70 protein-coding genes are annotated in these 82,911 nt (G+C 64.3%); 35 read left to right on the top strand and 35 right to left on the bottom strand.

Annotated elements, in window-relative coordinates; translation table 11 throughout:
- The first annotated feature begins 365 nt into the window (after positions 1-365).
- The 4 genes from FNA46_RS08460 (at position 366) to FNA46_RS08445 (ending at position 5,381) form a co-directional block, all read left to right on the top strand.
- Positions 366-1,568, top strand: a complete 1,203-nt coding sequence (locus FNA46_RS08460; protein ID WP_143124761.1) for a M24 family metallopeptidase — start codon at positions 366-368, stop codon at positions 1,566-1,568.
- Positions 1,569-1,911: 343 nt separating this feature from the next.
- Positions 1,912-3,060, top strand: coding sequence for a mandelate racemase family protein (locus FNA46_RS08455; RefSeq protein WP_143124760.1), 1,149 nt, complete (start codon positions 1,912-1,914; stop codon positions 3,058-3,060).
- A 7-nt stretch (positions 3,061-3,067) separates the two neighbouring features.
- Positions 3,068-3,697, top strand: coding sequence for an SGNH/GDSL hydrolase family protein (locus FNA46_RS08450; RefSeq protein ID WP_143124759.1), 630 nt, complete (start codon positions 3,068-3,070; stop codon positions 3,695-3,697).
- Positions 3,698-3,782: 85 nt separating this feature from the next.
- Positions 3,783-5,381: an ABC transporter substrate-binding protein gene (locus FNA46_RS08445; RefSeq protein ID WP_143124758.1), complete on the top strand. Its 1,599-nt coding sequence runs from the start codon at positions 3,783-3,785 to the stop codon at positions 5,379-5,381.
- Between the two features lie 131 nt (positions 5,382-5,512).
- Here FNA46_RS08445 and FNA46_RS08440 read toward each other — a convergent pair whose 3' ends face one another.
- Positions 5,513-6,334 carry a sulfotransferase domain-containing protein gene (locus FNA46_RS08440; protein WP_185969773.1) on the bottom strand — a complete coding sequence of 274 codons (822 nt, stop codon included), beginning with the start codon at positions 6,332-6,334 and terminating at the stop codon, positions 5,513-5,515.
- Positions 6,331-7,269, bottom strand: coding sequence for a hypothetical protein (locus FNA46_RS08435; RefSeq protein ID WP_143124756.1), 939 nt, complete (start codon positions 7,267-7,269; stop codon positions 6,331-6,333). The genes FNA46_RS08440 and FNA46_RS08435 overlap by 4 nt, the downstream gene beginning before the upstream one ends.
- Positions 7,270-7,300: 31 nt before the next feature.
- Between FNA46_RS08435 and FNA46_RS25970 the strand changes: the two genes are divergently transcribed.
- The 3 genes from FNA46_RS25970 to FNA46_RS08425 all read left to right on the top strand — a co-directional run bounded on the left by FNA46_RS25970 (position 7,301) and on the right by FNA46_RS08425 (position 10,728).
- Positions 7,301-7,468, top strand: coding sequence for a hypothetical protein (locus FNA46_RS25970; protein WP_185969771.1), 168 nt, complete (start codon positions 7,301-7,303; stop codon positions 7,466-7,468).
- A 438-nt stretch (positions 7,469-7,906) separates the two neighbouring features.
- On the top strand, positions 7,907-9,988 hold the full coding sequence (locus tag FNA46_RS08430) for an acyltransferase family protein (protein ID WP_143124755.1): 2,082 nt from the start codon (positions 7,907-7,909) through the stop codon (positions 9,986-9,988).
- A gap of 203 nt (positions 9,989-10,191) precedes the next feature.
- A complete protein-coding gene (locus FNA46_RS08425) occupies positions 10,192-10,728 on the top strand; it encodes a carboxymuconolactone decarboxylase family protein (protein ID WP_143124754.1) in 537 nt (178 codons plus the stop codon).
- Positions 10,729-10,764: 36 nt separating this feature from the next.
- Here FNA46_RS08425 and FNA46_RS08420 read toward each other — a convergent pair whose 3' ends face one another.
- The 5 genes from FNA46_RS08420 to FNA46_RS08400 form a co-directional block, all read right to left on the bottom strand.
- Entirely contained in the window at positions 10,765-11,544 is a 780-nt protein-coding gene (locus tag FNA46_RS08420) for an ABC transporter ATP-binding protein (protein ID WP_143124753.1), read from the bottom strand.
- On the bottom strand, positions 11,544-12,377 hold the full coding sequence (locus FNA46_RS08415) for an ABC transporter ATP-binding protein (RefSeq protein WP_143124752.1): 834 nt from the start codon (positions 12,375-12,377) through the stop codon (positions 11,544-11,546). The genes FNA46_RS08420 and FNA46_RS08415 overlap by 1 nt, the downstream gene beginning before the upstream one ends.
- 4 nt (positions 12,378-12,381) lie before the next feature.
- Positions 12,382-13,266: an ABC transporter permease gene (locus FNA46_RS08410; RefSeq protein ID WP_143124751.1), complete on the bottom strand. Its 885-nt coding sequence runs from the start codon at positions 13,264-13,266 to the stop codon at positions 12,382-12,384.
- Positions 13,266-14,288 carry an ABC transporter permease gene (locus FNA46_RS08405; protein WP_143124750.1) on the bottom strand — a complete coding sequence of 341 codons (1,023 nt, stop codon included), beginning with the start codon at positions 14,286-14,288 and terminating at the stop codon, positions 13,266-13,268. Before FNA46_RS08405 ends, FNA46_RS08410 begins: the two co-directional genes overlap by 1 nt.
- Before the next feature lie 318 nt (positions 14,289-14,606).
- Positions 14,607-15,386, bottom strand: a complete 780-nt coding sequence (locus FNA46_RS08400; RefSeq protein ID WP_143124764.1) for a FadR/GntR family transcriptional regulator — start codon at positions 15,384-15,386, stop codon at positions 14,607-14,609.
- Between the two features lie 434 nt (positions 15,387-15,820).
- Here FNA46_RS08400 and FNA46_RS08395 point away from each other — a divergent pair, with 434 nt between their 5' ends.
- From FNA46_RS08395 to FNA46_RS08320, 16 genes are all read left to right on the top strand, one after another.
- Complete coding sequence (locus FNA46_RS08395; RefSeq protein ID WP_143124749.1) at positions 15,821-18,511, top strand: winged helix-turn-helix domain-containing protein; 2,691 nt, start codon at positions 15,821-15,823, stop codon at positions 18,509-18,511.
- A 123-nt stretch (positions 18,512-18,634) separates the two neighbouring features.
- Complete coding sequence (locus FNA46_RS08390) at positions 18,635-20,326, top strand: hydantoinase B/oxoprolinase family protein (RefSeq protein ID WP_143124748.1); 1,692 nt, start codon at positions 18,635-18,637, stop codon at positions 20,324-20,326.
- Positions 20,323-22,395, top strand: coding sequence for a hydantoinase/oxoprolinase family protein (locus FNA46_RS08385; RefSeq protein ID WP_143124747.1), 2,073 nt, complete (start codon positions 20,323-20,325; stop codon positions 22,393-22,395). The genes FNA46_RS08390 and FNA46_RS08385 overlap by 4 nt, the downstream gene beginning before the upstream one ends.
- Positions 22,396-22,398: 3 nt before the next feature.
- Entirely contained in the window at positions 22,399-23,493 is a 1,095-nt protein-coding gene (locus tag FNA46_RS08380; RefSeq protein ID WP_143124746.1) for an ABC transporter ATP-binding protein, read from the top strand.
- 60 nt (positions 23,494-23,553) lie between these two features.
- On the top strand, positions 23,554-24,723 hold the full coding sequence (locus FNA46_RS08375) for an ABC transporter substrate-binding protein (protein WP_143124745.1): 1,170 nt from the start codon (positions 23,554-23,556) through the stop codon (positions 24,721-24,723).
- A 517-nt stretch (positions 24,724-25,240) separates the two neighbouring features.
- Positions 25,241-26,107 (top strand): ABC transporter permease, encoded by an 867-nt coding sequence (locus FNA46_RS08370; protein ID WP_143124744.1) that lies wholly within the window; start codon positions 25,241-25,243, stop codon positions 26,105-26,107.
- On the top strand, positions 26,104-26,910 hold the full coding sequence (locus FNA46_RS08365) for an ABC transporter permease (RefSeq protein ID WP_143124743.1): 807 nt from the start codon (positions 26,104-26,106) through the stop codon (positions 26,908-26,910). Before FNA46_RS08370 ends, FNA46_RS08365 begins: the two co-directional genes overlap by 4 nt.
- A gap of 49 nt (positions 26,911-26,959) precedes the next feature.
- Positions 26,960-27,631, top strand: a complete 672-nt coding sequence (locus FNA46_RS08360; RefSeq protein WP_143124742.1) for a GntR family transcriptional regulator — start codon at positions 26,960-26,962, stop codon at positions 27,629-27,631.
- A gap of 540 nt (positions 27,632-28,171) precedes the next feature.
- A complete protein-coding gene (locus FNA46_RS08355; protein WP_143124741.1) occupies positions 28,172-28,780 on the top strand; it encodes a biotin transporter BioY in 609 nt (202 codons plus the stop codon).
- Positions 28,777-29,895, top strand: a complete 1,119-nt coding sequence (gene bioB / locus FNA46_RS08350; protein WP_143124740.1) for a biotin synthase BioB — start codon at positions 28,777-28,779, stop codon at positions 29,893-29,895. Before FNA46_RS08355 ends, bioB begins: the two co-directional genes overlap by 4 nt.
- A 184-nt stretch (positions 29,896-30,079) precedes the next feature.
- Positions 30,080-30,943 carry a metallophosphoesterase family protein gene (locus tag FNA46_RS08345; RefSeq protein WP_143124739.1) on the top strand — a complete coding sequence of 288 codons (864 nt, stop codon included), beginning with the start codon at positions 30,080-30,082 and terminating at the stop codon, positions 30,941-30,943.
- Complete coding sequence (locus FNA46_RS08340; RefSeq protein ID WP_143124738.1) at positions 30,940-32,115, top strand: ABC transporter ATP-binding protein; 1,176 nt, start codon at positions 30,940-30,942, stop codon at positions 32,113-32,115. The genes FNA46_RS08345 and FNA46_RS08340 overlap by 4 nt, the downstream gene beginning before the upstream one ends.
- Positions 32,108-33,034 (top strand): carbohydrate ABC transporter permease, encoded by a 927-nt coding sequence (locus FNA46_RS08335; RefSeq protein WP_143124737.1) that lies wholly within the window; start codon positions 32,108-32,110, stop codon positions 33,032-33,034. Before FNA46_RS08340 ends, FNA46_RS08335 begins: the two co-directional genes overlap by 8 nt.
- A complete protein-coding gene (locus FNA46_RS08330; protein WP_143124736.1) occupies positions 33,031-33,867 on the top strand; it encodes a carbohydrate ABC transporter permease in 837 nt (278 codons plus the stop codon). The genes FNA46_RS08335 and FNA46_RS08330 overlap by 4 nt, the downstream gene beginning before the upstream one ends.
- Before the next feature lie 32 nt (positions 33,868-33,899).
- Positions 33,900-35,168 (top strand): ABC transporter substrate-binding protein, encoded by a 1,269-nt coding sequence (locus FNA46_RS08325; protein WP_143124735.1) that lies wholly within the window; start codon positions 33,900-33,902, stop codon positions 35,166-35,168.
- Positions 35,169-35,418: 250 nt separating this feature from the next.
- Entirely contained in the window at positions 35,419-35,811 is a 393-nt protein-coding gene (locus FNA46_RS08320) for a BPSL0067 family protein (RefSeq protein ID WP_185969770.1), read from the top strand.
- 23 nt (positions 35,812-35,834) lie between these two features.
- On the opposite strand, the gene FNA46_RS08315 is transcribed toward FNA46_RS08320, so the two are convergent.
- From FNA46_RS08315 to FNA46_RS08300, 4 genes are all read right to left on the bottom strand, one after another.
- Positions 35,835-36,815, bottom strand: coding sequence for a substrate-binding domain-containing protein (locus FNA46_RS08315; RefSeq protein WP_143124733.1), 981 nt, complete (start codon positions 36,813-36,815; stop codon positions 35,835-35,837).
- 419 nt (positions 36,816-37,234) lie between these two features.
- Complete coding sequence (locus tag FNA46_RS08310) at positions 37,235-37,492, bottom strand: WGR domain-containing protein (RefSeq protein WP_143124732.1); 258 nt, start codon at positions 37,490-37,492, stop codon at positions 37,235-37,237.
- A gap of 70 nt (positions 37,493-37,562) precedes the next feature.
- The gene (locus tag FNA46_RS08305) at positions 37,563-39,221 is read right to left on the bottom strand and encodes an alkaline phosphatase family protein (RefSeq protein ID WP_143124731.1); all 1,659 of its coding nucleotides are present in this window, start codon (positions 39,219-39,221) and stop codon (positions 37,563-37,565) included.
- Entirely contained in the window at positions 39,199-39,438 is a 240-nt protein-coding gene (locus tag FNA46_RS08300) for a hypothetical protein (protein ID WP_143124730.1), read from the bottom strand. Before FNA46_RS08300 ends, FNA46_RS08305 begins: the two co-directional genes overlap by 23 nt.
- On the opposite strand from FNA46_RS08300, the gene FNA46_RS08295 reads away from it, so the two are divergent.
- Positions 39,437-40,405, top strand: a complete 969-nt coding sequence (locus tag FNA46_RS08295) for a lysylphosphatidylglycerol synthase transmembrane domain-containing protein (protein WP_143124729.1) — start codon at positions 39,437-39,439, stop codon at positions 40,403-40,405. The genes FNA46_RS08300 and FNA46_RS08295 overlap by 2 nt on opposite strands.
- Here FNA46_RS08295 and FNA46_RS08290 read toward each other — a convergent pair.
- The 6 genes from FNA46_RS08290 to FNA46_RS08265 form a co-directional block, all read right to left on the bottom strand.
- The gene (locus FNA46_RS08290; protein ID WP_143124728.1) at positions 40,357-41,145 is read right to left on the bottom strand and encodes a CDP-alcohol phosphatidyltransferase family protein; all 789 of its coding nucleotides are present in this window, start codon (positions 41,143-41,145) and stop codon (positions 40,357-40,359) included. The genes FNA46_RS08295 and FNA46_RS08290 overlap by 49 nt on opposite strands.
- A gap of 574 nt (positions 41,146-41,719) precedes the next feature.
- Positions 41,720-42,706, bottom strand: a complete 987-nt coding sequence (locus FNA46_RS08285; RefSeq protein ID WP_143124727.1) for a WD40 repeat domain-containing protein — start codon at positions 42,704-42,706, stop codon at positions 41,720-41,722.
- Positions 42,706-43,833 (bottom strand): CobW family GTP-binding protein, encoded by a 1,128-nt coding sequence (locus tag FNA46_RS08280; protein ID WP_143124726.1) that lies wholly within the window; start codon positions 43,831-43,833, stop codon positions 42,706-42,708. Before FNA46_RS08280 ends, FNA46_RS08285 begins: the two co-directional genes overlap by 1 nt.
- A 105-nt stretch (positions 43,834-43,938) precedes the next feature.
- Positions 43,939-44,337, bottom strand: a complete 399-nt coding sequence (locus FNA46_RS08275; protein WP_143124725.1) for a type II toxin-antitoxin system VapC family toxin — start codon at positions 44,335-44,337, stop codon at positions 43,939-43,941.
- Positions 44,334-44,528 (bottom strand): hypothetical protein, encoded by a 195-nt coding sequence (locus FNA46_RS08270; protein WP_244617901.1) that lies wholly within the window; start codon positions 44,526-44,528, stop codon positions 44,334-44,336. The genes FNA46_RS08275 and FNA46_RS08270 overlap by 4 nt, the downstream gene beginning before the upstream one ends.
- A 133-nt stretch (positions 44,529-44,661) precedes the next feature.
- Positions 44,662-45,453 (bottom strand): creatininase family protein, encoded by a 792-nt coding sequence (locus FNA46_RS08265; RefSeq protein WP_143124724.1) that lies wholly within the window; start codon positions 45,451-45,453, stop codon positions 44,662-44,664.
- Positions 45,454-45,541: 88 nt separating this feature from the next.
- Here FNA46_RS08265 and FNA46_RS08260 point away from each other — a divergent pair, with 88 nt between their 5' ends.
- From FNA46_RS08260 to FNA46_RS08250, 3 genes are all read left to right on the top strand, one after another.
- Positions 45,542-46,054, top strand: a complete 513-nt coding sequence (locus FNA46_RS08260) for a MarR family winged helix-turn-helix transcriptional regulator (protein WP_143124723.1) — start codon at positions 45,542-45,544, stop codon at positions 46,052-46,054.
- 114 nt (positions 46,055-46,168) lie between these two features.
- Positions 46,169-47,191: a LacI family DNA-binding transcriptional regulator gene (locus FNA46_RS08255; protein WP_143124722.1), complete on the top strand. Its 1,023-nt coding sequence runs from the start codon at positions 46,169-46,171 to the stop codon at positions 47,189-47,191.
- A gap of 17 nt (positions 47,192-47,208) precedes the next feature.
- On the top strand, positions 47,209-48,171 hold the full coding sequence (locus FNA46_RS08250; protein ID WP_143124721.1) for a 2-hydroxyacid dehydrogenase: 963 nt from the start codon (positions 47,209-47,211) through the stop codon (positions 48,169-48,171).
- Between the two features lie 3 nt (positions 48,172-48,174).
- On the opposite strand, the gene FNA46_RS08245 is transcribed toward FNA46_RS08250, so the two are convergent.
- Positions 48,175-48,927, bottom strand: coding sequence for a gamma-glutamyl-gamma-aminobutyrate hydrolase family protein (locus FNA46_RS08245; protein ID WP_143124720.1), 753 nt, complete (start codon positions 48,925-48,927; stop codon positions 48,175-48,177).
- Between the two features lie 305 nt (positions 48,928-49,232).
- On the opposite strand from FNA46_RS08245, the gene FNA46_RS08240 reads away from it, so the two are divergent.
- The gene (locus tag FNA46_RS08240) at positions 49,233-50,339 is read left to right on the top strand and encodes a TRAP transporter substrate-binding protein (RefSeq protein ID WP_143124719.1); all 1,107 of its coding nucleotides are present in this window, start codon (positions 49,233-49,235) and stop codon (positions 50,337-50,339) included.
- A gap of 189 nt (positions 50,340-50,528) precedes the next feature.
- On the opposite strand, the gene FNA46_RS08235 is transcribed toward FNA46_RS08240, so the two are convergent.
- A complete protein-coding gene (locus FNA46_RS08235) occupies positions 50,529-51,986 on the bottom strand; it encodes a TRAP transporter large permease (protein WP_143124718.1) in 1,458 nt (485 codons plus the stop codon).
- Positions 51,987-52,007: 21 nt separating this feature from the next.
- On the bottom strand, positions 52,008-52,547 hold the full coding sequence (locus FNA46_RS08230; protein WP_143124763.1) for a TRAP transporter small permease subunit: 540 nt from the start codon (positions 52,545-52,547) through the stop codon (positions 52,008-52,010).
- 312 nt (positions 52,548-52,859) lie between these two features.
- Here FNA46_RS08230 and FNA46_RS08225 point away from each other — a divergent pair, with 312 nt between their 5' ends.
- Positions 52,860-53,084, top strand: a complete 225-nt coding sequence (locus FNA46_RS08225; protein WP_143124717.1) for an aa3-type cytochrome c oxidase subunit IV — start codon at positions 52,860-52,862, stop codon at positions 53,082-53,084.
- 92 nt (positions 53,085-53,176) lie between these two features.
- Here FNA46_RS08225 and FNA46_RS08220 read toward each other — a convergent pair whose 3' ends face one another.
- From FNA46_RS08220 to rpsU, 3 genes are all read right to left on the bottom strand, one after another.
- Complete coding sequence (locus tag FNA46_RS08220; RefSeq protein WP_185969769.1) at positions 53,177-53,680, bottom strand: DUF992 domain-containing protein; 504 nt, start codon at positions 53,678-53,680, stop codon at positions 53,177-53,179.
- Between the two features lie 83 nt (positions 53,681-53,763).
- Positions 53,764-54,618: a tetratricopeptide repeat protein gene (locus FNA46_RS08215; protein WP_425468688.1), complete on the bottom strand. Its 855-nt coding sequence runs from the start codon at positions 54,616-54,618 to the stop codon at positions 53,764-53,766.
- A 165-nt stretch (positions 54,619-54,783) separates the two neighbouring features.
- A complete protein-coding gene (gene rpsU / locus FNA46_RS08210; RefSeq protein WP_003508541.1) occupies positions 54,784-55,011 on the bottom strand; it encodes a 30S ribosomal protein S21 in 228 nt (75 codons plus the stop codon).
- Positions 55,012-55,319: 308 nt separating this feature from the next.
- On the opposite strand from rpsU, the gene FNA46_RS08205 reads away from it, so the two are divergent.
- The 5 genes from FNA46_RS08205 to FNA46_RS08185 all read left to right on the top strand — a co-directional run bounded on the left by FNA46_RS08205 (position 55,320) and on the right by FNA46_RS08185 (position 61,537).
- Positions 55,320-56,300 carry a zinc-binding dehydrogenase gene (locus FNA46_RS08205; protein ID WP_143124714.1) on the top strand — a complete coding sequence of 327 codons (981 nt, stop codon included), beginning with the start codon at positions 55,320-55,322 and terminating at the stop codon, positions 56,298-56,300.
- Between the two features lie 148 nt (positions 56,301-56,448).
- The gene (locus FNA46_RS08200) at positions 56,449-57,702 is read left to right on the top strand and encodes a sarcosine oxidase subunit beta family protein (RefSeq protein ID WP_143124713.1); all 1,254 of its coding nucleotides are present in this window, start codon (positions 56,449-56,451) and stop codon (positions 57,700-57,702) included.
- Between the two features lie 13 nt (positions 57,703-57,715).
- Positions 57,716-58,042 (top strand): sarcosine oxidase subunit delta, encoded by a 327-nt coding sequence (locus tag FNA46_RS08195; RefSeq protein ID WP_143124712.1) that lies wholly within the window; start codon positions 57,716-57,718, stop codon positions 58,040-58,042.
- Positions 58,039-60,996, top strand: a complete 2,958-nt coding sequence (locus FNA46_RS08190; RefSeq protein WP_143124711.1) for a sarcosine oxidase subunit alpha — start codon at positions 58,039-58,041, stop codon at positions 60,994-60,996. The genes FNA46_RS08195 and FNA46_RS08190 overlap by 4 nt, the downstream gene beginning before the upstream one ends.
- Entirely contained in the window at positions 60,989-61,537 is a 549-nt protein-coding gene (locus FNA46_RS08185) for a sarcosine oxidase subunit gamma (RefSeq protein WP_143124710.1), read from the top strand. Before FNA46_RS08190 ends, FNA46_RS08185 begins: the two co-directional genes overlap by 8 nt.
- Before the next feature lie 68 nt (positions 61,538-61,605).
- On the opposite strand, the gene FNA46_RS08180 is transcribed toward FNA46_RS08185, so the two are convergent.
- The 3 genes from FNA46_RS08180 to glgX form a co-directional block, all read right to left on the bottom strand.
- Positions 61,606-64,023 (bottom strand): methyl-accepting chemotaxis protein, encoded by a 2,418-nt coding sequence (locus tag FNA46_RS08180; protein WP_143124709.1) that lies wholly within the window; start codon positions 64,021-64,023, stop codon positions 61,606-61,608.
- A gap of 307 nt (positions 64,024-64,330) precedes the next feature.
- The gene (locus FNA46_RS08175; protein ID WP_143124708.1) at positions 64,331-64,819 is read right to left on the bottom strand and encodes a MaoC family dehydratase; all 489 of its coding nucleotides are present in this window, start codon (positions 64,817-64,819) and stop codon (positions 64,331-64,333) included.
- A gap of 35 nt (positions 64,820-64,854) precedes the next feature.
- Complete coding sequence (gene glgX / locus FNA46_RS08170) at positions 64,855-66,861, bottom strand: glycogen debranching protein GlgX (protein WP_143124707.1); 2,007 nt, start codon at positions 66,859-66,861, stop codon at positions 64,855-64,857.
- 127 nt (positions 66,862-66,988) lie between these two features.
- Between glgX and FNA46_RS08165 the strand changes: the two genes are divergently transcribed.
- Positions 66,989-67,429 (top strand): SRPBCC family protein, encoded by a 441-nt coding sequence (locus FNA46_RS08165; RefSeq protein WP_143124706.1) that lies wholly within the window; start codon positions 66,989-66,991, stop codon positions 67,427-67,429.
- A 45-nt stretch (positions 67,430-67,474) separates the two neighbouring features.
- Here FNA46_RS08165 and FNA46_RS08160 read toward each other — a convergent pair whose 3' ends face one another.
- The 9 genes from FNA46_RS08160 to FNA46_RS08120 form a co-directional block, all read right to left on the bottom strand.
- On the bottom strand, positions 67,475-69,100 hold the full coding sequence (locus FNA46_RS08160; protein ID WP_143124705.1) for an alpha-D-glucose phosphate-specific phosphoglucomutase: 1,626 nt from the start codon (positions 69,098-69,100) through the stop codon (positions 67,475-67,477).
- A 2-nt stretch (positions 69,101-69,102) separates the two neighbouring features.
- Entirely contained in the window at positions 69,103-70,548 is a 1,446-nt protein-coding gene (gene glgA / locus FNA46_RS08155; RefSeq protein ID WP_143124704.1) for a glycogen synthase GlgA, read from the bottom strand.
- 121 nt (positions 70,549-70,669) lie between these two features.
- Positions 70,670-71,932, bottom strand: coding sequence for a glucose-1-phosphate adenylyltransferase (gene glgC / locus FNA46_RS08150; protein ID WP_143124703.1), 1,263 nt, complete (start codon positions 71,930-71,932; stop codon positions 70,670-70,672).
- 22 nt (positions 71,933-71,954) lie between these two features.
- Complete coding sequence (glgB, locus tag FNA46_RS08145) at positions 71,955-74,168, bottom strand: 1,4-alpha-glucan branching protein GlgB (RefSeq protein WP_143124702.1); 2,214 nt, start codon at positions 74,166-74,168, stop codon at positions 71,955-71,957.
- Positions 74,168-76,630 (bottom strand): glycogen/starch/alpha-glucan phosphorylase, encoded by a 2,463-nt coding sequence (locus FNA46_RS08140; RefSeq protein WP_143124701.1) that lies wholly within the window; start codon positions 76,628-76,630, stop codon positions 74,168-74,170. The genes glgB and FNA46_RS08140 overlap by 1 nt, the downstream gene beginning before the upstream one ends.
- Before the next feature lie 255 nt (positions 76,631-76,885).
- Positions 76,886-78,178, bottom strand: coding sequence for a vWA domain-containing protein (locus FNA46_RS08135; RefSeq protein WP_143124700.1), 1,293 nt, complete (start codon positions 78,176-78,178; stop codon positions 76,886-76,888).
- 143 nt (positions 78,179-78,321) lie between these two features.
- The gene (locus FNA46_RS08130) at positions 78,322-79,203 is read right to left on the bottom strand and encodes a transglutaminase family protein (RefSeq protein ID WP_143124699.1); all 882 of its coding nucleotides are present in this window, start codon (positions 79,201-79,203) and stop codon (positions 78,322-78,324) included.
- 3 nt (positions 79,204-79,206) lie between these two features.
- The gene (locus FNA46_RS08125; protein WP_425468687.1) at positions 79,207-81,609 is read right to left on the bottom strand and encodes a circularly permuted type 2 ATP-grasp protein; all 2,403 of its coding nucleotides are present in this window, start codon (positions 81,607-81,609) and stop codon (positions 79,207-79,209) included.
- A gap of 10 nt (positions 81,610-81,619) precedes the next feature.
- Positions 81,620-82,911: transglutaminase family protein (locus tag FNA46_RS08120; RefSeq protein WP_185969768.1), on the bottom strand; the 1,292-nt coding region annotated here is incomplete at its 5' end.

Genomic DNA, 82,911 nt, shown 5'->3' with positions numbered 1-82,911 from the left:
GATCAGGGATGGAGCGGGCGGCTGCCTGAAGCAGGGAGCGCCGGGCGAGAAGGGGAGTTGGAAGCCGATCCCGTCTCTTCCGGCGAAACGGCAGGCGCAGCCGCTGCGAGCGGTGCGGGTTTGCGGGCGGCAAGCCATCAGCCCCGATTGTTGATTGCGACAATGTCGACATTTTGTATTATGATCTTGGTCAACAGGGATGATGCCATTGCCACTGTCCGCCCGAAAAAGCCTATGCGACGGTGCGACCGCATGGTGCGGCCGCCGGCGAGACCGCCATGTCCCCGTCATCCGAGCCACTGGCCCAACCCACCGACCCAACCCAACGGCCCCATCCGCAGGCCCGATCCACAGGAATGTCCAGCATGAGCGCGCCCCACTATATCCCGTTTGCCCAGTCTCTCGGCACCTTCGAGAACATTGCGGCAGCGGTGCCCCCGATTGGGCTTGCGGAGTTGCAGGCGCGCGTCGCCCGGCTGCAGGCACTGATGCGGGAGGCGGGGGTGAAGGCCGTCTATCTCGATACCTCCTCCAGCCTGACCTACTTCACCGCGATGTCGCTCGGGGCGAGCGAGCGCCTGCATGGCGCGATCATCCCGTCCTCGGGCGCCCCCATCTATATCAGCCCCGCCTTCGAGCAGCCGAAGACGGAAACCCTCATCACCCTTGCTGGCGACATTGCCACCTGGGAGGAACACGAGGATCCCACGGCGCTCGTTGCCGATATCGCCTGCCGGCTTCCGGCTGCGGGCAACAGTCTCGCCCTTGACCCCGCCACCCCCTTTGCCTTCTCCGACCCGATTGCCGGCCATCTCGGGGAGCGGCTGCCGGTGATCAGCGCAAAGCCCCTGATCGCGGGCTGCCGCCAGATCAAGTCCGCCACGGAAATCGCCATCATCCAGACGGCGATGACGGCAAGCCGCGGCGTCCACAAGGCGGTCTGGCAGGGGCTTTACGAAGGCGTCTCGACAACGGAGGTGACGGATTTCATCGCCGCCGCGCATGCAAGGCTCGGCATGCGCCACATCTTCGCCGCTGCGCAATTCGGGGAGGCCACGGCCTATCCGCATGGCGTGCCCTATCCCCAGACCCTGAAGCGGGGCGATATGGTGCTGATCGATCTCGGCGCCCATATCCATCGCTATTGCTCGGATATCACCCGCACCTACGTCTTCGGCGAACCGACCGACCGCCAGCGGGAGATCTGGGCGCTGGAGCAGAAGGCCCACCGCGCCGCCTTTGACGCCGCGCAGCTGGGCGCGACCTGCGAGGCCGTGGATGCCGCCGCCCGCAAGGTGCTGACCGATGCGGGCTATGGCCCCGACTACAAGGTGCCCGGCCTCCCGCACCGCACCGGCCACGGCCTCGGCATGGACATCCACGAGGAACCCTACATCGTGCGCGGCAACACGACCCGTCTGGCGCCGGGTATGGTGTTTTCCGACGAACCGATGCTGGCGATCTATGGCGAATGCGGCGTGCGCCTGGAAGACATCATCTACATGTCCGACACCGGCCCCGTCTTCTTTACCGAGCCGGCCACCTCGATCACGCGGCCGTTCGGGTGACGATGACCGGACGCTCCGGCATTCCCTTCTCATTGTGTTCCTGACGCACAGCGCACCTGTCTCGTCCGCCCGTGGGCGACGTGATGCGCCGCCATATTGTCCTGTCGGCCCGGCCTGACTGACGAGTCACAGCGGAACGCCGGTGGCATATTCACGGTCCGGGCAAAATCTCCGGCATGGGCCTTGCGTTCCGCCCGCTTCGGTCGGGAGCAGAGCGCGTACGCGCTCAAGAAAAATCTGTCTGATAGGTTGGTGATATCTATTTGACAGAAATGACGAGGTTCTCGTATAACCTGTGCGACAACGAGCGGAGACGCTGTCTCCGCAGACTGCAGGTAAGCCGATGATCATCACCGATGTTAGCGTGCGCGTGTTCCGCACCACCACCCGCCGCCACTCCGACAGCGCCGGCCATGCGCATCCCGGCCCGCCGCACCAGGTGGAGCAAGCGATCCTGACCATCCGCACCGAGGATGGGGCGGAAGGCCATTCCTTCACCGCGCCGGAAATCGTGCGGCCGCATGTCATCGAAAAATTCGTGAAGAAGGTGCTGATCGGCCAGGATCACCGCGACCGCGAGCGCCTGTGGCAGGATCTCGCCCACTGGCAGCGCGGGTCCGCCGCCCAGCTGACCGACCGCACGCTGGCGGTGGTCGATTGCGCGCTGTGGGATCTGGCCGGCCGGGTGCTGTCCACACCTGTCTACAAGTTGATCGGCGCCTATCGCGACAAGGTGCTGGCCTATGGCTCCATCATGTGCGGCGACGAGCTGGAGGGCGGCCTTGCAACGCCCGAGGATTACGGTCGCTTTGCCGAAACGCTGGTCAGGCGCGGCTACAAGGGCATCAAGCTGCACACGTGGATGCCGCCGGTCAGCTGGGCGCCGGATGTCGGCATGGATCTGAAGGCCTGTGCCGCGGTGCGCGAGGCGGTCGGCCCGGATATCCGGCTGATGATCGATGCCTTTCACTGGTATTCGCGCAGCGATGCGCTGGCGCTCGGCCGCGGCCTCGAAAAGCTCGGCTTCGACTGGATCGAGGAGCCGATGGACGAGCAGTCGATGTCCTCCTACCAGTGGCTGGCGGACAATCTCGATATCCCGGTCGTCGGGCCGGAAAGCGCGGCCGGCAAGCACTGGCACCGGGCGGAATGGGTGAAGGCCGGCGCCTGCGACATCCTGCGCACCGGCGTCAACGATGTCGGTGGCATCACGCCGGCGCTGAAGACCATGCGCATGGCCGAATGCTTCGGCATGGACTGCGAGGTGCATGGCAACACGGCGATGAACCTGCATGTGGTGGCCGCCGCCAAGAACTGCCGCTGGTACGAGCGCGGCCTGCTGCATCCCTTCCTCGAATATGACGACGGGCACGACTATCTGAAATCGCTGTCCGACCCGATGGATGCCGACGGTTTCGTGCATGTGCCGGATCGCCCCGGCCTCGGCGAGGACATCGATTTCGATGTCATCGAAAACAACCGGGTGCGGTGAGGGGCCGATGCGAACCATCCTCGCCTTCGGCGACAGTCTGACCTGGGGTGCCGATCCCGAAACCGGGCTTCGCCACCCGCCGCAGCATCGCTGGCCGGAGGTGCTGGAGCAGGCGCTTGACGGCACGGCGCGGGTGATTGCCGAAGGGCTTGGTGGCCGCACCACCTGCTATGACGATCACACCGGCCCTGCCTGCCGCAACGGGGCAAAGGCGCTGGCCGTGGCGCTGGCCAGCCACATGCCGCTCGATCTCGTCATCATCATGCTCGGCACCAATGATCTGAAGCCCGCGCATGGCGGGCGGGCCGAGGCGGCATCCTCCGGGATGCGCCGGCTGGCGGAAATCGTCGAGACCTTTCCCTACAAGCCGCGCAGCGCCCGGCCGAAACTTCTGATCGTGGCGCCGCCGCCCTGCGGTGCGGGACCGGGCGGCGTGCCGGCCGGCGGCCGCAGCATTGCGGAATCCGAACGGCTGGCACCGCTTCTCGCACAGGTGGCTGAGGAGGCCGGCGCCGGCTTCTTCGATGCGGGATCGGTGGCGAAAGCCTCGTCCGCCGATGGCGTTCATCTCGATGGATCCGCCACCGCTGCGATCGGGCGGGCGCTCGAAGGGCCGGTGCGCGCGATGATGGCATGACCGGATCCGCACGGCCGGCGGAGGACGACGGCCGCGGATCGCAACAGCAAGGGTCGCCGAAGGCGCGACCATCAGGGAGGAAACCATGAAACTTCGACTTGCAACCGTGGCGCTCGGCGCCCTTCTGATCGGATCGCTGCCGCTGCCGGCCGGCGCGGAGACCCCGAAGGACCAGCTGGTGGTCGCCACGACCATGAGCAATATCCTGACCCTCGATCCGGCCGCCATCACCGGCCGCGAAACGGTGCAGGTGCTGAACAACGTCTATGACACGCTGGTGATGCTGTCGCCCGAGGATCGCAGCGTCCATCCGCGCCTTGCCGAGCGCTGGGAGATTGCCGCCGACGGCCGCTCCATCCGCTTCTTCCTGCGCAAGGACGCGAAATTCTCCTCGGGCAATCCGGTGACGGCGAAGGACGTGGCCTGGAGCCTGAAGCGCCTGCTCGTGCGCAACCTCGCACAATCCTCGTTCCTGAAGACGCGCGGCTTCAAGCTGGAGGCGGCCGACAAGCTGATGGTGGCCGAAGACGATCACACCTTCGTCCTCACCCTGCCGCAGCCGGACGACCCGAACCTGCTGCTGATGATCCTTGCCCAGAACGGCCCGGGCTCGATCATCGACAGCAAGACGGCGCTCTCGCACGAGAAGGACGGCGATCTCGGCGGCGGCTGGCTGACGCTGAACTCCGCCGGCTCCGGCCCCTTCACGCTGACCCAGTGGAAATCCAACGAATACATCATTCTCACCCGCAATGATGGCTATTGGGGCGAAAAGGCTGCGATGCGGCGCGTGCTGATGCGCCATCTGCCGGAATCCCAGTCGCAGCGCCTGATGCTGGAAAAGGGCGATATCGACGTCGCCTATTCCATGCAGGCGCCGGATCTCGCCGCACTCGAAAAGGACAAGGCGATCACCATCCAGTCGACGCCCGGTTCCGGCTTCTACTATCTGGCCGTGTCGATGAAGGACGAGAAATTTGCCAACCGCAAGGTGCGCGAGGCCCTGCGCTACCTCATCGACTACAAGGGTATCAACGATGCGGTGATGCCCTATTACGGCACCTTCCACCAGCGGTCGCTGAGCAGCGGCGTGATGGGTTCGCTGCCGGACCAGGGCTATGCGCTGGACGTGGCGAAAGCCAAGGCGCTGCTGGCGGAAGCCGGCTATCCGAACGGTTTTGACACGACACTGCGCGTTCTCTCCGAGGATCCCTTCCTGAAGGCTGCGACCGCGATCCAGAACACGCTCGCCCAGGCCGGCATCCGCGCCCAGATGATCAGCGGTTCCGGCGACCAGATCTACGGTGCGATGCGTGACCGCAAGTTCGAACTGCTCGTCGGCCGCGGCGGCGGCGGCCAGCAGCCGCATCCGGACAACAACCTGCGCTCCATGGCCTACAATCCCAACAATGCGGATGAGGCCAAGCTCACCAACTACCAGAGCTGGCGCACCAGCTTCTTCGACGACAAGCTGAACAAGATGATCGAGACGGCGCTGGTGGAACGCGACCCGGCCCGCCAGACCAAGCTCTACGAAGATCTGCAAGGCTATATGGAAGAGTTGGTCATGCCGATCCAGCCCTTCTCCGAGGTGATCGACACCGCTGCCTATCGCAGCGACGTGAAGGGCATGATCGTCAGCCCCTGGCTGTCACGCTTCGAAAAGGTGACGAAGAGCCGCTGATCGAAAGGCGCCCCACCCCGTCGGCCTTCGGCGGGGGCATGGCCCGTCATCGGGCTCCGCCGCTGCGCGGCCTGGTCGTGCCCGGCCTGCCTCGCTTGAAGTGCAGCATCGCATCTTGCGCCGGTGACCGGTTACGGCCCACCCATCGTTTCTGTCCGACGGCTTGCCAGGAAGGCGGCAACCGGATCGGCCGCCAATGTGGGCCAGTGGCGGGCGTCGATGCCGGTGACCGCAACGGTCGCCCTGGCATCGGCAACAAAGAGGTCGCGCAGCCGAAGAATGTCTTTCGGCTGCGGCGCGAGGTCCGGCACAGGATTTTGCCGTTCGCGAAGGGAGGAAACCGGCGGGAATGGCGCAAGGTCGAGGAAGCCGGCGATACGCGCCATTGTGCCGACAGGGTCCGCTGCAAGGCCCCGCGATTCGAGGAACAGAACCTGTGAGGCCGGAAACAGGCTGAGCACGCGGCGGATCTGATACAGGTAGAAGCCGCGCTCCACATAGGAGTGATCGCGCCAAGCCCGTCCGAGCGGTTCTGAGATCAGACGCCGCGGGCCGGCCTCGATTGCTTCCGGGAACGACAATGTTTCCGTTCCGCGATCCAGTTGCATGGACCACTGCGACCAGGCTCTTTCGATCGGATCGCGCAGCAGGAGAATGATCTTCGCCGTGGCATTATAGCGCTGGATCCGCTCCAGTGCATGCGGCCAGAAGCTGCTGATCGGCGTCGCTTCGAAGCGGAGGGTGCCCGTCACAGGTGGCGGATAGAGGGCATGCAGGCGTTCGATCGGCGGATTGCTCCAGTCCAGGCTTTCGTCATCGAAGAAATGGGGTTCCTTCACCCGTGCGCCTGCGAGCGACGGGTGGCTTCGAAGATACACATCCAGGCTGGTGGTGCCGGCCTTCTGCACCCCGGCAATGAAGAGACCGACCCGTTCGGCGCTGTGTCCCGTCACGCGTCGTCGGTCCTGCTGCATGCCTGGTGCAGATCGTCGAAAATCGCGGCAAGTGCAGTCTGATCGCGGACAGGGTCGGGTGAGCGCCAGAACGGCGGGGATGCGGAAAGCCGCCGGAAGAGATACTCCGCCGTCATCACCTTTTCATGCCGGCCTGCCGCCTCCAGCAGGTCCTCGGCGGCAATGTCGATGCGGGCCTGCTGCAGATCGTCATCGAGGTCTGCAAGTCCTGCCAGCGCGGTGTGGAGGCGGTCGAGCAGGGGGCCGAGGCGGGGGCCGAACATGTCGACCGGATCAAGTCCGGTGTGGTGCCGCAGATCCGGCCTCAGAGGGGATTGTGCGAGGTCCGCGGCACCCCACGGGCCGGGCAGACGGCGGATCCGCCGGGCAGTGCCCTGCCAGTCGGCCATCATCGCCCCGTAGGAGACCGTGACCCGTGGCACGCTGCGGCTGTCGCGTTCGGCGGCGATGACATGCTGCGCCCAGAGAAGGCCGGCATAAGTTGCCGAGATCTGGTCGCGGCGTCCGAGCGAGGCAGCGACCTCCGTCGGATGGCGAAGGGCCATCACAACCGAACATGCCATTCCCGAAGCCGCCAGCAACTGGCGCGCATAGGGGAAGAAGCGACACATCCGCGGATCCTTGATCAGCGGAAACGGGGCGGTTGCCGGCGGGTAATCCACCGCAAGTGCTGCGGCGAGGGCGCCGGTGATCGCCTCCAGCCGTTCAGGGGCGGCTGCCTCGAGGGAAAACGGTTTCAGATCGAACCAGGCCGTGTCGCAGGCAGCCAGCAATTGATCGTGAAGCTCGATGATCTCCGCCGGTTCGAAATAGCCTTCCGGATTGTCGGGCGAGGGGGGATTGGGCCGCGCCGGCGGATCAGCCCCCAGCGTCACCAGAAGCTTCGCCAGAGCCGAAGTCCCACTTCGATGCATGCCTAGAACGACACACGCATGGCGATTCAACATGGCATCAGGCATTACGGGGATCTTCTCCTTCCAATGGGTGCTCGTCTGGCCAATGGGTGTTCGTCAAATCCGCATCGGCAGGTTATTTCACCTGTCGCTTGCATATCTGAAAATCCCTGAGGAAAACATGCTATCGGAACTCGATAGATGGGAATATCAGGTGTGAAAACAATACTATCTCTGTCGGTTGTCCGATTTTAGCCTATCTGCCCAGCCCGAGACCACCGGGTGGTCTACCCGCTCCAAGGGGCGCCCTTTCAACCTGCGAGGCCGCGGTTCGGCAGGTCTGGATCCTCTCGTTTCGAACTGTGATCGAGGGGTGCCGCGGATCGCAGGTGGTATCCCCGATGAGGGCCGGCCGGCTCGCTGTGTTCCGTCCGCTTCGGTCGGTGCCGAGAGACGGTCCGGGAACTCAACCCGCATTTCGCGTTATGCTGCTGTTTGCCCGGCGCAGCCAAACCGGATGGCTTCTCACGCCACACGCAAACGTCGCAAGACCTCTCCACACAGAGGATCGGGACAAATCCTGTCATGGCCGCTATGAATTGCCGGGAAGGCTGGCAAACGCGCAGTCTGATCCATCCGACAAGGCTCCGACAGCGCAATGACAAGACCCCCCCGGCATCTGGCCCATCCTCAATATCGACCCGACATTGATGGTCTGCGCGCTATTGCCGTGCTGGCTGTCGTCGCGTTCCACGCATTCCCTCCGGTGGTCAAAGGCGGCTTCATTGGCGTTGACGTCTTTTTCGTTATCTCGGGCTTCCTGATCTCGACCATCATCTTTGAGAGCCTTGATAACGGCACGTTCAGTTTCTCCGCTTTCTACGCAAGGCGTATCCGGCGAATATTCCCGGCTTTGCTCCTGGTGCTCGCCGCTAGTTTCTCCTTTGGATGGTTCGGACTTCTGGCGGATGAGTATAAGCAGTTGGGAAAACATATTGCCGCTGCTGCTGGTTTCGTTTCAAATTTCCTGCTGCAGAGCGAGACAGGTTATTTTGATAATGCTGCAGATACAAAACCTCTTTTGCACTTGTGGAGCTTGTGCATAGAAGAGCAATTTTACATAATATGGCCGTTTATGATATGGATTTTGCGATACGGTAAATCAAAATCAAATTTATTATTCGTTTTATTGATTACGATAGTCTCGTTTTCTATGAATGTCTGGAATGTTGAAAAGGATCCCGTCGCCACCTTCTATACGCCTCAGACCCGATTTTGGGAGTTGTCGTGCGGAAGCATTCTGGCCTGGCTTTTGCTCCCCGCGCATCGTTGTCACCATGAATTGAAGGGAAGGACGCATTTAACTGCAATTTGGCTTATTGTTCTGAATTTTATATCTGATAATAAAGTTTTTATATCAAATATTATTTCTGTATTTGGAATATTTCTCCTTTTGTATGGTCTTATGAACATTGACAAAGGCGCGGAATTTCCCGGGAAATGGGCCGTCGTGCCGGTTTTGTCTGCTATCTTTATTATTCTTTCCGGTGAATCTGCCTGGATCGGCAGAAAAATATTGTCGAATAGAATCTTTGTGTGGTTTGGCCTGATTAGCTATCCGCTCTATTTGTGGCATTGGCCGCTGCTGTCGTTTGCTCGAATCGTTGAGGGCGAGGTGCCGGGGCACGCGATTCGTATCGCGGCGGTGATGATGTCCGTCGGACTTGCCTGGCTCACCTATCAGTTCGTGGAGCGTCCCATCCGCCAGGATGGCGGCAGCAAGGCGAAGGTTTCGATTCTTGTTCTGCTGATGATCGTCATCGGCTCTGCCGGATATAGTGTGTATGTGCATGATGGGCTGAAATTTCGAGATTCTGTCAAATTTGTTCAGAATCAGATGGATGATCTGGATTTCAAGATTGACCGAATGACCAAGGGTTGGCTTTGCGATCCTCTCATCGCCAGGGGAACGAGATGTTTTTATTCTGGTTCGAACCCCTCGGTTGTCATTATGGGTGATAGTCACGCTGCCAGAATATATGTGGGGCTTCGGGAGTTCTATTCCGCGCAGGGCAAGGGCGTCGCTGTCTTCGGTGGTGGTGGCGGGTGCCCGCCGCTGCTGGATGTCGTCAGTAAAATGAGTTCAGGTGATGACACCCAGAACTGCCTGGTCAAAATGAGCGACCCTCTCAAACAAATCATCAACACTCCAACGATTGAAGAGGTGATCCTCGCATCAAGAGGCCCCTTGTATACGACTTCCAATGGCTTTGGCGATTTTGACGGTGATCGGTACGGTCAATGGGTTCTTCATGACGAAAACAACCCGCAGGGTGCAAAGAGCAATTCCGACGTCTTCTTCGGGGCGCTCGGGGCCACACTTGATGCCCTGCTGGCTGCCGGAAAAAAGGTGACATACCTGCTCGATGTTCCGGAGTTGGGTTTTGATATTCGTGCATGCCTGGCTTCTAGACCGATAACCTTGACCTCCAGGACAAGGGAACCCTGCGCGGTTTTGAGGTCCCAGTTCGAGTCCCGGAATCGGGATTTTCGAGCGCGGCTGAGCCAGGTTCTGGCGTCCCGAGCGGATGTGAAGGTTGTGGATCTGGCGGAGGCCTTGTGCGACGAAAAATACTGCTATGGCAGCAAGGATGGCGTCCTCCTCTACAGTGACGATGACCATCTCAGCCGTCGCGGTTCGGAATATGTCGTTCATCGTTTATGGGATAAATTTCGATAGGAACACGCCTGCATCACGTTTACCGCATGCCCAATCCGTGAGATTGACCTGACAATCCCGTTGATTGGCGCTGGTGGTTCTGCAGGCACATTGCAACCGTTGCAACTGGCCGGTCCGACATGGTCGGAGCGGTTGCCCTTCTTGAATTTCCGACCCGGCGCTCACACCGGCCGTATCGCAGCCAACCGCAGGACCCGATCCCCATGCCGCATATCCCGATGATCGACTATGATACAGCGCCGGACCATATTCGCGCGGCGCATGACGCGGAAATTGCCGCGCGCGGGCGCATGACCAACATGAAGCGCACGCTTCTGCATTCGCCGGAGGCGCATCGCATCTATGCGGAATGGTTCACACTGCGGGCGGAACTTGACCCGGCGCTGGACGACCGGGCGGTGCAGGTGTTCTGCAAGGCGATTTCGGAGGAGGCGGGCTCGAAGATCGCCGTCACCTTTTTCCGGCGGGCGCTCATTCTCTCCGGTGCCGATCCGGACCGGCTGGAACTGCGCGCGGAGGATCAGCTGCTCGATGCCTTCGGCCGGGCGATGGTGCTGAATTCCCGCGCGGTGCCGGGCGAGATCTGGACGGCGCTGAAGGCGCGCTATCCGGCCAAGGTGCTGGTCGATCTCGTCGCCTTCGGCGGCATCATGCTGGCAACCGCCGTGTTCAACAACGTCGCCGAGGTGGCGTTCGACCCGGAGCTGGAGCCGTTTGCCGCGCCCGACGAAAGCGCCTGAGCACACGCATCCTCCGCCCCTGCCGGCGAGGGGCCGTCAGGCCCGGGCCGTGGCGGGGCGGACGCCCTCATAGGCGAGTGATGCGGCGATCAGTTCGCGGGCGTAAGGGTGGCTCGCGTGATTGTCGGCGATGGCTTCGCGCGGCAGGATTTCCGTGACCTCGCCGCGCTGCATCACGGCAAAGCGGTCGCACATATGGTCCACCACCGCCAGATCGTGGGTGACGAGCAGATAGGTGAAGCCGCGCTCCTCGCGCAGGCGCTGCAGCAGGTTGAGGATTTCCGCCTGCACGGACACGTCGAGCGCGCTGGTCGGCTCGTCGAGCAGCAGCAGCGAGGGTTCGAGGATCAGCGCACGGGCAATCGCGATGCGTTGCCGCTGGCCGCCGGACAGCTGGTGCGGAAAGCGGTCGAGGAAGGAGACGGGCAGTCCGACATCGGTGAGCGCCCGGCGCATGCGGGCCTCGCGGTCATCCAGCCCGTGGATCGCCAGCGGTTCGTGCAGCACGGTGCGCACCGACTGGCGCGGATGCAGCGAGCCATAGGGATCCTGGAACACCATCTGCAGCATGCGGCAGCGGGCAATCAAGGGCAGCTGCCGCACGGACTGGCCATCCAGCAGGATGTCGCCCTGCCAGAAATCGGTCAGCATCGACAGGCAGCGCAGCACCGTGGACTTGCCGGAGCCGGATTCGCCGACGAGGCCGAAGCATTCGCCAGGCTTCACCGAGAAGGAGACGTCGGGCAGCACCTTCACGGCCGTGGGGCCGGCGCCGAAGGTGATCGACAGGTTGCGGACATCGACGGACACGGACATCAGGCTTTCTCCTCCAGCCAGTCGGGCTTGCGGTCCAGAACGGCGAGCGGCCGGCGTGGCCCGCCGATGCGCGGCTGCGCGGCCAGAAGCCCGCGCGTATAAGGATGCTCCGCGTGGTCGAGATCGGCGGCGGAAAGCGTTTCCACCACCCGCCCCGCATACATGATCAGCACCCGGTCGCAGAAATTGCGCACGAGGTTGAGATCGTGGCTGATCATGATCAGCCCGATGCCGCGCTCGCGCACCAGCCCGTCCAGAATGTCGAGCACCTGCAGGCGCACGGTCACGTCGAGCGCCGAGGTCGGTTCGTCGGCAATCACCAGATCCGGATCGGCGAGCAGCATCATGGCGATCATCACGCGCTGGCCCATGCCGCCGGAAATCTCGTGCGGATATTGCCCGTAGACGCGCTCGGGATCGCGGATCTTCACGGCGGCGAGCATGGCGAGCGCCCGTTCGCGGGCGGCGCTGCGGCTCACGTCGAAATGGCGCAGATAGGTTTCCGCCACCTGATCGCCGACGCGACGGATCGGGTTCAGCGAGAATTTCGGATCCTGCAGGATCATCGACATGCGCCTGCCGCGCACCGACAGCATCTGCCGCTCGGAAAGGCCGTTCAGATCGATATCCTCGAAGCGCAGCCGGTCGGCGCTGATCGTGGCGCCCGGCAGAAGCTTCAGCAGCGCGCGGCCGACGGTGGACTTGCCGGAGCCGGATTCGCCGACGATGCCCAGCCGCTCGCGACCCAGCGTGAAGGAGATGCCGCGCACGGCATCGCTCGTCGCACCCGCATAGCGCACCTTCAGGTTTTCAACCTCGAGAATGGGGCTCATCGTCTCACCTCCGGTTCATCTGCTTGGGGTCGAGCGCATCGCGCAGGCCATCGCCCAGCAGGTTGAAGGCGAGGCTGACGCAGAGGATGGCAAGGCCGGGGAAGGTGACGAGCCACCAGTTGTCCAGCATGTAGCGACGGCCGGTGGCAATCATCGCACCCCATTCCGGCAAGGGCGGCTGGGCGCCGAGGCCGAGAAAGCCGAGGCCGGCGGCCGTCAGGATCACGGTCGCCATGTTCAGCGTCAGGCGGATCAGCACCGAGGGCAGGCACATCGGCATGATCGACTTGACGATGATGCGGGTGGCGGACGCCCCCTGCAGGCGGGCGGCGGCAATGTAATCGGCGCTGCGCACCGTCATCGCCTCGGCGCGCGCCAGTCGCGCGATCGGCGGCCAGGCGGTGAGCGCAATCGCGATGATCGCATTGTTGAGGCTGGGGCCCAGGGCAGCGACGAAGGCGAGCGACAGGATGAGGCTCGGGAAGGAGAGAAAGATGTCGGTGATGCGCATCATCACCATGTCCACCTTGCCGCCGAGATAACCGGAGGTGGCGCCGATGCCAAGCCCGATCGGCCCGACGATGATCGAGACGAGGAAGATGATGGACAGCGTGATGCGGGCCCCGAAGATCAGCCGGCTGAAAATGTCGCGGCCGAGTTCGTCGGTGCCGAACAGGTGGCCGTTGCCCGGCGCCTTCAGCGTGTTGGCGAGGTTCTGCACATAAGGATCGTGCGTGGCGATCAGCGGCGCGAACAGGGCGGACACGATCAGCAGGGCAAGCACCAGCAGACCAAAGGCGGAGGTGGGGCTGCGCAGCAGGAACAGCGCGATGCGCGACAGCGTGCCGAGCCAGGCCGGCGCCGTCAGGGTTTGCGTGCGGGCACTCATCAGCGGGTCCTCGGATCGAAGAAGCGGTAGAGAAGGTCGGAGAAGAGGTTGAGGCCGATGAAGATGACGCCGACGATCAGCACGCAGGTCATCACGGCATTCATGTCGCCGATGATGAGATTGCTGGTCAGATACTGGCCGAAACCCGGCCAGGCGAACACGGTTTCGATCAGCACGGCGCCTTCCAGCAGCGAGCCATAGGCCAGCGCCACGATGGTGACGAGCTGCACGCGGATGTTGCCGAAGGCATGCAGCCAGATGGTCTGCGCCCGCGACAGGCCCTTCACCCGGGCGGTCGTCACATATTCCTGGCCGAGCTGGTCCAGCATGAAGCTGCGTGTCATGCGGGTGATGTAGGCGGCGGAGGAATAGCCGAGCAGCGAGGCCGGCAGGATCAGGTGGTTGAGCGCCGACCAGAACACGTCCATCTCGCCGGCCATCAGGCTGTCGATCAGGAGGAAGCCGGTGCGCTCGTCGACAAGACCGATATAGAACTGGTCCATCCGCCCGCTGCCGCCGACCAGGCCGAGATGGGCGTAGAAGACGATCAGCGCGATCATGCCCGTCCAGAAGATCGGCATGGAATGGCCCATCAGGCTCAGCACGCGGATGACATGATCCGGCCAGCGCTCCTTGTTGACAGCGGCCAGCACACCCATCGGAATGCCGAGCAGCGCGCCGATCAGGATCGCGAAGGTGGCAAGCTCGATGGTGGCCGGCATCACATGCAGGATGTCCTTGATCACCGGCTGGCCGGTGCGGATCGAGGTGCCGAAATTGCCGGTCGCGACATCGCCGAGATAATAGAAGAACTGCTCCCACAGCGGCCGGTCGAGGCCGAGCGCGCGATAGACCTGTTCATAGGTCTCGCGGGTCGCATCCTCGCCCACCATGGCGCGCACGGGATCGGCCGGCATCATGCGGCCGATGAAGAAGGTCAGCATCAGGAGGCCGAGAAGCGTGACGGCAATGCTGCCGGCCTGCCCCGCGGCCCGCCCGATGCGAAGGGAATGGAATGGCATGGTTCCTCCAGATGCGACCGCTCCTCGCGCGGCCGCGTCATCCTGTCAGACAGGTTTGGTCGAACCTGTCACATGGATCTTCCGGTGTCAAGCCGGCAGGTCGGGTGCGGGGGTATGGTTGTCGCTCTGCCCCCGTCCTGGCGCAGCGGATGCGGGGACCGCGCCCGAGGGGGCTGGCTGACCTGTGATCGCGGCGCGTGCCGGGGGCGCCCCAACCAAAGGGCTAGGGCGGCACGTTTGCGTGTGGAGCAGGGTTGGGGAGCGGATCTCGGGAGATGGACGAGCGAGCGAAACGCGCCGGCTGGCCCCGCCAGAACCTCAGCGATCGCCGTCCGGCTGTGCGGCGGTCTGGCTGCGCAAGAGGGCCCGGTAACGTTCCAGACTGCCCTTCAGATGCGCGCGCATGCGGCTGCGGGCGGCCTCGGCATCACCCTCGATGATGGCGTCAACGATCTGTGCGTGTTCTTCCTGCAGATGCAGGTTGTAGTCCTTCGGCCGGCTGCCGGGCGGTGAACCCTGCAGGTCGCCGCGCGGGATGATGCCGGTGCGGATGAGCTGCAGGAATTCCGGAAAGCGGCTGTTCTGGGTGGCCTTGGCGATGGCGAGATGGAAGTTGAAATCGGCGTCGCGGGTCGGCTTGCTGGCGGCGAGACAGTCGGCAACGATGCGATGCGCATCAACGATGGCCTCGATCTGCAGGGCCGAGCGGCGGGCTGCGGCGAGTGCGGCGGCCTCCACCTCGAACACCGTGCGCAATTCGAGGAGTTCGATCACGGAGGAGATGCGCTCCGTGGTCAGGTCGTCGAACGGCCGTTCCTCCGCCGGCTTCATCTCCAGTGCAAACACGCCGGCACCCTTGCGGGCCTCCACCAGCCCGTCGGCGCGCAGGATGGCGATCGCCTCGCGCACCACGGTGCGGCTCACGCCGTATTCGCGGGTCAGCGCGCTTTCGCTCGGCAGCCGGTCGCCGGCCCGAAAGGCGCCGGCCGTGAGTTGCTGGCGCAGCGCCGAACTGATTCGGAAGGCGAGCGACTTGCCCTGCTGGCCGTCTGCGGCCAGCACTGCCTCGGTCGATCCTGCCGCCGGTATCGCGGCCATCGTCTGCTCTGCCATCCTGTTCCCCGTTCTCTGCATGCCTGCCCCGTTGACCTGCAAACCTGTCAGGCATCTTTACGCGAGGCAGGGGCGGTTGCCTAGGGGAGGCGTGAGTCCGGCACCGCCGACCTGCCGCTTCGATCCCTGGGTGGTGGCCGATGTCCCTGTCGACGCGGCCTGAAACCGGCCCATGGAGAGGCCGCATCACCAGCGAGCGGATTTTGCAGGCCGCCTGCCGCCGTCACACGTGCCCCCGGCGGGGTGGCGATGCCGCTCGCGATGGTTGGGCGGTGTCGCAGACTGATCACATTTGTTGTGAGGAACGTGAATTTTCTTTGTCAGAACCCCCAACTTCTGTAGGGTTTGCAGGGGTTTAAGCGCATTTCACCACTCTCGCCAGCTTGCCATTTGCCATGGCTCGCAGCAAGCTGTCAGCCATGAGCGACGAAAACCGTTTTGCACCACCGATCAGCGGCCACAGGCCCATCCGGCGGCGCGGCCTGCTGCAGACCCTGCAGCGGTCCGGCCCGCGCCGGCTGACGACGGTGGTTGCCTCGGCCGGTTACGGCAAGACGTCGCTCGGCCAGCAATGGTATGAGGCGCTGTCGGCCAGGGGCATCGCCTGCCTCTGGGTGGCGCTCGATCAGGAACATGCCGACCAGCAGCAATTTCTGGCGACGCTTCTGGAGGCGCTGGAGCAGGTCCTTCCGGAAGACAGTCGCGGCCTCGATGCCGGCAGCCTGCCGGTTGCCTCGATGCTGTCCATACTCTCCACCCGCCTCAAGCGCATCACCCGCCCGCTGGTGCTGTTCCTCGATGATTATCACCTCGCGCAGAACGACGCGACCGAGACGCTGATGGCCAAGCTCCTGGCCGATCGCAGCCTCGACCACCTGAAGCTGGTGCTGATTTCGCGCAGCCCGCCGCGCTTTCCGCTGTCGCAGCTGCGCCTGCATGGCGAACTCAAGCAGATCACCGTCGCCGATCTCGGCTTTTCCAGCGACGAGGCGCAGGAATTCTTTGCCGAGCGCAGCCTCGGCCTCACGCCGGCCCAGGTGGAGGAACTGAACCGGCGCACCGAAGGCTGGGCGGTGGCGCTGCAGATGGTGCGCCTGCTGGTCAGCGAGCAGCCGCAGGCGGATGCCGTGCTCTCCTCCTTCGACGGCAGCAATGCCGAGATGGGCAATTATCTTTCGGAGCAGGTGTTCCAGCAGCTGCCGGACGACATCCAGCATTTCCTCCTGCAGACGGCCGCGCTGCCGGCCTTCAGTCGCGAACTGGTTACCGCTATCATGGACCAGCCGGACGTGGGCGCGGTCATGGAGCGCCTTGGCCAGCATGCGCTGCCGATCACCCATCTGGCGGGGCAGGGCGGTTTCATGCGCTCGCACCCGGTGTTCAACACCTTCCTGAAGCAGATGGCGGCGCGGCGCGGCTATGACACGCTGTCGCCGCTGCGGCGCGCGGCCCGCTGGTACGAGCGGCAGGGGGATTGCGATCAGGCCGTGCGCCATGCGCTCTCGGCCGGCAGTGCGGATCTCGCCGCCCGCATCGTCGAGACCGCCGGCGGCTGGCGGCGCGTCTATGCCACCACGCGCGGCGGCACCATGCTGTTCCAGACCATCAGCGCCCATGCCTGCGAGATCGACCTCGAACGCTTTCCGCTGACCACGCTCGGCCTCTCGGTGGTCAGCGCCAAGGCCGGGCAACTGGAGTCCGCCAACCACTATCTGGCGATTGCCGAGCGCGCCGTCGGCAGCCTGCCCGCCTATGCGGCGGATCTGCGTGTGGTAAAGGTCCTGCTGTCGCTCTATTTCGATCACTTCGCCAGCGCCGCCGATCTGGCCGCGCTGGAGGACGATCTGATGCGTCAGGAGGGGCTGGAACTGATCCACCGGGCGCTGGCGCTCAACATGCTCTCCTACAATTTCCTGATCCGCAGCGATCTGGAGCGGGCCCGCCATTACGGGCAGCTGGCGATCCGCACCTTCCGCGATGGCGGGGCGGATTTCGGTGCGATGCATCTCTATACCCATGTCGGTCAGGCGGCCTTCTTCGGGGGGGATGTGGCCGAGGCGGAGAATGCCTATGACCGGCTCATCGAGGAGGCGCAGGCCAATATCGGCGCCGGCAGCGATCTCGATGCGGTCGGCCAGGTGCTGAAGGCGGAACTGATTTCGATGCGCGGCGAGCTGGCGCCGGCGGCCGAGCGGCTGGCCTGGGCGCTGCCGCATGTAGAGCGGCACGATACCTGGTTCGATCTGCTCGCCGCTGGCTTCATGGCCCAGCAGCGGGTGCTGCGGCTGAGCGGCGATCACGTCGGCGCGCATGGCTCCATCGACCGGGTGCGGGCGGCGGCCAAGCGGCGCGGCTTCGAACGGCTGATCCGGCTGGTGGATGGCGAGCGCTGCATCCTGTTTCTCTGCTCCGGCGATGTGGAACAGGCGGTTCGCGCGGCGGAAAGCTCCGGCTATGGGCGCGTCTTCATCCAGTCCGAGCGGTTGAACGCCCTGCCGGTCCATCTGCGCGGCACCACGCCGGCCCTTCTGTGGACGCGGCTCTATCTGGCGCTGGGGCAGCCCGGCAAGGCGCGCGAGGCGCTGGACTGGTTGCTGACCCACCAGCAGCAGAAACCGCATTTTCTGCGTTCGGTGGAGCTGACGCTGGTCAGCATCCGGCTGCTGTTTGCCGAGGGGCGGGTGGACGAGGCGCGCAGCATGCTCTGCGATCTCGCGACGACGACGCCGCTTGCCGATTATCCCGCCTCGCTCAGCATCGAGGGGGCTCCGTTCATGGAGACGCTGCGGGGGCTTGCCGCCGATCCGGCCTTTCCGGTGGTGGCCCGGCAGAGGCTCGAGCGCTGCATGCTCGCCGATGCCGGGCCGGACCTTCTGGTCAAGGGTATGGCGTCCGAAATCGCCATTCCCGGGGCCGCGCTCACCGATCGCGAACGCGGCGTCCTGGACCTGCTCTCTGCCGGTCTCAGCAACAAGGAGATCGGTCGCAGGCTCCATCTCAGCGACAACACCATCAAGTTCCACCTGCGCAACATCTTCACCAAGCTGAATGTCAGCACCCGCACCGCTGCCGTCACCACGGCGCGGGAAAAAGGTGTGCTGCGCCGTTGATGCAACCCACCCGAACGGGTGGGGCGGGTGGACGGGTGGCCTACCCTTTTGGCAGGCTGTTCACCGCTGCCCCTTCCGCCTTAGCATCGTCCTCGTGCAGAAATGGCAGAGGGCAGGCGAGGCATGCTGGCAGGCGGCGGTTATGTCGATCCCGTGACGCAGGAAATCATCGAGGGCAAGCTGCTCGCGACCGTGGACGAGATGGGCATCGTCATGGCCCGAACCAGCATGAGCCCGGTGATCTACGAGGTGCTGGACTTTGCCTGCGGCGTGCTGACCGCCGAGGGCGAACTGGTGGCGCAGATGAACGGCATCACGCTGTTCACCGGCACCTTCGGCACGCAGGTGAAGGGCCTTCTCGCCCGCTTCGGCGCCGATCTTGCCGATGGTGACGTGCTTCTGACCAACGATCCTTACGCCGGCGGCACGCATGCCTGCGATTTTGCGGTGGTCAAGCCGATCTTCCACAAGGGAAAACTGGTCGCCCATGCCATCAATGTCGCGCATTATCTCGATGTCGGCGGCTCGGTGCCAGGCAGTCTTGCGCCGAATGCCACCTCCGTCTTTCAGGAGGGGCTGCGCCTGCCGGGTGTCAGGATCGCCCGCGGCGACCGCTTCTGCGACGATATCCTGCAGATCATCCGCGAAAACGTGCGCCTGCCGGAGATTGCGCTCGGCGACCTCACCGCCCAGATGGCAACCGTGCGGGTGGCTGCCCGCCGTATCGGCGAGATCGCCGACAAATACGGGGCGGACACGCTTGCCCATGCCTTCGAAAACCTGCTGACCGCCAGCGAGAGGCTGAGCCGTGCCGCGATTGCCGCCCTGCCGGATGGCACCTACAGCGCCGAGGACGTGATCGATGGCGATGGCGTGAGCCCGGATCCGATCCCGGTGCGGGTCTCCGTGACGATTGCCGGCGACCAGATCACCGCCGATTTCACCGGCTGCCCGCCATCCGTCGCCGGCCCGATCAACTGCGCGCGCGGCGCACTGCAATCGGCGGTGCGCACCATCGTCAAGGCGCTGGTCGGCCCGCAGGCCCCCTCCAACGAGGGCTGGTTCCGGCCGCTGACGGTGATCGCGCCGCCCGGCACGCTGTTTACCGCCGAAAAGCCGGCGCCGACCGGCTGGTATTACGAAGGGTCGGTGCATGCCTCCGAACTCGTCTGGAAGGCGCTGGCGCCGCTGATGCCGTCGCGCTTTTCCGCCGGCTCCTATTCCAGCCTCTGCGTGGTCTATATTTCCGGGGTCGACGAAGCCGGCCAGCCCTTCATCCATATCGAGCCACAGCATGGCGGCTGGGGCGCCAGCGAGGGCCGCGACGGCGCCAATGCGCTGATCGCGCTGACCGACGGCGATACCTATAATTACTCGGTCGAAGCCATTGAGGCGCGTTTTCCGGTGCGGGTGCGCCGCTATGCCCTGAATGTCGAGGGCGGGGTCGGCGCCGGGCGCCGGCGCGGCGGCTTCGGCATCATCCGCGAATACGAGATCCTCGGCGAGACCGCGTCGGCCTATTGCAGCTTCGGCCGCACCGAGACCGCGCCCTGGGGCATCGATGGCGGCGCGGACGGCTCGCCCAACCGGCTGGAGATCGTGCCTGCCAATGCGACGGAAACCCGCCGCCTCGGCCGCGAGCCGCATATTCCGCTCGCGCAGGGCGATGTGGTGCGCATCATCACCGGCGGCGGCGGCGGCTGGGGACCTGCGCAAGAGCGCGAAACCGAACATGTCAGACGCGATATCACCCATGGCCTGCTGACCGAGGCGGCGGCACGGCAACTCTACGGCTATCAGGGAGAGACCCCATGATCAGGCTTGCAACGGATGTCGGCGGAACCTTTACCGATCTCGTCGGCTATGACGAACGCACCGGCGAGGTGTTTACGGCGAAAAGTTTGACGACGGTCGATGACCAGTCGCTCGGCGTGCTCGATGCCATCGCCATGGCCGAGCGCAAGGACGGCTTGCGCCGCCGCGACGTGACTTTCTTCGCGCATGGTGGCACGACTGTCATCAACGCGATCACCGAGCGCAAGGGTGTGCGCACCGCGCTCGTCACCACCGCCGGCTTTCGCGACGTGCTGGAGATCGGCCGTGGCAACCGGCCGGATCTCTACAATCTGCAGTTCCACAGCCCGGAACCCTTCGTGCCGCGCAACCTGCGCTTCGAGGTGCGCGAGCGCATCGATGCCAGGGGCCGGGTCGTCACGCCGATGGAACTCGACGACCTCAAGCCGATCATCGCCGCCTGCATGAAGGCGGAGGTGGATGCGGTCGCGATCCTTTTCCTGCACAGCTATGCCAATCCGGAGCACGAGGCGCTGTGCGCCGACATTCTTGCCGACGCGCTGCCCTTTGCGACCATCTGCGCCAGCCACGAGGTGTCGCGCCAGTGGCGCGAATACGAGCGCTCCAACACTGTCGTCATGAATGCCTATGTGCAGCCGATCATCCAGTATTACTTCGAACGGCTGGAAGAATCGCTGACCGATCAGGAGCTGACCTGCCCCTATTATGCCATGCAGTCGAACGGCGGCATCGCCACCTTCGACCAGGTGGTGAGGAGCCCGCTGACGCTGGTGGAATCCGGCCCGGCCGGCGGTGTGGCGGGGGCTGCGCGCATCGGTGCGCTGATCGGCGAGACGGAGGTTCTGTCGCTCGATGTCGGCGGAACCACCGCCAAATGTTCGCTGATCCATGACAGTCGCCCGACGCTGGATGCCGAATACCGGCTGGAGTGCAGCCGCATCAACCCCGGCTACGCCGTGCAGGTGCCGGTGGTGGATATCGTCGAGATCGGTTCCGGCGGCGGTTCGATTGCCCGTATCGATGGTCGCGGTGCCCTGACCGTCGGTCCGGAAAGCGCCGGCTCCATGCCGGGGCCTGCCTGCTATGGTCGCGGCGGCGACAGACCCACCATGTCGGATGCGCTGGTGACGATCGGCGTCTTCGATCCCGCCACCTTTGCCGGCGGCACCATGACGCTTGACGTGGAGAAGGCCCGCGCGGCGATTGCCACCGTGGCCGAACCGCTCGGCATGACCATCGAGGATGCGGCGCTGTCGATCATCGAGATCGCCCATGCCAACATGATCAATGCGCTGAAACTCGTCACCGTGCAGCGCGGCCATGATCCCCGCGATGCGGCCTTCGTGATCAGCGGTGGCGCAGGCCCGGCGCTTGCCGCAAGCCTCGGTCGCGAACTGAAGATGAAATCCACCGTGGTGCCGCTGCATCCCGGCATCTTTTCCGCCTGGGGCATGCTGGCGGCCGAACCGCGCGCCGATTTCCGCGCCAGCTGGTTCTCCGCGCTTGATGATGCGGCGCTTGCCGGTGCCGACAGCCGCTTTGCCGGGCTGGAGCGCGAGGCGGTGGATTATTTCGCCAAGGGGGAGCAGGTCGAGATCCGCCTGACCCACCGCATCGAGGCGCGCTACCGGGGGCAGGAACACGGCGTCTTCACCCTGCACGAGAAGGGCGAGAGCGCGCAAGCCTTTGCCGAGCGCTTCCACGCCGCCCATGAAAAGGCCTATTCCTTCCGTCTGCCGCATTCGGCGATCGAGATCACCATGCTGCATCTCGAAGCGGTGCTGAGCGGCCCGGTGATTGCCGTGCCGAAGCAGAAGCCGGCCGGGAATGCTGAAGAGCTCTGCGCCAGCGGCCATCGCAACGTCTATTTCGGCGGGCTGGATGGCTGGGTGTCCTGCCCGGTCTGGGAGCGCGGCCGACTGACGCAGGGGATGACGCTCAAAGGCCCATTGATTGTGGAGGAATCTACCGCCACAACTCTGGTTCTGAAGGGACAGCGGCTGGATCTGACGCCGGAAGGCATCATGATCATCCGCGAGATTGATGACGCACCGGGCGGAGAGCGCTGATCCATGGCCATTTCGATCCAGATCGAGACCGTCACCCGCGCCTTCGGCCCCGTCCGGGCCGTGGACGCGGTCTCGCTGGAGATCCGGGCCGGCGAATTCTTCACGCTTCTCGGCTCGTCCGGCTGCGGCAAGAGCACGCTTCTGAAGCTGATCGGCGGTTTCGACGCGCCGACCGGCGGGCGCATCGCCTTCGACGGGCGCGACATGGCGGGCATTCCGGCCAATCGCCGCCCGGTCAACACCGTGTTCCAGAGCCTCGGCCTCTTTCCGCACATGACGGTGGCGGAGAATGTCGGCTACGGCCTGCGGCTGAAGGGGCTGCGCGGGTCTGCCCTTTCCGCCCGCATCGAGTCTGCGCTGGAGCTGGTGGAACTCGGCGGTTTTGGTCCGCGCGACGTCAATCTTCTCTCGGGCGGCCAGCGGCAGCGCGTGGCGCTTGCCCGGGCGCTGGTCATGGAACCCGGCATCCTGCTGCTCGACGAACCGCTGACCGGCCTTGACGAGCGGCTGCGCCAGCAGATGCGCGACGAATTCGGCCGGCTGCACAAGCGCACCGGCGCCACCTTCATTCTGGTGACGCACAATCAGGACGAGGCGCTCAGCCTTTCCGACCGCATGGCCGTGATGCATCGCGGCCGGCTGGAGCAGATCGATGCCCCGGCGCGCTTCTTCGAGGCGCCGGCCAATGCCTTCGTGGCGCGCTTCGTCGGCATCGACACGCTGCTGACGCATCAGGGTGTTATCCGCGAGGCCGATGCAACCTATGCCATGATTGCGGGTGAGAAAGTGCCGGTCCGGATGGGCGGACCCGCAGGGCCGGCCGACAGCGTCGTTGCCCTGCGACCGGACCGGCTGCTTCTTCACCCGTCTTCTGATGTTGAGTTGAAGAATGCGCTTGCCTTGCGTCTCAAGGTGGTGGAAACCCGCTATCGCGGTCTCCATCACGATGTGACGCTGGCCTTTGCCGATGGGCAGCGGGTGGTCGTGTCGCTGGAGGCGGACCAGCCCGTGCCGGCAGAGGGCCATCTGGTCGAGGTGGGGCTGAAGCCGGGCGGCGCCATGCTGATTTCCAATGCGGGGCTGCCGGCCGCCGCATGACCTTTCATTGCCGGGGGGCGCCACGCCTCTCAATCCTGGTTGATAAAAAAGGGGAATGACATGAGAGACTTTTTGAAAACACCCTCTTCCGCGCTGGCCAGCAATCTCGGCCGGCGCGATCTGCTGAAGCTGATGGGGGCCGGCACGGCAGCGGTAACGCTCTCCGGCCTCGGCGCCTCCGCCGCACGGGCGGCCGGCAGCGTCGCCTTCTGGGCCACCGCCACGCTCGACATTGCCGACAAGTGGCAGGCGTTTGCCAAGGAGACCGGCGTGATGCCGGAATTCACCGACAACGGCAACGATGTCGGCCCCGTCATTGCCCGCCTCGTTGCCGGCAATGCCAATGATCTCTTCGATGTCGGCGGTTTCCAGGGCGGCGCCGAGAAGGAACTGGCCCGCCAGGGCGCCATCATTCCCTGGGACCTCTCCAAGATCCCGAACTATGACAGCGTCTGGCAGTGGGCCAAGGACATTCCGTATCTGCGCCACGAGGGCAAGCAATACGGCATTCCGACTGTCGTCAATGCCGACTCGATCATCTACCGCCCCGACAAGCTCGGCAAGGTCGACAGCTACGGCGTGATCTTCGACAAGAAGCTGAAGGGCCGCGTCGCCATGGAGGACGCCTGGATCAACAGCGCGATCTTCACGGCCATGTATCTCAAGGAATCGGAAAACAAGCCGATCAAGGATCCGGGCAATCTTTCCGAATCCGAACTCGGCCTCGTCATGGAATTCCTCATCAAGCACAAGAAGGACGGCCAGTTCCGCACCTTCTGGAACGGCTGGGAACAGGGCGTGCAGCTGGTGGCGAACGAGGAAGTCGACGCCATGACCGGCTGGGAGCCGATCGTCTACGAGGGCCGCAAGCGCGGCCTGCAGGTGGAATATGCAGCCCCCGTGGAAGGGTACGAGGGCTGGGGCAACAACACCGTGCTGCTGAAGGGCGCGGCCACCCGCGGCGTGACCGATGCGGCGCATGCCTTCGTCAACGGCCTGCTCGGCGGCTTCTATGGCTGCGAACTCGGCCAGTTGCGCGGCTATCTGGTGCCGACCGACAACAATGTCGCCTATGCCCGCAAGAACGCTTCCGCCTATAAGCCGGAGGCCGTCGAGGCGCTCGGCAACCACGTGAAGGCCAAGTTCGGCGGAAAAGTCTACTGGCAGAATTGCCGGCCGGACAATTTCCAGCTCTACGAGGAATGGTGGCAGAAGCTGCGCAACGCGTGAGGGGTGATCACCCTGTCCGGCAGGGCAGGGCGCTCTTTTCGACTGGCCTTCTGCCGGGCGGCGCACCCCCCTCTGTCCTGCCGGACATCTCCCCCTCAAGGGGGGGAGACCGGCAGGCGGCGGCGGTTCCCCACGGCTTCCGGGTGCGTGGCGGCTCTTGTTTTGCGGTCAAAACCTCTCCGTCGTCCTCCTCGGGCTTGACCCGAGGATCCACCGACAAACCCGCCAGCCGCGATGATGAGGGACGGTCCATGTCGTCGGATGCCACTGCAAGAACCCGACGGTGGTGGCGACCCTGGATCCTCGGGTCAAGCCCGAGGATGACGACCGGTGGGGTGCGCCGGCAAGCAGCAGCCTTTCCGGCAGGGTTCGTCGCGAAGCGGCGTCCAGTCGTACCCGGTTTCGTCGTCGCGACTGTTCCTTGCCCGCCAAAGCCCCTTGCGCCACCATCCTGCACCCCTGAAAGCCACGCCATGAACCATCCCGATCCGCCCCCAGCCCGCAAGGTTGCCCGCCGATGAACCGCACTCTCCTTTCCACGCTCGGCCTTGCCGCCCTGCCGCTTGCGGCGATCCTGGCGCTTGGCTTCGTGCCGCTGATGGTGGTGGTGGTGTGGAGCTTCTGGTCCTGGGATCCGGTGACCTACTGGATCCGGCCGGACATGAGCCTTGCCGCCTATGCGGCGATCCTTGAGGCCGAGCGCTGGACGGTGATCCTCTCCACGCTTGCCAAGGCGCTCGTGACCGCGCTGATCTGCCTGCTGGTCGGCTGGCCAACGGCCTATGCGGTGCATTTTCTCGCCGGGCGGCGGCTGTCGCTGGTGCTGCTGGCCCTGATGACCATTCCCTTCTTCACCTCCTATCTGATCCGCTCCTTCTCCTGGCGGCTGGTGCTGGGGCGCACCGGTGTCATCAACACGCTGCTGATCGAGGCGGGGCTGATCGACAGGCCGCTCGACTGGCTGCTGTTTTCCGATTTCGCGGTGATTGTCGGGCTTGTTGCCTCCTATCTGCCGTTTGCCACCTTTCCGCTGATTCTTTCGATGCGCCGCGTCGACCCGGTGACGATGCAGGCGGCGCGCGATCTCGGCGCCGGCTTCTGGACCATGCTGCGCACCGTGCTTCTGCCGCTCACCTTTCCCGGTGTGTTTGCCGGTTTCCTCTTCGTCTTCGTGATGGTGGCCGGCTCCTCCACCGAGGTGCAGATGCTGGGCGGCGCCGGTGCCAGCATTGTCTCCGTGATGATCAACGACGTGATGCGGGTCGCCAATTATCCGCTGGCCTTTGCCATCTCCACCGTGGTGCTTGCCGTGGTGTTCGGGCTGGTGCTGGCGGGCAATGCGCGCTTCGGCCTTGCCCGCCTGTTTGGCGAGGGAGATGCATGATGCAGACGGAAGGCACCCTCTCGCGGCTGGCGATCTGGACGATCACGGCGCTCGGCCTGATCGTGATCTATGCGCCGCCACTTTACCTGCTCGGCGTTTCCTTCAATCCGGCGCTGCAGCCCGGCCTGCCGCATCTCTCCGATCTCACCGTCAAATGGTATCTGGCGCTTGGCGGTGAGAACCAGCTGATCGCGGCGCTCGAACAGTCGCTGCTGATCGCGCTGGTGACGGCGCTTGTCGCGACGCTGCTGGCACTTCTCGCCGCACTTGCGCATCGCGAACTGCATAGGCGCCGCACCGCCTGGTTCCTCACCGTGCTTCTGCCGATGTTCGTGCCGGGCGTCATCCAGGGGCTGGCGCTGTCTGCTGTGTTCCAGCGCGCCGGCATCAAGGCCTCGATGCTGACGGTGATCGGCGGGCACCTGCTCTGGGCGCTGCCCTTTGCCTTCATCGTCATTCTCACCAGCCTGTCGGTGGTCAAGCGCAGCTATCTGATGGCGGCGGCCGATCTCGGCGCCGGGCGGCTGCGGCAGTTCCTCGACATCACCCTGCCGCTGATCCGCCCCGGCCTCGTCAGCGCCTTCCTCTTCGCCTTCCTGCTGTCGCTCAACGAGTTTACCCGCGCCTTCTATCTGGCGGGACGGCAGAACACGCTGCCGGTGGTGCTGTTCGGCAAGATGAATGCCGGGGCCTCGCCGACGATCTATGCCATGTCCGGGGCGATCTTCCTTGTTTCCGTGCTCTGCGTGGCGCTGGTGGCGGGGCCGGCGCTTCTGCGCCGCCGCACCGGGCCTGCCGAATGAGGCGGTTTGCCCAATCGACAAGCGGCCGCGCGCGGCCTATCAAGGCGCCATGAGCGCAGCAAAGAAAGAAGAGACGCTTGCGGTTCGCATCAGCCGCACGCTGGCCGACCGGATCATCGCCGGCGCGATCGCGCCCGGCACGCGTCTGCGGCAGGATCATATCGCGGAGGAATTCGGGGCGAGCCACGTGCCGGTGCGCGAGGCTTTTCGCCGGCTGGAGGCGCAGGGGCTGGCCGTCAGCGAGCCGCGCCGCGGCGTGCGCGTGGCCTCCTTCCAGCTCTCCGAGGTCAAGGAAGTGGCGGAAATGCGCGCCGCGCTGGAGGTGCTGGCGCTGAAGCACGCCGCCCCCCACCTGACGCCCGCCATTCTCGATGCCGCCGAGGAGGCGACCCGCGCCGGCGACGCCTCGCGCGATGTGCGCAGCTGGGAGGAGGCGAACCGTCGTTTTCACCGGCTGATCGTCACCCCCTGCGGCATGCCGCGCCTGCTGGCCGCCATCGACGACCTGCATCAGGCAAGCGCCCGTTTTCTGTTCGCCGCCTGGCGCTCCAACTGGGAAGCCCAGACCGACCACGACCACCAGGCCATTCTCTCCGCGCTGCGCCAGGGCGAGGTGGATGCCGCCTGCACCATCCTTTCCCGCCACGTCCAATGGATCGGCCGCCGCCCCGTCGCGACCGCCGGCGGCGCGACGCGCGATGCGTTTGCGATCATCGGGTGATATTTTATAGATAATTTTGGGATTGGTAGAAGTGAGCCGTGGTCGTGCGGCCCGCAGGTTTGGCTCCGGCAGTCCTGATCGGTTTCGGGTGCCGCCCCTCATCCGCCTGCCGGCACCTTCTCCCCGTGGGGGAGAAGGGTTGTGTGGCGGCCTTGCCACCCTAAAGTCACAGCGGTTCGAATGGCTGTCACCATTCAATGCCGTTGAAAAAGAAGCGTTTAAGGGAATGTAGCGAGCGGCATCCTCCCTGCCTTCTCCCCTCGGGGAGAAGGTGCCCGAAGGGCGGATGAGGGGGCTGCATTCACCGAGTGGGCCGTTATCCTTTCCAGCGCGCTCTCCCGCCACCGCCGTCATCTCTCCCCCAAAATTCCTGCTCGCCGCACATCCACCCGGCACGTGCACAGGCCTGCCTCCCACCGCGATCTTCCCGACGTTTTATCTGAATCCTCAAATTATCTATAAAATACCCTTGCGACTCTCCCTCATATCTGGAATCCTCGCCCGGCACTGCAAAATTATCTATAATTTACGAGGTGACTCATGTTGCAATCCACTCCCGCGCCGCACTGGCGCACTCTGTCCCGTCAGGCGGCGCTGGCCGTGGGCGGCGCAGCCCTGATCACGCTTTCGGCGAAGCTGCAGATTCCGTTCTGGCCGGTGCCGATGACGCTGCACACGCTGGCGGTGATGGCGATTGCGGTGGCGGCCGGGCCGCGGCTGGCGCTCGCAACGCTTGCCACCTATCTGGCGGCCGGGGCGGCGGGGCTGCCGGTATTTTCCGGCACGCCGGAGCGCGGCATCGGTATCGCCTACATGATGGGGCCGACCGGCGGTTATCTGGCTGGCTATCTCATCAGCGCCGGCGTGACGGCCTGGCTGGCGAAGGGGCGCGGCACGCTCGGCCGCATCGGCGCGATGCTCTGCGGCCTTGCCGTCATCTATGCGCTCGGTCTTGCCTGGCTGGCGCAGTTCGTGCCCGGCGACCGGGTGATGGCCGTGGGTCTCCTGCCTTTCCTGCCGGCCGATCTCGTCAAGGTGGCGCTGGTGGCGGCGGGCGCAACACTGCCCTGGGGGCGGCTCGGCGGCCTGTCTGGCGGCCCGTCAGACGGCCCCTCTGGTGGCCCCTTTGACGGAAACTCCGGCCGATGAGCGCGGCTTCCACGGCAATCGGTTCGGCGCGGCGCCGGACCACCCCGCCGCCGGCCGGCGAGGCGGTCCCGACCGCCGGCCCCGCGCGGTCGGCCGATGCAGCAAGCGCCGCCGCAGGGGCCCACCACGCGCAACTAGCCCCGCAAAAGGGCCTGCGCTTCGACTGGACGCAAGACGAGGCGCGTGCGCTCTACGACCTGCCGTTTCCCGAACTGCTGTTTCGCGCCCAGACCATCCACCGCACCCATTTCGATCCGGCGGTGATCGAAACTGCGACGCTGCTCTCCATCAAGACCGGCGGTTGCCCGGAGGATTGCGGCTACTGTTCGCAGAGCGCGCATCACAAGACAGGCGTGAAGGCGACGAAGCTGATGGCGGTGGAGCGGGTGCTGGAGGAGGCGCGCCGCGCCAAGGCGGCCGGCGCCACACGCTTCTGCATGGGCGCTGCGTGGCGCGCGCCAAAGGATCGCGATCTCGACAGCGTCTGCGCCATGATCGAGGGCGTGCGTGATCTTGGCCTCGAAACCTGCGTCACGCTCGGCATGCTGAGCCCGGCGCAGGTGGCGCGGCTGGGGGAGGCGGGGCTCGATTACTACAACCACAATATCGATACCTCGCGCGACTTCTATTCGCAGATCGTCACCACCCGCACGATGGACGACCGGCTGGAGACGCTGTCCGAGGTGCGGCGCGGCGGCATCAAGCTCTGCACCGGCGGCATCGTCGGCATGGGCGAGACGGTGGAGGATCGGATTGCCATGCTGGTGATCCTGGCTGGCCTTGCTCCGCATCCCGAAAGCGTGCCGCTCAATATGTGGAACGAGATTGCCGGCACGCCGATCCACGGCAAGGCGAAACCCGTCGAGCCGATTGCCTTCGTGCGGCTGGTGGCGCTTGCCCGCATCCTGATGCCGGCAAGCGTGGTGCGGCTGTCGGCCGGCCGCCATGCAATGAGCGACGAGTTGCAGGCGCTCGCCTTTCTCGCCGGCGCCAATTCCATCTTCACCGGCGATGTGCTGCTGACCACCGGCAATCCGGAACGGGCCCGCGATGCGGATCTGATGCAGCGGCTCGGGATGCGCTTTGCGACCGCTGCTCCTTCCCCCGAAATTTGAAGGCCCCTGAAATTTGAGGGGCCACCGGGGCCTCGCGCCCCGGTGGCAAACCATGACGCCCGGATGACAAAAATGGAAACAGGACGGAAAGGCCTGTTACGCGGCTGACAACAGCGGCCTCTATGACCTCTGCCGATGAAGAGCCGGGCGGTAAGCCCGGCGCCCCCGCATCGGAGTTGTGCACGTGAAGGTCATCCAGATTACCGATACCCATTTCAGCCCGTCGAAGACGCATTTCAACGGCAACTGGGCGCCCCTGCTGGACTGGCTGGAGGCCGAAAAGCCGGACCTCATCATCCACACCGGCGACCTGACCGTCGACGGGGCCGACAAGGCGGACGATATCGCCTTTTGCCTCGACCTGATGCGCCAGGCCTCCGCGCCGATGCTGATCGTGCCCGGCAATCACGATGTCGGCCATCTGCCGGGCTCGCACCAGCCGGTCAATCGCGAGCGGCTGGACCGCTGGAACGGTCTCGTCGGCGCCGATCGCTTCATCCACGATATCGAGGGCTGGCGGCTGATCGGCTTCAACACGCTGCTGCTCGGCATGGACAATGCGGACGAGCAGGAACAGCTCGACTGGCTGGCCGAGGCGATGGCGGGCGCGGGGACCCGCCGCATCGCGCTGTTCACCCACAAGCCGATCTTCGTCGACGACCCGCATGAGGGCGATACCGGCTACTGGAGCGTGCGCCCCGCACCGCGCGCCCGCCTCTACGAGATGATGGAGCGCCACGATGTCGGCCTCGTCGGCTCCGGCCACCTGCACTGGGCCTGGACGGGCGAATGGAACGGGACCCGCTTCGTCTGGGGTCCGTCCGCCGCCTTCGTCATCGATAGGCTGGAGCGCGAAATGCCCGGCGAGCGGCTGATCGGCGCCGTCATCCACACCTTCGAGGGGCCTGCGGTTTCCAGCGAGATCGTCGCGGTGCCGGGCATGGTCGCCCATGTCATCGATGACGTCATCGACGAGGTCTATCCGAAGCCGGCCGCACCTGACGCTGAGTTGCGTGACGCCGGAACATCGGGGGAGGCGGCGGAATGAGCGCGCTGCACCTCGACAACATCACGAAATCCTTCGGTGACAATGCCATCCTGAAGGGCATCACGCTTGAGGCGGAAGCCGGCGAATTCATCGCCCTGGTCGGTCCCTCCGGTTGCGGCAAGAGCACGCTGCTCCGGATCGTCGCCGGCCTCGAACAGGCGACCACCGGTTCGGTGAAAGCGGGCGGGCGCGAACTCACCGTGCTGCCGGCGGCCGAGCGCAATGTGGCGATGGTCTTCCAGTCCTATGCGCTCTATCCGCATCTGACGGCGGGGCAGAACATTGCCGTGCCGCTCGCCATGCGTCAGCTGTCGCGGCTTGGCCGCACGCCGCTTCTCGGCGCGCTTGCCCCCGGCCAGAAGGCGATCCGCAAGACCATCCAGAACCAGGTGGCCGAGATGGCGCGCGCGCTGAAGATCGAGCACCTGCTCGACCGCAAGCCCGGCCAGATGTCCGGCGGCCAGCGGCAGCGCGTGGCGCTCGCCCGCGCCATGGTGCGCCGTCCGAGCCTGTTCCTGATGGACGAGCCGCTCTCCAACCTCGACGCCAACCTGCGCGTCCATGCCCGCGGCGAGATCGTCGATCTGCATCGCCGCGCCGGCGTTCCCACCCTTTACGTGACACATGACCAGGCCGAAGCACTGTCGATGGCGGACCGGGTTGCCGTGATGATCGGCGGCAACCTTCTTCAGCTCGCTTCGCCCGAGGCCATTTACGAGGATCCGCGCCATATCGAGGTGGCGCGGTTCCTCGGCCAGCCGCGCATCAACAGCGTTGAAAGCCGGGTGGGCGCCGATGGCCGGATCGCCTTCGGTCCCGTCACGCTCCAGCCGCGCGAGGCGCTTGCGCCCGGCGCGGCGGTCACGCTCGCCATCCGCCCGGAGCATGTCCGTGTGGTGCCGCGTGCCGCCTCCGGACCCGCTTTTGGCCTGCCGGCCCAGGCAGAGCGGCTGGAATTTCTAGGCTCGGAAGTGATCGTCTCGGTGCGGCTCGATGGCATGGGCGAGGGGATGCTCGCCAAGCTTTCGCCGGCCGAGGCGCGGCGCATCGCCGTCGGCATGCCGGTGTCCGTGTTGCCGGAGCCGGAGCGCATGCTGGTGTTTGCCGCAACCGGCGAACGGCTGGAGGCGGCGCTGACCACCGAAACCGTGCGGGAGAGCATTCATGGCTAGTTTCGCCGCAACCGCCTCGCTTTCCGCGCCGATGATCGACGTGCAGGCGCGCCGCCAGTCGCGCACCGCTTGGCTGCTGGTCGCGCCGGCGGTGATCCTCATCCTCGCCTTCATCGTCGGGCCGATGGTTGCCGTCGTCTTTCTCGGCTTTACCGATTTCGAACTGGGCTATGGCAGCTTCCGCTTCGTCGGTTTCGAGAACTATGCGGAACTCTTCTCCGACCGCACCTTCCTGAAATCGCTGTCGAACACGGCGCTTTATACGGCGATCGTCGCGCCTGTCTCGCTGCTGCTCGGGCTCGCACTGGCGCTTCTGATCGAAGGCGAAAAGATCGGCCGCTCGTTTTTCCGCACCGCCTATTTCCTGCCGGTCGCCTCGCTGCTGGTGGCCATGGCCACCGTCTGGCAATACCTGTTCCACCCCTCGATCGGGCCGATCAATGCGGGTCTGAGGATGATCGGGCTTGCCGGGCCGAACTGGCTCGGCGCCTCCGACATGGTGCTCTACAGCCTCGCCATCATCGGCATCTGGCAGAGCGCCGGCTTCAACATGGTGCTGTTTCTCGCCGGCCTCTCCGCCATTCCGCGCGATCTCTATGCCGCCGCCGAAGTGGACGGCGCGAAATCCGCGCTCGACCGCTTTCTCCTCGTCACCTGGCCGATGCTGGGGCCGACCACGCTCTTCGTCATCACCATCAGCATCATCAATGCGGTCAAAGTGTTCGAAACGGTGAAGACGCTGACCGAGGGCGGCCCGAACAAGGCTTCCGAAGTGCTGCTTTTCACCATCTATCAGGAAGGCTTCGTCTATCTGCGCGTCGGCTATGCCTCGGCCATGACCGTCGTCTTCCTCGCGGTGCTGGTGGTGCTGATGGTGCTGCAATACCGCCTGCTGGACCGGGAGGTGCATTACGCATGACCGCTGCTCCCTTCACGCTCGGCCGCGCCTTACGTCTCGGCCTTCTCATTCTCGGCGCGCTGATCTTTCTTGCGCCCTACATCTTCATGGTTTCCACCTCCGGCAAGGCGCAGAGCGAGATCTTCACCTCCTCGCTGTCGCTGATCCCGGACCAGCCCTATTTCCTGCAGAATTTTGCCAAGGCGTTTTCGCGGGTCTCGATGCCGCGGCTGTTGTGGAACGGCGTGGTGGTCTGCGGGTTGATCCTCGTCTTCCAGGTGGTGATCGCGGTGCCCTGCGCCTATGCGCTGGCCAAGCTGAAGTTTCCCGCCGCGAAGCTGATGATGGCGCTGGTGATGCTGGGTCTGCTGGTGCCGATCCATGCCACCGCCCTGCCGCTCTATGTCGCCTTCGATAAGCTCTCGGTTCTCAACAGCTATGTCGCGCTGGTCGCCCCGTTCTCGATCTCGGTGTTCGGCATCTTCCTGTTCCTGCAGTTCTTCCGGGCCATGCCGGACGACCTGATCCACGCGGCGCGGCTGGACGGCATGTCGGAGCTTGGCATCGTGGCGCGCGTCATCGTGCCGAATGCCTGGCCGGCGGTCACCGCCTTTGCCATCTTCTCGGTCGTCGCCCACTGGAACGACCTCTACTGGCCGCTGATCGTCGTCTCCAACCAGGCCTATGCCACGCCGCCGCTCGGCCTTCTCTATTTCCGCGCCGCCGAAGCCGGAGACGATTACGGCGCGCTGATGGCCGCCACCCTCATCATCACGCTTCCCCTCGTCGCCGCCTTCCTGCTGGCACAGAAACGCTTCGTCGAGGGCATCACCATGACCGGTCTGAAGGGCTGACCGGTTCAATCCCATCCCACTGGAGACCTGCCATGCAGCATTTCAAGAAAATCCTGGCGGCCGCCGCCGTCACCATGGCCTTTGCCCTGCCGGCAAAGGCAGACACGGTGCTGACCGTGCATTACCCGATGCCCGGTTTCTTCAAGGACGTGATGGACACGATCTCGAAGAAGTTCATGGACGAGAACCCGGACATCAAGATCCAGTTCGCCAATCCCTCGGCCACCTACGAAGAAGGCATCCAGACCATCATGCGCCAGGCCGGCACGGCCGAAATGCCTGACGTGACCTTCATCGGCCTCAACCGCCTGCGCATGGTCAACGAGCGCGATATCCCGGTCGATCTCGGCCCGATGATCGCGAAAGACAAGCAGAGCATGGCGGATCAGGGCTTCTCCGACACCATCCTGAAACTTGCCCAGGTCAACGGCAAGCAGGTGGGCCTCGCTTTCGCGACCTCCAACCCGATCATGTATTACAATGCCGATCTGGTGAAGGCTGCCGGCGGCAATCCGGACCAGCCGCCGAAGACCTGGGACGAGGTGATCGAACTCGGCAAGAAGATCAAGGCGCTCGGCAATGGCGTCGATTCCATCGACTTCCGCTGGCAGGGCGATGACTGGATGTTCTCCGCGCTGCTGTTCGGCGCCGGTGGCACCATGCTCTCCAAGGACGAGGGCCAGGTGGCCTTCAACGGTCCGGAAGGCCTGAAGGCCATGACCATCATCGACCGCATGGTCAAGGAAGCCGGCATGCCGGTCTTCACCAAGGCGGCGGGCGAACAGGCCTTCGTGGCCGGCAAGGTGGGCTTCACCTTCCAGACCACCGGCGCGCTGCGCAACACCATCAAGAATGTCGGCGGCAAGTTCGACCTGCGCACTGCCGCGATCCCGCTGATCGACCCGGCAAACGGCAAGCTGCCGACCGGCGGCAATGCCGTCGTCATCCTGACCGATGACGCCGCCAAGCAGGCCGCCGCCTGGAAGTTCGCCAAGTTCGCCGCCGGCCCCTATGGCGCTTCCGTCGTCGTTCCCGGCACCGGCTACGTGCCGAACAACGAGCTGGCCGCCAAGTCGTCGGATTATCTCGGCAACTTCTACAAGGAAAACCCGCTCTTCCTCGCCGGCCTCAACCAGATGCCGCGCATGATCCCCTGGTATGCTTTCCCGGGTTCGAACGGCGTGCGCGTGACGCAGACCATCGTCGACAACATCTCCCGCGTCGTCGACCAGTCCGCCACCCCGCAGCAGGCTCTGGACGATGCCGCCAAGGAGGTAAAGCGCCTGCTGCCGCGCACGTAAACCGCACTGCTCTTTGCGAAGGACAAACAGCCCGCCGTGTATCTGCATGGCGGGTTTTCTATTTTTCGAGAAAGGAGATCAAATAAAAAAGCAGGACTCGCCTTCTCCATTGCGAGATCGAGCCGTAAATATATGTTGTCGATATTCAGTATGCGTATTTCCGATGATTTTGATTGAAAATTTCTAGCAAAAAATAAATTATATTCCATGTTTCACTGTCGTGATGCATCCGGTGACAATGGGGGTGCGGATGGCCTATCTCCTGCAGATCAGCGAGGCCGATGTCTTTGGTCGCGGCCGCTTTGCCAATGCCAAGGGCAATACCGAATGCGTGGAGTTCGTCCGGCAGGCGACGGGGGCGCCACAAACCGCGTCGTGGCATCCCGGTCGCCGGGTGATGGAGTGCGGGTCGGACGAGATTGCGCGGGGCACGGCCATCGCCACTTTCGCGGACGGAAAATACAATGTGACGGATGATCTGGGGCAGCACGCCGCGATCTACCTCTCCCACAGCGAAGCCGGCATCGAGGTTCTCGATCAGTGGAACAAGCAGGGCGAGGTGAGGCAGCGCACCATCCGCACCGGCCAGTCCGTCACACGCAGGCGCTCCAACCGGGCGGAGTGCTTTTATATCATTGAATAACCCACGCGGTGTCGCGTCGCCCGTCAGACCCGCCGCGCGGTGCCGCCGGTTCTCAACGAAAACCCGACTTCCAGATGGCGGGGGGCGGCGCCGTTGTCGGCGATGTCGAGCAGCAGCGAGGCGGCCACCGCCCCCATGCTGGCATCCGGCATTTCGATGGTGGTGAGCGCCGGGTCCATCAGCTGGCCGATGGCGATGCCGTCGAAGCCGGCGACCGAGATGTCGCCGGGGACGCTGAGGCCGAGGCGGCGCAGCGCGCCGATCACCCCGCAGGCGAGCAGGTCGTTGGAGGCGATGATGGCGCTCGGCGCGATCTCTGCCAGCGCCGGCGACAGGTCGAGCTGGTCGGGCGCGCCGATGAAGGGGATCTGCAACGCGGCAAAATCCGGCAGGCCCTCCTGCCGCAGCACGTCCAGATACCCGTCATAGCGCAGCCTGGCCCGGTCGGAAGCGCGGAAATCGCCGGAAATGAACAGGATGCGCCGGTGGCCGAGCGTGACGAGATGGCGGGTGATGAGGCGTCCGGCCTCGCGATTGTCCACCGTCACGGCGGCGGGAAAACCCGTCGTCGGGCGGTTGTTCAACAGCACGGTCGGCGGCAGCGGCTGCTTCAGCACCCGGCTGTTTTCGGCATCGCAGAGGGTGAGGATCAGTCCCGTCGGCCGTTCGGTCAGCAGCGCCGCCACGGCATCGGCCTCCTGCACGGGATCATAGTTCGACTGGGCGATCAGCACGCCGTGGCCGGCCACCAGCATGCGATTCTGGATCGAGGAGAGCGAGGCGGCAAACACCGGATTGGTGACGCTCGGGATCAGCACGCCGATCACCGGACGGCCCGCGGCGCGACGCGTGGCGGGCGGCGGCACGCGGTAGCCGAGATCGGCCGCCGCCTTGCGCACGCGCCGCATCGCCGTCTGGCTGACCGAGCCGGAGGCGTTCAGCGCCCGGCTCGCCGTTGCCAGCGAACAGCCTGCCCGCTCCGCCACTTCCTGCAATGTCGTCATCGCGCAATCCTCATGGGAGTGGCTGATTAGCCGCTCTGCATGTCGGGGATGCGACAGGGGAGGGCGCATGGATGGTGCGCTCCCCGAAAAAGACCCCTCCCCAACCCCTCCACACAAGGGGGAGGGGCTGACCTGGCCGCAACGCCCGCGACCCCATCACCGTCTGCGGGCCGATTGGGGCAAGGCGGTGCCACACGGGGTCTCCCCCCTTGTGGTGGGGTCCGAAGGACGGGTCGAGACACGCGGCTCGACCCCAAGCGGCAGCCAGAGGGGGTTTTTGCCCGTAAGTTTAATGTGGTGGTGTCCGAAGGATGGGCCGAGACACGCGGTTTGGCCTGCCACAGAACTTTCCGCAAGCTTCAAAAAGACCCCTCCCCACCCCCTCCCCGCAAGGGGGAGGGGCTGACCCGTCCGCCCCCTCACAAACCCTGCCCCGCCACCCGATAGCCTCGCTGCTGCTTGCGCCGGGCAAGCGCCGCCATGGCCTGTTCGGCGCTGGCGGCATCGGCAAAGATCTCCTCGGCGATCCGGCCCCGCGTGCCGATGCGGCCCCAGGTGCGGCGCAGACAGGTTTCGCCGAACAGGTTGGTTTCGATGGCGATCAGATAGAAGCGCGCCATGTTGCGCGCCGGGTCGATGCGGTGGCCGAGAAAGACCGGAAAGCTGTCGTTTTGCATGGGGGCAAGATTCGCAAGCCGGCGCCCTCGCTGTCCAACGAGAGTTTTGAATCGGTCGGCTGGCTTCGATTCACCCCTGTGATGGAAGCGGTGCGCCGGACAAAAGGCGGATCAGCCGGTCGCGCAGGCTGTCCATCCGGGTGGCGGGCAGGGCGGAGGGCGGCACGAGGCCGGCGGCAAAGCCATCCTTCTCGAAGCGGGCGACAAGGGCCTTGTCGCGGCTCACCACATGCAGCGGCACCGCGCGCGAGGCCTGCGGCCCGGTGACGATCGCGGCCGGCTGATGATCGCCGATGATGAGGAACAGCGCGTCGCCGCCATCGCGGGCGATATAGCTGCCAAGCGCTGCAAGGCTGTAATCGATCGTTTCGAGATAGTGGCGGCGCACATTGTCCGGGTCGGCCCAGACCACGGCCGGCGGCTGGTCGCCGGTGGCCTGCGCGTCGAAAATCCTTCCGTCGCCGATCGTGTCCCAATCGACGAGATGCGCGACCGGCGTCCAGGGCGCATGCGAGGAGATCAGCACCACCTGCGCCATCACCGGCTTGCGGTCTGGTGTGTCGCGCACCCTGCGCTGGAAGGCAGACAGCGTGTACTGGTCCGGCATGGTGATCCAGTTGAAGGGTTTTCCGCGATAGCCGAGATCGGCGGCGGCAAGGATCCGGTCATAGCCGTAATAGGCCGATTGCGGCCAGTCCATGGTGATGGCCGGCATCACCGCGACGCTTTCCCAGCCAGCCTCGGCAAACAGCCGGTTGAGGCTGGGGCGCTTGCTGATCATCAGCCGGTCGTAGCGCGCCTGGCTGTCGGTCCAGAGGCCGGAGAGAAAGGTGCCATGCGCGAGCCAGCTCAGGCCCCCGACGGTCGGAGAGGTGATCCAGGTGCTGGCGCTGGCAAAGCCCGCTGCCGCCAGATCGCGCTGCATGCCCTCCAGGCGCGGGCGGATTGTTGGGGCGTAACGCGGATCCTCCACCGCGCTTTGGCCATAGGATTCGACGAAGACCAGGATGACGTCCCGGCCGCTGACGGCGGAAAACAGGCCCTGGCCGCTCTGCGGTCCCCGGGCCTCGGCGAGTTCGCGGTCGAAGGCCTGGAGATCGCGCACCGAGGCGACGATCAGCTGCAGGCGTTCGGAGAGATAGGGGCCCGCCTCGGCGGTGACCGGCAGGTCCGCGTCTTTGCCGTGCAGCAGGCCGCCGATGGCAAGCAGCGCTGCGGCGGCGGCAAGGCCGAGGTGGCGGGGCCGGCCTTCAAGCCGCGCGAGCCCGGCCATCGCCTGCCGCAACAGCAGGATCACGAGGGCGAGCCCCAGCAGCGCCGCCACGACGCCGAGAAATGCTGTGAACGCACCGAGATTGCCGGCGGCGATGTTCCAGGCGTCCCGCAGCATCTTGCCGTCGAGATAGGGGTTGAAGGGACGCTGGAAGGCCGCCTGCGTGCCGATATCGGCAAGCTTGAGACACAGGATGAGGGTGGCCAGCAGCGTGACGACACCGGTCAGCACCCGCTTCCAGCGCCGGCCGGGCAACAGCAGCAGCACGCCAAGGGCCGGCACCTCCAGCGGCAGGCGCAGGAAGAATTCCACCTTCAGCGCACCCGGATGATCCGGCAGGTTGAGAATGGTCGCGCCGACCAGCAGGAACAGCAGGGCGGAGAGCATCGGGGGACAGGCGCGGCGCGCGCCGTATCGGGAGCCGGGGATGGGCCTATCGATCGTCGGGGTCGTCATGGTCTATCGTCTGCCGTTCTGCGTAGGATATGACATTGCGCCGGAGAAAGCCCCGGCGGGAAAGCCGCGCAAGGGCGCCATGCCCGCGCCGCAATGCCGGATGAACACCTGCCTGGCTCTCGCTGGAATTTCCGGGGGTGCGCCGGCTTTCGAGGATGCGAAACACGAACCCGCCGCCAAGCCCGTGCTTGCCGCGGCCACGGAAGGGCAGACCCATGCAGACCGCCTCGCGCGCCAGAATACTGGTCCGCATCGCCGCAAGCCTTGCGGCGCTGTGCCTGCTGCCGCTGCTCGCCTTCTGGATCAAGCCGGCCACGATCCTCGACGCGCTGGCGCAGGTCTCGCTGTGGCATGTGGCGCTCGGGCTGGTGCTGGTGCAGGGTCAGATCGTGCTGTCCGCTCTCCGCTGGCGGCTGGCGGCCGAACGGCTGGGTCAGCAGATCACGGCCGGCGCGGCGATCCGGGAATATTATGTGGCCAGCGCCGTCAACCAGGTGGTGCCGGGCGGCATGGCGGGCGATGTGCTGCGCGCCTGGCGCATGGCGCAAGATGGCGCGGGCGGCTGGCAGCGGGCGGCGCGCGCGGTGGTTTACGAGCGGCTGTCCGGCCAGATCGCCTTTCTGGCGCTCTGTCTCGTCGGCATTCCCTTCTGGCCCTTGCTGCCGGGAGCGGCCCTGCAGGCCGGCCACCATCTGCTGCTGGCTGGGGCGGTGCTCACCGCCGCCGTCATAGCGGCCGTGCTGCTGCTGCGCCGCTTTGCCGGGTTGCGGGATGAGCTGGCGGAGGTTTTTGTCCGGCGCGGCGCGCTCCTGCGGCAGGGCGGCCTCAGCCTTGCGGTGGTCTGCGGCTATGTCGCGCTGTTTCTCGTCAGTGCCGATGCGGTCGGCGCGCCGCTGCCGGTTGCGGCCATGGTCACCATCGTGCCGATGACGCTGGCCGCCATGCTGATCCCGACCGGTCTCGGCGGCTGGGGCACGCGCGAGGCGGCGGCCGCAGCGCTCTGGCCGCTGGCCGGCCTTTCCAGTGCGTCCGGGCTTTCCGCCAGCCTTCTCTATGGCGCGCTGGCGCTTGCGGGCGCCCTGCCGGGGCTCGTCATTCTGGCGCTTGGCCGGCATCCGAAAGGCGCCCGCCATGCTCACGCAGGCCGCCGCATCAGCGTGATCCCATCGACGCCGAACGAATAGAGGAGTGCGGCAAGCGCGATGGCCGCCATGGCGGTGGAAACGGGCGGCACCACCTGCGGCACCAGCACCAGACACAGCACCGCCACCTGCACCACGCAGACCGCCTTGCGCCGGAAAGACGGCGCAAGCTCGCCGCGCAGCTTTGGCAGGAACCACTGCGCCATCACGAAGGCGTAGCGCATCAGCCCGATCAGCACGACCCAGAGGCCCGCCTTGCCGAGCACGGTTGCGCCGATCGACAGGATCAGGATCAGCAGCGCATCCACCTCCATGTCGAAGCGCGCGCCAAGCTCCGACTGCTGGCGATAGCGGCGGGCGAGATAGCCATCGACGCCATCGAGGGCGAGCGCGAACAGCACGGCCGCCACCGTCCACCAGATCAGGCTGTCGAAATGTGCCGCGCCAAAGCTGTGCGAGAAGAGCACGGTCGCGCCGACCAGACTGACGATGCCGGCGCGGAGCGAGGTGACGAGATTGGCAAAGCCGAAGCGGGCATGCCGGTGGGCGGGAAGGCCGCGCAATACCAGGCCGAAAATGCCGGCCAGAAGCAGGGCCGCAATCATCGGCACATGGATCTCCAGCGGCAGATGCAGCGCCGCCATGCCCCAGCTCGCCACCGAGGCGACATAGACCAGCCCCAGCGCCTTCAGCGTATCGGCCAGCAGCGGATCCACCGTGCGGGTGATCGCAACAAGCCTCGGCGCCCAGCGAGCACCGGTGAAACGGGTCTTGATCGACATGGGACGCTCTCCTTGCGCCTGCGGCGCCTTGCCGTCACGGGCGGCGGCCGGACCGGCATCTGTGATGGACCACGGTTTTGTCTGGGCCCTGGTGGGCCGGCATCGGTTGCGATTTCAGATCCCGGACGTTGGCGGCGGGCAAGTTTCGGCCGGCTTTCGAACCATGCCACGTCGAATGCCGGGGGCAAAACCCCCTTTGGCTGCCGCCTGGGTTCGAGCCACGTGTCTCGACCCGTCCTTCGGACCCCGCCCCATTAAACTTTGCGGCAAAAACCCCCTCTGGCTGCCGCCATCTCCCCCACAAGGGGGGAGACCGCAGAACGGGAAGACCTTCGCCGAACAAGCGCGGTTTGGCCAAAGGCACTTGGCTGGTCTCCGGTCATCGTCCCCCGCTTCGAAGGTACCCGTCTCGCCACCGTGGAAATGGGGTAAGGCGCAGGCTCCAGGGGTCTCCCCCTCGTGGGGGAGATGCCCGGCAGGGCAGAGGGGGGTTCCCATATGCCATCCCCCGCCCGCGCGGGGAGATGGCGGCAGCCAGAGGCGGACTTTTATCCGCCAAGCAGCCGAAATGTCGTCAAGCCGAAATATCGATGACGCCGCAATCGCCGGCTTCGGAGCCGAAGGCGATCAGCTTGCCGTTGCTACTCCAGCTCATCGAGGTGATGGCGCCCTTGCCGGGGCGGCGCAGCAGGGCTTCCTTGCCGTCGCCCACCCGCACGCCGAGGATCATGCCGTCGATGAAGCCGATGGCGAGCACCTCTTCCACCGGATGGAAGGCAACGCAGGTGGCGAGAATATTGGCGCGGGTACCAAGCTCCAGCGGTGCCTTGCCCATCGGCCCGTCCTTGGCCGAGAAGGGCCAGACGATGGCAGCCGGCGCCCCGGAGGTGGCGAGCCACTTGCCCTTCGGCGACCAGGAATAGGATTTCACCTTGGACGGATAGCCGGTCATGCGCATATGGCGCGCCTCACCCGCCTTGCCGTCCAGCTTCCAGCCGTGCAGCGCATTTTCCTGCATGGTGGTGACGAGGAAACGGCCATCAGGCGAGAAGGTCACGCCGGTATGGGCCCCCTTCCAGTCGAGATCGGCGGCCGGCAGCTGGGTGTTGACCCAGTGCAGCGAGACGCCGTTGTAGCGGGCGGCTGCGATGCGAAGGCCCTTCGGCGCAAAGGCCAGTGCCTCGACCGTGCGTTCCTCGGCAAACTCCTTCGCGCTACCGTCGGCGAGAACCACGACGCTCGACTTGCCATGCGCATAGGCGACCGCACCCTGCGGGCCGCCGGCCACGACATTGATCCACTTGCGCGGCGCTTCGGCGATCTGCGTTGCAGTGCCGTCGCCGGCAATGCGCATCACCTTTCCATCCTCGCCGCCGGTCAGCAAAGCTGCGCTGAAGGGGTCCTTCACGCAGGTCAGCAGGCCGTTATGGGCTTCGGTCACCTTCTCGCCGCCATCCAGCCGGCGGATCTCTCCGGCGGCGGTGGCGAAAAAGGGCGTGTCGCCGAGGAAGTGCGCCGCGACGACGTGACCTTCCAGATCCAGGGGCGCAACCGTCGGCATCAGGTCTGGTCTGCCTGGCAGGCGAGGAAGCTCTTTTCGATCTTCTCGCGGTCGAGGTCGCGGCCGATGAAGACGAGGCGGCTTTCGCGCTTCTCGCCGTCCTTCCACGGGCGCTGGTGATCGCCTTCGATGATCATGTGCACGCCCTGCACTACATAGCGCTCCTCATCGCCCTTGAAGGCGATGATGCCCTTGAGGCGCAGGATGTTCGGGCCGTCCGTCTGGGTCACCTTCTGGATCCAGGGGAAGAAGCGGTCCGGGTTCATCTCGCCGCCGCGCAGCGAGATGGACTTCACCGTCACGTCATGGATCGCGGAGGGCGCTGCGTGGTGATGATGGTCGTGATCGTGCCCATGGTCATGATGATGATCATGGTCGTGATGGTGGTGATCATGATCATGATGATGGTGGTCGTGATCGTGGTGGTGATGGTCGCAATCCGGGCCGCAGACATGATCCTCATGGCCGTGTTCGAGGAAATGCGGATCGTTTTCCAGCGCACGCTCCAGGTTGAAGGCGCCCTGATCCAGAACGCGGGCCAGATCCACGCCCGAGCGGGTGGTCTTGTAGATGCGGGCGGTCGGGTTGATGGCGCGGACGATCTCCTCGATCGTCGCCAGTTCCTGCGGCGTCACGAGATCGGTCTTGTTGACCACGACCACATCGGCAAACGCGATCTGGTCCTCGGCCTCGCGGCTGTCCTTCAGGCGCAGCGGCAGGTGCTTGGCATCGACGAGCGCCACGACCGCATCGAGTTCGGTCTTGGAGCGGACGTCATCGTCCATGAAGAAGGTCTGGGCGACCGGCACCGGATCGGCAAGGCCGGTGGTCTCCACGATGATGCCGTCGAAACGGCCGGGGCGGCGCATCAGGCCTTCGACGACGCGGATCAGGTCGCCGCGCACCGTGCAGCACACGCAACCATTGTTCATCTCGTAGATTTCCTCGTCCGACTCGACGATCAGATCGTTGTCGATGCCGATCTCGCCGAATTCGTTGACGATGACGGCGTATTTCTTGCCGTGGCTTTCGGAGAGAATCCGGTTCAGCAGCGTCGTCTTGCCGGCGCCGAGATAGCCGGTCAGAACGGTCACGGGAATGGGCTTCTGGGGGGCGGTATCGGCCATTTGAACCTCCGGGAGTGGGTGCGCTCGACGAATGGAGCGGCAGCGGTTGGCGATCATATAAGGCCAACGCCGCAGCAGTTCAAAGGGCAATTGTATGTTATAAGATCACGGCTGGGCGACTGACAGGGCGGAGACGAGATCGGTCTGGGCAAAGTCCTCGCCGATATAGGGGAGCGGGCAGCCGAATTCCCTGGCGGTTGCATAGGCGAAGCAATCGCCGAAGTTGAGGCTGGCGGGATGAAAGTTTTTGCCGAACCGGCGATAGGCGTCTGCGGCCTGTTCGGCGCGCGCCGTCGTAACGTCGATGACCTCAGGGCTGAACAGAGACAGAAGCTCCTTCATTTCTGCGTCAAACCTCCGTCGTGCAGACACGATCAAGGCCTCCGTCAGCGTTGCCGCCGAGATGAGACATGTGGTGGCCCGGTTCAAGGCCGCCTCGCAAGCCGCTGCTTGATCCTCTGTTTTCAGGATGGCGATGAGTGCGGACGTATCGACGACGATCACCGGGGAAGGCCGTTTTCATCGTAGAGAAAATCCTGGCTGCGCGCAGCGGATGTCTCCGGGAACGGATCGAGTTTTTGGCGTACGCGTGCCTGAATGTCCCGGAGCGTGGGCTGTGCCTCCGGCGCCAGCATTGGCCGCGAGGCCATATCCGTCGCGACGATCCGCGCGACAACGCGGCCCTCGCGCGTCAACAACACGTCCTCGCCGTTTTCTGCGCGGTCAAGCAGTTCGGCTAGGTTTTACTGCGCATCTTTCACGGATATCTGCATGTGGCAATCCTCCGTTCCAGGCGAAAGATAGGCCGTTCTGCCGATCTTCGCAATCTCACGTCAGTGTTGCAACATCGAACCGATGCACGTCGTCCAGCAGTTCCAGAATGCCGGTCACCGCATGCGCGACCAGCATCTCGCCGCGTTCGGCGGTGGCGGCGGATGCGTTGCCGGCGACGCCGAGCGGGTTGAGATCGGCTATCTTCCAGCCGAAGGCATGCGGGCCATAGGCGCGCAGATGCGTGAAGTTTTGAGCAAACGCCGACTGGCGCGACGAGAAGGCGGCGGCTTTCGACATATCCACCCGCTCCGGCCAGAGCGCCAGCATCACCGACGTCTCGATGTCGCCGCCATGAATGTCGATTGCCTTGTCTTGCGGCGCGATCCAGCCCTCCGGCTGGCCGAAGCGGGTCCAGCTGGTTGCAACCGCCAGCATGTCGAAGCGCACCCGCGCCTCGGTTGCCACGATCGTCATCAGCGGCGCATTGCCGCCATGGGCGTTCAGCATCACCAGCTTGCGGATGCCAAGCTCCGAAAGCCCTTCGGCAATCGCCAGCCAGCGGTTGACGGCCTGCGCGAAGGTGAGCGTGCGGGTGCCCGCCACATCCATGTGCTCGATGGAATAGCCGATCCGCTCCACCGGCAGGAAGGTCGCCGGCAGGTCCTGCGGCTTGGCCGCGATCAGCCGGTTGACCAACCCGGCGGCGATCAGGCTGTCGGTTTCGAAGGGCAGGTGTGGCCCATGCTGCTCATGCGCGCCGAGCGGCAGAACCACGATCCAGTCGGCGCGGTCGTTCGGCGTCAGCCGGCGGTCATTGTCGTCGAAGCGGGGCTGGGGCAACGGCATCTGGCGGTCATGTCCTGCATTCGCTATGGATGGGCATCGGGATTGCATATAGCGGTCCCGGGCATGGCGGAAAACCCGGGCGGAGCGAATGAGCAAGAAGAAGGGCGACAAGAAGGACGAGAAGAAGGAAAAGGGCGCCAAGAAAAAGGGTAGCGTTTCCGTTGGCGACCTCGCACCCGCGCTGACGCAGGCGGCCCGTTCGCTGCGCACGGCGCTGTCGCGCAATCTCGCCGATGGCGGGCTCTATGCCGGGCAGGACGGCGTCATTCTTCAGCTGTCGCAGGATCCGGGGCTGACACCGGGGCAACTCGCCCAGCGCCTTGGCGTGAAGGCCCCGACCATGACGCGCACTGTCGGTCGCATGGAGGCGCAGGGTTTTGTGGAGCGTAAGCCTGATGGCGGCGACGGACGGCTGATCAAGGTGCATCTGACGGAGATGGGCCGCCAGAGCGTGGAGCGCATTCACCGGGCGATCGATGACAGCAGCCAGCTGGCTCTGCAGGGCTTTTCCGAGAAAGAGGTGCGCACGCTGCTGAAGCTCCTGAAGGCGCTCGATCGCAATCTGCATGGCGTGGAGGCGCCCGAGCCGGAGGAGGAGTGAGTCAATCGTGCGTTCTTTAAATCGTGACGCAATTGTGACGCGGGATTGCCTGCCGCGATTAAACTGTTTAAATAAAATTTAAGAACGGCAGGACGGATCCACCAGGGAGGGGACGTGGCTCAAAAGGTCAAGCTTTCCACGATCGCCGAAAGTCTCGGGCTTTCGACGGCAACCATTTCGCTCGCCCTGCGTGACAGCCCCCTGGTGGCGGTCGATACGCGCGAAAAGATCAAGGAACAGGCGCGCACGCTCGGCTATATCTACAACCGTCGTGCCGCCAGTCTCAGAACCTCGCGTTCGGGCATCATCGGTGTTGTCGTGCATGACATCATGAACCCGTTCTACGGCGAAATCCTGAAGGCGATCGAAAGCGAGCTGGACCGCAGCCGCCACACCTTCATCCTGTCCAATCACTATGACTCGGTGGAGAAGCAGCGCACCTTCATCGAGACGCTGCTGCAACTGGGTGGCGATGGCGTGATCATGTCGCCGGCCATCGGCACGCCGATGGAGGATGTGAAGCTTGCGGAAGCCAATGGCATGCCGGCCATCCTGGTGGCCCGCTCCATGGATGGCGTCGATCTGCCGACCTATCGCGGCGATGATTCCTACGGCATATCGCTTGCCACCAACCATCTGATCGGGCTCGGCCATCGCACGATTGCCATGATCGGCGGCACGGACCAGACATCGACCGGCCGTGACCGCTACCAGGGCTATGTCAACGCGCTGCGCAAGGCCGGCATCGAGGTGGACCCGAACCTGCGCATTCCCGGGCCGCGCTCCAAGCAGGGCGGCTTCGAGGCGGCGGTCAACTTCCTCTCCCTGCCGCAAAAGCCGACGGCCGCCGTCTGCTGGAACGATCTGGTCGCCATCGGCCTGATGAACGGCATTGCGCGCGCCGGCCTGCAGCCGGGCCGCGACATTTCGGTGACGGGCTATGACGATCTGGAGGAGGCCTCCATCGCCACTCCGGCGCTCACCACCGTCTGGAACGGCCAGACAGAGGTCGGACGTCTTGCCGCGCGCGCACTTCTGGATAGATTGGCAGGCAGCCACGAGCCCGATGGCATGCACCTCATCAAGCCCGAAATGCGCATCCGGCAGTCCACCGGACCCTGCCATCCCCGCGCCTGACACGACAGGATAGACAGATGACCGATACCAAGATCACCGTGCTCGTTCCGGGCCGCATGCATCCGCGCGCGCTGGAGCGCCTTCAGGCCGCCTTCGACGTCATCCAGACCAGCGCCGGTGCGGAAATGGACCTGTCCGACGAGCAGAGGGGTCGCATTCGTGGCGCCGCTACGCTGAACCGCATGCCGGCCGCCTGGATCGACCAGTTGCCGGCCCTTGAGGTGATCTCGAATTTCGGCGTCGGTTACGATGGCGTCGATGCCGGTCATGCGGGATCGAAGGGCATCCTCGTCACCAACACGCCTGATGTCCTGAACGACGAGGTGGCGGATACAACGATCGGCCTGCTGCTCAACACCGTGCGCCGGCTTCCCGTGGCCGAAACCTGGCTGCGCGAGGGGCGCTGGGAAAAGGAAGGTCCTTTCCCGCTGACGCCCTTGTCGCTGAAGAACCGCCATGTCGGCCTGCTCGGTCTTGGCCGCATCGGGCTGGAGATCGCCAGGCGGCTGGAGCCGTTCAAGGTGAAGATCAGCTACCACACCCGCACCCCGCGCGAGGGCGTGCCGTACACCTATGCGGCCTCGCTGCTGGACCTGGCGCGCTCGGTCGATACGCTGATCTCCATCGTTCCGGCGACGCCCGAAACGCACAAGATCATCAATGCGGACGTGCTGCAGGCGCTTGGGCCGAACGGCGTCTTCATCAATGTCGGCCGCGGCACGAGCGTGGACGAGGCGGACCTGGAGGCGGCGCTGAAGGCCGGCACGATTGCCGCCGCCGGCCTCGATGTCTTCTATCACGAGCCGAAGGTGCCGGCCGGCCTGCTCGATCTGCCGAATGCCTCGCTGCTGCCGCATGTCGCCTCGGCCTCGGTGCCGACGCGCAACGACATGGCCGATCTGGTGGTGGACAATCTGATCGGCTGGTTCAGGGACGGCAAGGTGGTGACGCCGGTTGCCGAAACGCCGGTGAAGGGCTGAGCCTCAGCGGCGGGCCGCATAGGCCCGCACAGCCTCGCCGAAGGCTTCGAACAGGGCGCGGGACGGTGAATCCGTCTCCGCCCAGTATTCGGGATGCCATTGCACGCCGACCGCAAAGCCTTTTGCATCGATGACGGACACGGCCTCGATGGTGCCGTCCGCGGCGGTTGCCTCCACCTGCAGGCGGGGCGCCGTCTCGGCAATCGCCTGCCGGTGCAGCGAATTCACCTGCACTTCGCCGGCAAGGCCGAGATGGCGGGCAATGCAGGAGCCCTCCTGCACGAAGACCGGCTGGCGGATCGCATACATCTCGTCGCGGCTGTCCACCGGCGGCTTGCGATGATCCCAGATGCCGGGTTGTTCCTGGATTTCGCTGGCCAGCGTGCCGCCCAGCGCAACGTTCAGTTCCTGCAGGCCACGGCAGATGGCCAGCAGCGGAATGCCGCGCTCGATCGCCTTGCGGATCAGCGGCAGGCTGGTCGCATCGCGGGCCGGATCGAAGGGCCCGTCCGCCTCGGTCGCGACCTTGCCATAGAGCGAGGGATGCACATTGCTGGCCGAACCGGAGATGAGCACCCCGTCCACCCGGTCGAGAACCGCGTCGAGATCATGCCCGTCCTCGAGGGCGGGCACGATCAGGGGGATGACCTTCGCCACCTTCACCGCGGCATTGACATATTGCGTCTGCGCGGCGTGCCAGTCGGCCTTGTCGAGATGGCGAATGTCGGCGGGGATGGCGATGATGGGGGCAAGCATGCGGGCGTCTCCACATTGAGCGCCGCGTTCTTGATCCGAGGCCGGGGTCAAGTCAAGACCCGGCATGGCGGCGGGCGGCTCGGCGGTCGCGCCGGATGCACGGGTCGGACGAGTGTGCAGATCAGGGCCGCATCTTTCGGTCGTCAAAGGCTTATTAGACGAAAGTATCGGCCAAACCCCGGATTTGCGACGCAGGAATATTAGCGCGCTTCTTGCGTGGCGTCTGGCGGCATGGTTACTTCAGACATGGCCGCGCATAGGGGAACGGGACTGCTGCGGCTTGAAACAACGGGAGGGTTTTATTCATGGATCGTCGTTCATTTTTCAAGAAGGCGGCTGTTACGGGTGCGGGCGCCGCTGCTGCCACCACGCTCGCGGCTCCGGCCATTGCCCAGTCCATGCCGAAGATCAGCTGGCGTCTGACCTCGTCTTTCCCGAAATCGCTGGACACGATCTTCGGCGGCGCGGAGGACATCGCCAAGCGGGTTGCGGCCGCAACGGACGGCAACTTCACCATCCAGACCTTCGCCGCCGGCGAAATCATTCCCGGCCTGCAGGCGGCTGACGCCGTTTCTGCCGGCACGGTGGAAATGTGCCACACCTGCTCCTACTACTATGTCGGCAAGGATCCGACCTTCGCGATCGGCACCGCCATTCCCTTCGGCCCGAACGCCCGCCTGACCAATGGCTGGTTCTATCAGGGCAATGGCAACAAGCTGCTCAACGAATTCTACGCGACCCATGGCCTGCAGGGCTTCATCGCCGGCAATACCGGCGTGCAGATGGGCGGCTGGTTCCGCAAGGAAATCAACACGGTCGATGACTTCAAGGGCGTCAAGATGCGCATTGCCGGCCTTGCCGGTCGCGTGGTGGAAAAGCTCGGCGTCGTGCCGCAGCAGATCGCCGGCGGCGACATCTATCCCTCGCTCGAGAAGGGCACCATCGATGCGGCCGAATGGGTCGGTCCCTATGACGACCAGAAGCTCGGCTTCTACAAGGTTGCCAAGTATTATTACTATCCGGCCTTCTGGGAAGGCGGCCCGGTCATCCATGCCTTCGTCAACAAGCAGAAGTTCGAGGCCCTGCCGAAGGCCTACCAGACGATCATCGAGGATGCCTGCGCCTACGCCAACACCAACATGATGGCGAAATACGACACCAAGAACCCGATCGCCATCAAGGAACTGGTCGGCCAGGGCACCGTGCTTCGCCCGTTCAGCCAGGAAATCCTTGAAGCCTGCTTCAAGGCGGCGATGGAGGTCTATGCCGATATCAGCGCCAAGAACGAGTGGTTCAAGAAGATCTATGAGGATCAGGTGGCCTACAAGCGCGAAGGCTATCTCTGGAACCAGCTGTCGGAATATACCTACGATACCTTCATGATGATTCAGCAGCGCAGCGGCAAACTCTGAGCGTCCGCAGCCCTGGACCAAACGAAAGCCTCCGGAGCCCTCGGGTTCCGGAGGCTTTTTCGTGCGAGCTGTGCTCGAGAAGGACATAATGCGTTTCGGCCGAAGGCGGTCAACGCCTTCGGCCGAAAGAGGGAAGCAGCAACCTTTGAATCTCTCCGGAAAAGCAGGTTCCGCGTTTTCCGTTCAACCTCAGGGATTGATCTTCGGTGGCTCGCCGAGATTCATTGGTGGCAGGCCGAAATTGGGCATCTGGTTTCCGCCGCCCGGTGCGCCGAACAGCGGCACTTCGATCTTGACCGTGCTGGGATCGACCTTCGGCGTATGGTCCAGCCAGTAGGTGACCGTCTCCGGCCAGAAGATGACGATGGCGACGAGGATCAGCTGCATGCACAGCCACGGGATCGCGCCCATGTAGATATCCGTCGTCTTGACGCTGCGGGGAGCGATCGAGCGCAGGTAGAACAGCGCGAAACCGAAGGGCGGGTGCATGAAGCTCGTCTGCATGTTGATGCAGATCAGCACGCCGAACCAGATCAGGTCGATGCCGAGCGATTGGGCGACCGGCGCCAGCATCGGGATGACGATGAAGGCGATCTCGAAGAAATCGAGGAAGAAGGCCAGCACGAAGATGAAGCAGTTGACGAAGATCAGGAAGCCGACGGCGCCGCCCGGCACGTGGGAGAGCATGTGCTCGATCCACAGGCCGCCGTTCATGCCCTGGAACACGAGGCTGAAGCAGGTGGCGCCGACCAGGATGAACACCACCATGGCTGTGATGTGCATGGTGGAATGCATGCCCTGCTTCACCAGATCCCAGCTGAGGCGCCGGTGCATGGCCGCGAGCGCCATGGCACCGACGACGCCGAGCGCACCGGCTTCCGTCGGTGTGGCAAGGCCCATGAAGATCGTGCCGAGCACCAGAAAGATCAGCACGATGGACGGCACCATGCCGGCAAGCACGCGCCAGACGAGGGCCATGTTCAGCTCGCCCCGCGCTTCCGGCGGCAGGGCGGGTAGATCCTTCGGCCGGATGATCGACATGGCCAGGATGAACAGCAGGAAGATCGCGATCTGCAGGATCGAGGGGCCGATTGCCCCGAGATACATGTCGCCGACGGAGCGGCCGAGCTGGTCAGCCAGCACGATCAGCACGAGCGAAGGCGGAATGACCTGCGTGATGGTGCCGGAGGCGGCGATGACGCCCGTGGCAAGGCGCGGATTGTAGCCGTATTTCAGCATGATCGGCAGGGAGATCACGCCCATGGTGATGACCGAGGCTGCCACCGTTCCGGTGATGGCGCCCAGCACGGCACCGACGAGGATGACCGCATAGGCAAGGCCGCCCGGGATCGAGCCGAACAGTTTTCCGGTGCCCTCAAGCAGATCTTCCGCAAGGCCGCAGCGTTCGAGGATCGCGCCCATGAAGGTGAAGAAGGGAATCGCCAGAAGCAGATCGTTCGAGACGATGCCGAAGATGCGCAGCGGCAGCGCCTGCAGGAAGGCCTGCTCGAAATGACCGGTGACCACGCCGATCAGACCGAAGAACAGGCCAACGGCCGCCAGCGAAAACGCCACCGGAAAGCCGTAGAGCATGAAAATAATCATGCCGACGAACATCGCCGGCGGGATGATGCCAAAATCAAACATACCGTATCCCCCCGGATCGCTTTACTGCAGCGGCTTTTCGTATTTCGTGTCGATATCGATGATGCCCATCAGGCCGGCAATGCGCTTTATGAGTTCGGAGATGCCCTGCAGGGCGAGCAGCGCGAAACCCGCAAAGATCACCAGCTTGATCGGCCAGCGGATCAGGCCGCCCGCATTCGAGGAGATTTCCATTTCCCTCACGGAAAGCACGAAGACGGGCCAGGACAGCCAGGCGAGATAGAGGCAGGCCGGCAGAAGGAAGACGATGATGCCGATGACATCCACCCACAGCCGCTTGCGTTCCGACAAGGCGCCGTAGACAAGGTCCACGCGCACATGCTCGTTGCAGCGCAGGGTATGCGAGGCACCCATCAGCACCACGAAACCGAACATGTACCACTGGATTTCAAGCCATGCGTTCGAACTGTAGTTGAACGCATAGCGGATCATGGCATTGCCGGCGCTGACAAGGCAGCAGGCCAGAACCAGATATCCCGAAAATTTGCCGACGGCTTCACTGACACGGTCGATCCCACGGCTGACCGCAAGCAGACTGCTCAACATGCACTCCCCCACGCTTTCTTGTTCTTGTATCTTCTCTAAGGCGAAAATGCCCTCTCGCGCAACGCTACGAACGTCGTGGCCCGAAGCTTTTGTCATTCGTTGCGCGCCTTGCCGGCTCGCGCGCAGCAATGGAACCCGGCTTACCCTTTCTGGAACGACGAGCGGCAGGATGCCGCGCTCTTCTCCGCGGCCCTGCAACAGCCGGCTGCATTGCGCTTTTCGGCCAGTTTGTGTAGATCTAGGAGAGAGGCAGGAATACGGTCACAGGCGGCGCCACGCCGGCCAGCGACCTTCAGGGGAGAGTTATTGATGGACCATCATCACAGCGGACCGGTCGAAACGGGTGCACCCATGGATTACCGGGAGCACGAAAAGACCTATTCCCTGTTTCTGGCCGGGGCCAAGTGGGGCACCATGATGGTCGTCGTGCTGATGGTAGCCATGGCCGCCGGCTTCTTTGCGGGCGGTGGCCTGCTGGGCGGCCTGCTTCTCTTCATCATCCTGAATGCCGCCGGCTTCTATCTGCTGCGCTGATTGCGCAGACATACGGCGTTCCAAGTCCACGCGCCGGTGACGTCGAGGGCTGCTGCCCTGCCGAGGCGTTGCCTGTTGCACAGCCTGTGCCATCAGAGGGCCGGTTCGAGAATCAACTGATCGACGGCGGGGTCGAGATCGGTGCCGGCTGCTCCCTGTGCATTGAGCGGCTGCAGGATGAAAGCGCCCTGTGCGCCGCCGATCAGGCCAGTTCCCCTGGCATCAGGCATTTGTGGCAGCATCTCCGCGCTTGGCTTGCGATAGGTGCCGGCCAGCGACAGGCCGGCAACGCCGGTGCCACTTCTTGCCAGAACCGACCAGCTCATCACGGAATGATCCGGCGCCGTGCCCTTCATGCTGCTGCGGCTCAGCCTTGCGGTATAGCTCTGTCGGTCATTGGTGCCGGTCGGGCTGTAATTGCACATCAGCGGCGTCTTCGCGTCGAAGGCCGCCGCCTCCGGATCCGGCGAGGTGCAGACAAGCGTTCCGACCGCGATGCGGCTCTCGTCCTCCGTCTGTGCCTCCGTCTGAGCCTGCGCGACGAGAGCCGACAGGCCGCCGCAGAGGGCGGCAACAGTGAGAAGTCTCGGCGTCATGCAACCCGGCATCGATCTCTCCCTTGGTTGGAGAGCGAACGCTGCAGAGGCCTGCGAGTTCCGATCGAGCCTGTTTTGCCGGGTCAGGCGCCGCTGTTGCCGGATGCAGAACGGGTGCGGGCCACGCCATCCTGTGCGGGCTTGTAGTTGGGATCGAGGCGGGCGGCGTGGTTATAGGACTTGAAGGCCTTCACCATATCACCGCGACGTTCATAGACGAGCGCCTGGTTGGCCCAGGATTCCGCCCGCTTGTCGTCGAGGTCGATGGCGTGGTTGAAGTCCGCGAACGCGTTCTCGTCGTCGTTCAGCGCGAGGTAGGAAACGCCGCGGCCGTTATACGGTTCCGGCGAGGAGGGTGACAGCGAGATCGCCTTGGAGAAGTCCTCGATCGCCTGATTGTGCTGTCCGCGGATCTGGTAGATCAGGCCGCGATTATGCCAGGCGCGACCATCGGTGGTTTCCAGCTGGATCGCCCGGTTGAAGTCGCTGAAGGCCTCGTTGATGCGACCGGCCTGGCGATAGATGTTGCCGCGCCCGATCAGGGCCACGTCATAGTTCGGGTTGATCTGCAGCGCCGCATTGTAGTCGTTCACCGCATCCGCCGGCTTGCCCATGTTGCGATAGACCAGAGCGCGGTTGGCATAGGCCTGATAGAGACGCGGGTTCAGCTGGAGGGCCCGGTTGAAATCGTCCACGGCCTTGCGGAATTCGCCGGCACGGCCATAGGCGGTGCCGCGCACGTTGTAACCTTCCGGATCCTGCGGATTGGAATTGATGACCGACGACAGCGAGGCGATATTCTGCTCGGAGCCCTGCGCGCGATCAAGCCGGATGACGTCGGTGCTCTGCGTCTGGCAGCCGGCCAGTGTCAGGCCGGCCAGCAGGAGTGCGACACCCGATCGCAGGCACATGATCTGCCTGGTACGGCCGACGGGCATGGACGAAAAGCGGGCGGCAGGCGAAAGGGCTGTGGTCTTGACGGCCATCAGGCGCAGATCCTCGTGTCAATCAGCGGAATGTCAGATCCGGGAAATCAAAAAAGCGGCGGCGAAATGTTTCGCCCCCGCCTTGAAAGCACGAAAAAACGTCGAAAAGACGGCCAATTAGCGACCGGCGCGGGGACCTGCAACCAGGCCTTCGCGCTGTGCGCGCTTGCGGGCCAGCTTGCGAACGCGACGAACGGCTTCAGCCTTTTCGCGGGCGCGCTTTTGAGACGGCTTCTCGTAGTAGTCGCGCATCTTCATTTCACGGAAAATGCCTTCGCGCTGCATCTTCTTCTTGAGAGCGCGGAGAGCCTGATCGACGTTATTGTCGCGGACAAGTACCTGCACGTGAATCCCGATCCTTTGGTTTTTTCGAGTTGACCGCCCCGGAACTGTCCAGTCCAGAACGAAACAATAAGGGGTTAAGCGCGGCCAACAGCCGTGCAATTGGAGAAGGCACATAACAGAAGGTTTTGGTGAAGTCCAGCGGGCTGAAAGCGGGGCTGTCGAAATTCTTCGAAAACCGCCGGAAGCCTTGCAAACCGGGCTTTCTGCGTTGTCGCCGACCCCCGGTAGTGCCGCTTTTCCATTGGCTTTTTGCGCAGTCTTCCCCATGTCTCAGGCACACGGAAACCCCGAGTCTCAAGGAGCCTGTCATGCGTGTCCTGTCCTATTCCCGTTTCGGCAAGCCGGAGGAGGTGCTGACACTTGCCGAGTCTCAGCGCCCGGAGCCCGGACCCGGCGAGGTCAGGCTGCGCATGCATCTGTCGCCGATCCACAATCACGATCTCATCACCATTGCCGGCAATTACGGATACAAGCCGCCGCTGCCCGCCGTCGGCGGCAGCGAGGGATACGGAGTCATCGACCAGTTGGGTGAGGGCGTCTCCGGCCTTGCGCCCGGCCAGCGCGTGGCGGTGAGCGGCCTGAAGGGCGCCTGGGCGCAAGAAGTTGTTGCCCGAGCCGCCTCGCTGGTGCCGCTGCCGGATACGGTCGATGACGAAACGGCGGCGCAACTGATCGCCATGCCGCTGAGCGCATTGACGCTTCTCGAATTCACCGGAATCCAGCCGGGCAGCTGGCTGGTCCAGAACGCGGCAACTGGTGCGGTAGCCAAGGTGCTGGCACAGCTTGCAAAGGTGCGCGGCGTGCATGTCGTCAATCTCGTGCGGCGGGCGGAGGCGGTGGCCGAACTGGAGGCGCTTGGCATCGGCAATGTCGTGGTCACAGCGGGGGATTGGAAGAAGGAGGTCTCGGCGCTGACCGGCGGCGCACCGATTGCGGTGGCGGTCGATGGCGTCGGCGGCACGGCGTCCGGCGATCTGCTTTCCGTGCTGGGTGAGCATGGGCAACTGGTCGCGTTCGGCGCCATGTCCGGTCAGCCGATGCAGATCTCCGCCGGCGAGATGATCTTCAAGCAGGCGGTGGTCAAGGGTTTCTGGCTCGGCAAGATGATGGAGACCATGCCGCCGGAGGAGATGCGTCGACTGGTGGGCGAACTGGTGGCCCGCGCGGCAAGCGGCCAGATGAGGCTGCAGACCGATGCCGTGTTTGGGATCGCCGATGCGGCGCGGGCCATGCGGGCTGCAGCCGAGAGCGGCCGCAAGGGCAAGGTCCTCGTTCGCCTCGCCGGCTGAGGGAGGATTGCGTGACGCGCGGTGGAAAGGTGCCGCGTGTCGAAACAAGGGTTTGAATGCGTCGCAAAGCAGCCATTGCGACGCCGGTTGATTTGCGATCAGTATGGCTCTACCCACGGGCTTGGGTTCGACGGAGCTATAGGCACATATGCGCAAATATTCGGTCTTCGCGCTGGTCAAAGAGGCCATGCGCAGCCACAAGGGATGGGAGCCGCACTGGGTCTCCCCCGAACCGCGTTCCTCCTACGATGTGATCATCATCGGCGGGGGCGGACATGGTCTCGGCGCCGCCTATTATCTCGCCAAGGAGCACGGCATCACCAATATCGCGGTGATCGAGCGCGGCTGGCTTGGCGGCGGCAATACCGGCCGCAACACCACGATCATCCGGTCCAACTATCTCTACGAAGAGAGCATGGACATCTACGAGCATTCCCTCAAGCTGTGGGAAGGCCTCAGCCAGGATCTGAACTACAACGTCATGTATTCGCCGCGCGGCGTGATGATGCTGTCGCACAATACCCATGACATGCAGAGCTTCAAGCGGCACATCAATGCCAACAGGCTCTACGGCATCGACAATGAATGGCTGACGCCGGAGCAGGCAAAGGCCTTCTGTCCGCCGCTCGACATTTCCAAGACCGCCCGCTACCCGATCAACGGTGCTGCTCTGCAGAAGCGTGGCGGCACTGCCCGTCACGATGCGGTGGCCTGGGGCTATGCCCGCGCGGCCTCCGATCGCGGTGTGCACATCATCCAGAATTGCGAGGTGACCGGCATCCGCCGCGGGCCGAGTGGCGAAGTCACGGGCGTCGAAACCAGTCGCGGTTTCATTGGCGCGAAGAAGATCGGCGTCTCCGCTGCAGGACACTCCTCCGTCGTCATGCAGATGGCCGGCGTGCGCGTGCCGCTGACCAGCAATCCGCTGCAGGCGCTCGTCTCCGAGCCGCTGAAGCCGATTTTTCCCTGCGTGGTGATGTCCAACACGGTGCATGCCTACATCTCGCAGTCGGACAAGGGCGAACTTGTCATCGGCGCCGGCACCGACCAGTATCACTCCTATTCCCAGACCGGGGGCCTGCAGATCATCACCCACACGCTGGATGCGATCTGCGAGCTGTTCCCGATCTTCCGCCGCGTCAAGATGATGCGCCAGTGGGGCGGCATCACCGACAACACGCCGGATCGCTCCGCCATCCAGAGCGTGACACCCGTGCCGAACCTCTTCGTCAATTGCGGCTGGGGCACCGGCGGTTTCAAGGCGACACCCGGCTCGGCCAATCTGTTCGCCCACCTGATCGCCCGCGGCGAGCCGCATCCGCTGGCTGCCGGCCTGACGCTCGACCGCTTCCGCACCGGCCGCCTGATCGACGAAGCGGCCGCCGCCGCCGTCGCGCACTGACGAGGGGACCACGATGCTTCTGATCCACTGCCCCTATTGTGGCGAGGACCGCTCCGAACTGGAGTTCCGCTGGGCCGGCGAGGCGCATATTGCGCGGCCGGACACCATTTCGGCGATCTCCGACGATGAATTCGCCGAGTATTTCTTCATGCGTGACAACACCAAGGGCATTGCCTGGGAGCGCTGGCGTCACATCCATGGCTGCGGCCGCTTCTTCAACGCGATCCGCGATACCGTCAGCGACAAGTTCCTGCTGAGCTACAAGGCCGGGCTGCCGCGTCAACCGGTGCCCGGCTCCGAGCCTGCGGCCGCGCCGGCCGTTGAAGGAGGTGTCGCATGACCACCCATCGCATCAAGGGTGCCGGACGCCTGACGCCGGCCCGCACCGCCCGCTTCACCTTCGACGGCAAGATCTACACTGCGCTGGAAGGCGATACGGTTGCCTCCGCGCTGCTTGCCAATGGCGTGCACCTGATGGGCCGCTCGTTCAAGTATCACCGTCCGCGCGGCATTCTGACCGCTGGCCCGGAAGAGCCGAATGCGCTGCTCGACGTTTCCCGCGATGCCGCCCGCCGGCAGCCGAACGTGCGCGCCAGCGTGCAGGAGGTGTTCGACGGTGCGATCATTCGCTCGCAGAACCGCTGGCCCTTCCTGTCCTTCGATATCGGCGGCTTCAACAACCTGTTGTCTGCCTTCTTCCCGGCCGGCTTCTACTACAAGACCTTCATGTGGCCGCGCGAGGCCTGGGCAAAACTCTACGAGCCGATCATTCGTCGGGCCGCCGGTCTCGGTGTTGCGCCGAAGGAAGCGGATCCCGATCACTACGCCAACCGGTTTGCCCATTGCGACGTGCTGGTGGCGGGTGGCGGGGCGGCCGGCCTCACGGCCGCGTTGTCTGCTGCCCAAACCGGCGCCGACGTCATCCTCGTCGACGAGCGGGCGGAGGTCGGCGGCGCGCTGCTGTTCGATACCGCCGTCACGATCGACGGCAAGCCGGGCTATGACTGGGCGCAGGATGTACTCCGGCAGTTGAAGGCGATGCCGAATGTGCGGGTGCTGACCCGCACCACCGTGTTCGGCTATTACAACCACAATTTCCTCGGTCTTGTGGAGCGGGTGACGGATCACCTCGCCAGCCCGGATGCGGCGCTGCCGCGCGAGCGGCTGTGGCAGGTGCGCGCCAGGAAGGTGGTGCTTGCCACCGGCGCCATCGAGCGCCACATGGTATTTGCCAACAATGATCGTCCCGGCATCCTGCTCGCCTCCGCCGCGCGGCTCTATCTCAATCACTATGGCGTTGCCGTCGGCTCTAAGGTCGGTGTCTACACCGCCCATGATTCCGCCTACGAGGCAGCGATCGACCTGAAGCGGGCCGGCGTCGATGTGGTGGCCATCGTCGATTGCCGCGCCAAGCCGGGCGAAGCGGTGGTCTCTGCCGCCCGCGGCCTCGGCATCGAGGTGCTGACCGGCTATTCGGTCATCGATACGGCGGGGCATTTGCGCATTTCCTCGATCACGGTGGCGCGCAACGGTTCCAGCAACAACCGCAAGATCCCGGTGGATGCGCTGCTGATGTCCGGCGGCTGGACGCCCTCGGTGCATCTCTTCTCGCAGTCGCGCGGCAAGCTGAAGTTCGACGCGGCGACCGAACGCTTCCTGCCGGATGTGCATGTGCAGGATTGCGTCTCCGTCGGCGCCTGCAACGGCACGGATGATTTGAACACGCTGCTCTCCGACGCCGCGGCAGCGGGCGGGGGTGCGCTCCGCCTTTCGGGCGAGGTTCCCTTTGCCTGGACGGGCGGCATGATCGGTGCCGCCGAAGGGGCCGGAAAGGACAAGGTCGTCAAGGCCTTCGTCGATTTCCAGCACGACGTGACGGCCAAGGACATCCGCCTTGCCGTGCGCGAAGGCATGCATTCGATCGAGCACATCAAGCGCTTCACGACGAATGGCATGGCGTCTGACCAGGGCAAGCTCTCCAACATGCACGGTCTGGCGATTGCCGCCGAAATGCTTGGCAAGGAGATCCCCAAGGTCGGCCTCACCACCTTCCGCGCACCCTATACGCCCGTCACCTACGGCACGCTGATCGCCCATTCGCGTGGCTCCCTGTTCGACCCCGCCCGCAAGACGCCGCTGCATGCCGAACTGGTCAAAGCCGGGGCGGAATTCGAGGATGTCGGCAACTGGAAGCGTGCCTGGTATTTTCCGAAGCGCGGCGAGGACATGCATCAGGCTGTCAATCGCGAGTGCCGCACGGCGCGCACGGTGGCCGGCGTGTTCGATGCCTCCACGCTCGGCAAGATCGAGGTGGTCGGTCCGGATGCGGCAAAATTCCTGAACCTGATGTACACCAATGCCTGGGACAACCTGAAACCGGGCAAATGCCGCTACGGCATCATGACCCGCGAGGACGGTTTCGTCTATGACGATGGCGTCGTCGGGCGGCTCTCGGAAGACCGCTTCCATGTGACGACGACGACGGGCGGTGCACCGCGCGTGCTGCATCACATGGAGGATTATCTCCAGACGGAATTCCCGGATCTCAAGGTCTGGCTCACCTCCACCACCGAACAGTGGTCGGTGATTGCCGTACAGGGTCCCAAGGCGCGTGAGATCATTGCACCGCTGGTGGAAGGGCTCGATCTTTCCAACGAGGCCTTCCCGCACATGAGCGTGGCGGAATGCACCGTGATGGGCGTTCCGGCCCGTCTGTTCCGCGTCTCCTTTACCGGCGAACTGGGCTTCGAAGTCAACGTGCCCGCCGACTACGGTGCTGCCGTCTGGAAGGCGATCTGGAGCAGGACCGAGGCCATGGGAGGCTGCCTCTATGGCACGGAAACCATGCACGTGCTGCGCGCGGAAAAGGGCTACATCATCGTCGGCCAGGATACGGACGGCACGGTGACGCCTGATGATGCGGGCTATGGCTGGGCCGTCTCGAAGAAGAAGCCGGATTTCGTCGGCATTCGCGGCCTCAAACGCCCGGACCTGATGCGCGAGGGCCGCAAGCAACTGGTCGGCCTTCTCACCAGGGATCCGGCCGAGGTGCTGGAAGAGGGCGGCCAGATCGTGGAGAACCCGAACCAGGTGAAGCCGATGACCATGCTCGGTCACGTGACCTCCGCCTACTGGTCGGAAAATCTCGGCCGTTCGATTGCCATCGGCCTTGTTGCCAATGGCCGGGCGCGGATGGGCGAGACGCTCTACGTGCCGATGAAGGACAAGACGATTGCCGTCGAAGTGACCGACATGGTGTTCTTCGACAAGGAAGGAGGCCGCATCCATGGCTGAGCTTGCCACCCGCACCTTGCCGCTTGCCGGCGCTTATGGCGGATCGCCTGCGGTGCAGCTGCAGCCGGCTCGTCCGGCGGCCCGCATTTCTCTGCGCGCTCGCCCCGATGCTGTCGAGGCTTTGTCCGCTGCGCTCGGGCTGTCTCTGCCGACCGCGCCCAAAACCTCGGCCACGGGCGGCGGCCGCACGGCTCTCTGGCTCGGCCCGGATGAATGGCTGGTGATCGATGAAGGCGATAGCGGCCTGATGCAGGCGACCGCCGCCTCCGGGGCCGTGCACTCGGCCACCGACGTCTCCCACCGCAATACGGCGATTCTGGTGTCGGGTCCCGGGGCTTCCCAGGCGCTGAATGCCGGCTGCCCGCTTGACCTGTCGCTGAAGGCCTTTCCGGTCGGCGCCTGCGCCCGCACCCTGTTCGGCAAGATCGAGGTGGTTCTGCTGCGCACAGGCCCGGATGCCTTCCGGCTGGAATGCTGGCGCTCGTTTTCAGACTATGCCTTCGGCCTTCTGGCCGAAGCGGCGACGGACGCGGAGATCTGAGGCGCGGTCCTCGTCTCGCAATGCCATCAGGGGCGCCCGCCGGGAACGGCCGGCGCCCCTTGTTCTGATCAGAACTCACCCCATTCCTGTGTCCGCGCCCCTCCGGTGCCTGTGGCAGCCAGCCGGCGTGGGCTGCGGCCCTGCGCAGCACCCGGGGCGTTCGCCATGTCGCGTGCGACCTCTCTGAGGGCCTGCGCATCGTGGCGTGTCTCGGCGATACGGAATTGCTCCACCAGTCCGCGCAGCCGGGCGGCTTCGGCGGCAAGCGCCGTTGAGGCGGCGGTCGATTCTTCCACCATGGCCGCATTCTGCTGCGTCGTCTGGTCCATCGCATTGACGGCCTGGTTGACCTCCATCAGGCCGGTGGATTGCTCGCGCGAGGAGGTGGCGATCGCTTCCATATGCCCGTTGATCTCCAGAATGAAATCGCCGATGGTCTTCAGCGCGCTGCCGGCATTGCGCACCAGATCCACGCCATTTTCCACTTCCGTGGACGAATTCTGGATGAGGCCCTTGATCTCCCGCGCGGCGGTTGCCGCACGCTGGGCAAGCTCGCGCACTTCCTGGGCGACGACGGCAAAGCCCTTGCCGGCATCTCCGGCACGTGCCGCTTCCACGCCTGCATTCAGGGCCAGCAGATTGGTCTGGAAGGCGATCTCGTCGATCACCCCGATGATGTTGGAAATCTGCTGCGAGGAATCCTCGATCTTGGACATGGCGAGCTCCGCCTGCGAGACGACCTCGGCCGATTCTGTTGCGGCACGGGTGGCGCGCTGCGCCACGCTGCGGGCCTCCTCGGTGCGCCGGGTGGAGTTCGACACGTTGGCAGTGATCTCGTCCAGCGCGGCCGCTGTTTCCTCCAGCGCGGCGGCCTGCTGCTCGGTGCGCTTGGAGAGGTCGTTGGCGCCCTGGCTCAGTTCCCGCGACCCGCTGTCGATCGCCGACGTCGTAGTCGCGACGGAGTTCATGGCGTTGCGAAGCTGAAGAACGGCCGCGTTGAAATCGCTGCGCAGTCCTTCGAAATCTGCGGCGAAGGGTTCATGGAAGCTGAAGGTCAGATCACCGGAGGAGATGCATTTCAGGCCTTGGGCAAGGCTGGTTGTCGCGTGCTGCATGTCGTCCGCCCGCTTGCGGTCGAGGGCGGCTACGCGGTTGCGCTCTTCTTCGCCGAGATGGCGATTGCGTTCCGTTTCTTCCTCGAGGGTACGTGCGCGAAGGCCATTTTCCTTGAAGATCTGCACGGCCGTTGCCATCTGGCCGATTTCATCCACCCGTTCGGTGCCGGGCACGTCCACGCCAAGATCCCCTTCAGCCAGCTTCTGCATGGTGCCGGTCATGGTGGCGATCGGCTGGGAGATCGAGCGCGAGACAAGCCACATGGCCAGAACGCCGGCAATCAGCACACCGAGGCCGACGCCGGTCTGCGTCCAGGCATCGGACGTGTTGCGGGCGATCAGAGCCTGATCGAGCGCAGTGGCCTGGGCAAGGGCGATCTCGGCCGGAACCTCGATCAGCACCGCCCATGGCGTCTTGGTGCGGCCGAGCTTGATCGGCGAGAGGACGCGGAAGGTCTTGCCATCCTCTATGGCTTCCTCATTGCCAGACTGGATCTTCGGCAGAAGCTCGCCAAGGGCGGGATTGAGCTTCTCCATGGAGGCGCCGACCAGATCCGGCTTTTCGCTGGAGGCGACCACCAGTCCCTTGTGGCTGATGATGCTGACGGACGCCTTGCCGCCGAACAGGCCCCCCTTCACCGTTTCCGCCAGTTTCTGCACGAAGGAAAGATCGAAGTCGGCACCCGCGACGCCGGCGAATTTGCCGTTGATCGTCAGTGGCACGGACATGGTGGCGAGATAGACGCTTTTGCCCTGTACGATATAGGGAAGGGGGTCGAGGATGCTTTCGCCCTGACCCGTTTGCGGTCCGATATACCAACCGCCCTTCATCACGCCATTCGGATGCAGTTCACGGCTGTCGTATTCCACGAGCGGCTGGATCTCGATCCCGCCATTGGCGCCGCGCGTCCAGTAGGGCAGGAAGCGGCCCGTGGCATCGGAGCCGGTCTTCTTGTTGTTGCGGTAGGCCTCGTCATCGCCATCCAGCGCATTCGGTTCCCATGCGCTGTAGGTGCCATTGAACTGCGGATTGTCCTGAAGAACCTTCAGCAGAACGGCATTGAACTGCTTGCGGCGTTCCGTGGCCGGAATGGCGCCGCTGCCGGCCATGGCCTCGAAGCTACGGCCGATGTTGCGGGCGGCATCGAATGCCTCGTTGAGCGTGCCCTGAATGGAGCCGGCCTGCGTGGACGCGATGCTCTTCAGGCTCTTTGTCGTCATGGACCGTGTCAGCTCGGACATGTTCTGGCTGACGAACCGCTGGCTGTTTGAGGTCGCCAGAATGCCATAGCCCAGAAGCCCGCCGACAGCCGAAAGAACGCTGAGCCCTGACAGCACGGCGATCTTCATCTTGATGGAACGAAATTGCATTGTCTTAGCCCCACGTCTTGTTTGCACGCGGATTTGAGGGCTCTATGTTTTAGTGATTGTTAATTGACAAAAAACAGGAATTCCACGGAGAGAATCGTAAAAGCCATTGTTTTTGATGGGTTTTACATTTTTGCAGTGCGGCATTTCCAACGTCCGTCCTTAGACTTAAGTCCTAGAAAGAAAATTCAGAACGGCGTGCAGCGATCTCGGGAGTACAGCTCGAGGGTGGTGTTTTGCCAACAAGAACCAGTTTGCGACTGATCCGGCAGCGCTCAGTCCATCGCGGCGAATCGCGGAAAACCTTAGCTCACCAGTCGTCCGGCCGGTCCTTCGGGTCGAACTGCACGATGGTCGTCCACTGGGCGGTGAGGGCGGGCTTGCGCTCGTTTTCGATGTCGACGGTCACGTCATAGGTGGTCATCAGCATGCCGGCGCCGCGCAGGCGGGCTTCGGTCAGCGTGAAACGCCCGCGAATGCGGCGGCCAGTGCGCACCGGCGAGCCGAAGCGCAGCTTGTCGAAGCCGTAGTTCAGGCCCATGGTCTGTTCGCGAATGCGCGGCAGCGAGCCAAAGTTCATCACTGACAGCAGCGACAGCGTGAGAAAACCATGCGCAATGGTGCCGCCGAAGGGGCTTTCCGCGGCAGCGCGCACCGGGTCGGTATGGATGAACTGATGATCGAGCGTGGCATCCCCGAACTGGTTGATCATCGTCTGATCCACCGTGATCCAGTCCGATACTCCGATTTCCTGTCCGACCAGATCCTTCACGTCCCTCAGAGAGATCTCGTGCGGCATGAATACCCCTGACTTGGATCGGAGCTTCCGGTTCGTCAGCTCTCGCCCGCTTCCTTATCACGTGCGGACGGATCGGCAAGCTCTCTCAACCAGATGACGGTGCGCGGGGGCAACACCGGCGAAAAGACGTGGTCCTTGGTGAACAGATCCTGCCATGGACCGCCCGGCAGATGCACCGCAAGGGCATCGTGGCTGCGGTTGAAGACCACCGCGAGGCGGGTGGCGCGATCCTCCTCGCGGTCGCGGGTTTTCAGCAGCATGGTCAGCTGCTGCCGGTCCGGCTGCTCCCAGTCCGCCGTCGTCATCGGCTTGCCCTGTTCGTTCAGCCAGAGCACATCGCCATCCTGCCCCGTGAAAAACGCGCTCTCGGAAAACACATCGAAGCGGCGGCGCAAACGGGCAAGCCGGGCGGTGTGCGTCACGAGGTCATCATCGAGCGTGGTCCAGTCGAGCCAGGTGAGCGCATTGTCCTGCGCATAGGCATTGTTGTTGCCCTGCTGGCTGCGGCCGCCTTCGTCGCCGGCCGTCAGCATCAGCGTGCCGCGCGTGGCAAACAGCGTACCGAGCAGCGCCTGGACATCGCGGCGCCGGCTGTCGCGGATGGCGGGATCGCGTGTCTCGCCCTCCACGCCGTTGTTCCAGGAATGATTGTCGTTGTGGCCGTCGCGGTTGTCCTCGCCATTCGCCTCGTTGTGCTTGTGGGAATAGGAAACGAGGTCCATCAGCGTGAAGCCGTCATGGGCGGCGAGGAAATTGACGCTGCGCGTTTCGCCGAGCCCGTGCGCGGAAAAGATCTCCGAGGAGCCGGCCAGCGCATGGGCCAGTCGCCCGGTCTTCCAGCCGTCGCCGCGCCAGTAGAGCCTGATATCGTCGCGGGCGCGGTCGTTCCATTCGAGGAAGGGCGGCGGAAACTGGCCGAGCTGATAGCCGCCGGGCCCGATATCCCAGGGTTCGGCAATCATCACCCGGTCAGCCAGCAGCGGGTCGGAGAGGATCGCTCGCAAGGTCTCGCTCTCGCGCGAAAAGCCTTGTGGGCTGCGGCCGAGAATGGTGCCGAGATCGAAGCGGAACCCATCGATGCCGGCCTGCCGCACGAAGTGGCGGAGCGTATCGAGGATCAGCCGGCGCACCACCGGGTGGTCGCAGGCGAGCGTATTGCCGGTGCCCGTGTCGTTGACCAGCAGCCCCGGCGCGCCCGGCACATGGCGATAATAGGTGAGGTTGTCCAGCCCGCGCATGGAGAGCGTCGCGCCATGACGGTCGCTTTCGCCGCTGTGGTTGAAGACGAGATCGAGAATGACGCCGATGCCGTTTTCATGCAGCGTCGCAACGGTGGCCGCCAGTTCCGCCATGCCACCCGGCACGAGGCGCGGATCAAGCGCCATCATCGCGACCGGGTTATAGCCCCAGCCATTGCTGAGCCCGAGCGGCGGCAGGTGCCGTTCGTCGATCCAGGCGGTGATCGGCAGAAGCTCGACGGCATCCACACCGATCCGCTTCAGATGGGCGATCACGGCGGGATGGGCGAGCGCCGCCACCGTGCCGCGCAGCGCCGCGGGCACCTTTGGATGCAGCAGCGTGAAGGGCCGCACGGCGACTTCGTAGATCAGGCCGCCTTTCGGCAGGCGGGGTGCCGCCGGAGCAACCGGCCGGTCTTCCGTCACGATCGCCTTCGGCACCAGTGATGCGGTGTCCACGCCGAAGGTTGAAAGCCGGGCATCGTGCCGGAAGGGGCGATCCAGTTCGCGGGCATAGGGATCGACCAGAAGCTTCGAGGGATCGAACCAGAGCCCCCGATCCGGATCGTAAACGCCCTGCGCACGAAAACCGTAGCGGGCGCCGGGCTTGAGCCCTGCCACGTGGAGCGCGAAGAGATCGGTGGCGGTCCTGTTCAGCGGCAGCCGGGTCTCGTTCTCGCCGTCGAACAGGCAAAGATCGATCGCCTTGGCATGGGCCGAGTATACGGCAAAGCGCACGCCCCGTGTGTGGGGCACGGCTCCCGGAATCGCGTCCGGTATGGCGTCCTGTCTCTGGTCGGTCATGAACACTCCGGCAATCGGCCGGGCGGGCGGGCCGCGGCTTTACTTTCTCTCTTCGGGGCAGGGACTTCCGCCGCAACCGCCCTATCTGGCGACGATAGAGTGACGCGCTTAACGAGGAGGAAAAGCCGTGCCCTTCACTGTTCGTCTGCATCGGGTGCTGAAGGCCCCGGTCGACCGGGTGTTCCGCGCCTTCATGGATCCGGATGCCATGGTGAAATGGAACCCGCCGCATGGGTTTACCGCCCGCATGCATGCCTTCGATCCGGTGGAGGGCGGGGAATTCCGCATGTCCTTCACCAATTTCACCACGCAGGAAACCCATTCCTTCGGCGGCCGCTATCTTGAGATCGTGCCGGACCAGACGATCCGCTACGCCGACCGCTTCGACGATCCGGCCCTTCCCGGCGAAATGGTATCCACCATCACCTTTCGCGAGGTCTCCGTCGGTACGGAACTGACCGTCACCCAGGACGGCATTCCGGACGTCATCCCCGAAGCCGCCTGCTATCTCGGCTGGCAGGAGTCGCTTGGCCTGCTGGCCCTGCTGGTGGAGCCGGAGATCCGGTAAGCCGGTGAAAGGAGGGGAGGTCTGAAGAACTCCCCTCCGATGCGATCAGGTAATGACCGTCGGTGCGTCGCGGCCGGTGCGGGCCTTGATCTCGGCGATCTCGTCGGCCACCGCGATCAGGTCGGCCAGCGCCTCCTGCGTCTCGATGCCGTGGCGGGCGGCATCCGGCTCGTAGCGCTCGACATAGACGCGCAGCGTCGCGCCCGAGGTGCCGGTGCCGGAAAGACGGAACACGACGCGGCTGCCGCCCTCGAACAGAACGCGGATGCCCTGGTTCTTCGAGACGGACCCATCGACCGGGTCGTTATAGGCAAAGTCGTCGGCGGTCGAGACGGTCAATGCGCCGAAGCGCTGGCCCGGCAGGGTGGCCAGCTTGTCGCGCAGATTGGCCATCAGGCCATTGGCGGCATCCGTATCCACTTCCTCGTAATCGTGGCGGGAATAGTAGTTGCGGCCGAATTCCGCCCAATGCTTGGTGATGATGTCCTTCACGCCCTCCTTGCGGGCGGCGATGATGTTCAGCCAGAACAGCACGGCCCACAGGCCGTCCTTCTCGCGCACGTGGTTCGAGCCGGTGCCGAAGCTTTCCTCGCCGCAGACGGTGGCCTTGCCGGCATCGAGCAGGTTGCCGAAGAACTTCCAGCCCGTCGGCGTCTCGTACATGCCGATGCCGAGCTTTTCGGCCACGCGGTCGGCAGCGGCGCTGGTCGGCATCGAGCGGGCGATCCCGGCAATGCCGCCGGCATAGCCGGGCGCCAGCGTCGCATTGGCGGCGATCACTGCCAGGCTGTCGGAGGGCGTGACGAACATGCCCTTGCCGACCACCATGTTGCGGTCGCCGTCGCCATCGGAGGCGGCGCCGAAATCCGGACCGTCGGCGCTCATTACGTCGTCATAAAGTTCCTTGGCATGCACCAGGTTCGGGTCCGGATGGTGGTGGCCGAAATCCGGCAGCGGTTCGGCATTGCGCACCGACCCTTGCGGCGCGCCGAGACGCTTTTCGAGAATTTCCACGGCATAGGGGCCGGTGACGGCACTCATGCTGTCGATCACCACGCGGAAGCCGGAGCCGATCAGGGCGCGGATCGCGGAAAAATCGAACAGGGTTTCCATGAGATCGGCATAGTCGGCGACCGGATCGATGATCTCGACCGTCATGCCGGCGAGATCCACGCTGCCGATGGCATCGAGATCGACATCGTCGGCGTCTACGATCTTGTAGCTGTCGATCACCTTGGTGCGGGCAAAGATCGCGTCGGTGATCTTTTCCGGGGCCGGGCCGCCATTGCCGATATTGTACTTGATGCCGAAATCTTCGGTGGGGCCGCCGGGGTTGTGGCTGGCGGAAAGAACGATGCCGCCGAAGGCGCCATACTTGCGGATCACATGCGAGGCTGCCGGCGTCGACAGGATACCGCCCTTGCCGACCATCACCTTGCCGAAGCCACTGGCCGCGGCCATCTTGAGTGCCTTCTGGATCACCTCGCGGTTGTAGTAACGGCCGTCGCCGCCGATCACCAGCGTCTTGCCCTCAAAACCCTCCAGACTGTCGAAAATAGACTGGATGAAGTTTTCTGCATAGTTCGGCTGCTGGAACACCGGAACCTTCTTGCGCAGGCCGGACGTGCCCGGCTTCTGGTCATTATACGGCGTGGTGGAAACGGTCTTCATGGTCAATACTCACCTTTCGGTAGAAGGCTGGAATATAAGTCTGCGTAAAGGGCGGCACTCTTGTCCCAGGATACATCGGACGTCATGCCCTGTTTCTGGATCTCCGTCCAGATTTTGGGGTCGCCATACAGGCGAATTGTGCGCCGGATGGCGCGTTTCAGGTTGTCGAGCGTGACCGGCCCGAAGGACACGCCGGTCGCCGATCTCGCGGCCAGTGCGGCAGGGTTGGCGTCGATTACGGTGTCGTTCAGGCCGCCGGTGCGCGAGACGACCGGCACGCAGCCGTATCGCAGGCCATAAAGCTGCGTCAGCCCGCAGGGTTCGAAGCGCGAGGGAATGAGGATGGCATCCGAACCCGCCTGCATCAGGTGCGAGAGCGGTTCGTTATAGCTGACGGTGATCGCCACACGGCCGGGATGGCGCGCCGCTGCCGTCTGGAGTGCGGCCACCAGTTCCGCATCGCCGGACCCAAGCACCGCAAGCTTGCCGCCCTGCGCCACGATATCGTCGGCGGCGGCGGCCACCAGATCCATGCCCTTCTGCCAGGTGAGCCTGGAGATCACGCAAAACAGCGGCCCGTCATCCTCCACGAGGCCGAAATGCCGTTCCACCGCGCGCTTGTTGGCCTTGCGGTTCCGGAGATCGGTCAGCTTGTAATTGGTCGCGATCAGGCTGTCCGTGGCCGGGTTCCAGACATCCACGTCGATGCCGTTGACGATGCCGTGCAGATCGAAGGCGCGGCGGTTCAGCAAGCCTTCCAGGCCCATGCCGAATTCCGGCGTCAGGATCTCCTCGGCATAGGACGGGCTGACGGTGCTGACCGCCCAGGCGGTCTGTACGCCAGCCTTGAGATAGCCGACCTGCCCATAATATTCCACGCCCTCCATGGCAAAGGCATGCGGCGGCAGCCCGAGTGCCGGAAAGACGGCTGCGGAAAAATTGCCCTGGAAGGCGATGTTGTGGATGGTCATCACGCTTGGCACCGCCGGGCGCTCGCCATAGCGGAGATAGGCGGGTACGAGGCCTGTCTGCCAGTCATGCACATGCACGAGATCGGGCTGCCAGTCGCCGAGCGCTCCCCAGGCGATCTCCGCGCCGGCCCGCGACAGCGCTGCAAAGCGCCGCCAGTTGTCGCTGTAATCCTTGCCATCGGTGTCGAGATAGGGTCCGCTGGCCCGTTCGAACAGGGCCGGGGCATCGAGAACAAGAAGATCGAGCCCCGCCACCTTCGCTTCCAGCACATCGGCCGGTACGCCAATCAGGTCCTCGAAATGCAGGAGGTGCCGGGTGGTGCCGAGGGCTGCCTTGACCGCCGGATAGCCGGGGATGAGGGTTCGCATGGCCACTCCCCGGCCCGACAGGGCCAGCGGCAGAGCGCCCGCCACATCGGCGAGCCCTCCGGTCTTGATGAGGGGATAGATTTCGGAGGCGACCGAGAGAACCTTCATCGTGTGTCTGCTGCCCGTCCTCGAGTCTGTCGGGTTCGATCTGAACCGGACAGACTCTGGTTTCCTTGTGTCTTGGGTTGTCTGCTCGGGAAAACCGGTCTCCAGTTTTCCCCGAAAAAACCTAGAGGTCCAGTTTGTCGATCATCTGCTGGGTGATCAGGCAGATGCCGTTTTCGCTGCGCCGGAAGCGCTTGGCATCAAGCTCCGGATCCTCGCCCACCACCAGTCCTTCCGGAATGGTTACACCGGCATCGATGACGACATTGCGAAGCTGGGCGCGCCGGCCGATGCGCACATTGGGCAGGATGACCGCCCCTTCGAGGCGCGAATAGGAATTGGCGCGCACGCCGGTAAACAGCAGGCTGTTGTAGAGCGAGGAGCCGGAGATGATGCAGTCGCCCGAGACCACGGACGACACGGCGGACCCGCGGCGATCCTCGTCGTCATGCACGAACTTTGCCGGCGGGGTGATCTCGGCATAGGTCCAGATCGGCCAGGACTTGTCGTAGATGTCGAGTTCCGGAACGATCGCCGTCAGGTCGATATTGGCCTGCCAGTAGGCGTCGATGGTGCCGACGTCGCGCCAGTAGGCTTCCTTCTCGAAGTCCGAGCGCACGCAGGACTGCGTGAAGCGATGCGCCACGGCTTTCCCGTTCGCGACGATCCACGGAATGATGTCCTTGCCGAAGTCGCGGCTGGAATTCGGGTCGGCCGCGTCACGGCGCAGGCATTCCATCAGGAACTTGGTGTGGAAGACATAGATGCCCATGGAGGCCAGCGCGAAATCCGGCTTGTCCGGAATGCCCGGCGGATCGGACGGCTTTTCCACGAAGTCGATGATGCGGTCGGTCCCGTCCACGTGCATGACGCCAAAGCCGGTCGCTTCCATGCGCGGCACTTCCAGGCAGCCGATCGTGACATCAGCGCCGGAATCCACGTGCTGCTGAAGCATCAGCTCGTAGTCCATCTTGTAGATATGGTCGCCGGCGAGGATGACCATGTATTCCGGATTGTAGGGCTCGATGATGTCGATGTTCTGGTACACGGCATCGGCGGTGCCTTCATACCACTGCGTTTCGGAAACGCGCTGCGAAGCCGGCAGGATGTCGAAGCTCTCGTTTCGCTCCGGGCGGAAGAAGTCCCAGCCGCGCTGCAGGTGGCGGATCAGCGAGTGGGCCTTGTACTGGGTGGCGACGCCGATGCGGCGGATACCGGAATTGAGGGCATTGGAGAGGGCAAAATCGATGATGCGGGCCTTGCCGCCGAAATAGACGGCGGGCTTGGCGCGCCGGTCCGTCAGTTCCTTGAGGCGGCTGCCGCGACCGCCGGCCAGCACATAGGCCATGGCGTCGCGCGCCAGCGGCTGAACTCTCTTTGTCGTCATGGAATATCCTCCCTGTATGCCATTAAGTTTCCGGTTCAAGCATAATTGTCGCCAGCGGCGGCAGTGTCACCTCGGCATGCACGCTGCCGCCGGCCGAAACCGCCTGCACCCGGCCGCCATTGCCCTTGCCGCTGCCGCCATAGATTTCCGCATCCGTGTTCAGCACCTCGCGCCAGCGTCCCGCCGAAGGCAGCGGCACGCGGTAGCTTTCCCTGAGAACAGGTGTGAAGTTGGTGATGACAGCCACCGGCTTTTCGCCGGGCGCCCTTCGCAGCCAGGCATAGACGGAGTTCTCCGCGTCATCGGCAATCAGCCATTCGAAGCCTTCCGGTTCGCAGTCGCGCTGGTGCAGTGCCTTCTTCGACCGGTAGGTGAAGTTGAGATCGCGCACCAGGCGGCGCATGCCTTCGTGCGGGTGGTAGTGCAGCAGGTTCCAGTCGAGGCCGCGCGCCTCGCTCCACTCGCTCCACTGCGCGAATTCCTGGCCCATGAACAGCAGCTTCTTGCCGGGATAGCCCCACATGAAGCCGTAATAGGCACGCAGGTTGGCGAACTTCTGCCAGTCGTCGCCGGCCATCTTGGCAATCAGCGATCCCTTGCCGTGCACCACCTCGTCATGGGAGAGCGGCAGCACGAAGTTTTCCGAATAGGCATAGAGCAGGCCAAATGTCAGCTCGTTATGGTGGTGCTTGCGGTGAATGGGCTCGCGCTTCAGATAGCTCAGCGTGTCGTGCATGAAGCCCATGTTCCACTTGAAGCCGAAGCCGAGCCCGCCTTCATGCACCGGCTGCGAGACCTTCGGCCAGGAGGTGGATTCCTCGGCGATTGTCATGACGCCGGGATGGGTCGAATAGCTTACTGTGTTCAGCTTTTGCAGGAAGCGCACCGCCTCCAGGTTTTCGCGTCCGCCATATTCGTTCGGCACCCATTCGCCGTCGCGGCGGGAATAGTCGAGATAGAGCATGGAGGCGACGGCATCGACGCGCAGGCCGTCGAGATGGAATTTCTCGGCCCAGTAGAGCGCGTTGTTGATGAGGTAGGAGAGAACCTCGATGCGACCGAAATTATAGATCGCCGTGTTCCAGTCCGGATGAAAGCCCTGGCGCGGGTCGGCATGTTCGTAAAGCGCGGTGCCGTCGAATTCCTTCAGGCCATGCGCGTCGGTCGGGAAGTGGGCCGGCACCCAGTCGAGGATCACGCCGATGCCGACCTTGTGACAGCCGTTGACGAAGCGGGCAAAGCCTTCCGGTTCGCCGAAGCGGGCGGTGGGCGCATAAAGCCCGGTCGTCTGGTAGCCCCAGGAGGGGTCGTAGGGGTGTTCGGTGACGGGAAGGAACTCGATATGGGTGAAGCCCATGTCGACCACGTAGGGGATCAGCTCGGAGGCAAGCTCGTCCCAGCTCAGGAAGGTGCCGTCGTCACGCCGGCGCCAGGAGCCGGCATGCACCTCGTAGATGGCGATTGGCTGGCGACGGTGGTCTGCCTTGGCCCAGAACTCCCGATGGGCCGTGTCTTCCCATTTCTGCGTGAGGTCGGGTGCGGCGACGGAGGCGGTGGCGGGGCGAAGCTCGGCGCGGCGGGCATAGGGGTCTGCCTTCAGCGGCAGCATGGCGCCCGATGCGGCGATGATTTCGAACTTGTAGGTGGCGCCCGCCCGCACATCCGGGGCAAAAATCTCCCAGATGCCGGTATCGACGCGCAGCCGCATCACATGCCTGCGGCCATCCCAGCCGTTGAAATCGCCCACCACTGAAACGCGCGCCGCATTGGGGGCCCAGACCGCGAAGTGGAAGCCCTCGACGCCCTCATGCTTCATCGGGTGGGCGCCCATCTTGTCGAAAAGCCTCAGATGCGAGCCTTCACGGACGAAGTAGTCATCCATCGGCCCGAGAACCGGGCCGAAACTGTAGGGGTCGGTCAGCGCCCATTCCACATCACCGCGACGGGCGCGGTAGCGGATGGGTTTCGGCTGGGCGAGAGACACGACACCTTCGAAGAAGCCTGCCTCGTGGCGCAGCATCAGCTCGCCGATTTCCGAACCGTCCAGCGCAAGGGCGGTGACGCCGTCTGCGCCGGGGATGAAGCAGCGGGCAATGGTGCCGCCGCCGATCTTGTGGGGGCCGAGGACCGCAAAGGGATTGCCGTGGGAACCACCGATGATCGCCTCGATCTCGGCAAGCGGAAGTTCCAGGCTGTTCTGTCCGTCCGTGCCGAGTTCCTTGGGCGTCTGGTTCATCAGGCTCTCCAGATCTCCGAGGCATACTGGCGAATAGTGCGGTCGGACGAGAACCAGCCCATGCGTGCGGTGTTGCGAATGGTCTTTTCGTACCACAGCACCGGATCGGACCAGATCTGGTCCACGTCGCGCTGCGCCTTGGCATAGGAATCGAAATCGCCAGCCACCATGAACCAGTCGTGATTGTAGAGCCCGTCGATCAGTTCGGCGAAGCGAGAGCGGTCGTCGGGCGAGAAGACGCCGGAGGCGATCGCCGACAGTGCCTGCGACAGTTCGCGCGACCCCTCGATGATGGCGCGCGGATTGTGGCCGTCGGCGCGCGCCTTTGCCACATCGTCCGCCGTCATGCCGAAGATGACAATGTTGTCGGCGCCGACATGGTCGCGCATCTCGACATTGGCACCATCCAGCGTGCCGATGGTCAACGCGCCGTTCAGGCCGAATTTCATGTTGCCGGTGCCGGAGGCTTCCATGCCGGCCGTCGAGATCTGCTCGGAAAGGTCGGCGGCCGGCACCATGGTTTCGGCCAGCGTCACGTTGTAGTTCGGCACGAAGACGACCTTCAGCAGGCCGCGCACGGCCGGATCGTTGTTGATCACGCGCGCCACGTCATTGGCAAGCTTGATGATCAGCTTGGCGTTATGATAGCTCGGCGCCGCCTTGCCGGCGAAGAATTTGACGCGCGGCACCCAGTCCAGTTCGGGGTGCGAACGGATCTGGTCGTAGAGCGCCACCGCCTCGATGATGTTGAGCAGCTGCCGCTTGTATTCGTGGATGCGCTTGATCTGGATGTCGAACATGGCCGAAGGGTCGAGCCGGATGCCCATGCGGCTGCCGACCAGGTTGGCAAGCTTCACCTTGTTGGCGCGCTTCACGGCGGCGAACTTTTCCTGGAACGCCTTGTCGGTGGCAAAGGCATCCAGCGCCGTCAGCTTCTCGGTGTCATCTTCGAACGCGTCGCCGATCGCCTCGCGGATGAGATCGGTGAGGCCGGGATTACACTGCATCAGCCAGCGGCGGGGCGTGATGCCGTTCGTCTTGTTGTTGATGCGCGTGGGGTAGAGCGCATGCAGGTTGGCGAACACGGTTTCCTTCATCAGTTCCGTGTGGAGGGCGGAGACGCCATTGATCGAATGGGAGCCGACGAAGGCCAGGTTGCCCATGCGCACGCGGCGGTCGCCATTTTCGTCGATCAGCGAGATCGCGCGGATCTGGCTGTCGCCGAACTTCTTCTCCTTGCGCGCGTCCAGAAGGATCTTGGTGTTGATCGTGTAGATGATCTGCATGTGGCGTGGCAGCAGCCGCTCGAATAGCGGCACCGGCCAGCTTTCCAGCGCTTCCGGCAGAAGCGTGTGGTTGGTGTAGGAGAAGGTCTGGCGGGTAATGTCCCAGGCCTCGTCGAAATCCATGCCGTGCACATCGGACAGCAGGCGCATCATTTCGGCGATGGACACCGCCGGATGCGTGTCGTTCAGCTGGATCGCCACTTTCTCATGGAGGTTGGTGAAGTCGGGATACTGCTGCAGATGGCGGCGCAGGATGTCCTGCAGCGAGGCCGACGAGAAGAAATATTCCTGCCGGAGACGCAGTTCCTGGCCGGCCGGATTGGCATCGGCCGGATAAAGAACGCGGGTCAGCGTCTCGGCCTTGTTGCTCTCGCGCAGCGCGCCGATATGGTCGCCGGCATTGAAGGCGTCGAGCAGGATCGGGTCGATCGGCTGGGCGGACCACAGGCGCAGCGTGTTGACGCGCGCGCCCCGCCAGCCGACGATCGGCGTGTCATAGGCCATGGCGATCATGCGCTCGGCCGGCTTCCACACGTAGCGCGGCGGCTCGTCATAGGCACCGACGCTTTCCACCGAACCGCCGAAGCCGATTTCGTAGGAGCTTTCGCGGCGCTCGAATTCCCAGGGATTGCCGTGGGCGAGCCAGGTCTCCGGCAGTTCCACCTGCCAGCCGTCAGCCATCTGCTGGCGGAACAGGCCGTGTACGTAGCGGATGCCATAGCCATAGGCAGGAATATCGACGGTCGCCATGCTTTCCATGAAACAGGCGGCGAGACGGCCGAGACCGCCATTGCCGAGGGCCGCATCCGGCTCCAGCCCGGCAATCACCTCGATGTCCACACCAAGCGAGGAAAGGGCATCGCGGATTTCCTGCAGCAGACCGAGATTGCTGACGGCATCACGCATCAGGCGGCCGATCAGGAATTCCAGCGAGAGATAATAGACGCGCTTGTCGCCCGTCCGGTAGACCTTGCGGGTGGACTCCATCCAGCGATCGATGATGCGGTCGCGCACCACCAGAATGGTGGCGGTGAGCCAGTCATGGGGCTTGGCAACCTTGGCATCCTTGCCGATCCGGTAGGTCAGCCGTTCGATGATCTCTTCCGCCATGATCCGTGGATTGGAACTGCGCGGGGCCGGCTGCGGAATATCGACCGGAGAAAGAGTGTTGTTCATGAGGTCGCCCACTTTGCTGTCTTGAACGAGAAGGGAATGGTCTTTGAAAACGATGCGGCACTCTGTCGGATTACAGTTTATGCATCGTTCACAGACACATGCAATCATCCTGTGCAATAGTTTGCCGACTTCCTGCGTCCAGCGCATGGCTGGTCTGCAAGCCGCTGGAGAAAAAGGCAAAATCCGCCCGTGATCAAAGCATGGGCAGCAGGCAGGGCTGGCCATTTCCGGCCGGTGAGCAAAACGCGTCTTGCGTCAGTTTGTCAGGCGAACGGCGCTCCTGGCGGCCTTGCGACCGATTTCGCCGAAGGCTGTGACCAGATCCGTCATGTCGTCGGATTCATAATAGTTGTCGGCGTTGCTCGCACAGGCCTGCAGCAGCGCCTTGCCGCGATCCGGCGCCATGAAGGCGACGGTGAAGATGGTGATGCCGTCTTTCCTTGCCTGGGCGCAGGCCAACCGCACGGCATCATCGATCGACTTGTTCCAGCTGTTGCTGTAGCCGGTCATCTCCCCATCCGTCATCAGCACGACGAAGCGCGCGAAGTTCAGGTTGCCCTTCGTCTTGTGCGCCTGCGCCTCGGCAGGATTGGTCGAAACGAGATCCGCATAGGCAATGCCCAGCGCGCCGCGGGCATCGGTGCCGCCGGAGGGGATGGCGGGCAGGGCGGTCACATAGGTTGCGGCGGCGCTCGTGCCCCAGGCCGGGTGTTGCGCCGTCTTTGTCTCATGCGTGTAGGAAATGGCTCCGATGCGGATAAGGTCGCGTGCTGCGGTTTCCTGAACGGAAGTGGACGCGCCACTCGGGGCGGCTGCCTTCTTCAGTTCGGCAAACATGACCGCTGCCGCCGATTTCAGGGCGGCGATCTTGGTCACGTAGTTGGCGACGGTCACTGTCTGGTTGTACCAGCCGTAACACTGCCGGCGGCGACCGCAATCATAATAGCCGAGCACCGCCTGGGTGGTGGTCCTGGTCGGATTGACCGGATCGACGGTGGTGGTGTCCTCGCCCATGGAACCGGATTCGTCGAGAACGAGATACATCGACAGGGCATGGCCCTCGCGCGCGCTCTGGGCGACGCTGTGGACACTGACCGACACGCGGTCGAAGCCGAGCAGCCGGGACAGCGCACTCAGTTCCACTGGTGCCGATGTGTCGAGCGTTACCTGGAAGGCCTTGGATGCGCCGGTGCCGGCGCTGGTGGTGGCAATCGCCTTGCTGCTCGCCTCCAGCGCCGCCTTTGCGGCGTCGATCTCCGCCTGACCGGCGCCCCGGCGACGCAGATCCTCTATATACTGTCCAACGAGGAAACTGCGTGCCGTCGCCATGGCATCCGCCTCGCTGATGTCGTCGTTCGACATCTTCGCCGCAGCCGCCAGCGTGGCGGAATCGGCAACCGCCTGCAGCGCCGCCTTCTTTTGCAGAACGTTGGTGAGATCGACCGCCATGCCCGCGCCTCCGATCAGGGCCGGCAACAGGATCGCGGTCATCATGCCGAAATTGCCGCCGCGATCGCCGAGCAGCCGGGCCAGGGAAAAGCCGGTCATCGTCGTGGAACCCGTTTCCTCGCATCAGGATGTCAGGTTCTGGATAAGCGGGGATCCCTTGACGAAGCCTCACGAAAACCGGTGGCATTGGAACGAAGCGGCCGAAAGCGGGTCGAGCCGCCGCCGGTACGCCGGGCTGCCTGTCAGCCCTTGACGGGGATCACGTCCACGGCCTGCACGGTGCGGTGGCTGCCATAGCTTTTGAGAACGCCGATGACGGGTGCCACGTCGGAATAGTCACGGCCATAGCCGACGACGATGTGATCGGCGCTTGCCGGGATATTGTTGGTGGGGTCGAGTTCGATATAGCCGGCCGCCTTGCCGCACCAGATGCGCACCCAGGCATGCATGGCATCTGCCCCTTCCAGCCGCTCCTTGCCGGGCGGCGGAATGGTGCGCAGGAAGCCGCTGACATAGCCGGCGGGAATGCCGAGGCTACGCAGCGCGATGATCATCACATGGCTGAAATCCTGGCACACCCCGCGCTTCAGCTGGAAGGCTTCGCGCGGACTGGTATCGACGGTCGTCGCCTCCGGATCGTATTTGAAGTCCTTGTGGATGCGGGCGCAAAGCGCGATCGCGATCTCGCGCACCGTCTGGCCGGGCCTGGCGCAGTCCCTTGCATAGGCGGCGATGTCGGCATTGTTCGCAAGGCGGGGGCTCGGTCCCGCCAGGTGATGCGGCGAATCCGCATCGATCGACCAGAGATCGGCCAGTTCCTGCCTGAGCTTCGGCAGTTCTGGCGAGAGATCGGCCGTCAGCGGCGTGGCCTCCACCTGCACGCGCGCCTGCATGCGGATGTCGAGCGCTGCGTGCGGGCCGCGAAACAGGATGGAGGTCGTATGCTGGCCGAAGAAATCGGTGAAGGTGCCGCGCTCGTCGGCGGTCGGCGAGACGCTGAGCGAACCGGCGATCAGCCGCTGGCGATCGGTCAGCGACAGCGGCATCACGCGCAGAAGATGGCGCGCGCCCGATGCCGGCACCTCGTAATGATAGCCCATGTGCAGCGAGAGATCGTAAAGCATGGGCTATCCGAAATAGGTCTGGCCGATGAGGTCGGAGAGCTTTTCCATCTCCGTCTCCAGCTTGCGGTAAATCTCTTCGTTCATCGCTTCCGGCGTCATCACGGCAAGGCCGGAATGCAGGCGCATGGCCTCGCGGTCGAGCGCCGACATCTGCCCGGTTCCATAAGGATGTGGCAGCTGCTCGACCTCGGTGCGGATCTCGTTCAGCTGGAAGAGAACCGAACGCGGGTTGAGCGGATCGAGCGCCAGAAGATCGGTGACCGTCAGCCGCGCGGTGTTGACGTTGTAGCGGCGGCGATGGGTCATCACGCTGTCGCCGATCTCCAGCAGCATGTCGAGCGCGCCGTCCGGGGCATCCGGGCCGGACATGTGGCCGAGCAGGCGTGTCATGTGCAGGCCGCGCTCCAGATAGCGGCCGATCGAGAGAAAGCGCCAGCCGGTGAAGCGATACATGTTTTCGTGCACGAGACCGGCAAAGCCCGCGAGCTTGCGCAACAGGACGGTCATGGCATGCGCGGCATCGTCACCCGCCTGCACCGCCTCGTGGAAACGCTTGGCGGTCTTGGCGAGATCGTTCAATGCCAGCCAGCCATCCGGCGAGAAGCGGTCGCGGATATTGCTGGCGGAATAGATGGCGCTGTCGATGTTGCGGATCAGCGGTTCGGGCACGGCTTTGGCCATGTCCATGTCGATGCTCTTCAGGTAGCGCGTCACGTCGGCCAGCAGCGGCTGGTCGGGATCGGCGCTTTCGGCATAGCGCATGTTCCAGGAGCGCAGGATGCGCAGCGCCCCTTCCGCCCGCTCGATATAGCGGCCGAGCCAGTAGAGATTGTCGGCCGCGCGGCTTGGCAGGCTGCCCGGCATGTTGCGGGAGAAGCTTTCCTCCGGCGGCAGCAGCGTCTGGCGCTCCACAGGCTTGTCGGAGACGATCCAGACGTCAGCGGCAGAACCGCCGGCCTGCATGGCAATCGCCGCCACGTCGTCGCCCGAGCCGATGCGGGCAAAGCCGCCCGGCATGATCTGCCAGCCCTTTTCGGTGCGGGCGGCAAACACGCGCAGCGACATTGGCCGGGGCCGCAGCTTGCCGTCCACGTAAGCCGGGGTGGTCGAGAGCGTCACCACCTCCTGGCCGACGAGGCGGTTGCCCTCGCTCGCCAGCCATTCCTCGATGCTGGCCTTGGTGCCCTTGCGGCGCACGCCCAGCACAGACTGGCCGTTGTCGTCGAAGAAGGGCGCGCAGGAATAGGCGGGGCCGATCACCATGCGCTCGAAATTATCGGCGACGTGCTGGCGTTCCGTCTTCTGGCCGCACCACCAGGTGGCGATCGAGGGAAGCTTCAGGTCTTCGCCCAGCAGACGGCGACAGATCGTGGGGGTGAAGGCGAGCAGCGCGCGCGTTTCCAGCACGCCGGAGCCCAGTGCATTGACGATGGTGACGGAGCCGGCGCGCAGCGCCTGCACCATGCCGGGCGTGCCGATATGCGAATTCTGGTTCAGTTCCAGCGGGTCGGCATAGGAGGCATCGAGACGGCGCCAGAGAACGCCGAGCGGCTTCAGGCCCGCCACGGTGCGCACCATCACCTTGTCGTTCACCACCGTCAGGTCTTCACCCTCCAGCAGCATGAAGCCAAGATAGCGGGCGATATAGGCGTGCTCGAAATAGGTCTCGTTGGCAGGGCCGGGGGTCAGAACCGCGATGCGATCGTCCGGGCTCTTCTTGTGAGCCTGCAGCGCGTTGCGGAAGGCACCGAAAAAGGAGGCGAGCCGGTGCACGTGGCTTTCGGCATAGATGTCGGAAAAGGCGCGGGTGGTCGCCACGCGGTTTTCCAGCGCGAAGCCGGCGCCCGACGGCGCCTGCGTGCGGTCGGCCAGCACCCACCAGTTACCATCCGGCCCGCGACCGATCTCGAAGGAGCAGAAATGCAGGTAATGGCCGTTGGCGGGCTTCACGCCGACCAGCGGGCGCAGGAATTCGGGATTGGAGGCAATCAGCGCCGGCGGCACGATGCCCTCGCGCACCAGCATGTTGTCGCCATAGATGTCGGCGACGATCTTTTCCATCAGTTCGGCGCGCTGCACGAGGCCGGCGGAAACCTTTTCCCATTCCTTGCCGTCGATGAGGACGGGAATGTGGGAGATCGGCCAGTTGCGCTCGCTGCTGCCCTGGCCGCCATAGCTGCGATAGAAGACGCCGGCATCGCGCAGATAGCGGTCCGCACGGGCAAAGCGCTCGTGCAGTTCCGCTTCCGACATGTGGCCGAGCGAATCGATCAGGTGCTGCCAGACCGGCCGGATCTGCCCGTCGCGGTCCAGCATCTCGTCGGATATGCCCGGCAGGGCGCGGTAGCCGAGGATCGGGTCGTCGCCGATGGCCTCGTCTTCCTCGCGTATATCAGGTGCCGGGATCACTGCCACATCAGACTCCTATTGGCCGGCGCAGGTCGAGCGTCAGGGGGAATTCCGGCGAGACCTGTTCCGGCATCAATGCATATCGGCCTGCGCTATGCCCCCACGGTTCGAAACGCGCAAGCCTGCGGGCTTCCGCTTCGTTGCCATTGACGGGGAAAGTCTCGTAATTGCGCCCGCCGGGATGGGCCACATGGTAGACGCACCCGCCGATGGAGCGCTGCGACCACACATCATAGATGTCGAAGGTGAGCGGCGAATTAACGGGCAACACCGGATGCAGGCCGGAGGCCGGCTGCCAGGCCTTGAAGCGCACGCCCGCCACCGCCGTGCCGGAAGCACCGATGGCCGCCAGCGGCACCGCGCGGCCATTGCAGGCCACCCGGTAGCGCTCCGGATTGCCGGTTTCCAGCTTCACCTGCAGGCGTTCGACGGAGGAATCGACATAGCGCACCGTGCCGCCGATGGCGCCCTGCTCGCCCATCACGTGCCACGGTTCCAGCGCCTGCCGCAGCTCCAGCTTTGCCCCCTCGTATTCCACCTCGCCGAAGAAGGGGAAGCGGAATTCCAGCTGGGCGGCAAACCATTCCGGGCGGAAGTCGAAGCCGTTTTCACGCAGGTCGCGCAGAACGTCGAGGAAATCGGCCCAGACATAATGCGGCAGCATGAAGCGGTCGGCGAGCGCCGTGCCCCAGCGCACGAAAGAGCCCTTGGCCGGGTTCTTCCAGAAACGCGCGATCAGCGCGCGCACCAGAAGCTGCTGGGCGAGTGACATGCGGGCATTCGGCGGCATCTCGAAGCCGCGGAATTCCACAAGTCCCAGGCGACCCGTCGGCCCGTCCGGCGAAAACAGCTTGTCGATGCAGATTTCGGAGCGGTGGGTATTGCCGGTGACGTCCGTCAGAAGGTTGCGGAACAGGCGGTCCACCAGCCAGGGCAGGGGCGGGAGGCCTTCGCCGGGCGCCGGAACCTGGGAGAGCGCGATCTCCAGCTCGTAAAGGCTGTCATGCCGTGCCTCGTCGATGCGCGGCGCCTGGCTGGTCGGGCCGATGAACAGGCCCGAGAACAGATAGGAGAGCGAGGGATGCCGCTGCCAGTGCAGCACCAGGCTCTTCAACAGGTCGGGCCTACGCAGGAAGGGGCTGTCGTTCGGATTGGCGCCGCCGACCACCACATGGTTGCCGCCGCCGGTGCCGGTATGGCGCCCGTCGATCATGAACTTGTCGGCGCCAAGACGGCTCTGGCGCGCCTCCTCGTAGATCGCGGTGGTGATGTCGACACAATCCTTCCAGCTGGAGGCCG

The sequence above is a fragment of the Affinirhizobium straminoryzae genome (genome assembly GCF_007004135.1).
GTDB classification, from domain to species: Bacteria; Pseudomonadota; Alphaproteobacteria; order Rhizobiales; family Rhizobiaceae; genus Neorhizobium; species Neorhizobium straminoryzae.
The sequence above is the reverse complement of the archived record's forward strand: the minus strand, read 5'-3'. Positions and strand labels throughout refer to the sequence as shown.

Bases quoted from the DNA above. Each gene is read 5' to 3' on its own strand.
- FNA46_RS08135 (WP_143124700.1), bottom strand. From the start codon at position 78,178: ATGACCGGCTTTTCCCTGGCCCGGCTGCTCGGCGATCGCGGCGGCAAT.
- FNA46_RS08130 (WP_143124699.1), bottom strand. From the start codon at position 79,203: ATGCTTTACGATCTCTCGCTGCACATGGGCTATCATTACGAGGTGCCG.
- FNA46_RS08175 (WP_143124708.1), bottom strand. From the start codon at position 64,819: ATGCCGCACGAGATCTCTCTGAGGGACGTGAAGGATCTGGTCGGACAG.
- FNA46_RS08325 (WP_143124735.1), top strand. From the start codon at position 33,900: ATGCAGCATTTCAAGAAAATCCTGGCGGCCGCCGCCGTCACCATGGCC.
- FNA46_RS08260 (WP_143124723.1), top strand. From the start codon at position 45,542: ATGAGCAAGAAGAAGGGCGACAAGAAGGACGAGAAGAAGGAAAAGGGC.
- FNA46_RS08400 (WP_143124764.1), bottom strand. From the start codon at position 15,386: ATGGCCGCGATACCGGCGGCAGGATCGACCGAGGCAGTGCTGGCCGCA.
- FNA46_RS08435 (WP_143124756.1), bottom strand. From the start codon at position 7,269: ATGCATCGAAGTGGGACTTCGGCTCTGGCGAAGCTTCTGGTGACGCTG.
- FNA46_RS08445 (WP_143124758.1), top strand. From the start codon at position 3,783: ATGAAACTTCGACTTGCAACCGTGGCGCTCGGCGCCCTTCTGATCGGA.
- FNA46_RS08310 (WP_143124732.1), bottom strand. From the start codon at position 37,492: ATGCAAAACGACAGCTTTCCGGTCTTTCTCGGCCACCGCATCGACCCG.
- FNA46_RS08205 (WP_143124714.1), top strand. From the start codon at position 55,320: ATGCGTGTCCTGTCCTATTCCCGTTTCGGCAAGCCGGAGGAGGTGCTG.
- FNA46_RS08300 (WP_143124730.1), bottom strand. From the start codon at position 39,438: ATGGGTCTGCCCTTCCGTGGCCGCGGCAAGCACGGGCTTGGCGGCGGG.
- FNA46_RS08315 (WP_143124733.1), bottom strand. From the start codon at position 36,815: ATGACGACATTGCAGGAAGTGGCGGAGCGGGCAGGCTGTTCGCTGGCA.
- FNA46_RS08385 (WP_143124747.1), top strand. From the start codon at position 20,323: ATGATCAGGCTTGCAACGGATGTCGGCGGAACCTTTACCGATCTCGTC.
- FNA46_RS08195 (WP_143124712.1), top strand. From the start codon at position 57,716: ATGCTTCTGATCCACTGCCCCTATTGTGGCGAGGACCGCTCCGAACTG.
- FNA46_RS08140 (WP_143124701.1), bottom strand. From the start codon at position 76,630: ATGAACAACACTCTTTCTCCGGTCGATATTCCGCAGCCGGCCCCGCGC.
- FNA46_RS08305 (WP_143124731.1), bottom strand. From the start codon at position 39,221: ATGACGACCCCGACGATCGATAGGCCCATCCCCGGCTCCCGATACGGC.
- FNA46_RS08415 (WP_143124752.1), bottom strand. From the start codon at position 12,377: ATGAGCCCCATTCTCGAGGTTGAAAACCTGAAGGTGCGCTATGCGGGT.
- glgC (WP_143124703.1), bottom strand. From the start codon at position 71,932: ATGACGACAAAGAGAGTTCAGCCGCTGGCGCGCGACGCCATGGCCTAT.
- bioB (WP_143124740.1), top strand. From the start codon at position 28,777: ATGAGCGCGGCTTCCACGGCAATCGGTTCGGCGCGGCGCCGGACCACC.
- glgA (WP_143124704.1), bottom strand. From the start codon at position 70,548: ATGAAGGTTCTCTCGGTCGCCTCCGAAATCTATCCCCTCATCAAGACC.
- FNA46_RS08340 (WP_143124738.1), top strand. From the start codon at position 30,940: ATGAGCGCGCTGCACCTCGACAACATCACGAAATCCTTCGGTGACAAT.
- FNA46_RS08405 (WP_143124750.1), bottom strand. From the start codon at position 14,288: ATGCCATTCCATTCCCTTCGCATCGGGCGGGCCGCGGGGCAGGCCGGC.
- FNA46_RS08180 (WP_143124709.1), bottom strand. From the start codon at position 64,023: ATGCAATTTCGTTCCATCAAGATGAAGATCGCCGTGCTGTCAGGGCTC.
- FNA46_RS08460 (WP_143124761.1), top strand. From the start codon at position 366: ATGAGCGCGCCCCACTATATCCCGTTTGCCCAGTCTCTCGGCACCTTC.
- FNA46_RS08395 (WP_143124749.1), top strand. From the start codon at position 15,821: ATGAGCGACGAAAACCGTTTTGCACCACCGATCAGCGGCCACAGGCCC.
- FNA46_RS08375 (WP_143124745.1), top strand. From the start codon at position 23,554: ATGAGAGACTTTTTGAAAACACCCTCTTCCGCGCTGGCCAGCAATCTC.
- FNA46_RS08220 (WP_185969769.1), bottom strand. From the start codon at position 53,680: ATGACGCCGAGACTTCTCACTGTTGCCGCCCTCTGCGGCGGCCTGTCG.
- FNA46_RS08320 (WP_185969770.1), top strand. From the start codon at position 35,419: ATGGCCTATCTCCTGCAGATCAGCGAGGCCGATGTCTTTGGTCGCGGC.
- FNA46_RS08410 (WP_143124751.1), bottom strand. From the start codon at position 13,266: ATGAGTGCCCGCACGCAAACCCTGACGGCGCCGGCCTGGCTCGGCACG.
- FNA46_RS08420 (WP_143124753.1), bottom strand. From the start codon at position 11,544: ATGTCCGTGTCCGTCGATGTCCGCAACCTGTCGATCACCTTCGGCGCC.
- FNA46_RS08265 (WP_143124724.1), bottom strand. From the start codon at position 45,453: ATGCCGTTGCCCCAGCCCCGCTTCGACGACAATGACCGCCGGCTGACG.
- glgB (WP_143124702.1), bottom strand. From the start codon at position 74,168: ATGAACCAGACGCCCAAGGAACTCGGCACGGACGGACAGAACAGCCTG.
- FNA46_RS08330 (WP_143124736.1), top strand. From the start codon at position 33,031: ATGACCGCTGCTCCCTTCACGCTCGGCCGCGCCTTACGTCTCGGCCTT.
- FNA46_RS08455 (WP_143124760.1), top strand. From the start codon at position 1,912: ATGATCATCACCGATGTTAGCGTGCGCGTGTTCCGCACCACCACCCGC.
- FNA46_RS08335 (WP_143124737.1), top strand. From the start codon at position 32,108: ATGGCTAGTTTCGCCGCAACCGCCTCGCTTTCCGCGCCGATGATCGAC.
- FNA46_RS08365 (WP_143124743.1), top strand. From the start codon at position 26,104: ATGATGCAGACGGAAGGCACCCTCTCGCGGCTGGCGATCTGGACGATC.
- FNA46_RS08235 (WP_143124718.1), bottom strand. From the start codon at position 51,986: ATGTTTGATTTTGGCATCATCCCGCCGGCGATGTTCGTCGGCATGATT.
- FNA46_RS08245 (WP_143124720.1), bottom strand. From the start codon at position 48,927: ATGCTTGCCCCCATCATCGCCATCCCCGCCGACATTCGCCATCTCGAC.
- FNA46_RS08250 (WP_143124721.1), top strand. From the start codon at position 47,209: ATGACCGATACCAAGATCACCGTGCTCGTTCCGGGCCGCATGCATCCG.
- FNA46_RS08200 (WP_143124713.1), top strand. From the start codon at position 56,449: ATGCGCAAATATTCGGTCTTCGCGCTGGTCAAAGAGGCCATGCGCAGC.
- FNA46_RS08280 (WP_143124726.1), bottom strand. From the start codon at position 43,833: ATGGCCGATACCGCCCCCCAGAAGCCCATTCCCGTGACCGTTCTGACC.
- FNA46_RS08290 (WP_143124728.1), bottom strand. From the start codon at position 41,145: ATGTCGATCAAGACCCGTTTCACCGGTGCTCGCTGGGCGCCGAGGCTT.
- FNA46_RS08355 (WP_143124741.1), top strand. From the start codon at position 28,172: ATGTTGCAATCCACTCCCGCGCCGCACTGGCGCACTCTGTCCCGTCAG.
- FNA46_RS08160 (WP_143124705.1), bottom strand. From the start codon at position 69,100: ATGAAGACCGTTTCCACCACGCCGTATAATGACCAGAAGCCGGGCACG.
- FNA46_RS25970 (WP_185969771.1), top strand. From the start codon at position 7,301: ATGGCATCAGGCATTACGGGGATCTTCTCCTTCCAATGGGTGCTCGTC.
- FNA46_RS08450 (WP_143124759.1), top strand. From the start codon at position 3,068: ATGCGAACCATCCTCGCCTTCGGCGACAGTCTGACCTGGGGTGCCGAT.
- FNA46_RS08225 (WP_143124717.1), top strand. From the start codon at position 52,860: ATGGACCATCATCACAGCGGACCGGTCGAAACGGGTGCACCCATGGAT.
- FNA46_RS08360 (WP_143124742.1), top strand. From the start codon at position 26,960: ATGAGCGCAGCAAAGAAAGAAGAGACGCTTGCGGTTCGCATCAGCCGC.
- FNA46_RS08380 (WP_143124746.1), top strand. From the start codon at position 22,399: ATGGCCATTTCGATCCAGATCGAGACCGTCACCCGCGCCTTCGGCCCC.
- FNA46_RS08430 (WP_143124755.1), top strand. From the start codon at position 7,907: ATGACAAGACCCCCCCGGCATCTGGCCCATCCTCAATATCGACCCGAC.
- FNA46_RS08425 (WP_143124754.1), top strand. From the start codon at position 10,192: ATGCCGCATATCCCGATGATCGACTATGATACAGCGCCGGACCATATT.
- FNA46_RS08285 (WP_143124727.1), bottom strand. From the start codon at position 42,706: ATGCCGACGGTTGCGCCCCTGGATCTGGAAGGTCACGTCGTCGCGGCG.
- FNA46_RS08215 (WP_425468688.1), bottom strand. From the start codon at position 54,618: ATGCCCGTCGGCCGTACCAGGCAGATCATGTGCCTGCGATCGGGTGTC.
- FNA46_RS08185 (WP_143124710.1), top strand. From the start codon at position 60,989: ATGGCTGAGCTTGCCACCCGCACCTTGCCGCTTGCCGGCGCTTATGGC.
- FNA46_RS08370 (WP_143124744.1), top strand. From the start codon at position 25,241: ATGAACCGCACTCTCCTTTCCACGCTCGGCCTTGCCGCCCTGCCGCTT.
- FNA46_RS08190 (WP_143124711.1), top strand. From the start codon at position 58,039: ATGACCACCCATCGCATCAAGGGTGCCGGACGCCTGACGCCGGCCCGC.
- FNA46_RS08295 (WP_143124729.1), top strand. From the start codon at position 39,437: ATGCAGACCGCCTCGCGCGCCAGAATACTGGTCCGCATCGCCGCAAGC.
- glgX (WP_143124707.1), bottom strand. From the start codon at position 66,861: ATGACCGACCAGAGACAGGACGCCATACCGGACGCGATTCCGGGAGCC.
- FNA46_RS08240 (WP_143124719.1), top strand. From the start codon at position 49,233: ATGGATCGTCGTTCATTTTTCAAGAAGGCGGCTGTTACGGGTGCGGGC.
- FNA46_RS08390 (WP_143124748.1), top strand. From the start codon at position 18,635: ATGCTGGCAGGCGGCGGTTATGTCGATCCCGTGACGCAGGAAATCATC.